A 115,343-nucleotide genomic window follows, 5' to 3' on the forward strand; every position below is an offset into this window, starting at 1 on the left:
GATCGACGACTGGCAGGTGATCGGCCTGCGCGGTTCCGGTAGTCAGAGCTACGCCGTGACCGACGCCTTCGTGCCCGGACACCACAGCTTCGACCGGTTCCTGGCCCCCGACCCCACGGCCGAGCCCCTCAACAAGCACGTCGACCTGCCCTTCTACAGCATGGCTGGCATCTCGGTCGGCGTCGCCCAGCACGCCGTCGACCTGGCGACCGCTCAGCTGGGCAGCGGCGTCCGCCAGCCGACCGAACGCCAGCTGCACCTGCTCGGCGAAGCCAGCACCTACGTGCGGGCCGCCCGCAGTCTGATCCTCGACGGCGTCCGGGGCATCGACGAACGGATCTTCACCGACGGCATGGCCCCCGACGACCTGACGATGGCGCGCGGCGACGCGCCCCTGGCGCAGGAATTCACCCGGACCGTCCTCGACCGCTGCGCCGAGATCCTCGGCTCCCAGATCATCTACGACAGCTTCCCGTTCGAGCGGCTGGTGCGCGACGGCACCGGCATCACCGCGCACGCGTCCACCTGGCGCAGCCGCTGGACGTTGGTCGGCCGTGCCCTCGTGGAGGCGGCCCGATGACCGACGCCGCAGCGGCGACCACCGCCGCACCCAGTCTCGCGCCACGGCGCGACGTCGTCCCCGTACGGCACTGGGGCCGGACGGTCGGCGCCGCCATCGTCGTGCTGCTGGTGGCCGGCGGCGTCTACAGCCTCGCCACCAATCCCAACTTCGAATGGAGCGTGGTCGGCGACTTCCTCTTCGCCCCGACCGTCCTCAAGGGCCTGCTGCTGACCCTGGAGATCACCGCGATCGGCATGGTCTTCGCGCTGATCCTCGCCGTGGTGATCGGCGTGATGCGGATGTCGCCGAGCCGGATCATCGCCGGTTTCGCGGCCGCCTGGGTGTTCGTCTTCCGCGGCATCCCACTGATCGTCCTGCTGATTCTCGTCGGCAACCTCGGACTGTTCTTCAAGAACATCGTGATCGGCATCCCGTTCACCGGCGTCCAGTTCTGGTCGGCTCCGGTCGGCGACGTCGTCACCCCCTTCGTGGCCTCGGTGATCGGGCTGTCCCTGGCCGGCTCCGGCTACATGGCCGAGGTGGTGCGCAGCGGTTTGCTCGCCATCGGCAAGGGCCAGCACGAGACGGCCAAGGCGCTCGGACTCACCCGGGCCCAGGCGCTGCGCCACATCGTGCTCCCACAGGCCCTACGAGTGATCATTCCGCCGCTCGGCAACGAGGCCATCGGCATGCTCAAGGCGTCGGCCATCGTGTCGGTGATCGCCGGCGGAGACCTGCTGACCGTCGTGCAGGGCATCAGCGGCATCAACTTCCGCACGATCGAGATGCTCACCGTCGCCACCATCTGGTATCTGCTGGTGATCGCCGTGTCCTCGGTCGGTCAGTACTTCCTGGAACGGAGGGCCGCCGAGCGATGAGCGACGTGATGATCGACATTCGGGGCGTGGCCAAGTGGTACGGCCAGCACCAGGTCCTGCACGACATCGACCTGCGGGTCGGGCGCGGCGAGACGGTCTGCGTCATCGGGCCGTCCGGTTCGGGCAAGAGCACGCTGCTGCGCACCATCAACCACCTCGAGGACATCAACGCCGGCAGCATCTCGGTCGACGGCGAGCTCGTCGGCTACCGGGAGCGCGGCGGCCGGCTGCACGAGCTGCGCGAGTCGGACGCCTGCCGGCAGCGGCTCGGCATCGGCATGGTCTTCCAGCAGTTCAACCTGTTCCCGCACATGACCGTGCTGGACAACGTCGCGTTCGCCCCGATCAAGGTGAAGCGGCAGGACCCGGCCGCGGCCCGCGCGTACGCCCGCGAGTTGCTCGGCCGGGTGGGACTGACCGGCAAGGAGTCCGCGTACCCGTCCAAGCTCTCCGGCGGCCAGCAGCAGCGCGTCGCCATCGCCCGCGCCCTGGCGATGCGCCCGCAGGTCATGCTCTTCGACGAGCCGACCAGCGCGCTCGACCCCGAACTGGTCGGCGAGGTCCTCACCGTCATGAAGGACCTGGCGCTCACCGGCGGCATCACCCTCGTCGTGGTCACCCACGAGATGGGCTTCGCCCGCGAGGTCGGCGACCGGGTGGTCTTCATGGACCAGGGCCGCATCGTCGAGACGGGCACACCCGAGCAGGTGCTCGGCAACCCCGCTCAGGAACGCACCCGGGCGTTCCTGTCGGCGGTCCTGCGATGAGCCGGGTGGCACTGGTCGCCGGCGGCTCGGGACCGATCGGCGCGGCGGTCGCCGGCCGGCTGGTCGCTTCCGGGTACCGGGTCGCGCTGCACTTCCACCGCCGGCCCGACGCGGCGGCGAAGACCATGGCCGAGTTCGGCGACGGCCACCTCGTGGTCGGCGCCGACCTGGGCGACCCGGCTTCCCTCGACGTCGCGGTGACCCGGGTGGAGGACGAGCTCGGCCCCGTCGCCGTCCTGGTCAACTCGGCGCACCCCGGAAGACCCGAGCAGGCTCCGGTCGCCGAGCTGTCCGTGGGCGGGCTCGCCGCTCAGCTCAGCGCCGTCGGGGCACACGCCGCGCTCTGCGCCCGCGTCGTGCCCGGCATGCGGTCGGCCGGCTGGGGACGGGTGGTCTACGTGTCCGGTGCGCTGATGGCCCGTCCCGCGCCCGGGTACGGGGCGTACGGCGCGGCCAAGGCGGCAGCGAGCGTGCTCACCCGGTATCTCGCGGTGGAGGAGGGCCGCCACGGAATCACCGCCAACGTCGTGGCGCCCGGCCGGGTGGCGGTGGCGGGCGAGGAGCTGACCCCGGCCCAGCGCGCGCTCGCCACGAAGCTCCGGGAGCGCATGGCGCTGCCCGCGTTCCCGGACCCGTCCGACGTGGCCGACGCCGTGCTGACGTTCGTGAACTCGGGCGCGCTGACCGGGCAGACGCTCTGGGTGACCGGCGGGGAACCGATCGATGGGTGAGTCCCTGCTTCCGGGTGCCCGGCGGATACGCATCGTCGTCGAGCGGGCCGACCGGCCACGCTGCGGCATCCGCGTCGGCGACCACTGCGACGTCGACGGCACCGGACTGTCCACCGGCGGCCGGCCCTTCTGCCCGCAGGCGCTCATGGGCGTCCTGCCGGTGCTGGGCATGCGGCAGAGCCCGATCGACCTCGCCAGCTGGCTGGTGCGCAAGCCGTACCTGTGCTGCCCGGACGCGGAGGAGAACGTCGTGCTCAAGCTGGAGGTCCTCGAATGAGCGGAGTACGCGTGCGCTGCACCGTCGAGGACATGAACTACTCGGCCTGCGGCCTGCGGCCCGGCGACTGGTTCGAACTGGACGCCACCGGGCTGACCGTGCCCGAGGGCACCCGCTTCTGTTACTTCGCCATCGCCTCGCTGATTCCGGCGCTGCTGGGTCGGCTGGACGCCGACGAGCCCGACGCGTACCTGCGCGGCCGACCCCTGCTGGCGTGTCCCGATCCGCCGGAGGCCCTGCACATCAGAGTGGAGGTGGCGCCATGAGGCCCGTGACCTTCAGCGTCCGCATCGGTGGCCACGGCGTCCAGGCGACCGCCGACCAGGCGGTCCTCGTCGAGGAGGCGGGATTCGACCAGGTGTGGACGGGCAACGACATCTTCGGCGAGCCCGGCCTGGTGACCCTCGCCGCGATCGCGATGCGCACCAGCCGGATCCGCTTCGGCTCCGGCGTGATCGACCCGGTGTCACTGCACCCCGCCCAGATAGCCATGTACGCCTCCGGTCTGCAGGAGCTGTCCGGCGACCGGTTCCTGCTCGGCCTCGGCGCCGGATCGGACGTCTTCTTCCGCTGGGGCGGGATCGAGCCGAAGACGCCGGTCGTGCGTACCCGGGAGGCGGTGATCGCCATCCGCGAGCTGGTCAACGGCCGCAGCCCCGCCGGTGTCCCCGGCGTCGCCGAGGGCTGGAGCGAGCAGGCCGTGCTGCGCTCCTGGCGTCCCACCCCCATCTACATCGGCGCGATGGGCCCGCGCATGCTCGACCTGACCGGCCGCCTGGCCGACGGCGCACTCCCGCTCTGCCTGCCGCCGCGCCACGTGCACGGCGTGATCGAGCAACTCGCCGCCGGTGCCGCCAAGGCCGGTCGTTCCATCGAGGACCTGGACGTGGCGGCCTGCATCTGGGCATCCGTTTCGGACGACCGGGCTGCTGCCCGGCACCTGCTGGCCCGGCACATCGCGCTGTACAGCGGCTCGCTGTCGACCAGCGCGCTGGTCGCCAACGGGCTCGACCCGGACGAGTTCGCCCGTACCCAGGAGCTGATGCTCGCCGGCCGCCAGGCCGACGCCGTCGACTCCGTCACCGACGCCATGCTCGGCCTCGGCATCGTCGGCGGGGCCGGCGACGTGATCGACCAGTGCGCCCAGCTCATCGACGCGGGCGTCCGGCACATCTCGTTCGGCCCACCGCTGGGCCCCGACCCCGTGGCCACGGTCCGGCTGATCGGCGCCGAGGTCCTGCCCGTCCTCCGCAAGTCCCTGAACGCCTGAGGAGTGTCATGGTCATCATCCACGGCGGCATCGTCGTCGACCCCGCCCGCACCGCCGAGGTCGACGCGGCCGCGGTCACCTTCCAGAAGGCATCCAGGGGCGAGGACGGCTGCCTGGAGTACCAGCTCTCCTGGCTGGCCGGCTCGCCCGCCGAGCTGCGTCTGCTGGAGATCTGGGAGAGCCGGGAGAAGCACCAGGCCCACCGGGAGGCCGCCCACACGGTGGCGTGGACATCCTTCATTCGCGGCGTCGCAGTGGCCCCGGCGAGTTTCACCGACCTGACCACGGCGGACTGACCCGCACGAACCAGCAGGTCGATGCGGGGAGGCCGCCGCACACGGCCTGCTGCCCGGTCCCGGCGCGGACGGGCGGGTGATCAGTCGAGGCAGAACTCGTTGCCCTCGGGGTCGGCCATGACGAGGTGGCCCGCGTCGAGCGGGGGAGCGGGCTCGAAGCGTTCGAGCCGGGTCGCACCGAGGGCGACGAGCCGCTCGGCCTCCGCCTCCAGGGCCGCCATCCGCGCGTCGCCGGCCAGCCCCGGGGCGGCCCGCACGTCGAGGTGCACCCGGTTCTTGACCCGCTTGGGCTCCGGCACCCGCTGGAAGAACAGCCGTGGCGCGGAGCCGGCGGGGTCGACCACCGCCGAGGCGTCGTTGCGGCGCTCGGGCGGCACACCCATCGCCTCCAGCGCCTGCTCCCACGACTCGAAGCCGGGCGGCGGGGCCTGCACCTGGTGGCCGAGGACCTCGGCCCAGAAGGCCGCCAGCCGGGCCGGGTCGGCGCAGTCGAACGTGATCTGAACGTCGGTCATGGTGCCAGCCTCCGGCATATTGCGGACAGTTGCGTTCCTAGACCTGTGCAACGATCGGCGGGTGACCGCCGAGGCGACGACCGAGCGGGTGCTGCGGCTGCTGGCGCTGCTGCAACGGCGGCCGTCCTGGACCGCCGCCGAGATCGCCGCCGAGCTGGGCGTCACCGACCGCTCGGTGCGCCGAGACGTGCAGCGGCTGCGCGCGCTCGGCTACCCGGTGCACGCCACGGCGGGCGTCGGCGGCGGCTACCAGCTTGGCGCGGGCACCCGGCTGCCGCCGCTGCTGTTCGACGACGAGGAGGCGATCGCCACGGCGGTGTCCCTGCGGCTGGCCTCGGGTGGCACGATCGCCGGGGCGCAGGAGGCCGCGCTGCGGGCGCTCACCAAGCTCGACCAGGTGATGCCCGCGCGGCTGCGCGCCGAGGTGCGGGCCGTGCACGCGGCCACCGACACCCTGGTCGGTCCCGGCGTCGAGATCGACCCGGAGCTGCTGGTGACCCTCGCGCGGGCCTGCCGCGACGCCGTGCGGGTCCGGTTCCGGTACGCCGGCCGCGACGGCGGGGAGCGCGAGCGCACGGTCGAGCCGGTGCGGATGGTCACCACCGGCCGCCGCTGGTACCTGATGGCCTGGGACGTCGACCGCGACGACTGGCGCACCTTCCGGCTGGACCGGATGCGCCAGACGGCGGCGACGACGTGGCGCTTCCGGGCACGGGAGCATCCGGACCCGGTCGCCTACGTGCGGCGGTCCGTGGCCGAGGCCCCGTACCGGCACCTCGCCCGGGTGCGCGTGCACGCCGCGCCCGACGTGCTGCGGGAGTTGGTGCCGCCGCAGGTGGGGCGCGTCGAGGACGACCGCGACGGGTGGTGCGTGCTCGTCGTCGGCGGGGACGACCTGGACTGGCTCGCCCTGCACGTGGCCCGGCTGGGCTTCGAGGCGCAGGTGCTGGAGCCGGCGGAGCTGCGGCAGGCCCTCGCCCGGCTCGCCCGCCGCCTCGCGGCGATGGCCGAGCCGCGCTGACGGACGCCAGGCTCTGCCTGCCCGGTTGAGCGCCGAGAGGGTGCGCTCAGGTCACGCCGAGGGTGCCGGCGAGCTGGACGATCGTGCCCGGGGCGTGCGGGTCGCGGGCCACCCGGGCGAGCAACGTTCGCGCCGCCGGCCGGTGGCGTACCTCGGCGGACGCGGTGCGGTGGGCGTCCAGCAGTGTCCGGCCGGCGTTGGCGGGGTCATCGGTGTGGAGATAGGCGCGGGCGGCGTCGAGCAGGTGGGCGGCGCGGTGTTCAGCGGGCAGCCAGCGCCAGCCGTCGCGTGCGGTGGCCTTCCGGTGCCAGGTGATGGCGTCGTGCGCGTCGCCGAGGTCGACGGCTGCCGCAGCCCGGGCCAGGTCGACGGCGACGGGCCCGAACCCGGTGCGGTGGTGGTCGTGGCCGTCGCCCACCCGGGAGGCAAGGGTGGCGGCTTCGGCAATGAGGTCGGCGGTGGTCCGATGGTCGCCGGTTCGGGCGGCGGCCAGGGCGGCCTGGAGGAGCAGCGTGCCGCACAGCGACAGTTCGGCGGGGGTGCCGCTGGCCAGGTCGGGTGGGGCGATCCGGTACGCCGGGTGGCGTGTCGGCCGGCCCAGAGCGATCTCGTACGTCGACAGGGCCGTCCCGATCCGGTCCACGCCCTCGGCCCGTTCGGTCACGTCGGCGGGGCGGGCGTCCCGGCCGAGCAGCACTGCCGCATCGATCCGCAGGACGGCGGCGATTTCCTGGAGTGTGGACAACTTGTCGAGTGCTCGCACACCCCGTTCGACCTTGTCCACCCAGCTCTTGGACTTGCCGAGCCGATCGGCGAAGACCTGCTGCGACAGCTTCCGCCGACCGCGCCAGTAGGCGACCCGGCGGCCTACCGGCAGCAACTCGTCGCTCACCGCCACCGTGCCCAACGCGTGTTGGTCGGGCGGGCGGACGACCGCCGGGCTCCACAGTCCGGGCAGCTCAGCACCGACCCGCACCGCTGACACCACCGCGACTTGACCCTGAACAGGAACAGCCCAGCCGCGAAACCGAGCGCCGCCGTCGGTACCAGCGCGATCGATGACATCGAATTCCACCTCCCTGGCGTGGCCCTTACTCGGCCGGGTCCCCTCGTGGCCGCTGCTCGACGACCCAGCACGTACGATTCCCTGCCGAACCCGATAGTGTCAAATATGACAGGTGTTAAATGCGACAGTGTCTTCTCGCATAGCTTCGGTCTATGGTCCGGAGGCTGTATGGGAGCGCAGAGCTACAGGAACGTCTTGGTGTCTCCCGCGCCCGGATCGTGCAGATCGTTTCCCGGCCGGACTTCCCGCCCCCGTTCGACCGACTGGCCGGCGGAGCGGTGTGGCTGGTCGAGGACGTGGAGGCGTGGATTGACGTGCACCGGCCACACCAGGCCAGAGGCGTGGACCCGGACGCCCCGTAACGGGAAAGCACTATCGCTTGAGCTGGCGCGAGGCGCAGCAAGGTCCGATGGGGGTGCACTTCGGACATGCCCATACCGACTGGCGGCTACCGTGAGGTCGCCGAGGACGTCGCTGCCCGGATCAGGACCGGCGAGTACGCCCTGGGCGATCGTCTGCCGACGTACCGGGAACTCTCCGACCTGTACCAGGTCAGCGTCACCACCGTGCAGCGAGCCGTGATCATCTTGCAGGACCGCGGCCTGGTGGTCGGGTTGCAGGGTCGAGGGCTGTGGGTGGCGGAGGGTCCGCGAGGCGAACAGCGTTGACGGCGGCCATCGCATGACGTCCGGGTCGGCGGGATATGGGTGTGACGGCGGGAAGGCTCGCGGTCGCTGAGCCGTGGGTCTTGCATGATCGTCTGCTGATTGAGGAGACGACACGCCGGGCGAGTTCTCCAGAAACAGCGGACGATCATGGAATGCCGGCCACCCCAGGGGATTGCGCCGCCCTGCCCGTTGGTGACGGGTGCGGCAGCGTCCGGCTCACGCCTCAGCGTCAGCGCCACGGCTCTTCGGGTCGCCGGTGCGCCGGTGGTGGGCCAGCAGCCTGGACAGCAGCTCGGTCAGCCGCTGTCGCTCCTCGGGTGACAGCGGAGCCAGCAGTTGGTCCTGGCATTCGGCCAGCCGCTCCTCCAGTCGACGCAGCTGCCGCCTGCCCGCAGCGGTCAACGAGATGATGTTGCGCCGGTGGTCGGCGGGGTCCGGGGCCCGCTCGACCAGCTTGCGATCGGCGAGCTCGTTGATCGCCGCCACCATGTCGCTGAGGTGGATGCCGCTGCGGCGGCCCAGCGTGGCCTGGCTGGCCGGGCCGAACTCCTGAAGCGTCGCCAGTAGGCGGTAGTGGTAACCGCGGGCCTGGACGGACGAGAACCCGTCGCTCACCAGGCGCTGCGCGTGGCTGGCGGTCTGGGTGAGTAGCCAGCTGGGCAGGCTCTCCCAGCTGGCGGGCGTCCTGTCGGCTGGGTTCTCCATGTGACAAGCCTAACAATCGTTGGGAGCACTAACGATGACGGTATCGTTTGTTGCACGAACGTTCGGGAGGCAAACGAATCTCCTCTGGAGGCAAGGACATGATCCAACCGTTCCGCATCGACATCCCCCAGGCCGATCTCGACGACCTGAGCGACCGACTCTCTCGCACCCGGTGGCCCAACGAGATCGCCGACGCCGGGTGGGACTACGGCTTCCCGCAGGCGCGGCTCAGGGAACTGGCCGAACACTGGCGCACCGGCTACGACTGGCGCGCGCATGAGGCCGCGCTCAACGAGCTTCCGCACTTCACCACCGAGATCGACGGCCAGCACATCCACTTCGTTCACGTCAGGTCCGCGAAACCGGACGCGCTCGCGTTGATCCTCACCCACGGCTGGCCCGGCTCGTTCCTGGAGTTTCTCGACGTGATCGAGCCGCTGTCGCGCGACTTCCACCTGGTGATTCCGTCCATCCCGGGCTTCGGCTTCTCCGGGCCGACCCACGAGCGCGGCTGGGACGTCGTCCGGGTGGCGCGGGCCTGGGCCGAGCTGATGCGCCGTCTCGGGTACGAGCGCTACGGCGCGCAGGGCGGCGACTTCGGCTCGGGCATCTCGTTGGCGCTCGGCACGGTGGCCCCCGAGCAGGTCGTCGGGGTGCACGTCAACTACCTGCCGACCCGGCCGCTGCCGGACGCCGACATCCGCCTGTCCGAGACGGACGAGGCCCGGCTGGACAAGGTCAGGCAGCTGATGACGAACCGGCCGCCGTTCCAGGCGCTGCAGGCCACCACCCCGCAGACCATCGGCTACGCGCTGACCGACTCGCCCGTCGGCCAGCTGGCCTGGATCGCCGAGCGCTTCGCGCAGTGGACGGACCCGCGCTCACCGATCAGCGACGAGCGGATGCTCACCGACATCTCGCTGTACTGGCTGACCGCCACCGCGGCTTCTTCGGCGCGACTGCACCGCGAGGCCCCGCGTCGGATCGAGCAGTGCCCGGTGCCGGTCGGGGTGGCGGTGTTCCCGCACGACATCACGCAGGCTGTGCGACCGCTGGCCGAGCGGCTGTACGACATCCGGCACTGGTCGGAGTTCGAGCGCGGGGGCCACTTCGCCGCGATGGAGGTGCCGGAGCTGCTCGCCCGCTGGGCGGGCGAGCAGCTCCAGCACGGGCAACCCGGTCAGCCGCCCGTCGGCGGCTCCAGCCGGCCCGTGGCGGCCAGGCCCCGGTACCAGTGGGCGCTGTCCTTCCAGATCCGCTCCTGGGTGTCGTAGTCGACCCGGATGATGCCGAAGCGCCGGTCGTACCCGTACCCCCACTCGAAGTTGTCCAGCAGCGACCAGACGAAGTAGCCGCGCACGTCCGCGCCCGCGTCCATGGCCGCGCCGACCGCGTCGACGTGCCGGTACAGGTAGTCCAGCCGCCGGTCGTCGTGGACCCGGCCGTCGGGGGTGACCACGTCGTCGAACGCCGCGCCGTTCTCGGTGATCATCAGCGGCAGCCCGGGGTGTTCCCGGTGCAGCCGCAGCAGCAGCTCGGTCAGGCCGGCGGGCTCGATGTTCCAGCCCATCGCCGTGTACGGGCCCGGCTGCGGCAGGAAGTCGACGTCGTCGGCGCCGACCCACGGGGTGTGCACCGAGCTGCCGTGCCCGTCGTTGTCCGAGCGGGCCGAAACCCCGTCCCAGGCCCGGACCAGGGTGGTCGAGTAGTAGTTGACCCCGAGCACGTCCAGCGGCACCGCGATCGTGCGCTCGTCGCCGTCGCGCACGAACGACCAGTCGGTCACCGTCGCGGTGTCGGCGAGCAGGTCCGCCGGGTACGCCCCGTCGAGCATCGGGCCGAGGAACGCCCGGTTTGCCAGCGCGTCGATGCGGCGCACCGCGTCGGCGTCGGCCGCCGAGGCCGACGCCGGCCGGATCACGTGCAGGTTCAGCGTCACCGACAGCTCCGCCGCCGGCGCCAGCTCGCGCACCACCCGACCGGCCAGGCCGTGGGCCAGGTTGAGATGGTGTACGGCGGCCAGCGCCCCGGCCGGCTCGGTGCGGCCCGGCGCATGCACCCCGGAGCCGTAGCCGAGGTACGCCGAGCACCACGGCTCGTTGAACGTCGTCCAGGTGTGCACCCGGTCGCCGAGCGCCTCGACGACGCCGGCCGCGTAGTCCCGGAAGCGTAGGGCGGTGTCCCGCGCCGGCCAGCCGCCGGCGTCCTCCAGTTCCTGCGGCAGGTCCCAGTGGTACATGGTGGCCACCGGCCGCACGCCCCGCTCCAGCAGCCCGTCGACGAGCCGGGAGTAGAAGTCCAGCCCGGCCCGGTTGACCGCCCCGGAGCCGCCGGGCTGCACCCGGGGCCAGGAGATCGAGAACCGGTACGCGGCGAGCCCCAGGTCGGCGATGTGCCCCAGGTCCTCGGGCCACCGGTGGTAGTGGTCGGCGGCCACGTCGCCGGTGTCCCCGTTCAGCGTGCGGCCCGGGGTGTGGCTGTAGGTGTCCCAGATCGACGAGCCGCGCCCGTCCTCGGTGGCCCCGCCCTCGATCTGGTACGCCGCCGTGGCCGAGCCCCACACGAAGCCCTCGGGAAACACCCGGGTCACCGGTTCGCCTCCGTTCCCCGCACGTCGCCGCCGTGGCCGGGCGACTTCGATCTCAGCACGTCGCAGCCGTACCCGGACGACGCGCCGGCCACCAGCTCGACGGCGGCCGTCCCGTCGTCGTACCGCACCTCGAACTCGGCCACCGGCCCGCCGCCGGGCGAGGGGATGCGCACCCGGGTCCGCTGCCCGTCGACGGGCGCGAACAGCCGCAGCCGCACGCCGTCGGCCCATTCGTAGTCGGGCCGGTCGTGCGTCGAGCCGAACGGGATCACCGACCCGGGGCGGGCGAGCACCGGCAGGCTGTCGTAGTCGTGCTTCTCGGTGATCCACGCCGGCCCGGTGAGCTGCGCGCCGCTGACCAGATGCGTCCAGGTGCCGGCCGGCACGTAGTAGGTGACCTCGCCGTCGGCGCTCATCACGGGCGCGACCAGCACGTCCGGGCCGAGCATGTACTGCCGGTCCAGGTACGCGGCCGTCGGGTCGTCCGGGAACTCCACGACCATGGGCCGCATCACCGGCACCCCGTCGCGGTGCGCCTCCTCGGCCGCCGCCGCCAGATAGGGCATCAGGCGCAACTTGAGCCGGGTGAAATGGCGCAGCACCTCCACGGCCTCGTCGTCGTACGCCCACGGCACCCGGTACGAGCCGGAGCCGTGCAGCCGCGAGTGCGAGGAGAGCAGCCCGAACGCGATCCACCGCTTGAACACGGCCGGGTCGGGGGTGCCCTCGAAGCCGCCGATGTCGTGGCTCCAGTAGCCGAACCCGGACGCCGACAGCGACAGTCCGCCGCGCAGCGACTCGGCCATCGCCACGAACGTCGACTCGCAGTCGCCGCCCCAGTGCACCGGGAACTGCTGGCCGCCGGCCGTGGCCGACCGGGCGAACACGACCGCCTCACCGACGCCGCGCTCGGCCTCCAGCAGCTCGAAGACCGCCTTGTTGTAGAGGTAGGCGTAGTAGTTGTGCATCCGCTGCGGGTCCGACCCGTCGTGCCAGACCACCTCGGTGGGGATGCGCTCGCCGAAGTCGGTCTTGAAGCAGTCGACGCCCATGTCGAGCAGGACCTTGAGCTTGCTGTTGAACCAGGCCACCGCGTCGGGGTTGGTGAAGTCGACAAGCGCCATGCCGGCCTGCCACTTGTCCCACTGCCAGACCGACCCGTCGGGGTTGCGCACCAGGTAGCCGGCCCGGCGGCCCTCCTCGAACAGGTAGGAGCGCTGGGCGATGTACGGGTTGATCCAGACGCACACCTTCAGGCCGCGCTCGTGCAGCCGGCGCAGCATCCCTTCGGGGTCGGGGAAGGTCGCCGGGTCCCACACGAAGTCGACCCAGTGGAACTGCCGCATCCAGAAGCAGTCGAAGTGGAACACCGACAGCGGCAGGTCCCGCTCGGCCATCCCGTCGATGAACTCGGTGACGGTCTTCTCGTCGTACGACGTGGTGAACGACGTCGACAGCCACAGCCCGTACGACCAGGCCGGGACGCGGGCCGGGCGGCCGGTGAGCGCGGTGTAGCGGCGCAGCACGTCCTTCGGGGTGGGCCCGTCGATCAGGTAGTAGGTCAGCGACTGCCCCTCGACGCTGAACTGGGCCTGCGAGACGACCTCCGAGCCGACCTCGAACGACACGTGCTCGGGGTGGTCGACGAAGACGCCGTAGCCGGCGCTGCTGAGATAGAACGGCACGTTCTTGTACGCCTGCTCGCTGGCGGTGCCGCCGTCGGCGTTCCAGATTTCGACGGTCTGCCCGTTCTTGACGAACGGGCCGAACCGCTCGCCGAGGCCGTAGATCGTCTCACCGACGCCCAGCGCCAGCCGGTCGTGGACGAAGTGTCGGCCCTCGCCGTCGGTGACGACGCCGATGCTGCGCTCGGTGGACGAGGTGACCAGGCGGTCGCCGCGCAGGAAGTCGACCCGCCACCGGTCGACGAGCGTGACCCGGGCGGTCAGCTCACCGGTGGTCAGCGCCGCGCTGACGCCGGTGACCTCGACGGTGACCGGGTGGTCGTCGCCGGCCGCGAGGGCGAAGCGCGGCTGCTTCGGCAGCCCGCCGGAGTGGTGCCCGACGGTCACCCCGATCACGCCGGGGGCGGGGGAGAAGAACTGTACGGTGACGACCGGACGGTTGAGGGTGTCGCCCCGCCCGGTGATATGACCGGTCGGCGCGAAGACGGTGAAGCCGCGTTCGTCGGGCTCCACCGATTCGACTGTGCCGGGGCGCAGGACGGTGACCCCCGGACGCAGTTGCCAGTACCCGTCGGTGAACTTCACTTCTCGGCTCCTACCGTGATGCCGCGGCTCAGCGTGCGCTGGAAGATGAGGAAGAACACGATCGCCGGGACGAGGCTGATCAGCGCCCCGGCGTTGGTGGTGGGGGCGTCCATCAGCCGGTCGCCCTGCAACGACGCGAGGGCCACCGGGATGGTCTGGGTCTGGTTGTCGATGAGCATCACCAGCGGGATGAGGAACTCGTTCCAGGTCCAGATGAAGAAGAAGACCAGCAGCACGGCGAGGGTGGGCCGGACGTTGGGCAGGACGACCCGCCACAGGATCGTCCACTTGCCGGACCCGTCCAGCGCCGCCGCCTCCAGCAGGCTCTTGGGGAACGTGCCGAGCACCGAGGCGAGCAGGTACGTGCCGAACGCGCTCTGGATGACCGTGAAGATGATGATCACGACGAGTCGGGTGTTGTAGAGGCCGACCTCCTTGGCGAAGTAGTAGAGCGGGTACACCAGGGACTCCTGCGGCAGCATGTTCGCCAGCAGGAACGCCCCGACGATCCAGAGCCGGCCCCGGACCCGGCCGATGCCCAGCGCGTACGCGTTGAGCAGCGACACGGCGACCGCGAGCACCGCGACCGAGCCGGCGATGAGCGTGGAGTTCCACAGCTTCTGCGGGAAGTCGACCTGCGTCCAGTACGTGCGCAGGCCCTGGGTGTAGAACTCCGACGGCCAGCTCAGCGGCCCGTCCGTCGAGTATTGCCCGGGCGCCTTGAACGCGTTGAGCAGCATGAACACGAACGGCACCAGCATGACCAGCGCGCCGACGGTGACCACGGCCAGGACGATCCACCGGCCGGCGCCCCGGTGGTGCCGGTCGGGCACAGGAGCGGACCGGCCGGCCTTCGCGGGTGCCGCGGGTGTTTCGGTGAGGGTGACGGACATCAGTCGCTCCCGTCCCGTCGCTCGGCGCGGTGCTGCGCGCGGATGAACAGCAGCGCCACCACCACGATGATCAGTGTCAGCACGGTCGAGATCGCCGACCCGTACCCGACCTGGAGTTTCTTGAAGAACGTGTAGTACGCGAAGTACGACGGCACGTTGGTGGCGTTCTCCGGGCCGCCCCGGGTCAGCGCGTAGATCGGCCCGAACACCTTCATCGCGGCGATGGTGCAGGTGAGGGCCACGACGAACGTCTCCGGCCGGATCTGCGGCAGGGTGATCGCCCGGAACCGGCGGGCCCAGCCCGCGCCGTCGATCTCCGCCGCCTCGTACAGCTCGGGGTCGACCCGCTGCAACGCGGCCATGAACACGACCACCGGGTAGCCGATCTGCACCCAGATCATCACGCCCATCACCGCCGGCAGGGCGGTGTCGGGGTCGCCGAGCCAGTCGTGCGACAGCGCGCCCAGCCCGACGGCGTCGAGCAGCCCGTTGAGGGCCCCGTCGGGGCGCAGGATCCAGCCCCACACGATGCCGGCCACGACGACCGGCAGCACCTGCGGCAGGTAGAACGCGGCCCGCAGGGCGTTGGCGGTGCGCGGCTGGAACCGCCGGCCGATGATGTCGAACAGCACCGCCGCGAGCACCAGCCCGACGACGGTGGGCACCACGACCATCGCCACGATCATGAAGAGGGTGTTGCGGAACGACTGCCAGAAGACGGTGTCGTCGAGCAGTCGCTGGTAGTTCTCCAGCCCGACGAACGTCGGGTCGCCGATGCCGGACCAGCGGGTCAGCGACAGATAGCCGGTGAACAGCAGCGGCCCGCCGATGACCAGCGCGAAGAGCACCGCGCCGGGCAGCAGGTACAGCCAGTACCCCGCGTCGCCGCGCCGGCGGCGGTCGCCCCGGCCGCCCTTCGGGGTGGGGGTGGCCCGGCGTCGGGTGACGAGGGCGTCGGATGCAGCCATGGTGATCCCTCCGGTGCCGGCGGGCGCGTCGCGCAGGGCGCGCCCGCCGGGCGTCCTCGTCAGCCGCGCTTGATCTCCGCGACGCCCTCGTCGTACGGCTTGGCGATCGCGTCGAGCACCTGGTCGGGAGACTTGGACTGGTTGATCAGGCCCTGGAAGCCGGAGACCAGCACGTCGTAGTAGCCCGGGACCGGCCAGTCCGGGTAGAAGGCCAGGCCGTCGGTGGTGCTGATCGCGTTGAAGTTCTCGATCAGCTTCCTGTCCTTCGGGTCGGCGATCTTGGACGGGTCGCCGGCCACCGGGACGCCGCCGTTGTTGCCGATCAGGGCCTGGATCTCCGGGCGCATGGTGATGTCGATGAAGTCGTACGCCAGGTCCTTGGCCTTGCTGGTCGCCGGGACCACCCAGATGTTGCCGGACGAGCCGGCGTGCAGCTTGTTGCCGGGGAACAGGAAGCTGTCCCAGTTGGCCTTCATCTCGGCCTTGAACCGGCCGTACCACCAGCTCCCGGAGACGATCATCGGGGTCTTGCCGGCGATGAACGCGGTGCCCATGTCCTCGGCCTTGGCGCTGGCGGTGTTCTTGCCGACGTAGCCCTTCTTCACCCACTCGGCGAACGTGTCCGCGCCGTACTTGAGCGGGTCGGCCTTGAAGTCCACCGGGTTCTTGTAGAGCTGGTAGTTGTCGACGAACGCCCGGTCGGCCCTGGCGAGCGCGAGCTGGTAGAACAGCTGCCCGGCCGGGTACTCGGCACCGGCGGTGCCCAGCGGGGTGATGCCCTTGGCGACGAAGGTGTCCATCGCGGCGGTCAGCTCGTCGAGCGTCGTCGGGACCTTGACGCCGTTGCGGTCGAACAGGTCCTTGTTGTAGTAGACCATCACGTACTCGCCGTAGTTCGGCACGCCGTACCAGTTGCCGGAGCCCATCACGCCCTTGTCGTCGTACTTGGCGGTGGTCTGCAGGCTGGGGCTGAGCGCCTTGTCCCAGCCGCGCTCGGTCGCCTCGGCCGTGAGGTCGGTGAGCAGACCCTGCTTGGACAGCAGGCCGGCGGTGGCGTTGCCCTTGTTGTACTCCATCACGTCCGGGCCCTCGGACGAGTTGATGATCATCCCGGCGTTCTGCTGGATCTGTTCGAACGCCTTGCGCTCGAAGCGCACCTCGACGCCGGGGTGCTCCTGCTTGAAGACCTCGATCGCCTTGTCCCACGCCACGCCCATGGCGCTGGTCTCGCCCTCGTAGTGCCAGAGCTTGAGCACCTTGGCGCCGCTGGCGCCGGTGTCGGCGTCGTCACCGCAGGCGGTCAGGGCCGCCGTCGCGGCGACGGCCAGGGTCACCGCCGCGACGACTGTGCGGAATCGTTGCATTACCATTCTCCTCGTGAGTATCGAGCCGGTACTCCTCTAGGCCCGTCGTCGCGTGGCAGCGCGGCGGCGGGCTGTGTTCCTGCTCGTCGTCCCCGACGCCTCCGGGTCGGCCGGGTCGGCCTCGCCGTTGGCGTCCCCCGTCGGACGACCGGGAGGCCCGCTGGATCCGCGGACCTCCAACGTGCACGGCAGCAGTTGCTGGTGGATCGGGGCGCTGTCCTGCTCCAGGTGGCGCAGCAGCGCCTCGACCGCGATGCGGCCCAGCGCCGAGCCGGGCGACGTCATCGCGGTCAGCGCGGGGGTGGCCAGCTCGGCGACCTGCGGCGAGGTGACCATCGAGACGACGGAGACGTCGTCGGGCACGGTGAGGCCCCGGCCGGCCAGCCCGCCGAGGATGCCGAAGACGGCCCGCTCGTTCATGGCGAGGACGGCGGTCAGGTCGGGGGCCCGGTCGAAGGCCGTGTCCAGGGCCGCCCGCCCGCCGGCCGCGCTGTCCTCGGTGGGGATCATCAGCGGCTCGACGTCGTGCTCGGCCATCGCCGCGGCGAACGCGTCGCGGGTGCGCAGCGCCGGGCCGTACCCCTCGGCGATGGTCGCGGCCGAGTGGTTGACGTAGACGATCCGCCGGTGGCCGAGGCCGACGAGGTGCGCGACGGCGTCGCGTACGGTGCGGTCGAAGTCGATGTCGACGTACGACAGGTCGGTGGTGTCGCCGGTGCGGCCGATGAGCACCAGCGGCACGCCCGCCTCCCGCAACACGGCCACCCGCTCGTCGTCGAGTTGCACCTCCATCAGCAGCGCGCCGTCGAGCATGCGTTGGCTGGCCAACCGGCGCAGGCCGTCGAGGTCGTCGGCGTCGACGGGGGAGAGCACCAGGTGGTAGCCCGCCGTGCTGGCCGCCGAGGCGGCGCCGGTGACGAAGGCCGTCTCGGTGGCGCCCAGGCCGCGATCGTCCATCGGCAGGAGCAGGCCGAGGATGCGGCTGCGCCGGCTGGCCAGCCCCCGGGCCATCGCGTGCGGCTGGTAGTCCAGCTCCGCCATCGCGGCACGGACCTTGTCGCGGGTGGCCTGGGAAATGGGCCGCGCGCCGGTCAGCACGTACGACACGGTGCTGACGGAGACCCGCGCGAGCCGGGCGACGTCGTGCATCGTGGCCATCGCGCACCTCCCTCACACCGGCTGCCGGACGGGCTCTCGACCTGCGTCGAAACGCCTGGTCGAAGCGCTTAGTCGAAGCGTTTCGACAGACCGTAGGGCACGTGTTACGAGGGCGTCAATAGCCGATGACGAAAATGGGTCGCCGGGCCGCCCCGCCCCCGGCGCGGGTCGGCCCGGCGACGGGCGGGGCCTCTAGACCTCGATGTTGAACCTGCGCAGCACCGACGGCGCGACCAGGCCCACCGTCGCGAGCAGGGAGAGCGCGGTCAGCACGCCGCGCAGCACGACCACCTCGGTCTTGCTGCCGGTGCGCAGGGCGATGCTGTTCGGCAGGCCGACCATCATCCACATCCGGCGCTTGATCGGGATCGGCCAGAGGATCGGCACCCCGGCCCGGGTGATCATGTCGCCGAGGATGTGCACGAAGCAGCCCACCCCGACGGCCAGACCGATCAGCGGGTACCCCCGGTCGCCGGGGAGGTTGGCGAACGTGAACCAGGCGGCGGCGGCCGAGGCCAGGGTCACGATCACCCAGCCCGCGCGTTCCGCCCAGCGGTCGAACAGCCCGCGCAGGGCCAGCCCGAACATGAAGAACAGGATGCCGACCACCGCCCACTTGCCGTACGCGGCGCAGAGCGCGGTGGTGCCCCAGCCGACCAGCACGGTGAACGGGATCGTGTGGGTCAGGGTGCGGTGGCCGTTGTTGCGGCGCGGATCCTTGCTCAGTTTGGTCGCGTAGTAGACGCCGAGGGATATCTTCTCCATCACCTCGGCGACGAAGAGGCTGACCACCCCGAACGTGCGCGCCACCGTGGCCCCGCCCTGGTTGCGGGTCACCTTGCCGGACAGGTCGAGGTCGGGAAAGAGCGCCCCGCCGGCGCAGACCGCGGTGCCGACGGCGAGGGCCAGCGGCGACTGTTGGTAGTCGGCGAACTGGTCGAGCGCCCAGGAGCCGGTCAGCCACACCGCCGCGCCCGACAGCGCGTGGGACGGTCCCATCATGACGCCTCGCCCTCCCCAGGGATCTTGATCCACAAACTAGGCCACTCTGGCAGAGTCGCCGCCGGGGAGCAATCACCTGGACGGTCCACAACGGATGGTGTCGCGAGGCGGTCAGCGCCGTTGTGGCGGGCACCGCCTCGACCGTCCGGGTCGGCTCAGGCCGCGCCGCCGGCCCGGAAGCTGGACCGCATCGTCTCCCGCTCGGTCGCGCCGGCGTCCCATTCCACATCGGGGCCGCTCCAGGCCAGCGACCACGAGCGGGTGCCGGCCGGGATCAGCTGTAGCCCGTGCAGTCGCGCCCCCATCGGCGCGTCCCAGGTGCACTCCCACTCCGCCCCGCGGTCGGCCACCTCCGCCAGCCGGATCTTCGCGTACCGGGGGAGTGCGCCCGCAGCCCTCGCCCGGCGCTCGTTGGCACGCAGCTGCCCCAGCGGGGCGGCGTCGGGGTCGCCCGTCGGGGAGACGGTGAGAATCCGCCGGGCGGACAGGTCCTGGAAGCAGACGGCGGTGCCGTCCCGGTACTGCCGCCAGCCGGGTGGCACGGCGAGCCGGAACCCGGCCGGGTCGGCATACCAGGACCAGCCCGGCGGAGGGCGCAGCGGTTCGTTCGGGGCCGGCGGGACCGTCGGGGGCGGTTCGCCGAACGGGTAGGGCCGCAGGCAGGGAAAGGGCGGGGGTGCGACACCCGCGCGCAGCGGCGGCACCATCGGTCCGTCCGCCGAAGGGCTCGGCGCTGCCTCCGCCGTGGCCGGGGGTGCCACCTGGCGGCCGGTGTGGGGGCTGAACAGCACGAACGCGACGATGTGCGCGGCCACCAGCACGACCGCCACCGCCGCCACGACCAGCGGCAAGCGCCGCCTGGCCGACATGCCGGCGTCCGGCAGCCCGGCCGACACGATGGCGTCCGCCGGCCCGGCCAGCATGATGGCGCCCGGAGGGTCGGCCAGCACCGTGGGGTCCGGGACGGCGGCGTTCGGGGCTCCTGCCGGTGTCGGCTCCTTTCGTGCCGGCCTTTTTCGCGTCGGCCCGTCCCGGCCCGGCGGCCCGGCCGTCCAGCCCGGCACGACCAGCCGGTCCGCGTCGGCGGGCCCGGCCGGGCCCGCCGGCCCGATCGCGTCCGGCGGAACCACCGTGGCCGGCGAGGCGACCGTGACGGGCGAGGGGTCGGCGCCCGGGGCGGCGGCCCTGGCCAGGCGGCGCTGCGTCTCGTCGTGGTCGATCCGGTGCCGCGGGTCCCGGCGCAGCAGGCCCGCCAGGACCGGCCGCAGCGGCCCGGCGTGCGGCGCCGGGTCCGGCGGCCGGGTGGCCAGGGCGCTCAGCGTCGCCATCGCGGTGCTGCGGGCGTACGGGGACCTGCCCTCGACCGCCGCGTGCAGGGTCGCGCCGAGCGACCACAGGTCGGCCTCCACGCTGGAGATCCCCTCGGCGGCCCGCTCCGGGGCGACGAACTGCGGGGAGCCGAGCACCAGCCCCGGCCGGGTCGTCACCCCGTCCCCGCCGTCGAAGACCGCGAGCCCGAAGTCGGTGAGCATCACCCGCCCGTCGTGGGCGACGAGCACGTTGGCGGGCTTGACGTCGCGGTGCAGCACGCCGGCGTGGTGCGCGGCGCGCAGCGCGGCCAGCAGCGCCAGCCCGATCGCGGCGGCCCGCCGCGGCGGCAGCGGCCCGGACGTGTCCAGGATGTTCTGCAACGACCGGGACGGCACGTACTCCATGATCAACCATGGGTCGTCGTCGACCGGCACCACGTCGTAGACCCGGACCACGTTGGGGTGGTTGAGCCGCGCCGTCGTGCGCGCCTCCCGCAGCGTACGCAGGCGCAGCTCGTCGAGCTCGTCGCCGGCCAGCACGGCCGGCGGGACGACCTGCTTGACCGCGACGTCGCGGTGCAGCATCTCGTCCCTGGCACGCCACACCCGGCCCATGCCGCCGCGACCCACGAGGTCGAGCAGGCGGTACCGGCCGCCGATCACTACCTGCTGCACCGCTCTCCTCACCGCTGGCGGACGTACACCATAGCCAGCGGATCGGCAGGGACCAATCAGACGACAGGTCGGTAACCCGTCAGCAGGCCGCGTGCCCGGCCGCCAGCAGGTTCCCCTCCGGGATGGCGATCCGGGGCCGCCCCGCGCCCAGCCGGCTCGCGGCCCGGCGGGCCTGGAACGAGCCGTGCTCGCGGCGGGCCGTCGCGTAGCTGCTCGCGGTGTGGGCGGCGATGGTCGCCCAGCCGTACCGCTCGCTGACCATCGTCCGGGCCCGGCGGGCCACCCGGCGGGCGAAGACCTCGTCGCCGATGAGCAGGTCCACCGCCCCTGCCAGCGCGTCCGGGTCGCTGTGCGGGAACGTCACTCCGGTGACCCCGGGCTCGACGATCTCGGCGAGCCCGCCCGTCGAGGCGACCGCCAGGGGCGCGCCGGCCGCGGCGGCCTCCAGGGCGACCATGCCGAACGGCTCGTAGAGGCTCGGCACGACGGTGGCGTCGGTGGCGGCCAGCATGGCCGGGAGCTGGGTGGAGTCCAGGAAGCCGGCGAAGCGCACCGTGTCGCCCAGGTGCAGCCGGTGCGCCTGGTCCACCAGCTCCTGCCGGTACGGGCCGTCGCCGGCGATCACCACCCGCAGCCCCGGGTGCCGCTCGCGCAGGTACGGCACGGCGTGCATCAGGTGCTGCACGCCCTTCTCGTAGACCAGCCGGCCCGCGTACCCGACCAGGGGGCCGTCGCCGGCGAACCGGGCCCGCGCCGAGGCGACCGCCCGGGGGCGGGCCCGCCAGACCCGGTCGTCCACCCCGTTGGCCACCACGTCCACCCGGGCGGCCGGCACCTCGAACAGTCGGCTGATCTGGTCGCGCATGTACCCGGAGCAGGCGATCACCCGGGTCGACTCGGCGCTGATCCAGTGCTCGACGCCGTGGATGGTGCGGTTCATCTCCTCTGGCAGCCAGCCCTGGTGCCGCCCAGCCTCCGTGGCGTGGATCGTGGTCACCAGCGGCAGGTCCAGGTGCTCGGCGAGGGTGATCGCGGTGTGCGCGACGAGCCAGTCGTGGGCGTGGATGACGTCGTAGGTGCCGGATTCGGTGGCGCGTAGGGCGGCGCGGGTGAGGGTGTGGTTGAAGGCCATGGTCCAGGCGAGGAGGCTGCCGGTGGACAGGGGGAAGGTGACGGGGTCCTCGGCGGCGCGCAGGATGCGGACGCCGTCGGCGTACTCCTCCAGGGGTGCGCCCTCGGTGTGGCGGGTGACGACGGTGACCTCGTGGCCGGCGGCGGCGAGGGCGACGGAGAGGGCGTGTACGTGGCGGCCGAGGCCGCCGACGAGCACCGGCGGATACTCCCAGGAGAGGATGAGCACCCGCTGGTGCCGGGCGGGGTTGATGTCGATCACTTCGGCGTCAGGTGACATGCGGCCCCCTTGGAGTTGTCTCCGGCGCGCGCGCCGGCCGCACCCGCAGACCGGATGCCGCCGACGCGCCCTGGATCGGGGCCCATCCTGCCCCCGGCCGGATAACCAGCGGAGACGTCACCGTTGCCGGGATGTAAAGCGCTACCGGCGGACCCGAAGGCGCTACCGGCGGACCCGGCGGGCGCGCAGCACCTCCGCCACCGACCACGCCTGGAACGGGCAGCCCGTCGCGTCGTGCGGGGCCGCCCCGTCGGCCGTCTCGCTGACCGACCCCAGCCCGTGCTCGGTGAGGTGGGCCGCCACGCCGACGAACAGGTCGTCCACCGGCAGCTTCGCCCGGCGGGCCGCGTCGACGTACGGCCCGAGCAGCCACGGCCACACCGTGCCCTGGTGGTAGGCGCCGTCCCGCTCGGCCGGCCCGCCCTGGTGCCGGCCGACGTAGCCGGGCTGGTCGGGGGCGAGGCTGCGCGGGCCCAGCGGGGTGAGCAGCCCGGCGGCGACCCGGCGCAGGGTCGGCTCGTCCGGCTCCAGCGGCGCGTACGGCAGCGACCAGGCCAGCAGCTGGTTGGGGCGCAGCAGGTCGTCGTCGTGGAACGGGGTGCCGCCCAGCGGGTACGCCGGCGCGGGCGCGTCCACCACGTCGTGCAGCCAGCCGACCGGGGACGGGAACCGCGCGGCGAACGACGCGGTGGCCCGGGCGTGCAGCCGCCACAGGTCGGCGGCGTCGCCCCCGGCCAGCTCGGTCAGCTCGGCCAGCCCCGCGAGCCCGTTGACCCACAGCGCGTTGACCTCCACCGGCTTGCCCGTGCGCGGGGTGACCGGCACCCCGTACACCCGGGCGTCCATCCAGGTCAGCGCCGTGCCCGGGGTGCCGCCCTGGGTGACCAGGCCGTCGGCCGGGTCGACGGCGATGCCGTACCGGGTGCCGGCCAGGTACGCGTCGACGATCCCGCGCAGCGCCGGCAGCAGCTCGTCGCCGAGGTCGGTGTCCCCGGTGACGGTGACGTGCCGGCTCACCGCGTGCAGGAACCACAGCGCCGCGTCGACCGTGTTGTACTCCACCCGCCCCGTGTCGGCCGTGTTGGCGAGCATCCCCTCCGACAGCGTCGCCGCGTACGCCCGCAGCAGCTCCCGGCCCTCGTCGGCCCGGTTCGCGCAGAGGAACAGCCCCTCGTACGAGGTCATGGTGTCCCGCGACCACGCGCCGAACCACGGGTAGCCGGCGACCACGTCCGGGCCGGCGGCGGTGCGCACGACGAACGCGTCGGCGGCCAGCGCGAGGGTGGCCTCCACCGCGTCCGCCGGCGTGGCCCGCGCCACCACCTGCCGGTTGCGCCGCCGGGCTGCCGCGACGATCTCCTCCGCCGGGGGCGGCGCGGCGGCCAGGTCACCCGCCCAGGCCAGCACCGACACCGTGTCGCCGGGGCGCTCCAGCGCGCCGGAGAACCGCCCGGCGTGCCAGACGTCGTCGTCCGGGTGCAGGCCCCGGGCCGCCTCCTCGCGGTGGTGGACCCCGATCCACCACTGCCCCTCGGGGGTCCAGTCCGGCCCGGCGAGGCGGAACCCGCCCTCCACCACCGCGCCGCCGTCCACCGGCTCGACCCGGGGCGCGGGACCGTCGGCGCGCCGCTCGCCGTGCGCGTCGCGCCAGGTGCAGGCCGCCGACAGGTCGAGCCGGACCGGGCCGCCGGAGACGAGCCGGTGCACCACGGCCACGCACGGGCGCCCGTACGCCATGGCCAGCTCGCGCTCGATCACCACGTCGCCGATGCGCCACCGCCAGCGCGGCAGCCCGTCGGTCAGGTCGAAGCGCTCCAGCAGCTCGAAGCCGCGCGGGTCGACGTCGCCGGAGGACCACTCGTGCGCGCCGAGGCGCAGCCGCGCCCCGGAGGGGAGGGTGACCGCCGGATCGAGACTGACCAGTCCCATGTTGCGGGACGCCGGGGTCTGGCCGGCGACCACCAGCAACCCGTGGTAGCGGCGCGTGCGCAGCCCGCTCACGGTGCCCATGGCGTACCCACCCAGGCCGTCCGGCACCAGCCACTCCCTGGTGGCCCCGCCCGTCAGCTCCCCGCACACCTGCGGACCGAAACGAATGTCGATCAACTTTCCTCCAGCAGCGGCGAGGTGTAACACGCCACGACGAGAATGGCCGCTGTGGTGATGTACCCCGGCGGCACCGAAGATAGGCACGTGATCACCGACGTGCCCTCCTCCTCCACGCCCGCATCCGACGCCGAACGGCTCCGGCTCGCCCAGGCCGACTCGGGGGAGCAGGACTGGCGCGCATGGGGTCCCTATCTGTCCGAGCGGGCGTGGGGGACGGTACGGGAGGACTACAGCGAGCACGGCACGGCGTGGGACTACTTCCCCCACGACCACGCGCGGTCCAGAGCCTACCGGTGGAGCGAGGACGGCATGGCGGGCGTCTGCGACGACCGGCAGACGTTCTGCTTCGCCCTCGCCCTGTGGAACGGCCGCGACCCGATCCTCAAGGAGCGGATGTTCGGCCTCGGCGGCGACGGCGGCAACCACGGCGAGGACGCCAAGGAATACTGGTGGTACCTGGACTCCACGCCCACCCACTCCTGGATGCGCTGGCGCTACCACTATCCGCAGGCCGCCTTCCCGTACGACGAGTTGGTCGCCGTCAACGCGCTGCGCGGCCGCGACGACACCGAGTACGAGCTGGTCGACACGGGGATCTTCGACGACGACCGGTACTGGGCGGTCACCGTCGACTACGCCAAGGCGTCCCCGACGGACATGTGCGTCGTGGTGACCGTCGCCAACCGGGGCGACACCGACGAGCGGCTGCACGTGCTGCCGTCGCTGTGGTTCCGCAACACGTGGGCGTGGGGCCTGCCCGGCGGGGACCGGGTGCCCCGGCTGGTCGGTTCCGCCGCCGGAGCTGGCGTCGGCGCCCGGCTCGTCGGCGAGCACTGGGTGCTCGGCCAGATCCTGCTGGAGGGCGACGGCGACCCGGTGCCGCTGCTCTGCGACAACGACACCAACGCCGAGCGGCTCTGGGGGCTGCCCAGCCGCTCGCCGTACCCGAAGGACGGGATCAACGACCACGTGGTGAACGGCGCGGCCACCGTCAACCCCGACCGGGAGGGGACCAAGGGGGCGCTGCACTACGTGCTCGACGTGCCGGCCGGCGGGCACCGGCAGATCCGGCTGCGGCTGACCCGCACCGCGCCGCCACCCGGCGGGACGACGCCGCCGGCCGCCGACCTGGCCGCCGGCTTCGACACGGTGGTGTGGGCGCGGCGGGCCGAGGCGAACCGGTTCTTCGACGGTGTCATCCCGGCCGCCGCCACCGCCGACGAGGCCCTCGTCGCCCGGCAGGCCATCGCCGGGCTGATGTGGGGCAAGCAGTTCTACCACTTCGACGTGAAGCGGTGGCTGGAGGGCGACCCCGGCTCCACGCCGCCGGTCGGCCGCCGGCACGGGCGCAACAGCCACTGGTGGCACATGACCAGCTTCGACGTGATCTCCATGCCCGACCCGTGGGAATATCCCTGGTACGCGGCCTGGGACCTGGCCTTCCACTGCGTCAGCATCGCCCGCGTCGACCCGGGCTTCGCCAAGTCGCAGGTGCTGCTCCTGCTGCGCGAGTGGTACCTGCACCCCAACGGGCAGATCCCGGCGTACGAGTGGGCGTTCGGCGACGTGAACCCGCCCGTGCACGCCTGGGCCGCGCTGAGGGTCTTCGAGATCGACGGCTCCCGCGACCACGAGTTCCTGGCCCGGGTCATGCACAAGCTGCTGCTCAACTTCACCTGGTGGGTCAACCGCAAGGACACCGGCGGCAACAACGTCTTCGAGGGCGGCTTCCTCGGGCTGGACAACGTCGGCCCGTTCGACCGCTCGGCGGCGCTGCCGGTGGCCGGGACGCTGGAGCAGTCCGACGGCACCGGCTGGATGGCCATGTACGCGCTCAACCTGCTCGACATCGCCATCGTGCTCGCCGAGCAGGACCGGACCTGGGTCGACACCGCCACCAAGTTCTTCGAGCACTTCGCCTACATCGCCGCCGCCGCGTACGACCAGGGGCTCTGGGACGACGAGGACGCGTTCTTCTACGACGTGCTGCGGCTGGCCGACGGCAGCCAGGTGCCGCTGAAGGTCCGTTCGGTGGTGGGGCTGCTGCCGCTGGCGGCCACCACCCGGCTCACCGCGCGTACGCTGCGCCGGCTGCCCGAGCTGGGGGCCCGGCTGCGCTGGTTCCTCACCCACCGCCCCGAGTACGCCGACGTGATCGGCGCCCGCCGCATCGGCCCGGACGGCCGCCAGCAGCGGCTGCTGACCATGGTCGGCCCGGAGAAGGTGGTCCGGCTGCTGGCCCGGATGCTCGACACCGACGAGTTCCTCTCCGAGTACGGCCTGCGCACGCTCAGCCGTGCCCACCTGGACAAGCCGTTCGCCGTCACCCTCGGCGGCCAGGAGTTCAGCGTCGGCTACGAGCCGGCCGAGTCGACCAGCGGCCTGTTCGGCGGCAACTCCAACTGGCGCGGGCCGATCTGGATGCCGACCAACTTCCTGCTGATCAGCGCGCTGCGCGACTACGCGGCGTTCTTCGGCGACGACCTACAGGTCGAGTATCCGACCCGCTCCGGGGTGAAGCGCACCCTCGACGAGATCGCCGACGACCTCTCCACCCGGCTGATCTCGCTGTTCACCCGGGACGACTGGGGACGGCGGCCCATCTACGGCGCCGCCCAGCTCTTCCAGACCCACCCCGACTGGCGGGACCTGATCAGCTTCCCGGAGTACTTCCACGGCGACAACGGCGCGGGGCTCGGCGCATGGCACCAGACGGGCTGGACGGCCCTGGTCGCGGACCTGATCCTCACCCTGCGCCGGGGCGCGGGCCCGGGGTGAATCGGCGTGCCCGCCCGCGCCGCCCGCAGTACGGTGTCCCGAGCCACACGGGAGGGAGAGGCATGCAGCAGGGCACGCCGGGCCGGCGGGACGCGCAGGTGCTGGTCTTCGACGCCGACGACACGCTGTGGGAGAACAACGTCGTCTTCGAACGGGTCATCGACGACTTCCTCGCCTGGCTGGACCATCCGACGCTGGACCGGGCGCAGATCCGGGCCATCCTCGACGACATCGAGCGGGCCAACGCGGTCGCCCACGGCTACGGCAGCAAGGTCTTTCTGCGCAGCCTGGGCGACTGCCTGGAGCGGCTGCGCGAGCGGCCCGCCTCCGCCGCGGAGCGCCGGGAGATCGAGGCCCTGGCCGAGGCGCTGGTCAACCACCAGGTCGAGTTGATGCCCGGGGTGGCCGCGACGCTCGACGCGCTGGCCGAGCGGCACCGGCTGCTGCTGCTCACCAAGGGCGACCGGGAGGAGCAGCAGCGCAAGCTCGACGCCTCCGGGCTGCTGCACCACTTCCACGCCGCGCACGTCGTGCGGGAGAAGAACGTCGACACCTACCGGTGGCTCACCGGGGAACACGGCTTCGACCCGGGTGCCGCCTGGATGATCGGCAACTCCCCGAAGTCGGACATCCTGCCGGCGCGGGCCGCCGGCATGTGGGCGGTGTTCATCCCGAACGAGAACACCTGGGTGCTGGAGCACGACGACCTCGACCCGACCGACGAGGGCGTGCTGCGGCTGGCCGCGTTCGGAGACCTGCTCCGCCACTTCTGACGTACCCGTCCGCTTGGCGGGCCCGCCGGACGCACCCGCTCCCGATCGGGAACAGCGTCGGTGCGGCGGCCCGTGTTACGCCCGCCTGCCCGATTTCGGCCCTGTCGCCATTCGCCGCCGTGGGCGGCCGGGGCGGCTTGTTCCGCCCGCGCCGCGCTGCCTAACCTGACCCGGCGTTCGCGGCTCCTCGGGGTGGGTCGGGAACGCGCCGAAGTCCGGCGGTGGCGCACCGTGGAGCTGAGTGCAGGCGGGCCGCATCGCCGCCGGTGGGCCCGGCGTGGGCGGCTTTTCCCGTCCGCGCGCCCACCGGCGGCGATCCGCTGTCACACCGGACGGCTGGCGGGTCAGGACCGGGGAGTTGCGGACCCGGTCCTGACCCGTGCCGGCATGTTCGCGGTACGGCGAGCGCCGGTCAGGAGACCTCGCCCCGGACGATGGCCACCGCCACCCGGCAGAACTCGTCCATGTCCGGCTGGAAGCCGGCCGCGATGTCCGGGTGCAGCCCGGACCGCGTCTCGTCCAGCAGCCGCTGGCAGACCTGCTCGACCGGTTCGCCCGCGTAGCTCGACCGGACCCGCACCGTGGCCGCCTGGAGGGCCGAGGTCAGCTGGTCCTCCAGCGGGCCCCGCAGCTTGCGCTGCACGGGGTCGAGCCCGCTCGGGTCGAGCGTGACATGTGGCTCCGACATCGGCGCTCCCTTCGTCGGCGTCCGCGGTACCCCGCCGCGGACGTCGGTCAAACCACGGCCGGCACGGCGGCCACCCGCACCCGGTAGGAGAACTCCTCCGCCGGTTCCTCCAGGTAGGACAGCCGGCGGATCTGCCGGTCGTCGATGTAGAGGGCGACGTCGGCGAGGACCCCGAGGTGGGTCAGGCCGATGGTGGCGACCCTCTTCTTGTCCTGCAGCACCGCGCAGACTCCGCCGAGCAGGGTGCTGGCGTCGGAGGTGCGGTGCCCCGGCGGACAGCGCAGGGTCACCTCCACCTCCACCGGCCCGCCCAGCGGGGTCCAGCCGGTGCGCTGGGCCGCCGAGCAGGCTGCCAGGAGCAGGGCCCGGACCCTCGTCGCCTGCCGGTGGCCAGCGGCGAAGATGGACAGGGCTTCGGTCTTCACCGGGGGCAGGCCGCTCACCTCGAACGTCAGGGCGAGAGCGCGGGTGTCCTGCACGACGGCACCTCCTCGTCGTCAACGATCCTGCCCAACCGGTGGACCGGCAGCGGGGGGTTCGCTCGATTACCCACCGTTCGGGCAGGCAGGGATCGGCCGGAGGCGTATCGACTTCGACGGCGACGCGCTGGCAGCTGAGTCGGGGGAACTTCCGGTAAACGCTAGTCGAACCGACCGACACCCGGTAGTCGCTGCACGGCCGTGTCGGGCTGTCCAAAGGCGGGCATGCGCTCCACTCGCCGCCCCTGGCCGCGCCGGAACAGGTGCCAGCCGTTGCCGAGCGCGGCCGGCGACTGCCAGTGGGGGCCCAGCAGGCGGAGCAGTTCTGTCCGCGCCGCGCCACGCGGGCCGACCAGCCGACGGCCCGGCGCTGCGGCGCGGAGCAGAAGGCACGCGTCGGCGGCGGCCAACCGGGTCACCGTACCGGCCCACCGCTGCCGCGACTGCGGGGAAAGACCGTGCATGCAGCCGTTGTCCAGCAGGAGGTTCACCGTCCCGGCCAGGCTGCCGTCGGGGTCGACCTGTTCGGGGGCGGCGACGTCGGCGGTCCGCCAGGTGACCTGGCAGGTTGGGTCGCGCCGCCGTGCTCCGGCGATGGCTTCGGGCAGGTAGTCGACGGCGGTGACCTTCCAGCCGAGTCCGGCGAGGTATCGGGCCTGGGTGCCGGTGCCGCAGCCGAGATCGACGGCGATACGCGGCGGTTCGACCCGCGCCAGCGCGATCAGCTGTTGCGGGGGTCGGCTGTTCTCCCACGGGGTGAGGCGCAGCCGGTACAGGAACCGGTAGGTGTTACGCACGTCGGCCGACTGCCCGGCGCGGGTGCCACCATGCCAGGGCCGCCACGAACACCACGGGCAGGAACGCGGCCGTGGTGACGTGCCGCAGGCTCAACTGCCCGGCCGCCAGGTAGCCGATCGTGGCCACCCAGTCGATCACTTGGATCGCGATCATCGTGTTGATCCACGCGAGGCTCTCCTGCGGTGCGCGGGCGGCGGCGAACATGCCGACGGCGTAGCCGAGAAACCTGGCCGCCATCATGGTCAGCAGCCAGTTCGCCCATGCCGGTGCCGCCGGTTGCAGGCCCATCAGCCCGGCCGACGCGCTCGGCGCGACGAGGAACGTCGCCCCGAGCAGTGCCTGCGTGGTGCCGATGGCCATGAGGGTCCACCGCGGCCCTCGGTGATTTCCGTTGGTGTCCATGGCGGGAGGGTAGGCGCGGGCCGGAATCGGTTGTCAAACAGTGAAGTAGTATCCGGATCTGAACCATTGGCGGAGAGCAGGGAACGTGCGGTGTCTTCCAGGTTGGCTCCCATGAGTGAGTGTGTCGATCAGACCTGCCCCGTCGCGGCTGCGGTGCGGGTCCTGGACGGCAAGTGGACCGTGCTCGTCGTGCGGGACCTGCTCGGCGGGACACGCCGTTTCACCGAGCTGCGCGCGTCGCTGGTCGGGATCAGCCCCAAGACGCTCACCGACCGGCTGCGCGCACTGGAAGAGGCGGCCTGGTCACTCGTACCATCCATGCGGAGATCCCGCCTCGCGTGGAGTACACGCTCACCCCGGCCGGGCAGCAGTTGCGCCCGGTGATCGATGCGCTCGCCACGTGGGGGAGCACCCTTGCCGGCCAGGCGACCGGACCATGACCCCGGCCAACCTCTCCGGCGGCCAGCGGCAGCGGGTGGCGATGGGGCGGGCGATCGTCCGCCAGCCCAAGGCGTTTCTGGTGGACGAGCCGCTGTCCAACCTCGACGCGAAGCTGCGGGTGCAGATGCGGCCGTGAGGAGGCCCGGGCCGAGGGGCCTCCTCACGGGCGGGGTGGCGAAGGGTGCCGGTCCCGCGTCTCGGTGATCAAGAGGAAAACGTCAGAGTTGATCTCCCCGATGACACAAATCTCTTGATCACCGAGCCGAGCCGAGGCGGGGCAGGCCGGGGCGGGCCGAGGCCGGGGTGGGTGGGTGGGGCGGGCGCTGGGGCCTCAGGCGTTCGCCGCCCACTCCACCGTCAGCGGTAGCCCCACGAACGCCGCGTACGCCTCCAGGGCCCCATCCACCCGCGCCCGGATGGCGGCGTCGAGGTCGACCAGCGGGCGCACCGCCACCTTCACCCGCGTCCTGCCCAGCGTGCGCTTCCAGGTGCCGGCGACCCGCCCGTCGTGCACCACCGTCGACTGGAACACCCCGTTGCCGCCGGGGATGATCGCCTGCTTGTGCTCCGGGGCGACCATCAGCGACCGGTCCTTGAACCCCAGCAGGTATTCGTCGAAGCCGGGCAGGGTGTGCACGTCGTCGACCGTGGCGCGGGGCGCGTCGAGGAGGGCCGGGTCGACCACCGCCTCCACCCCGTCGACGGTCACCGTGGTGAGCGCGTCACCGGCGGCGGCGATGCCCCGCTTCGCGTCGGTGGCGGTCAGGCCCGTCCAGCCCGCGAAGTCCTGCCGGGTGGTGGGGCCGTGGCTGCGGAAGTAGCGCAGCGCCAGGATGCCGAGGGCCTCGTCGCGGTCGGGGCGGTGCGGGTCGGGCACCCACTCGTCGAGCAGCGCGAACGTCTGCTCCGTGCCGACGTGCGGGGCGATGCAGGTGACGCCCTTCTGGGCCGCGTACCACAGCAGGTGGTAGCCGCGCTGGCCGGCGGTGTCGATGCCGGCCGCGTCAAGGGTGGCCTGGCACCGCGACCGGGTCAGCCGCGCTCCGCCGGCAAGCGCCTCGCCGAGCACGTCGGCGGCCCGGTCGGCCTCGGCCAGGCTGAGCCCGAGGACCGCCCGGCGGGGCCCGGCAGCGGCCAGGGTGCGCACGCCGGTGACGTCCAGCATCCAGCGGGCGTCGCGGGACGGCACGAGGTGTACGGTGCCCCGCATCGGCCAGGTGCGCAGCGCCTCCCGCCGCTCCAGGGCCTCCTGCACGTCGGCCTGCCTCCAGCCGGGCAGCCGCAGCCCGAGCGACCACAGGCCGCTCGCCGCGTCCTGCGCCTGCATCGCGCCGAACCACTCGACGACCCCGGCCACGCCCTTCGGGCGGGCCGTGGGGTGGGGACGCAGCAGCAGGGCGGTCATCCGCAGCGCGAGCGCCTCCGCGCCGGTCAGCGCCGCCCGGCCGGTCAGCTCCGCCGCGCCCGCCTGCTTGCTCGCGCCGCCCGCCGGTTTCCTCGCGCCGCTCGTCGCCACGTCGTCAGCCCTACCCTCCGTCTCGGCGCCCCAGCATAGGACCGGGCACCGACAGCCGCCGGGGCACCGACAGCCGCCGGACAGGCGCCCGGGCGGGCGGATCACCAGGGATCCACCCGCCCGGGGTCGTGCCGTCCGGTGGTGCGCGGCACCGCCGGGCGTCGCGTCAGCGGCGGCGGGCGGACTGCGGGACGTCCGCCTCCACCCGCTCGCGGCGCAGCCGCTCGTCGACGGGCTGGTCCTCGACGACCTCGTCCCTGGTCAGCCGGACCCGCTCGACCGGGACCTGTTCCTTGCTGACCACGGGGTGCTCGGCGCGCAGCCGCAGCTCCTGCTGCTCGTCGCCGATCTCGGCCCGCGCCCGCCGGTCGCCCGGCGCGATCGGCTCGCGCTCGACGCGCACCTCGTCGTGCTCGACGGGGACGGTGGTGTGCACGTCCTCGTCGACGACGTGCTTGCGCAGCCGGGCGGTTCCGGCGGGCTCGCTCTCGGTGCCCACCAGCAGCCGCTCCTCGGAGCGGGTCAGCTCCGGCCCTCGCGGGTAGCCGGCGGTGTGCTGGCGCGGCGGACCCTGCTGCGGGGCCTGCGCGGTGGGCTGCTGGAGCTGGTAGTGCGCGTAGAGCTGGGCGAGCTGCCGGGCGTCCAGCGGCTCGTCGGTGCCCGTCTCCACGCTGGGCGCACCGCGCACGGTCGCCTTGTCGTACGGCAGGCTCAGCTTGTCCTGCTGCATCCGGGCCGACTGGAGCGGGGCCATCGACTCGTGGTGGCCCATCACGCCGGTGGCGACGCTGACCCAGGTCGGCTCGCCGGCGGCGTCGGCCCACACCTGGCCCACGCTGCCGATCTTCGCGCTCGAGCGGTCCTGGACGTCCTGCCCGTACAACGAACGGATCTGCTGCTCGGTCAGTCGCATTGGCTCGTCCTTCCTCTCGTGGGTCACGACGTGGCTACCCGAGCGGCTCCGGGAGCATTCCGGGACCCGGTCGTGAATAGGAGCAGCGCCGGCGGTCCGCGCGGGCGGCGGAGAGGCTCCGGCTAGGGTGGGCCTCGTGCTCCGTCAGGTCACCGGAATCCGGTACGTCACCCCGCTGCGCGAGGGCGGCTCGCTGCCCGGTGTGGTCGATTCCGACGACCTCGGCACGTACGTGGCGACGTTCCGGGGCGCGGGGCAGGGGCCGAAGACGCTGGTCGCCGAGCGCTCACCGAGAACGTCGACCGCAGCCGGCGCAACCCCAACCTGCTGATCTGGCACCGCGAGCTGTGGCTGATCGACCACGGCGCCTGCCTCTACTTCCACCACGACCGGCCGCGCGCCGAGGCGGCCGTGCACCGGGCGTACCGGGCCGAGCGCGGCGAACGGATCAGTGTCGGGGTCATCCTCTACTGCCAGGGCCGGGACTTCCTCGCGGCGCGTACCCATCTCGACGCCGACCGGGCTCGGGCGCTCGCGCCGGACGTGGACCCGGCCGAGGTCGCGGCGGCGCTGGGTGCCCGGGGACCGGACGTGCGTCGGGGAGGGCCCGTCGGGGCGGATGCGGCGGGGCGAGCGATTCTGCTGGCCGGCGGCCCCGCGCAGCACGATGATCCAGACCGGGCCGGTGCAACACCGGGTTGACGGCCGACCCGGCGGCGGAGCTCGATCGGCTGCTGGACGCCCTGGTCTGCTGAGCACGCCGGCCCCACCGCATCCGGCACCTGATCGCGCCGGCACCTGATCGCGCTACGTCGGCCTCGTCGCCGACGGAGCGCGATCCCCCGTTCAGGCCGACCGGCGCACCGGCGGCGGCACGAGCAGCCGGCGCCGGTGCGACCAGGATGGCGCTCGGCGACCCGGCCGGGGCCGACCGGCCGTGGAACTTGCGCAAATCTTGAGCGAGCTGCCCCGGGCGGGTCAGCCTCGCCGGGGCTGCGGGACGCGCACCGAGGCCATGCCGGCCGCGGTGGCGGCCTGGATGCCCAGGTCGGCGTCCTCGAAGACCAGGCAGTCGGCCGGCGGCACGCCGAGCAGCCGGGCGGCGAGCAGGAACGCCTCCGGGTCGGGCTTGGGCCGGGCGTAGTCGCCGGCGCAGACCAGCGTGTCGAACCGGTCGAGGATGCCGAGCGCGCCGAGGGACGCGGTGACGGACTCGTGGGTGCTGCCCGAGACCACGGCGAAGGGCACCCGCCCGTGGGCGTCGTCGATGTGCCGCAGCACCCCGGGCACGCCCGTGGCCGTCGGCAGGAGCTCCTGGTAGAGCGCCTCCCGGCGGGCGGCGACGGCCTCCACCGGCATCGCCAGGCCGTGCCGGGCGTTGAGGTCGGTGACGATGTCGGCCACCGGCCGGCCGGCCCAGGCGTAGAAGAGGTCCTCGGGCAGGTCGCAGCCCCACTCGTGCAGGGCCCGTCGCCAGGCCGTGTGGTGCTGGGGCATCGAGTCGACGATCGTGCCGTCGCAGTCGAACAGGTACGCCCGGAACTCGCCGTCGGGCAGGGGCAGGATCACCGCACCAGGCTATCGCCCGGCACAGCCGGGCTGGCCACCACGTTCACCGGTCGACGTTTGACACCGCAGGCAACGGGTAGTCGCGGGAGCTGACCGGAGAGCGAGGAGGACCCGATGGAGGGCCGGATCAAGGTCGCGGTGATCTACTACAGCGCGACCGGCATCACGTACCAGATGGCGCAGGCCGCCTGCGAGGCGGCCGGCGATGCCGGCGCGGAGGTCCGGTTGCGCAAGGTGCGTGAGCTGGCGCCGGACGAGGCGATCCGGTCCAACTCGGGCTGGCAGGCGCACCGCCTCGAGACCCAGGACGTCATGGAGGCGGAGCCGGACGACCTGTCCTGGGCCGACGTGGTGATCTTCGGTGCCCCCACCCGGTACGGCATGGTCGCCGCCCAGCTCAAGCAGTTCATCGACACCACCGGCCCGCTGTGGGCGCGGGGCGCGCTGGCGGACAAGGTGTATTCGGCGTTCACCTCGACGGCGACGGCGCACGGCGGGCAGGAGTCGACGCTGCTGTCGCTGCTCACCGTCTTCTACCACTGGGGCGGCGTCGTGGTCACTCCCGGCTACACCGACCCGAGCCAGTTCGTCGCCGGCAACCCGTACGGCGCCTCGCACACCAGCAACAACGGGGAGATCCCGCCGGACCACGTGGCGCTGGCGGCCACCGCGCTGACCGCGAAGCGGGCGGTCAGGATCGGCGCGGCGCTGAAGCGGGGCATGGCCGCCGGCTGACCTCCGGCGGCCGGCCTCCCTACCCCCGGGCGCGGGCGGCGGCCGGGGACCGGCCCGGCGGCACCGACAGGAGATGACCCAGCAGGTCGGCCAGCACCGCCAGGCCGTCGCGGCTGAGCACCGACTCGGGGTGGAACTGCACCCCGGCGAAGCCGGGCCCGCGCAGCGCGTGCACCGCGTGGTCGACCGGGTCGCGGGACAGCTCCACCGGCCCGTACGCGCTGGCCACCCGGTCGGCGGCGGCGACGGCCGTGAACGTGGAGTAGAACCCGACCCGGCGGATGGTGCCGAACACCGTGACGTCGCGCTGCAACCCCTGGTAAGGCGCGGCGCGCCGGTGCAGCCGCAGCCCGAGCAGCCCGGCGAGCAGCTGGTGGCCCAGACACACCGCGAGGGTCGGCGCGCCGGCCGCGAGCCGCCGGGCGAGCAGCCCGCGCAGGGCGGCCATCTTCGGCTGCTCCACCGCCCTCGGGTCACCCGGGCCGGGGCCAGCAACCACCAGGTCGTACGCGTCGTCGGCGGGTGGGCGGTGCCACGGGGCCACCTCGACGGCCAGCCCGAGGGCGCGCAGCTGGTGGGCGAGCATGCCGGTGAAGGTGTCCTCCCCGTCGACGATCAGCGCCCGCCGGCCGGCCAGCCCGGGCAGCGCCACCGCCCCCGGCGGACGCTGGTCCAGCCAGAACCGGGCGAGCGGGGCGTTGCGGGCGGCCAGCGCGGCGCGTACCTGCGGGTCGTCGGCCAGCTTAGGCAGCGGGCCCGGCCCGGGGACGGGGGCGTCGGGGCGCAGCCCGAGGGCGGCCAGCACCCCGGCGGCCTTGGCGTGCGTCTCGGCGACCTCCCCCTCGGGCGTGGAGTGGCGCACCAGGGTCGCCCCGACCGGCACCCGCAGCTCCCCGTCGGGGGAGAGTTCAGCGGTGCGGATCAGGATCGGCGCGTCCAGCGTCTGCCGGCCGGCGTCGTCGCGGCCCAGCAGGGCCAGCACCCCGGCGTAGTAGCGCCGCCCGGTGCGCTCGTGCCGGGCGATGACCCGGCAGGCGTTCTCCATCGGGCTGCCGGTGACCGTCGGGGCGAACATCGTCTCCCGCAGCACGTCCCGCACGTCCAGGCAGCTCTGCCCGGCGAGCAGGTACTCGGTGTGCGCCAGGTGGGACATCTCCTTGAGGTACGGGCCGACGACCTGCCCGCCGCGCTCGGCGACGGTGGCCATCATCTTCAGCTCCTCGTCGAGCACCATGTACAGCTCGTCGACCTCCTTCGGGTCGGTGAGGAAGCGCAGCAGGGAAGCGGTGTCGGCCGTCCCGCCGTGCCGGAAGGTGCCGCTGATCGGGTTCATCATGACCAGGCCGTCGTCGACGCTGACGTGCCGTTCGGGGCTGGCCCCGACCAGGATCCGGGTGCCGGTGTGCACCACGAACGTCCAGTACGCGCCGCGCTCGCGCAGCAGCAGCCGGCGCAGCGCGGCCAGGGCGGCGAGCAGCGGGGACCCCTGCACGGTGGCCCGCATGGTGCGGTGGACGACGAAGTTCGCGCCCTCGCCCCGGCCGATCTCCTCGGCGAGCACCCGGGCGACGGTGTCGGCGTACTCGGCGTCGGCGATGTCGAACCCGGCGTCGGCGGTCACCACGGGCGCGTCGGGCAGGGCGGCGAGGGCGTCGGCCAGGGGTAACCGGACATGCCCGGCGATCTGGAGGCAATCCAGCGGGGCACCGTCGTCGACGCAGGCGAACCCCCGCTCGGTGACCTGCCGGTACGGCACCAGGGCGAGCGTGCGCGGACCGGCCGGGCCGTCGGGCAGTGGGACATCGGCGAGCCGGTCGACGGCGCGTACGGTGCCGGTGAAGAGCTCCAGGTGGTCGGAGCCCTCGCGGCGGACGAGCGCGAAGGGGCCGGGGTCGACGCCGTCGGCGACGGCGGCGAGCAGGTCGTGCGGGCGGGTCATCGGGTTCTCCTGGTGGTGGCCGGGCGGCGCCGTCGGCGGCCCTGGGCCGGGGGAAGAACCGGCGACCGCCTCGTGGGGCGGCCGCGTGGGAAGCTACGCGCGGGGGTGGGCCGCCGGGTCGGCGGGCCACCAGCAGGTCAGGTGCGCGGGCATGCCGTCACCCTACGCGCGCCGCCGCCGCCCGGGAACCCGATCCCGGGGTACGGGACCAGCCGCCGGCCACCTGCGACGACGTCGACCGGCGGGCCGGCTCTGCACCCGCCCGGTACGGTGATCCACGATGAACATCCTCGCCCTCGACCTGGGCACCTCCTCGGTGCGCGGCCTCGTGCTGGATCCGGACGCCGTGCCGCGTCCCGGTGCCCTCGCCCGCCGGAAGGTGCGGGTGACGGTCGACGACGACGGCGCGGGCACCCTGGACGGCCCGACCTACCTGGCCTCCCTCGCCGAGTGCCTCGACGAGCTGGCCGTCGGCGGGCACCTGCGCGACGTCGCGCTGGTCGCCACCAGCGCCCAGTGGCACTCGGTGCTGCCCACCGACCGTGCCGGCGAGCCCCTGGGGCCGGTGCTCACCTGGCTCGACACCCGCCCCGAGCCCCCGGCGGGCGCGACCGGCCCGGCCGACGAGGCCGCGTTCCACCGGCGCACCGGCACGTGGTGGCACCGCTGCTACTGGTCGGTGCGGCTGCCATGGCTGCGCGAGCGCGCCTCGACCCCGCCCGCCCGGTTCGTCGGCCTCGCCGAGTACGTGCTGGGCGGCCTGCTCGACGGGGCCCCGATGTCGGTCTCCCAGGCATCCGGCACCGGCCTGCTCGACCTGCGGACCCTGACCTGGGACGCCGAGGCGTGCGAGCTGGCCGCCGCCAGCCCGGGGCAGCTTCCCGAGCTGGCCGACGACGACTGGCGGGGCCGGCTGCGCCCCGAGCACGCCCGCCGCTGGCCGCAGCTCGCCGACGCGGCCTGGGCTGCGCCGGTGGGCGACGGTGCCGCCTCGAACGTCGGCTCCGGGGCGGTGGACCCGGGCCGGGCGGCGGTGACCGTCGGCACCTCGTCCGCCGTCCGGCTGGTCCAGGCCGCCCCGGCCGGTGCGGAGCTGCCGCCGCTGCCGGGCCGGCTGTGGCGCTACCGGGTCGACCACGACCACGTCGTCACAGGGGCCGCGTACTCCTCCGGGGGGAACCTGTTCGCCTGGGCGGACCGCGTACTGCGGCTGCCCAGGGGCGCCGCGCTGGACGCCGCGCTGGCCCGGATCCCCCGGGGCGGGGGCGTCGCGACGGACCCGCACTTCGGCGGCGACCGGCCGCCCGGCCACGCACCGGCCGGCTCCGGCGGGCTCGGCGGGCTGAGCTTCGGCACCGGCGCGGTCGACATCCTCGCCGGCCTGATGTCCGGGGTCTGCCGGCTGGTCGCGGCCGACCTCGCCGAGCTGGAGTCCATCGTGGGCGGGCCCGTCGAGGTGGTGCTGGGCGGCGGGGCGGTGGAGGCCTCCGCGTGGTGGCGGGAGTCGTTCGCGGCCGTCCTCGCACCCCGCCGCGTGCGTCACCACCCCGACCCGGAGGTCGGTGCCACGGGCGCGGCCCGGGTGGCGCTGCGCCGGCTGGACGCGGCGGTGCCACTCGTGGACATCGGCCGGAAGGATGAGGCGCCCTCACCGACCCCGTCAGGACAGCGCCACCCTCGGTATCCTTCCTGAGCGCTGCCTCAGGTTGGCCCGTTGACACCGCCGTCGGGCCTGGTTGGATGGACCCCGCTGTCCGGTGCGGCGGAGGCGAGGGACCGAGGAGGCACGTGTGGGCGCAGGTCCCGACCCGGCGCGGAGCGGGGTGTCCAACCACCGTCGGCGTCGGTTCGACGTCCGCGTCGTGCCGCACCGCCGCCGCTCGCCGCTGCGGCTGCGGGACTGGCGGATGGGGACCAAGCTCGCCACCGTGCTGGTCGTTCCCTCCGTGGCGTTCCTGGTACTGGCCGGCGTGCAGACGCAGGGCCTGGTCGGGCGCACCACCGAACTGAGCGACTTCGCGCGCCAGGTGGGCATCGGGCGTCAGATCACCACCGTGGTGCACCAGCTCCAGCAGGAACGCGACCGCACCGCCGGCGAGCTGGCCGAGCTGCGCCGCAACGGCGGTGGCGGGGCCGCCCGGGACGCCGCGATCGCCGCGCTGAAGCCGTTGCAGACCAGCACCGACGCCGCCGTGCAGGAGCTGCGGCGGGCGGCCGGCCCACTGGCCGACACCGACGCCGCCTGGCAGGTCGCGTACTCGGCGGCGCTGGAGGCGTACGACCAGGTGATCTACATTCGCCCGGCGGTGCCCCCGGCGGTGCTGGCCAGCGACACGATCCTCAGCAACTACCACCGGGCGGTCTCCGCCCTGCTGAACCTGCTCGCCCAGCCCTCACCGGGGGAGGGTCGGCGGGCGCTCAACGACGCCGTGCTGCGCTACGTCCAGCTCGCCCGGGTCAAGGAACTCTCCTCCCGCGTCCGTGCGGAGCTGTACGCCGCCGCCCGCGCCGGCCGGTACGGGGTGGAGGACCAGGTCGAGCTGACCGACCTGCGGGCGCAGCAGCTCACCGCGCTCGGCGCGTTCCGGGTCGCGGCCACCACCGAGCAGATCCGCCGCTACGACGCCGTCTCCGTCGACCCGGCGTTCACCGCCGCCGCGCGGCTGGAGGAGCAGAGCCTGCCCAGCGACGGCGCGGAGCCGCAGGTGCTGCCCGCCCCGCAGTGGTGGGCGGCCAGCGAGCAGCGCCAGGATCTGCTGCGACAGCTTGAAGCCAGCGTCGTCGACGACGCGGTGGGCCGGGCCGACGACGCCAGCGCCGGCCAGCTGCGCACCACCCTGCTGGTGGCCGGCGGGATCGTCGCGGTGCTGCTGGTGGCCCTGCTGATCTCGGTGCTGGTCGGGCGGACCATCGCCCGTTCGATGCGGCTGCTGCGCGGCCAGGCGCTGCGGATCGCCCAGATCGAGCTGCCGGACGCCCTCGACCGGCTTCGCCAGGTCACCGGCGGGGTGCCCGACATCGAGGTGCCGGCGGCGGTGGTCCGCTCACTCGACGAGGTCGGCGAGCTGGCCGAGGCGTTCGTCGCGGTGCACCGCAGCGCCGTCAGCGTCGCGGTGGAGCAGGCCACCATGCGCCGCAACGTCAACCTGATGTTCGTCAACCTCGCCCGGCGCAGCCAGGTCCTGGTGGAGCGGCAACTGGAACTGCTCGACGGCCTGGAACGGGAGGAGAGCGACCCGGACCAGCTGGAGAACCTGTTCAAGCTCGACCACCTCGCCGCCCGGATGCGGCGTAACGACGAGAGCCTGCTGGTGCTCGCCGGCAGCGAGTCGACCCGGCGGTGGAACCGGCCGGTGGCGCTGGGCGCGGTGCTGCTGGCCGCCAGCGCCGAGATCGAGCAGTATCAGCGGGTACGCCACGAGCAGGTGGCCGACCTGCACGTCGTCGGGCACGTCATCGGCGACCTGGTGCACCTGTTCGCCGAGCTGTTGGAGAACGCCACCGCGTTCTCCCGGCCGGACACCGCCGTGCTGGTCACCGTCCGGCCCGAGGGGTACGGCGCGGTGGTGGAGATCGTGGACCGGGGGTTGGGCATGAGCCCGGCCGCGCTCGCCGAGGCGAACGAGGTGCTGGCGACCCCGCCGGCTGCCGACGTCGCGGCGTCCGAGCGGATGGGCCTGTTCGTGGTCAGCCACCTGGCCGCCCGGCACGCGGTCGCGGTGCGCCTGCACTCCGCCCCCGACGGCCTCGTCGCCCGGGTCCGCATCCCGGCACCCCTGCTCACCGCGGCCCCGCCGATGGTGGAGCTGGACTCGCCCGTGTCGCCCCGGATGCTGACCACCACGCTGACCAGCCTGCCCCGGGTGACCGCCCCCGTGGCCGACGACCCGGCTCCGGTGGCGGGCGGTCGACCGCACCGGGTCACCACGGCGTCGGACCCGGCGGAGCTGCCGGTGGCGGGCCGCCGGCCGCGCAGGGTCACCGTGCCGAGGCCGGGGCGGCCGGTGCCGGTGCGGGCGGAGGACGTGCTCACCCCGGTCGTCGGACCGCCCGCCCCCACCGGGAGCGGCTGGTGGTCGCGGCAGGGCCCGACGGTCGGCGCGGCGGCACCCGACCCCGCACCGCCCGCAGTGCCGGTGACCGGGGGCGTCAACGAGTGCGGCCTGCCGGTCCGGGTGCCGATGGCCCAGCTCGCCGCCGTGACGCAGCCGGCCCGGCCGCAGGAGCCCGCCCCCCGGCACGATCCGGACCCGGAGGCCGTGGGTGGCATGCTGACGCGGCTCTACAGCGGCGTACGGCGGGCCGAGGCCGAGGAGACCACCGAGATTTTCCTGCCGCCGGCCGGCGGGCGCACCGAAGGGGAACATGGATGATGACGTTGAGCCAGGAGGCGCGGGACGTGAGCTGGCTGGTCAGCGCGTTCGCGCAACGGGTGCCCGGGGTGGCGCACGCCATCGTGGTCTCCTCGGACGGGCTGCTGGTCGCTGTCTCCGACCACCTGCCCCGCGACCACGCCGACAAGCTGGCCGCCGTGACCTCGGGCCTGATGAGCATCACCGCCGGCGCGGCGCAGATGTTCGACGGCGACACCGTCAAGCAGACCGTCGTGGAGATGGGCCGCGGCTACTTCCTGGTGATGCAGGTGCGCGACGGCTCGATCCTGGCCACGCTGGCCGCCGGGGACGCCGACATCGGCGTGGTCGGCTACGAGATGGCGCGGCTGGCCAAGCAGGCCGGCGAGATGCTCACCCCGGCGTTGCGGGCCGAACTCCAGCAGGCGCTGCCCCCGCTGAGCTGAGCGCCCGGTCGGGCCCACCGGAGGCGGTGCGGGCCGGTACGACCGGGAGCCCCGCCGGGCGGGCGCGGGGCGGCCGCACCCGCCCGACGGGGCAGTCCTCGGCTACAGGCCGTTGGCCCGGATCACCTCGCGGTACCACAGCGCGCTGCGCTTGGGCACCCGGCGCTGGGTCGAGTAGTCCACGTAGACCAGGCCCCAGCGCTGGTCGTACCCCTCGGCCCACTCGAAGTTGTCCAGCAGCGACCAGACGTGGTAGCTCTCCAGCGGCACCCCGTCGGAGACGGCCCGGTGCGCGGCGGCCATGTGGTCGCGCAGGAAGCTGATCCGGCCCGCGTCGTCGACGGTCCCGTCCGCGGAGAGGGTGTCCGCCTGCGGCAGGCCGTTCTCCGTGACGGTCAGCGGGATCGGGCCGTAGTCGCGGGTCACCCGGGTCAGGATGTCGTACATGCCGTCGGGGTAGATCTGCTGCCAGTCCGCCTGGGAGGTGGGCCAGCGGGTGACCGTGCCGCCGGTGGCGGTCACGTAGTACGGGGTGTAGTACTGCACGGCGAGCAGGTCGATCGGCGCGGAGATGATCTCCAGGTCGCCGTCGCGGATGCCCCGCGCCATCCGGCTGTCGTCCCCGAGGTCGGCCAGCACGTCCGCCGGGTAGCTGCCCTTGAGGATCGAGTCGAGGTAGAGGCGGTTCTCGTACCCGTCGTAGAGCCGGCTGGCGCGGTCGGCCTCGGCGCTGTCGTCCGCGGGGTAGCAGGGGTGCAGGTTGAGGGCGGGGCCGATCCGGGCGGTGCTGTCGGTGGCCCGCAGCCTCGCCACGGCCAGGCCGTGCGCCAGCTGGAGGTGGTGGGCGACCAGGTAGGCCGCCGGTGGGTCCTGGAAGCCGGGGGCGTGGTGGCCGTGGAGGTAGCCGTTCTGCACCACGGTCTTCGGCTCGTTGATGGTCAGCCAGACCGGGACCTGGTCGCCGAGGACGCGGAAGAGCATCTCGGCGTACTCGGCGAACCGGTAGGCGGTGTCGCGGTTCTCCCAGCCTCCGGCGTCCTGCAACGTCTGGGGCAGGTCCCAGTGGAAGAGGGTGGCCATCGGCGAGATGCCGCGTTCGTGCAGGCCGTCGACGAGGCGGCGGTAGAAGTCGAGACCCCGCTGGTTGGGTGTGCCGGTGCCGTCGGGCTGGATGCGCGGCCAGGAGATGGAGAACCGGTAGCTGCGCAGCCCCAGGTCGCGCATCAGGTCGAGGTCGTCGGCGTAGCGGTGGTAGTGGTCGGCGGCGATGTCGCCGGTGTCGCCGTTGCGGGTCCGGCCGGGGGTGCGACTGAAGGTGTCCCAGACCGACTCGCCCCGGCCGTCCTCCTTGGCGGCGCCCTCGACCTGGTACGCCGAGGTGGCCGCGCCCCAGCCGAAGCCGGTCGGGAAGCGCAGGTCGCCCCGGGACCCGCCGGTCGGGTCGGTGTCGGGGTCGGTGCCGGCGTCGCATCCGGTGGCCAGGCCGCCGGCGACGGCGGCGGTGGCGGTCGGGCCGCCCACGCGCAGGCCGGCACCGGTGGCCCCGGCGGTGGCGGAGAGTGCGGCGCGGCTGAGTAGCCGCCGCCGGGTGAGCATCGACATGGGGCATTCTCCTCGTGATGGGTGCCCACCGCCGCATGGCCGGGAGCGCTCCCAGCATAAGGCAGGCGGGGGCGGCCGGGCCCGCCTGTGGCGGGTCGGCTCTGTTGTGCGGGCTGGTCCGGCGCGCGGCCGGCTGCGCGAATGCGCTGGTGGGAGGCGATGTCGGGGCGTCGGTCGTGGCTGCGAGACGCCCGCCGGCTACGCCGATAGCGAGCGAGGCCGGCCGGGTGGCGTGACACGCCTGACCCGTCGGCCTCTTTTCCCATGGTGTCGGGGGGTTTAGTGTGGGGACGGGGGAGGGCAACCCCCGTCCCCACCTTTGTTTGCACACACGCACGAGCGGAATTGGCGTCCTGTCGTGCGTGTCGCGCGGGAGCCGGGCCACGCGAGTGGCTCTGGTTCCACCTCCCTCCATTGCCGGTGGGTGGTGGCTGGCGGCGGCGTCCGGGCTGGCCCGCCGTCAGCCTTCGGGCAATGCGCCGGGGGCGTCGCGGGCACGACGCTCCCGGTCAACACCTTCTGTGACCTTCGTCGATGGAAGCGCTCCCATCGGCGATGCAGCGACTGTAACGCCCGTCACCGGTTTGTGAAAGCCCCAAAACGAGATCGAAACAAGTAGCTGCTCCTTCGCGGACCCTTCTTGTCGTGGGAGCGCTTCCATGCAAGACTGTCGAACACTGCGACGAGGAGCCAGCTCGCGTGAGTGCGGGTCGCCGAGGGCATCCGGTCATCCGGACGGCACCCAGGAGGGCGGCGGACGCCGTCGACAAACGTCGATGCTTCGCACCCGAAACCCCGACCGGGCCGGATCGACCACCATTCCCGAGCGCCTCCGTCCCCCCGTGCCATGGGCGCGTGGAGGCGCCCCGCCGGGGCCCCGCGGCCCCGGCCTGGTCCGAGGAGACACCGCGCACATGAGACTCATGGCAAGACGTCGCCGGACGGCGATGCTCGCCGCCACCACGTTGGTCATCGGCGGGATCGCCCTGCCGGCCGGCGCCGCGCAGGCCGCCCCGGCGTGCGACGTGGTCTACGCCACCAACGACTGGGGCAGCGGCTTCACCGCCAACGTCACCATCAAGAACCTGGGCGACGCCATCAACGGCTGGACGCTCAAGTGGACCTTCCCCAACAGCAGTCAGCGGGTGGTCCAGGGCTGGTCGGCGAAGTACAGCCAGACCGGCAGCGAGGTGACCGCGACCAACGAGTCGTACAACGGCAGCCTCGGCACCGGGGCGTCGACCACCATCGGGTTCAACGGCAGCTACTCCGGCAGCAACCCGAAGCCCACGGCGTTCACCCTCAACGGCACCCCCTGCAACGGCACCCCCGCCAACCAGCCGCCGACCGTCTCCCTGGGCGTGCCGGCGGGGCCGTTCGAGGCGCCGGCGGACGTGCCGCTGACCGCCACCGCCAGCGACCCGGACGGGACGATCAGCAAGGTCGAGTTCTACCGTAACGGCCTGCTGGTCAACACCGACACCACCGCCCCGTACGGCTACACCCTGGAGGACCTGCCGGCCGGCAGCTACACCGTCCAGGCCAAGGCGTACGACAACGCCAACGGCATCGCCGTCGACGAGAAGGCGTTCACCGTCAGCGCGGCCTCCGGCCCCCGCCTGGTGGCCACCCCGTCCGCGGTCAGCGTGAGCGAGGGCGGCACCGCCACGTTCAACCTCAAGCTCAGCGCGGCCCCGACGGCCAGCGTCCCGGTGACCCTGACCCGCAGCGGTGACACCGACATCACCGTCACGCCGGCCTCGGCCACCCTCACCACGTCGAACTGGAACACCGGCGTCACCGTCACCGTCGCGGCGGCGGAGGACTCCGACACCGTCGGCGGCACCGCCACCATCACCGCCTCCGGCACCGGCCTGGCTCCCCTGGCGGTCACCGCCACCGAGGTCGACAACGACGTTCCGGGCGGGGACAACGACTACATCAAGAAGTTCCTCGACCAGTACGGCAAGATCAAGAATTCGGGCTACTTCAGCCCCGAGGGCGTGCCGTACCACTCGGTCGAGACCCTGATCGTCGAGGCGCCCGACCACGGCCACGAGACCACCTCCGAGGCGTTCAGCTTCTGGCTGTGGCTGGAGGCCTACTACGGCCGGGCCACCCAGAACTGGGCCCCGTTCAACAACGCCTGGACGGTGATGGAGAAGTACATCATCCCGTCGCACGCCGACCAGTCCACCGCGGGCGCCCCCGGCACCCCGCAGTACGCCGCCGAGCACAACCTGCCCAGCCAGTACCCCTCGGCCCTGGAGGCGAACATCTCCGTCGGCGCCGACCCGCTGCGCTCGGAGCTGCAGAGCACCTACGGCACCGGCGACATCTACGGCATGCACTGGCTGCTGGACGTCGACAACACCTACGGCTACGGCCGCTGCGGCGACGGCACCACCAAGCCGGCGTACATCAACACCTTCCAGCGGGGCACGCAGGAGTCGGTGTGGGAGACCGTCCCCCACCCGTCCTGCGACACCTTCAAGCACGGCGGGCAGTACGGCTACCTCGACCTGTTCGTCAAGGAGTCCAACGCCCCCGCCAAGCAGTGGAAGTACACCAACGCCCCCGACGCCGACGCCCGCGCCGTGCAGGCCGCGTACTGGGCCCTGACCTGGGCCAAGGCGCAGAACAAGCAGGCCGACGTCGCCGCCACCGTGGCCAAGGCCGCGAAGATGGGTGACTACCTGCGGTACGCGATGTTCGACAAGTACTTCAAGAAGATCGGCAACTGCGTCGGCGCGAGCGCCTGCCCCGCCGGCAGCGGCAAGGACTCCGCCCACTACCTGATGTCCTGGTACTACGCCTGGGGTGGCGCGTACGAGGCCAACCAGAACTGGTCGTGGCGGATCGGCTCCAGCCACAACCACTTCGGCTACCAGAACCCGTTCGCGGCCTGGGCGCTGACCAACGTGGCCGAGCTCAAGCCGCAGTCCCCGACCGCCGTCGCGGACTGGCAGAAGAGCCTCGACCGGCAGCTGGAGTTCTACACCTGGCTCCAGTCCGCCGAGGGCGGCATCGCCGGTGGCGCCACCAACAGCTGGGACGGCAACTACGGCACCCCGCCGGCCGGCACCGCCACCTTCTACGGCATGTTCTACGACGTCGACCCGGTCTACAACGATCCGCCGTCGAACCAGTGGTTCGGCATGCAGGCCTGGTCGATGCAGCGCATCGCCGAGCTGTACCTGGAGACCGGCAACGCCAAGGCCAAGGCCCTGCTCGACAAGTGGGTGCCGTGGGCGATCGCGAACACCACGCTGGGCGCCAACTGGTCGATCCCGTCCGACATGAAGTGGACCGGCCAGCCCGCGAACTGGAACCCCACCAGCCCGCAGCCCAACACCAACCTGCACGTCGAGGTCACCGTCAAGGGCCAGGACGTCGGCGTCACCGCCGCCTACGCCCGGACCCTGATCGCGTACGCGGCGAAGTCCGGCAACGCGGCGGCCAAGACCACCGCCAAGGGCCTGCTCGACGCCCTGTCCGCAGCGGCCGACGCCAAGGGCGTCTCGATGCCGGAGAAGCGCGGCGACTACAAGCGCTTCGACGACGTCTACGACGCCAGCACCGGCCAGGGCCTCTACGTCCCGTCCGGCTGGACCGGGACGATGCCCAACGGTGACGCCATCGCCTCCGGCAAGAGCTTCCTGGACATCCGGTCGTTCTACAAGAACGACCCGGAGTGGCCGAAGGTGCAGGCGTACCTCGACGGCGGTGCCGAGCCGACGTTCAACTACCACCGGTTCTGGGCCCAGGCCGACGTCGCCATGGCGTACGCCGACTACGGGACGCTCTTCCCGAACGGGTGACCCAGCTCCTCCGGGTGGGCGGCGCGGCCCGTCCACCCGGAGCCCGACCGGGCCCGGGGGAACTATGAGCCCGGTCGGCGGACGGCCTGACTCCCACGGTCAGGCCGGGGCGGGCCGGTCGTCCGGTCAACGCAGCGGACCGGCTGGCCCGTCCCACCGCCCGAAGCTGAACTTGCCGCGAAAAAGCCCCGGAAAAAGTGACCGTCCAGGGATCACGTGACGGTCGCGGACGGAGTAACGTACGTCACCGGAGAGGCCGCTCCCCCCGTGGCGGCCTCTCCCTTTTCGTCTCCTGACCAGGCGCGACCCCGACCCCGCTCGGCGCGGTCACCGGGTGCCGCAGCCCCGGATGCCCGGCCGGCAGCGACCGGCGGATCACCAGCCAGCTCACCGCCAGCGCGGACGCCACCAGCGGCCAGGTCAGCGCCACCCGTGCCACCACCAGCGCCACCACCTGCCCGCCGAGGTAGAGCGGCACGAACACCGCTACCCGCAGCGCGTACGTCGCCGCCCACACCCAACTGCCCCGCCCGTACGCCCGCAGCAGCGCCGGGTCGCGCCGCCACCGGCCCCGCTGCCGCAGCGCCACCCCGACGAGCACGCCCAGCAGCGGCCAGCGGATCACGATGCTCACGATCCAGGCGAGCGCGCTGGCCACGTTCGACAGCACCTGGACGAGGAAGAAGTCGGTGGCCCGCCCGGTGCGCAACGCGATCAGCGCCGCCACGCAGACCGCGAGCAGCCCGATCAGCACCGACCGTGGCCGGTCCCCGCGGCGCAGCCGCCAGAGCGCGACGGCCGTGCCGGTCACCACGGCGGCGGCCACCCCACCGACCAGCGAGTGGCCGGTGGCCAGCCAACCGAGCGCGAACGCCACCGGCGGCAAGGTGGCGTCCACCGCCCCGCCCCGCCCACCGAGCAGGTCGGCGAGGGACTCCGGCCGGTCGGCCGGTGGCGACGGGACGGGGTGCGATGGCCCTTCGGGCCCGGGTGCGGCGGTCACCGGCAACCTCCTGTACGTCCGCCCCAAACTAACCGCATGACCCTGCGGGCCACCGGGGGACGCTCCGGCGCGTGCCGTTACGGTGTGCGGGTGCGCGCGACGGCGAGGGGTTGGACGGCGGTCTGGTTGGTCGTACTGGCCCTGGCCCAGACAGCCGCCTTCGTCGTGGTGTGGCGCGCCGCCCTGCACACCGAGCTCGGCCAGTGGCTCGACACGGTCGCCCTCACCGGCAACCGGATAGGCCAGGACCGCATCGCCGAGCCGGTGAACCGCATCCTCAACACGATGTCGGCACTGTCGCTGCTGGCGGCGACGGCGGTGATCGGCTTCATCGCGCTCATCCGGCGGCGGGTCGCCCTGGCCATCACGGCGACCCTGCTCATCGCCGGGGCGAACGTCACCACCCAGCTGCTCAAGCACTTCCTGCTCCGGCCCGACTTCGGCATCGACCCCGAGCGGGCCGCCGCCGGCAACAGCCTGCCCAGCGGGCACACCACCGTGGCCGCGTCGGTCGCCCTCGCGCTGATCCTGGTCCTCCCGCCCACGGTCCGGGCGCTCGGCGCGTACCTCGGCACCGGATACGCGGCCGTGGCCGGCGTAGCGACCCTCTCCGCCGGCTGGCACCGGCCCAGCGACGCCGTCGCGGCGTTCCTCGTCGTCGGCGTCTGGGCGGCGCTGGCCGGGCTGCTGCTGCTGGTCACCCAGCGGGAACAGGCCCAGGTGGAACCCGCCGACGCGCACCGGGTCGCCGCCGTCGTGCTCGGCCTGGGCGGCGCGATCGCCGTGGTGGCCTCGGCGCTGGCCCTGTCCTGGCTGGTCGACCTGCCCCAGCTGGACCCCGACGAGATGGGCCGGCGGTCGCTCTTCGTCGGCTATGCCGGCAGCGCCGCCGGCAGCGCCGGGACGATGGCCGTGGTGGCGGCGCTGGTGCTCGCCGTCGTGCACCGCCTGGTGCCCCGCGTCAAGGGCTGACGGCGGGGGAGGGAGCCGCGGATGGTCCACGACGCGGCGCGGGCGTTCCGCGACGAGTGCACCGCACTGGGGGCGGTGCTGCGCGGGCTCACCCCCGCCGACCTGGACCGGCCCACCGACTGCCCGCCGTGGGCGGTCCGGGACGTGATCGCCCACGTCCGCACCGGCGCCGGCCGGCTCACCGGCATGCTCGCCGCCCCGGCTCCGCCCCGCGCCGAGGTGGACGCCGCCGGCTACTTCGGCGCGGCCAAGTTCACCCCGCAGGTCGATCGGGACCGGGTCGACAGTGCCCGCCGGCAGGCCCGCGAGGCGACCGACCCGGCCGGGATCGCCGCCGGATTCGACCGGGACTGGCGCGCGGCCGACGCGGCCGTGGCCCGTCAGCCGGCCGACCGGGTGGTCCGCACCCGGCACGGCGACCCGATGCTCCTGACCGAGTTCCTGGTCACCCGGGTGGTGGAGGTTGGCGTGCACGGTCTGGACCTGGCCGCCGCCCTGGGCCGCGAGCCGTGGCTGACCCAGGCTGCGGCCAAGGTCGTCACGGCGCTGCTGACCGGCGGCCGGGCCGTGCCAGCGGAGTTGGGCTGGGACCGGTTGACGGTGGTCCGCAGGGCCACCGGCCGGGCGTCGCTGACCGGCCGGGAGCGGGCCGTGATCGAGGCCGCCGGGGTGCGCCTGCTCGCCTTCGGCGGCTGACCCGCCGGGGCTCGGACGATCGGGCCCGCCGGGGCTCGGACGGCTGACCCTGCCGAGCGCCGGACGGCGGGGCCGCCCGCAGTCTGACGGCTGGCCCGGCCCGGGGTCAGAACGGTGGGGAGGCCTGCTCCGGCGGGCGACCCCGGGCCCGGCGGGCGTCGGCCACCGCCACCGCCAGCAGTGTCACGGACACCGCGACGGCCGACGCCAGCGTCGCCACGTGCAGCAGGAACGGCTGTAGGCGAGCCCGGCGACCAGGATGGTCTCGCCCAGCGCGATCAGGAAGAACTGCTGGTAGCGGTCCGCGAGATGTTCCCCGGCCACCTGCCACCGGTTGACCATGGAACGGCCGAGGCCGGGCACCGGCCAGCCGAACCGGACGGCAAGGAACTCGCCGGCCAGCCCCGCCGACCACAGCACGACCCGGGGGTTCGTGGGTAGGAACGCGCCGGCCAGCCAGAGCACCCCGAGGACCAATTACCACCGCCTGCAACCCCAAGTGATACGGGTCGTACCGGCTGGTGGCCCACACGGTGCCCTGCCACACCGACCAGAGCGCGAGCAGGAGCAGCAGGGTCTAGCCCGCGCCGGTGAACGGCGACCAGCCGGCCGTGCCACCCCCCTCCACGGCCAGGGCCTGCTGGCCGCCGTTCATCGGCCCGCCCGCGCCCGCGCCCAGGCTGCGACGGGCCGGGAACCTTGCCGGGAGCGCGGGGCAGCGGGCAGGATCGACCGGTGACGAACCGATGGGGAATGACCGTGCCGCTGGGTGGCCTCCCGCTGGCCGACCACGCCGCCGCCTACGCCGCCCTGCACCGGGCCGGCTTCACCGACGTGTGGTCGTCCGAGGTCAACGGTGCCGACGCGTTCACCCCGCTGGCGCTGGCCGCCGCCTGGCAGCCGGGGCTGCGGCTCGGCACCGCCATCGCCCCCGCCTTCACGCGGGGCCCCGGGCTGCTCGCGATGAGCGCCGCCGCTCTGGCCGAGGCGGCCCCCGGCCGGTTCGCGCTCGGCATCGGCGCGTCCTCCCCGGTGGTGGTGGGCGACTGGAACGCCGTCGCCTTCGACGAGCCGTTCAAGCGCACCCGGGACGTGCTGCGCTTCCTGCGCGCCGCATTGGCCGGGCAGACCGTCGACGGCGCGTACGACACGTTCGCGGTGCGCCGGTTCACCCTGGAACGGCCGCCGGCCGTGCCGCCGCCGCTGCTGCTGGCCGCCCTGCGCCCGGGCATGCTGCGGCTGGCCGCCGCCGAGGCCGACGGGGTGATCCTCAACTGGCTGGCCGCCGACGACGTGCCCACCGCCGTCGCCGAGTTGGGCCGGCGGCCCGACGGGTTCGAGGTGGTCGCCCGGATCTTCGTCTGCCCCACCGCCGACGCCGGCCACGCCCGCGCCCTCGGCCGCCGGCTGATCACCACCTACCTGACGGTGCCCGCGTATGCGGCGTTCCACCGCTGGCTGGGCCGGGCGGAGACCCTCGACCCGGTGTGGCGGGCCTGGGCGGCCGGGGACCGGCGGGCCGCCGCAGCCGCCGTGCCCGACGAGGTCGTCGACGCGCTCGTGCTGCACGGCTCGCCCGAGGAGTGCCGCGACCAGGTGCGCCGCTACGCCGAGGCCGGAGTGGACGTACCGGTGCTGGCCCTGCTGCCCACCCCCGAGCTGGCCGCCGGCGGCCCGGCGGCCCTGACCGACCTGATCGCCCGGCTCGGGCCGGCCGGAGAAGGAGGCTGACGTGAACCTCACCGACCGGGTGGCCGTGATCACCGGCGGCGCCGGCGGCATCGGCGCGGCCCTCGCGCACCGGTTCGCTGCCGAGGGCGCGGCGGCCGTCGTGGTGGCCGACCTCGACGTGGCCGGTGCCGGTGCCGTCGCCGCAGCCGTCGGCCCGGTGGCACACGCCGTCGGCCTCGACGTCACCGCGGAGGAGCAGGTCCGCGCGCTGGTGGCCGACACCGAGCGGCGGTACGGCCGGATCGACCTGTTCTGCGCCAACGCCGGCGTCGCCACGGTGGCGGGGCTGGACGCCGCCGACGCCGACTGGGACCGGTCCTGGCGGGTCAACGTGCTCGCCCACGTCCACTCCACGCGGGCCGTGCTGCCCGGGATGCTGGCCCGGGGCCAGGGCTACCTGCTGCACACCTGCTCGGCGGCCGGGCTGCTCACCGCCGTGGGCGACGCCCCGTACACCGCGACCAAACACGCGGCGGTGGGCCTGGCCGAGTGGCTCGCCGTCACCTACCGGGACCAGGGCATCCGGGTCAGCGCGTTGTGCCCGCAGGGGGTGGACACGCCGATGCTCGCCGAGGGGCTGGCCAGCGGGCACCTCGGGGCGCGGGTGATCGCCGCCTCCGGCGCGGTGCTGCACCCCGACCGGGTGGCCGACGCGGTGATCGCCGGCCTGGCCGAGGAGCGGTTCCTCATCCTGCCCCACCCCGAGGTCGCCCACCACGCCCGCCGCCGCGCCGAGGACCCGGACGGCTGGCAGGCCGGCCTGCGCAGACTGGTCCGCCGCCTCCACCCCTGACCCGCGCCCGCCCCCCATCCGCCTCGGTGATCAAGAGGTTTGCGTCAGGCATCGCTCCGCCGGTGACGCAAAGCTCTTGATCACCGAAGCGGGAGGGGGAGGGGGAGGGGGAGGGGCGGGGGGGGTCAGGGGTGCCAGCGGAGGGGGCCCGGGTGGATCGACCAGAGGAGCCGGCGCCACCAGGGGCGGGCGGCGCGCAGGGCGGTGACATACTCTCCGGCCAGCGCGACGGCCCGGTCCGCCTGCTCGGGGGCGGCGGCACCCGGCGCGAAGGCGAGCTGGTTGAGCAGCCCGGCCAGCTCCGCCAGGTCGGGCGACGCGGTGCCGGCGGCACGCTCGGCACCCCGGGTGGCGCGGGCGTCGGCCAGGGCGGCGCGGGCCCGTTCCGCGACCTCCGTGGCGGCCAGATCCCCGCCCACCGGCCGGCCCGCCAGCCGCAACGCGTCGGTCACCTCCCGCCAGGCGCCGGCGATCTGGCGACCGGGGTCGCCCGTGCACAGCCGGGTCCGCGATCGCGCCCGGCGCAGCGTGACCAGCGCGGCCAGCACTGCCCCCACCAGGAGCAGCAGGCTGCCCGCACCGCCGCCGACCAGCACCGGCGTCGACAGGCCGCCAGAGTCGACCGGCCGGCCCGGCGCGGCCTGCGCCGGCGGCGTCCCCGTCGGCTCCGCGGTCGGCTCGGGCACCTCCGACGGCGGCGGGTCCTCCGGTGCCGGACGGAAGTCCTCCTCCACCGGGCGCGGCTCGTCGTCCGGGCGGGGCAGCGGGTCGAACGCCACCCACCCGAGGCCGGCGAAGAGCACCTCCGGCCAGGCGAACGCGTCGGCTGCCCGCACCGGCCCGTTCCCGGTGGAGGAGAAGCCGACCACCACCCGGGTGGGCAGCCCCGACAGCCGGCCCAGCACCGCGAACGCCGCCGCGAACTGCTCCGACGTGCCGCGCTGCCCGCCGCCGCCGCGCGGGCCGAAGAGGAAGAAGTTCAGATTCGGGTACGCGTGCCCGCTCGGCGCGTCCGCCACGATCCGGTAGTGCTCGGCGAGGAACTGCTCGATCGCCGCCGCCCGCGCGTACGGGGCCCCGTTGTCCTCGGCGAGCTGGGTGGCGAGCCGGCGCACCGGGTCGGGGACCCCGTCGGCCACCCGCAGCACCCGGGCCACCTCCTCCCCGGCCGGCACGTCCGCTGTGGCGAGCAGGTTGTTGTCGGGCCGCTCCGCCGCCGAGGTGACCGTGTACCGCAGCCCCGGCGTCAGGCCCTCCGGCCGGATCAGCGTCCCCGTCAGCGGGTCGTACGCCACCCGGGCCCCGCCGACCTCACGCGGCGTGGCCACGGCGGGCAGCAGCCGACCGCTCAGGTCCGCCACCGTGATCTCCTGCCGGACCGTCTCCACCGTCGCCCCGGGCGCCGGCTGCGCCGCCGGCAGGATCCGGCCGGCGTTGCGGTACGTGGCACCGACCCGCCAGGTCACCCCGTCGTAGTCGCTGAGCACCGCGAGCCGGATCCGCACCGACCGGCCCTCGGCATCACCGCCGGCCGGGGCGTCCGGGCGCTCGGTGACCACGTCCAGCAACTTCTGCTGCGGGTTCAGCGCCCAGCCGGAGATCCGGATCAGCGGGTTCTCGTCCAGCGACTCCACCTGCGGCGGCTCCACGTACCGGCGCGGATCCACCGGCCGCTCGTCGACCCGGGCCGCCACCACCGGCCCGACCACGGCCGCCAGACCCACCACCACGACGAGGCCGGTGGCGGCGGTGGCGGTGAGGCGTACCCGGACGGCCGTCCGCACCCCGGGTGCCAGCCCGGCCGTCGGGTCCGGGCCGGACGGACCGGGCCGCCCCGACGGCACCGCCAGCCCCAGCGCGGCGAACGCCGCGAACGCCACCGTCGGCCACACCGCCGGGTCCGCGTTCGGCCCCACCACGTACACCGCCCCGGTGTAGAGCAGCGCCGGCGGAAGACAGCCCAGCAGCACCCGGCCCGCCCGCAGCGCCACCTCCGCCCCGGCCAGCCCGGCCAGCCACGCCGCCACCAGCGGCACCAGCACCGTGTCCGGGGTCGGCTCGACCGGGATCATCGCGGTCAACAGCCGGGGGATGCCGTTGCGGGCCGCGTCCGCCGCCACCTCGACCAGCGGGCCCGGCAGCCCCGCCGCGTCGGCGGACACCCGCAGCGACCACGCCGTGAAACCGGCCAGGCCGGCCACCGACAGCGGGGCGACCAGCCAGGACGGCAGCCGCCGGGCAGCCACGCTCACCAGCACCGAGCCGACCGCCGCGCCGACCACCAGCCGGGTCAGCAGCCCACCCGCGTACACCCGGCCGAGCACCACCCCGGTCAGCGCGACCATCGCGGTCAGCGCGAGCGGCAGCGGCGTGGCCCGCAGCGCCCGTAGCACCCTCACCACCGGCGGACCCCGTCCCACTCGGCCGCGAACGCCGCCCCGTCGGCGGCGTCGACGACCACCATCCCCGTCGGGCCGGCCGGCGCCGGCTCCGTCGCCCCGAACACCCCCACCACCACCGACGGGTACGCCCCGCGCAGCGCGCCGAGGTGCCCCAGCTCGCCCCGGCCACCCGGCCCGGTGAGGAAGACCAACGTGTCGCCGAGCCGGTCCCGGCGCAGCCGGGTCGCTGCCGCGCGCAACGCCGCCGTGGCGTCCCCGGCGTCCAGCCGGGCGGCGGCGAGCCGGTCCAGCGGCCCGCTCCTCGCCCCGACGACCTCCCCGGCCGGCCCCTCGGGCGCGACCAGCGCCCCTTCCGGCGCGACCAGCAGCAACGACATCGGCAGGTCGGCGCGCAGCGCCGCCGCGACCACCGACGCCGCCGCCTCGCACGCCGCCTCGAACGACTCCGGATCCCGGCCGGGGTGGGCGGTCGCCCGGTTGTCCAGCAGCACCACGATCCGGGGCAGGCTGGTGTCGACGTTCTCCCGCACCATCAGCTCACCCACCCGGGCGCTGGTGCGCCAGTGCACCCGGCGCAGCTCGTCACCCACCACGTACTCCCGCAGCGAGTCGAAGGTGATCGAACCCTGCGGCACCCCGTCCACCCGGCCGTCGAGGCTGCGCCCCGCCCCCGTCGGCATCGCCGTCAACGGGTGGATCCGCGGGTGCACCCACACCGGCACCGTCGACGAGTACGACCGCGCCAGCGCCACCAGACCCAGCGGGTCGCGCCGGGTCACCCGCAGCGGACCGACCGGCACCACCCCCCGGCGGTCCGTCGGCACGTCGTAGTCGACCGTCGTGTCCCGCCCCGGCCGCAACCGCAGCACCGGCACCGGCACCGTCCGGTCACCACAGCGGTCCTCCGCGAGCAGGTTCGCCGCCCGCAACCGCCCCGCGTTGCGCACCGTCAGCACCATCCGCGCCGGCTCGCCCCGCGACACCCGGTCCGGATCCGCGCGCCGGGTCACCTCCAGCCGGGGCCGCCACAGCGCCACCAGCAGCGCGTACCCCACTGCCCCGGCCGCCGCCACGCCGAGCAGCGCCAACTCCGGGTACGCGAACCGGAAACCGGCACCGAGCAGCACCAACGCGGCCACGAGCAGCCCGGCACCCCGGGCGGTGATCCCCACGCCCCGCAGCCGCCTCAGCCCTGCACCAGAGTCGGGGCCGCAGCCGGGGCGACCTGGCCCGACGGCAGCGGCACCGGCACCGAGGCGACCGCCTGACGCAGCACCTCGGCGGCGGTCACCCCGCGCACCTGCGCGTCGGAGCTGAGCAGCAGCCGGTGCGCGAACACCGGCTCGGCGAGGGCCTTCAGGTCCTCCGGCATGATCCAGCCCCGCCCGTCGATCAACGCGTACGCGCACGCCGCCCGGGTCAGCGCGATCACCCCCCGGGGACTCACCCCCACCCGCACCTGCGGGTGACCGCGCGTCGCGGCGGCCAGCCGGACCGCGTACGCGTACAGCGGCTCGGCGATGTGCACCCGCTGTGCCATCCGCACCATCTCCCCGACCGTGTCGGTGTCGGTGATCGCCGGCAGCGCCTCGGGGGAGCGGACCGTCGCCCCGCGCAGCACCTCCACCTCGACCGCCTCGTCGGGATACCCGACGGACAGCTTCACCAGGAACCGGTCGAGCTGCGCCTCCGGCAGCCGGTACGTGCCGTCCATCTCCACCGGGTTCTGCGTGGCCACCACCAGGAACGGCTGCGGCACCGGGTGCCGGACCCCGTCCACCGTGACCGTGCGCTCCTCCATCACCTCCAGCAGCGCCGACTGGGTCTTCGGCGACGCCCGGTTGATCTCGTCAGCGATGACGATGTTGGCGAACACCGGCCCCGGGTGGAACTCGAACCCCCGGGTGGCCTGGTTGAAGATGGTCACCCCGGACACGTCCGAGGGAAGCAGGTCCGGGGTGAACTGGATGCGCCGCCACCGCCCCTTCACCGTCGCGGCGACCGCCCGGGCCAGGGTCGTCTTGCCGACCCCCGGCACGTCCTCCAGCAGCACGTGCCCCTGCGCGAACAGCGCGGTCAGCGCCAGCCGGACCACCTGCGGCTTGCCCAGCACCACCGAGTTGACGTTCTCCGCCAACCGGGCGGCAAGGGCCGCGAAGCCCTGGACCTCCGGCTGGGTGAGCGGTTCGTGGGTGTTCACGGCGGTGCTCCTTGCCTGGTGGCGCGGTCAGCAGGTCGGCAGGACGTTGATGTTGTCGCCGCCTTCGAGGTTGAGCCAGGCCCACGGGATGTAGTTCTTCCCCTCGAACTCCACCCGCACCCACCAGGTGCTCTGCTTCTGGCCGTTGTAGATCCAGGAGTCGACGTTCTCGCCCTGCCGCTTGCAGTACGCCTCTACGCGGGTGCCGGGCCTGGCCCAGCCGACCTGCTTGTCGTTGTCCTGCCGGGGAACAGAGAAGATCTCGTTGCCGTTGCGGCCGGCCACATCCTTGTCGCAGTACGTCCGCTGGTCGCCGTCGGGCCCGTTGTTGCACGTCGCGATCCCGTACAGCGGATCCGTGCTCTGTGCCCGCTTCGCGGTGCCGTCGCCGGCGGCGTTGCTCGCCGTCACCGTCGCCGTGTACGCCGTGCCCGGCGTCAGCCCCGGCACGGTGGCGCTGGCACAGTTGCGCGCGGTGACGGGCTTCTCGCCCGGGACGCTGACCGTGCAGGTGGCCTGCCCGCCCCCGGCGTCCACCGTGAAGGTGACCGTGACCGCCGTGGCCGTCGCCGACGAACCGGTGACCGTGACCCGGGGCGGCGCCACCGTGCGGGCGGTGTCCGTCGCCGCCGCGCCCGGACCGGCCTCGTTGACCGCCTTCACCGTCACCGTGACGCTCTGCCCGTCGCCCAGGCCGTCCACGGTGGCCCGGGTGTCGGTCACCTCGCTGCTGCGGCCACCCACGTCCACCAGGTACTTCGTCACCGGCCGGCCGTTGGCCGCGGCCGGCGACCACTGCACCGCGACGGTGCCCGGCCGGTCCGCCACCGTCGTCGCCCGCAGGCCGACCGGCTCGCCGGGCGCGGCGAACGGCACCACGCTGTTGCTCACCGGGGACGCCGCCGACCCGGCGCCCCTGTCGTTGACCGACACGACCGTGAACGCGTACTGCGTGCCGTAGTCCAGCTCACCGGCCGGCACCACCAGCTCCGTCTTCGTCGACTCGCCGGCCGGGGCGTTGGCACCCGCCGAGGTCGCCGTCACCGCGTACTTCGCGATGGTGTTGCCCTGGCCGTTCGCGGCCGGCCACTTCACCAGCACCGTGCCGTCGGGCCGCGCCTCGGCCGTGACGCCCGACGGCGGGTCCGGCACCGCCGCCGTCGGGGTCACCGGGTTGCTGGAACGCGCTGGCCCGTCGCCCTTGGCGTTGACCGCGTGCACCGAGAACCGGTACGTCTCGCCGTTGGTCAGGCCCGTGACCTCCACCGACCGCTGGTTGGCGCCCACCTCGCGGCGCTCGCCGGCACCCTCCACCACGTACCGGATGATCTCCGCGCCGTTCGCGGCCGCCGGCCGCCAGCTCACCCGGGCCCGCGCGTTGCCGGCCGACGCGGTGACGCTGCGCGGCGCGCTCGGCTTGCCCACCTTGGGCTTCTTCGGCGGGGGCGGCGGCGGGGGCACCGGCGGCGGGTCGCCGCCGAGCACGTCGTTGGCGTACTTGTTGACCTCGCGCACCTGGTGCTTGTCGTCGACGACCCGGGCGGTCGACGAGTCCGGCGCGTTGATGAACAGCCGGTTCTCCCGCACCTCCAGCTCCAGCGGGCCGGTGGAACCCTTGCCGCCGATCGTGTCGACGAGCTGGCCGGAAGCGTCGAAGGAGTAGACGGTGCCCGTCGACTCGTCGGCGCAGTAGAAGCGGTCCGCCCACGCCACGGCCGGGCTGAGCGTGTCGCCCCGCCCCGGCACGGTGAACTGCCGCTCCTCGCCGCCGGCACCGATCACGTGCACCTTCCGCTCGCCGGGGACGGTCACCGGCACCTTCGGCCCGCTCGTCCGCGCCGGCAGCGCCCCCGGCCCGGCGATCGTCAGCGGGGTGCGGACCACCTCGCCGCGCTGCACCCGCACCAACGCGCCGGCCGTGCGGTCGAGCACCGCGACGCCGTCGTCCAGCGTGGAGACCATCAGCTCGTGGCTGGGCTCGGCGACGTCGTACGTCTCGATCCTCTTCGGCGAGATGCCGCCGCCCGGCGGCGCGGCCGAGCCCGGCTCGGACGGCAGCTCCGCCGCCGTGACCGCCGAGACGGTGCCCTCGGCCGGCACGGCGACCCACAGCCGGCCCTCGCCGTCGAACGCCCCGCCGGTGATGCCCGGCGGGTAGCGCACCGGCTCGCCCACCGGGGCCAGCGAACGCGGGTCGAGCTGCCGGACGATGCCCTGCACGGCGTCCACCACGAACGCGGCATTCTCGTGCAGCGCCACGTTGACGCCCAACCCGGGGGTGGTCCGGGTGGTGGCGGTGATCTGGAGGGTGGCCAGGTCCAGCGAGCTGACCTGCCCGGTGTTCAGGTCACGCAGGACCAGCAGCCGGTCGGTCTGGACGACCTGGACCGGGTGCCGCCGGGAGTCGGGCACCTCCACCCGGGTGTCCACCCGCGCGGTCACGCCGTTGACCCGCGCCAGCTCGCTGCGTGCCGCGCTCCACAGCCAACTGCTGGCGTCGTAGTTGGCCACCGCGTTGTCGGCGGCACCCAACCCGAGGACGGTGAGCCCCATCGCGGCCAGCAGCGCGGATACCGTGCCGACGGTGACGAGGCCCCCGCGCCAGCGTCGGCGGCGAGAAGCACCCGGTTCCGTGCTCACGGCGTCGTCGATGGTGGCCACAAGCGGCTGCCTCCCCGTGTCGTCGTGGCAGGTGAGTGCCGTCCACCGGCGACCCTCCCGTGAGCCGGGTGCCATCATATGGCCACCCTGAGACAGGGGAAACCCGCACCGTCCCGCCGTGGACACCCAGCGTGTGTGCTGTGGAACGGGGTTCTCAACGCGGCGTCGCGCCCGGTTCCCGCTCCGTGCAGACCTGTCCCGACGTGGCGAACGCGTCCGTCGAGTACACCGCGAGCACCGTGAAACAGTAGTCCACCCGGGCGTTCAGCCCGTTCACCGTGTAGCTGGTCTGCCCCGGGTCCACCGTGGCCATCACCCCCAGCTTCAGTCCGGCCCGACCGCCGGCCACCATGAACGGCACCGCGCCGGCCGACGGGTCCGTCCAGGTCAGGGTGATCGTGCTGCTGTCGTCGCGCAGCTTCAGGTCACCCGGCGGCGGTCCGCCGACCGTAGGCCCGACCGACGCCGCCGGCGGCGTCGCCTCCGGGGGCGGCGCCGCGCCGCGGCCGAGCACCAGCACCACGACGCCGACCATGACCACGAGCACGACCAGGGCCACCACCACGGCCACGACGACCGTCACCCGGCCGCGTCCGGCCTGCTCCTTCTGGGTGTACGCCGTCTGCCACGCCTCGCGCCGCGACGGGTAACCGTCGTCGGCCACCCAGCCACCCCGCTCGGGCCACGCCGGCCCGTTCTGCGCCCGCTGCCCCTCCCGCCCGTGTTGGACCGGCCCGTGTTCGACCGGCCCGTACTCGGGCCAGGACGTCTGAGGGCTCCGAGTCGCCGGTCGGGGGTCGGGTGCCGGTGAAGGCGCGTCCGGGTGCGGTGCCCCGTGGTCCTGGCCGATCGGCTTCGGCTGTTCCTGGAGCAGCCGCGGCTGAGACTGGGGTTGAGGTGACGCCAGCGGTGGCGGTAGCGCGGTGGGCGGCACCGTAGCGGCGTCCGGTCCGGGCTCGGCCGGGGACGGACGACGCCCGGGAGCGGACCCCAGGGACGGCAGGTCCGCGCCCTCGGCGGGTGGATGGCCCGCTCCGGCCGGGGCGGTGGGCTCCCCGCCGACCGGTTCAGCCAGCAGTTGTGGCGGCGAGCCCCTGCCCCAGGGCGGTGCGGTCATCCCCCACGGCGGCACGGGTGCGCCGCTGACCGGAGTGCCGCTGACAGGCGCGCTGCTGACCGGTGTGATGCTCACGGTTGGTCCGCTGACCGGGGAAGCGCTCGGGGGAGGGCCCGCCCCGATCGCCGAGGCCGGGGAGGCGTCGCCGCCCGGTTCGGTCGCCGCCCGGGGGGCCACCTCTCGGGCGGCATCCTCCCGGGCGGCCACCTCCCGCAGCAGGGGATCGATCTGCCGTACCTGAATTGTCGGCTTGTCCCAACCGTGCACCGGAGCGGGCGGTGGCGACGGCTGCGGCCCCGGCTCGACGGGCGCGCGCGGGCCCGGCGGGGCAGCTGTGGCCCTGCGCGGTCGGGCCGGGGCAGCCGGGGTCGGAGCCGGCGGCGCGGGTGCCGGGCGACTGTCCTCGACCGCCGGTTGCGGCGCCCACGCCGAAGCCGCGACGGCCGGCGCGGGACCGGCGTCCGACGCCGCCGCCGGCTGCGGCCGTCGCGGTGCGACCGGCCCGTCGTGCGCGGCCGCCGGCGGCGGATGCGGCACCGAGCCGCCCTGCCCCCCGGACCCGGACCGCGGGGGAGCCGGGATCCGCGGTGCCGGCGGCGTCGCCTGGGGAGCCCACGGCGAAACCGGCTGTGGCTGCGGCCCGTCGGTGCGGGGAGTGGGCATCGCTGCCGCCTGCGGCGGCGCCGGCGGTACGCCCGGCATCGTCGTCGGATGCGATGGCTCCGGCGCATGCCGGGTGGGGGCGGGCGCGGTCGACTCCGGCGACCGGGACGGTGCCGGGATCCGGGGCGGAGGCGGCGGTTGCTGCGGCGGGGCGGACACCGGCAGCGGTGGCGGTGGCTGACGCGGGGGTGGGGGCGTCGGCACCAGGGGCGTAGTCGATCGGCGCGGCGTGGGAGGACCGGGCGGCGTCGTGCCCGCCCCCGCGCCTCCGAGGTAGTGCCGGGCTGCCTGCACCGCCGGATGGTCCGCGCCGAGCACTGCGGGACCGGCGTCGGCCACCCGGGAGTAGCGGCGGCGGGCCTCGTGTCGATTTCCCAGCTCCTCGGCGACCGAGGCGAGGTCGAAGGAGAACGCGAGCATCAGCGGGTCCGCGGGATGCCACCGGCGCTCGCCGGCCGCGAGGGCCTCCTCCAGTACGCGCCGCGCGGCCGCCGGGTCGTCGGCCTCCCGGTGCAACCGGGCCAGCAGGTGGGAGGTGCCCAGGACCTCCGGATGATCCTCGCCGAAGCTGGCCCGGAGCGGGTCGATCGCGTCGGCCAGCAGCCGGCACGCACCCGCGATGTCGCCGGCGGCGCGCAGGGCGAGCGCCCGGTGCTGGAGCGCGGCCAGGGGAGAGGGCTGTGACACGTCAGTCATGCTGCCCGGAGAAGGTGTCCCGACGCCACCCGCCCGGCCGACCATGATCGTCCCAAGGCGCTCCGAGTCCGGTCGCCACCCCCTCTGGGCTGGGCGGACAGCACGGCGGGAAGGTGATGTGCATGATCCACGCGGGCCGTGTAAAGTAAGCCCCCGTGCGGCCCACCGGGGCGGCCAGCAGGCGGCGAAACCACCTCTGACCGACACGGTAGGCTGAACGAGCAGGTCCGGGTGGCGGAATGGCAGACGCGCTAGCTTGAGGTGCTAGTGCCCGTATAGGGCGTGGGGGTTCAAGTCCCCCCTCGGACACTCCCGCGTAGCATTCGTGCGACGTTGTGCGGAGCGGTGGTTGAGTGGCTTCAACCACCCTCGCTTACTCTCTGTAAGCCCCTGGTGGCCCCGCTCACGGGGCGGTGGGCATCGTGAGCACTGTCGCTGCTTCTGCTGTCATTCCGGCTGTGGTTCTGCCCGGCCAGGTGGGTGCTGGTAGTGGAAGATCATCCACTGGAGCCGCCAGGCGGCCGCCTCTGCCGCTGGCGAGGCTCGCGGCTCCCCGCCGCGTTGCGCGTACGGTCTATGGCCTGGTGACGCTGGATTGTCATGGACGGATGGCCGACCGGACGGTGATGAGGGCTCTGGGCTGGGCTCCGGGCCGTCGCCTCGGCATCCGGGAACATCGCGGGCTGGTCATCGTGGCTGCCGACGAGCGGGGTGTGTTCGCCGTGACCAGGGAGGGGCGCCTGCGGTTGCCGGCCGTGGTGCGGCAGTGGTGTGGGCTGGCCGCCGGTGACCGGGTGTTCCTGGTGGCCGAGCCGGACTGCTCCCGGCTTGTGGTGCATCCGCCGGCTGCGTTGGACGCGATGATCGCCCAGGCCCACGTGGCGGTCCTCGGTGGTGACGGCGCATGAGTGACAGCGCGGCGGGGCGGGCCGAGTTGGATGCGGCGCGGTTGTTGTTGGCGCGGATGGGCATCTCGCCGGCTGATCTTGTCGAGGCGGCGTCCGTGCGTCCGCCGGCGCCGACGTTCGCCGAGTACGTTCCGGTCGTGTCGGCGGCGGTCACTGCGGGCACGAGGCGGGCGTACGGCTCGTACTGGAACCGGGTCGTGGAGCACTGGGGACGACGACGGTTGGACGAGCCGTCCCCGTCGGAGATCGAGCAGTTGGCGGAGTACGTCAAGAAGCATGTGGTGGCCCGGCGTAACGCCCGTGGCGGGCGGGCGGCCCGTGGCCAGGTGCCGCCTGCTGGTTCCCCCGCCCCGGCCAGCAGCAGCGTTGACGACGAAGAGGTGCGCTCCCTGCGAGCCGCCGCATGCGAAGCCAACCGGGCACGTGACCAGGCCCCGCGGCAAGCGAAGCAGATGGCCGACGACCTGCGCACGGCGCTACGGGCGGCCGGCAACCTCACTACCCGCGCCACCGAGCAGGAACACGAGCTGAACGAGGCCACCCACCGGATCAACATCCTCCAAGCGCACCTACAAGTGGTCCAAGGCCGGTACGAGGACTCGCGCAACCTGAACGTCGTTCAGCAGGCCGAGCTCAACGAGATCCGCCCGCCGACCACGGGATGTCGGCGGGCTGCGCTGCGTTCGGGTGAGCCTATTCCTGCCCGCCGTCACGGTCGACCAGTTGGTTGAGCAGTCCCACGATCTCGGTCAGGCTCGCGCCGTGCTGGTCGCGGATGTGGCCGACCGTCCCGTCAGTTGGTCGACCTTCTCGCCGAGCCCGGTGATCGCCCGCCCCTGCTCAAGCTGGGTCTCCCGCAGCGCGCGCCCAGCGTGCGGGTGTGGCCCCGCAGCTCGGACCGGTAGTCGGCGACGTCGCGGTCGGCGCCGGCCGCCAGCGCACGGGCTGCGGCGGCCTCCTGGCGCAACACGCCGACCTGCCTCCGTCTCCGGCGAGAGCCGGATGTCCGGCATCAACCCACTGATCCATCTCAACACCCCCAGCCCATCGGCCATGACCACCAGCGACCTGAGCAGAACCGGCGCACTCGCCGACCGGATCGGCGCCTGGCAATCCCCGTGCTGATCGGTGGGCTCATCGCGTTCGCCGGAGCCCTGCGCGGCGCGGCGTCCGGCGGCGCGGACCGGGGTCGCTGTCCTGATGGCGGTGGGTCGGCTTGTGTCGGGGTGCCAGTACACGCCGGGCCGGCTGGGCGTAGCGGGTGCACGCAGACTGGGGCAGGACCCGGCGGTCGGCTCCGCGGCCAGTGCTGGACCCTTTCCCGGCTTGTCAGTCGCCGCTCGTGGATGGTTCGGCGGCGGGGTACATACGCCGTAGCCGGTGCAGACCGGCGGCGCCGCCGGTGACATCCATGCCGGCGGCCAAGGCCTCGGCGTCGCTGAGCCGGCCGATGGCCCAGGCCAGGAACGTGGGCCGATCGGCGGTGACGCTGATGTCGGCGTCCGCGGGCGCACCGTCGCTGATGGTGTGCTGCCGGCCGTCGGCGGTGACGGTGAGGGTCTCGTCATCGACGTGCAACGCGACGGTGACCGGCTGCGGGCAGGCGGCGGGCTGATAGCGGGCGTCGAGGGCGATCATGAGCCAGGCCAGGCGGAACTGTTCGCCGTCGCGGGGCGGCCCGAGCAGCTGCAGCCCCCAGACGCCCAGGGCTTGCAGGACCGGCTGCAGGGCCCGGCCCCGGTCGGTCAGTTCGTAGACGGTCGAGGCCGCCGGGGGCGCCAAGGTGCGCTGGCGCACCAGGTCCGCCTGTTGCAGGCCGCGTAGCCGTTCGGCCAGCAGGTTGGTCGCGATGCCGGGCAGCCCGGCCCGCAGGTCGGCGTAGCGCTTGGGCCCGGTCAGCAACTCCCGGACCACGAGCAGCGTCCAGCGATCACCGACCACCTCCAAGGCGCGGGCGACCGCACAGTACATGTCGAAACTCTTCCCCACCCAGCTAGCATATCTCAACTGTACAGTTGAAAAAATAAAGCACATGACTCTAGGGTGGGATCCCACCACCGGCAGACAGGAGCCCGACGATGTCGATCGACCCCGGCCACACCCTCGGCCTGCACCCGTCCACCCGCCACCTGCGGGCGGCACTGCGCACCAACGCCGTGTTCTCCACGGTCTGCGGCCTGGCACTGGTCGGTGCCGGATGGGCACTGACCGGATGGCACCTGGGCCCCCGCTGGCTGCCGCCACTGGTCGGCGCCGCCCTGACGGTCTTCGCCGCCGGGGTCGCTCGCGTCGCGGTACAACCCGTCACCCCGCTACGCCGCCAAACCCTGCCGGTCATCGCCGCAGACGTGGCCTGGGTCGCGGCCACCGCCACCACGCTGGCCGTCGCAGACCTCCCGACGCGCACCACGGTGGCCGCCGTGACCGTCGCCGCCGTCGTCGGGCTCCTCGCCGGATGGCAGGCCCTCGGCCTGCGCGCCGTCCGCACCGACGACCCCTTGGCGGACCTGGAGACCGTCGAGGCCGAGCGGATTCTGCCCGCCGCACCGGACCGGGTCTGGCCACTGCTGAGCGACCACGACCTCTACGGCCGACTCGCCCCCAACCTGTCCAGCGTCGAGGTGATCAGCGCCCCCGGCCAGCCCTTACGCCGCCGCTGCACCAACACCACCGGCAACGGCTGGGAAGAAACCTGCACCCTGTACGACGACGGACACCGCTACGCCGTCACCGTCGACACCAGCGACTACCCCTACCCCCTGACCGCCATGCGCGGCCTCTGGCAAGTCGACCCGTACCCGTACGGCAGCCGCGTCACCATGCGCTTCACCTACCAAGCCCACACCACCGTCCGCGGCGGCCTGTTCGCCATCGTGTTTCGCCCGCTGTTCCGACCCGTGCTGGCCCGCATCTTCACCGGCTGGCAACAACACCTCAACACCGCACCCACCCCCACGCCCTGACCAGCCATCACGCCCGCCCCCAGGCCCGCGCGTCCGTCAGGCCGGAGCCCGGCGGTCACCGGCCGGCCGTCACCGTCACCGCGTCAACCGAGGCGATCCTGCGCCGCTTCACCCGCGCCGCCTCCCATCCCACGTACCAGGCGATGCTGGAGGTCGGCCGCGCCGTGAAGACGGCCTTCGTGGCCCGGTACCTGCGCGACCGGGACCTGCAACGCGAGATCCACGACGGGCTGAACGTGGCCGAGGGCTGGAACGGCGGCAACCAGGTGCTGTTCTACGGCAAGGGCGGTGACATCGCCACCAACCGCCGCGACGAGCAGGAACTGTCGGTGGCGTGCCTGCACGTCCTGCAGGCCGCCGTCGCCTACGTCAACACGTTGCTTGTGCAGGACGTTCTCGCCGCACCCGCCTGGGCGGGCGCGCTCACGGCGGAGGACCGGCGCGGACTGACGCCGCTGTTCTGGACTCACGTGGCCCCGTACGGGGAGGCGAAGCTGAACATGGCCAAGCGCCTTGCTCTACGTGCCGAGCCGCTGAGCGAGCCGCTGGGCACGGCGGGGTGAGTCAGCCGAGGGCCAGCGCGGCGACGGCGCGGTCACCGGCCAGCTCGCCGCGGACTATGGGGCGGGGTCGGCGCAGCTGTTCGCCGGGATGCCGGCCGAGCAGGTGCGTCAGTTCCTGGCCACGGTGGACATGCTCACGGCGCGGCTGGCGTCGTCCGCTCCGGCCGCCACGGACGCTGCGGGTCGGTGAGCGCCGCGTCGGTGGCGACCTGCACCGCATAGGTCGGCCCCTCCTCGGACCAGGCGGCCTCGCATTGCTGCTCGGGCACCGCTGGAACAGGGTTGCTCCGACGGCCGTCTATGAAGACCTGGGTACCGGCAACGGCTACGTCCCGGCGTTCGAGGTTGATGCCTAACTGGTGGTCGGCGGAGGGGGAGATCTCAGTTCAAGGCCGGAGCTGGTGGTAGTCGGTTGCGTGTCCTGCTGCGGTGCTCCATGATCTGGGTCGTGTCTGATGTGAAGGGCGGCCTCCGCCCCATGCGATGACCGCGCCGGCGCCGATGGGTGGGTCGGCGGCTCTGGCGTGGTTGGACGATGCTCTGCCCGCGGGTGATGTCGCCAGGCACGGTCCTGCGCGGTCGAGGGTGTTCGAGGCTGCCGAGTTGGACCGTGGTGGCGTGGTCGTACGCCATCTGCTAGCTCGCGTTGCCGATGGTTCTCCCGATGTTCGGCTGACGGTTCTGGCGGTCCTTGCTGATCTGTGTCCGCAGGAGGGTCTGTGGCCGGCAGCCGCTGACGCCGCAGCGGTTGCCCTCGGCGATCCCGATGAGCGGGTACGGCGTGCGGCGGCCTGGTTGTTCGTGGCGGCGGCCGGCGCGGACGAGGGGACTCTGCTGCTGTTCGGGTCGTCTGATCCGGTCTTGCGCACGGCGTTGGCGGAGGCGTTGTGGCTTCGGATGCTGCAGCGGGGCGACCACGGCCACCGGTGGGTCGACCTGGTCGATCGGATGCGGCGCGACGACCATCCGGCGGTGCGTTTCCTCGGTGCCTGCGCCGGCTTGCTGACGGCCGACCCGACCGATTGGCCGAGGCTGGACGCCGCCGTTCGCTGGGACCTGGCGCCGGCTGCCGAGGCACTCGGTGGGGAAGGCGGATGGATCTCGTGGCGTGCGGGCGAGTGGTGGGCGATCGTCCTGCGGCGTAGGGATCGGGAGCAGGACGCTTACGCCGCCGTGGCGCAGTTGGTTCGCGCGGGTGAGGAAGAGGGCGTTCGTCAATCGGGCCTGGCGATCGCGGCGGAGGCGATGCGGACGTGGCGGGCTGCTCCGGACCGGCTGGCACCGGTGCTGTCGGCCGTGTTCACGCAACGGGCCTCGGCGGTGCGGACCGAGGCTGTCGGCGTGGTGTGCGCTTCGTTGACCGCTACGCGTCTGGTCGCTGATCAGCTCACGCGGATGCTGGTCGAGCCGGCCGTGTCGGCGGAGGTCGCGGTAGCTCGGGGCTGCGTCGGGGATTCTCGCGCGGTTCCGGAGCTGCTGCGTCTACTGGGCGCCGACGATCCGCCTTCTCGGCTCGGTGACGCGCTCGCCACGGTGGCGGCGGTGTCACCGGATCCGGCGGGCCTGGTCCAGGCAGCGCGGCAGGTGCTGGCCGGCCATCCCGAGCCCTGCCGCGAGGAACCGCACTGGCACAGGTGTCCCGCCCGCGTAGCGGTGCGTCTGCTGTCAGCGCTTGGCCCGCACGCGGCGGACGCGGTGCCCGATCTGGCTGCCCGGCTCGCCGACGCGATGCAGCGCGGTGTCCTGCCCGAGGCCCGGCCGGTGGTGGGTACGCTCGCAGCGATCGGCGCGGCGGCCGCGCCGGCGGTGCCGCTTCTGCGCCGGTACGCCGTCTCGAGCGATGCGGCGGCGGATCTTGCCGTTCGCGCGTTGCTCACGATCACGGGGGACCGGCGCATCGCGGACGACTACCTTGACGCCCGCCCGGCACGGCCGCGCCGGTGTCGCATCGCCCCGGACCTGTTCGACTGGCTGGCCCAGCACGGTGGCCTCACGGATCGGCAGGTCCGGCAGTTGAACCACCTGTTCACCCAGCGGGGGCGGATGCAGGCCAGCTCGGCGATCGCCTACTGGCGTCACCACGGCCCGCCAGCCGCTCCCACGCTATTGAGCACGCTTCCCCAGTACCTCGACGATGACGCGTTCGCGCCACCGGCCATGAAGGCCCTCGCCGCGATGGGCCCGCACGCCCGGCCGGTGATCCCCGTACTCGATCGTCTGATCACCTCCCGGCACCGCGCCGCGGTGTACCTGGGCGACGCCGACGCGGAGATGCGCGCCGACGAACACCTGCTGCAGCACGCCCTGGCCACCCGCGCCCAGATCACCGCCGCCCCCATCTGACCGGCCACCGCAGGGCCGTCAAGACGAACCGACCCGTGCAACGATCAGGAGGAACATCGCTGTGCCCAAGACCAGACGTGAGCGTGAACAGGAAAGCCGGCGTCGCCGGCTGGAAGTCCTCCGGCTCCCCGCCGTACCGTTGCGCCACGCCGGCTACCTGACCCCGCACCGGACCGACCCGCAGTGGGAGCGGACACCCGAGACGGTCGGTGTGGGCCCGGACCACCGCGCTCTCGCCGTCTGGGCCAGCCGAGAGCAACCCGGACGGCGTCTGGTCACCATCCACGACGGCAGCCGACAGCCGGTCCAGTCCGTGCAACTCGACGGATGCATCCGACCCAGTTTCGTGCAGCCGCTGCCCGGCGACCGCATCCTGCTCGTACGGGCCCGAAACCATGGGGGCGCCAATGCCGAGGTCTGGACCTGCGGCGGGCATCGCGAACGCCAGGGTGACCTCGGCGACGCGATCGAGCACGTGCTGACCACCCCCGCCGGCGCTGTCTGGGCCGGCTACTTCGACGAGGCCATGGCCGGCAGCGGACCCCAGACACATGGCCTCGCCCGCTTCACCGCGGCCCTCGAACCCGACTGGCTCTACCCGCAGCGACCCGCGATGCCGGAGATCTTCGACTGCTACGCCCTCAACCTGGCCGAGGAGACAGCATGGACCTGCGCCTACACCCCGTTCCACCTTGTCTCCGTCACCGCCGACACACCGACCGACCACGGCCGAGCTCCGTTCCGCGGCGCCCACGCCCTGCTGACCAACGGCGCCACCGGTGCGTTCATCTCGGGCTACGGACCCGAGTACGACCTGGTGGCCCCGTTCCAGACCGAAGCCGCAACGGTGACCGCCGCCGGTGAGCAGACCCGACTCGTCCTGCCCGACGGCATGGAGATACGCCGCGCCCGCACCTTCTGCCGCGGCCCGGAACTCCACGCCATCATCGGCGAGACCTGGTACCGCACCGACCTCGAACTGCTCGGCGATACACGACGATAACGCTGACTGTGAGCATGGCGGGGTCGGTTCAGTAGTGGTGAGCTGATGGCTGGCAGCAGTGGGTGTGACTCGAAGTCTGACTGGCTTTGTGAGTTCCCCCCCCCGCCTTGATGGAGCGGCTGACGCCGGCACAGGCCATGCTGCCCGCCTGGGTCCTCCACCACCCTTGACGGTTTCGCCATAGCGCGTCTGTTCGCGACAACGCGTCGATCTACTTAGGATGTGGCGCTGTCGACACCTGGTCCGCATCCGAGAAAGGCATTCGGGATGACCGCCCCTGATCCCATTCACATGGTCAAATACGGTCTCACCCACGGCGGTGGGGATCGAATCACGAAAGGCTTCTACGTCGATGCGGACCGCCACCGGCATACCCTATCGGCCGGACTGGAAGCGGGCGGCGTCGAGCTTGGTCAGGAACGTCGGCCGGCGGCGGTGTTCTGCGCGTAACGTCTCCAGGTACGCCTCGAATCGGGTGCTCTCGCCGGTGGCCTCGTACGCCTCGCGCAGCCGGGACAGCAGCGTGATCGCCTTGTCGTAGCGGCGTTTGTCGTGGGAGTCGAGCAGTTGGGCGTCGATGAGCGCCTGGTAGGGCTCGCGTACCTCGGCCGGGTGAGTGCGCCGCCGCAACTCGACCAGTTCGACGCGCTGCCGGGCAGGAACTTCGTCCCAGCGCGCGAGCCCGGTGTGCCAGGCCTCGTCGTCACGACCGGCGAGGATCAGCACGTCGATCAGATGGGGCAGATATCCCGCCTGCCTTGTGGCACGCTCGCGTACCACCGTCAACGCCGCCTCGGTGTGCGCGGCGTCCCGGTCGGTGTCGGCCACCGTGGCCAGCAGTGACCGGAAGTTGTCGATCGTCGGTTGGACGTCGAACGCCGTCCGGCGCTCGGCCATCGCCGCCTCCGGTTCACCGGTCTCGATCAACAGCCGGACGAGCAGGTCCCGTAGCGCCACCGACTGATGACCCGACGGGTGAGCGGCGAGTCCGCGGCGGGCCCGGTCGATCGCCTCGGCGGGGCGCTGCGCCTGCGCCAAGACCGTGACGATCCGCCCGTACTGGGCGGCGCTGACCAGATGCTCCGCCAGGACCTGTACGTAGCGGTCGGTGTCGCCGGAGACCTCGGCGATCTGCTCCCGCAGGTACCGCGCCGCCCATTGCCGATGCCAGTCATCGGGCTCGGTCCCGGCGGCGGCACGTTCGTCGACCAACCGCGTGACCTCGGCGAGGCCCTTCGGCCCCAGCGCTGGCGCCCACTCGCGCAGCACCACGTCCGGCCAGCCCGGGCCGTCGTACACCAGCTTCACCAGCCACGCCGCCAACCCTGCCGGCCGCGGCGGCGCGGCCCGACACGCCCGGGCGCAGACCTCCATCAGGTACGCGAGGTCGTTGCCGAGCACGCCAGAGGAGCTGTCCATGTACATCAGGGCGTACGTCATCCGATCGACCGCCGTGCGCAGCACCGGCACCGCGACCGACGCCTCACCCGCCTCGATCAACTCCTCGCAGCGGTCGGCGACCTCCCGGGCCGTGCGCGAGTAGGCGTCCCGGCCCGAGTACGGGTCACGGCGACGATCCCGCCGCAACCGATCCACCAGCACCGTCAACTCGCTGTCGCCCTGCACCCCCACCGGTACATCACACCAGACACGCAGGGCCACCCCGGTGGGCTGAGCGACCTGACACAGCCGCGAGGTCAACCGACCTGCCAGCGATCACCGTCGAGAAGTCCTTCCTGGGTTCGAGGCGGGGCTCGGGCCGACGGCTCGAGCCCCGCTCCAGTCCAGTAGGCTGAGCTCAGCTGAGTGGGATGACGCCAATCAGGCCCAATCCAAGTTGGCATCGGTTCGTGTCAATCCCGACACAAGCTCATGCCCAACACTCCAGGTCAAGGCCGGTTTCGAGGCGTCAGCCGTCGAGGTGCTCGAACCCCAACAGGCGCTGCTGGTGCCGGTTGAAGCCCTCGACGATACATTCTGTGCATGCATGACTACGGTGAATGCGGACTCGTCGCACATCTGCCGCAGGACGAGTGACGCCGGGTGCAGAACATCGGAATCCCCGTACGCTTCGAGCCCCGCGCCGTGCTGCTGCGTCCGCCGACTGGACCTGAGACTTGCGACTGTCGAGATCATGAAGCGGCGCCGTACACGCCAGCGCTTTCACGCGTTGAGCGAAACCGACGTCAGTAGCAGGTTGTAGCACGCCGGGGACACTACCGTTACCCTCTGACGGAACCACGCTGCGATCGATTGATCAGACCTCGTTGACCGTTGATCGCGCCCGGCCCTCGGGAACGACGAGACCCACGACATCGTCTTTCTGTGGCCACCGCCATGACACGACCTCCTGTCCTGAGCGGTGAGCAGCTTGTTCCTGCTGCCCTGCCTGCCCGTCCTTTCCGATGCAGGTACCCGCCCGGGTTCAGCTTCCGGCGGTCGTCGATGCCACTGAGCTTCTGTTGGGGATGGCTGTCCCGTCCGGCTGCGGCCGGGTTGCCGAGCAGACCATCCTGCGGGCGTTGGGTTGGCAGCCGGATACCGCCTCGACAGGGCCGACTTGAAGTTGCCCTTGGCCTGCTCGACCTGGGCCGGGTTACCCCCCGGCCGCCATGTACCGCAGGCCACCGATGACCAGGAACATCGTCGCGACGAGCGCGATGATGCCCATGATCCCGTCGGTAATGTTGGAGATGACCTGGCTGATGCTGTTCGCCGCCAACGGCTCGGCCGCGGCGGCGAGGTCGGACAGGACAGCGAGAGTGGTGTGCGTCGCGACCCTCCACAAGACTGTGCGGGCCGCCACGGTGGGGACCGGGCGAAGGGGATGTGGTCCGGTGGGGCGCTCCTCCCTTACCGAAGGTGAAGGGATAGCGGTGTCAGTACGCCGCGCCAGTCGTGCCGGACCACGGGCCCGGCCGGAAGGAATGGTCCCCACCGGGCGGGCATGCCGTGGATGACATGCACCGCTCAGATCTCGGCTGTCAGGTCGATCGAACCCCCGTTCTTTCTGTCAGCCTCTGACAGGACCGGTCATCGGTGCATGCGGTAGGAGGGCTGCCCACGTGTTCTTTGCTGGCCTGCCCGTTCCGCAGCAATGCTCGCTTTTGTCGGAAACTGGACTGAACTCCTCGTTTGGGTATTCGTGGCCGTCTGGACGGCTGAACTGCCGGTCTGAGTCGTCGATGTCCGCCCGTGGGCTGCGGCGCTAGTTTCGTCGGGCTGTTGTGATGCCTGGGGAGAGCAATGGGATACCGCTTCAACGCACCGCCGAACTGGCCGACGCCTCCTGCCGGGTGGGTGCCGCCGTCGGGTTGGACACCGGATCCCGCCTGGGGCCCTCCTCCGCCGGGCTGGCAGTTGTGGCTTCCGGACACTCCGGCTCCGGCTCCGGTGGCGCCCATGACGGCAGCTCCGCAGACTGCCGGTGCTCCTGTCGTCGTCCCGCACCAGCGCAGCGTCAGTGATCCGGACATTCCCTTGTTCGGTGCCCGGGGCAAGGCGCGTGAACTGGCCGCGGAGGGTTCGCGGCTGCGCGCCGAGTTGGAGCAGGCGCGCGCCGAGCTGGCGGGGCTGCGGGCGGAGATGTCGCGCCTGGGCATGCTGTCGGTGATGGAGTTGGAACAGCAGCGGGACAGGCTCAGTCGTGAGCTCGCCGACCTGACGGCGAAGGGCAAAGCGCAGAAGGCCGAGCTCGACCGTCGCCTTCGTGGGGTTCGGCAGCAGATCGTGGTCACCGAGGAGACCGCGCTGCTGCAGGAGGCTGGCGTCTACCAGTACCGGCACCCTCTGTCGGACGCGGTTGCCTACCAGAGCCAGCTCAGCCGGATTCAGGACCAGATCAAGGCCATGGCCAGGAAGGACGGGGGCGCGGTCAAGGCCGCCACCGGATGGACGGTCAACGGCTCGGTCACGGAGGGCCGGGCGATGGTCCGGGACTTCTCCAAGCTGATGCTCCGCGCCTACAACGCCGAGGCGGACAACCTCGTACGCGGGTTGAAGCCGTACAAGCTCGACTCGGCGGTCGACCGGCTGGGGAAGGTGGCAGCCACGATCGCCAAACTCGGCAAGACGATGCAGATCCGGATCGCCGAGGACTACCACCGGCTGCGAATCAAGGAGTTGGAGCTCACCGCCGACTACCAGGAGAAGCTGGCCGAGGAGAAGGAGCGGGAGCGGGAGGAGAAGGCCCGGCTGCGCGAGGAGCGACGCGCGCAGCAGGAGATCGAACGCGAACGCGCCCGGCTCGACAAGGAACGCCAGCACTACGCCAACGCCCTGGCCGCTCTGCAGGCCAAGGGCGATGCCGACGGCGTCGCCCAGCTGCAGGACCGGCTGGCCCAGATCGACACCGCGATCCAGGACGTCGATCACCGGGCCGCGAACGTGCGGGCCGGATACGTTTACGTGATCTCCAACCTCGGCGCTTTCGGCGAGAAGATGGTCAAGGTCGGCATGACCCGCCGGCTGGACCCGCTGGACCGGGTGCGGGAACTCAGCGACGCCTCGGTGCCCTTCAACTTCGACGTCCACGCCCTGTTCTTCTCCGAAGACGCGGTCGGCATCGAGGCGCAGATGCACGCACGGCTGGCCGACCGGCGGGTCAACCTGGTCAACCACCGCCGCGAGTTCTTCTACGCCACCCCGGAAGAGGCCAAGGCGCACCTGCTGGCGTTGACCGGCAGCCTGCTGCAGTACGAGGAGGTCCCGGAGGCCCTGGAGTACCGACAGAGCCTCACCCAGGCGCAGGAGCAAGCGGGCGCGAGCGCCTGACGTTGTCGGGACAGTGGACAGCCGGGACCGGTGCGGGCTAGTCGGGCCAGCAGAATCGTCGAGTTGGAGAGGTACGTATGTCGTCGGTCGGATTGTTCGCCTTCGGGTCAGCAGGCGGAAGCCGAGGTGTCGACCTGGGCGAGGCGCCGTTCGTGGTGGTGGACGTGGAGACCACCGGGCTGTCGTCGAGGTCCGACCGGATCGTGGAGATCGCCCTGGTCCGCGTCGAGGGAGGCCGGGTGGTCGACGAGTGGGCCACCCTCATCGACGCCGGCCGCGACCCCGGCCCGACCTTCGTCCACCACATCACGGCCGACATGCTGTCCGGAGCGCCGACCTTCACCGACGTGGCGGGGGACATCCTGTCCAGACTCGACGGTGCCGTGGCGGTGGCGCACAACGCCCGCTTCGAGGAGGGCTTCATCGCCCAGGAGTTCGCCCGCGCCGGCATCGACACCGCGCCCCTGCCGGCGGTGTGCACCCTGCGGTTGGCCCGACAGGTCCTGGCCGCGCCGAACTTCCAGCTCGTCTCCTGCTGCGCCGCGTACGGCATCGAACTGCACGACGCCCACACCGCTCTCGGTGACACCCGGGCGACCGCCCAACTCCTCACCCGGCTCCTGGCGGATGCGCCCGCCCTCCGGTTTCCGTCCGCTCCTGTACCACTGCCTCGGTACCCCCGCCACGCCCGGCCCCGCACCCGGGCAACCGGCCTACGCAAGGGCACGGACGGGTGGATCCAGTCGCTACTCGGCAAGTTGCCCTACTCCACCAGCGACACCGACCCGGCGTCCGCCGAGGCGTACCTCGAAGCCGTAGGGGGTGCCCTCAGCGACGGCAAGCTGACCGGCGTCGAGGCCAAGGCACTGGCCCGACTGGCCGGGCAGTCCGGCATGGGCGCCCAACAGGTACGCGACCTGCACCACCGCTACCTCGACGGACTGCGCGACGCCGCGCTCGCCGACGACATCCTGACCAGCACCGAGTACCAGCAACTCGTCACGGCCGCCCGACTTCTCGGAGAACCGGACTACTTCGCAGACCTCACCGCGCCCGAGGCGGAAACCACGCACCGAACCCGGGCGGTCAAGCAGAAGGGACAACGCGTCTGGTGCAGCCAGTCCGTGTCCGCTGATGCCCGTGACCGCCTCACCCAGGCCGGTTTCGTCCTGGCGTCGAACCTGACCCGCAACGTCGTCGCCGCCGTCGTCGCCGCCGCGGACCAGGACGACGCGAAGGTCGCGCGAGCACGCGAACTCGCCATACCGATCCGCGCCGACCTGACCCTCGACGACATGCTGGGGACCACCGCCACGCCTTCCCCGGCACCCCACCAGCCCGGATCCGCCGCGATGGGCGCGGAACAGCACGAGTCCCGCGCCGAGCCGACACCGGCCGCCGCGGTGTCCGCGCCCACCCCACGCAGACCGCAGGTCGTCGCCGGCTGGTACCTGGACCCGTCCGGGCGGTGGACCTACCGCTTCTGGGACGGCAGGGGCTGGACCGAGCGGGCCAGCGCCGGAGACGGCCGCACCTGGTCGGACAGCACCGGCCTACCGCTGTGGTGTGCGCCCACGACGGACGGCCTGGTCGACGGCCAGCAGCCGCAGGCCCTCACCGACCAGATCACGACGATGCAGAAGACCGATGTTCACGCGGCGCTGCTCCTGACCGTCCGGTGCATCGACGCGGTGGAGAACGACGCACGCATCAGCGGACACGGGGTGGCTCCCTGGTACTACGAGAGGGCCGCCATCATCTTCGCCGGCCTGGGCGACCCCGCGGCCGAAGTCGCCGTGCTCGAACGATTCGCCCGACAGAGACATGCTCCCGGGGCCACACCGGCTCGGCTTCTCGAGCGACTCAGACAGCGCCAGGCCACGGTCCACGCGTAGCCGCCACCACCGTCCATGACCCGTGACGTGCCTGAGTGAAGTTGCCTCACGGTGCCCTCGCGGGGTTCGCCCGCACGTCCCCCTTGCCGTCACCGGCTGTGGCAGTGACCCGGGAGCTGCCCCCGGTCAGCAGCAACCTTTGATGGGCACAAGCAGACGTGCGGTCGGGCAGATGCCCGGGCCTGCGGGGGCGACAGCTGGACCGCTACGATCGTCTTGGCCGCGTCGGTCGACGTCGATGCGGGGTACGGCGCGGCCCGGCTGGCGCTGGAAGTGGAAGGTCGGCGACACACCGTGCCAGGGCGGAACCACGCCTGGGCCGCCATGGACCGCAGTATGGATCGGGTGACCATGAGTCTTTTCCCGGCATCCGAACAGCCGAGTCTCTTCGGCGACGACGGTTTCCTGTCCGATAGCCGTGAGCCGGTGTTGATGTCGCTGCACGCGGTCTACTACGACCTGATCTGGGCGGGTGAGAAGACGCATGAGTTCCGGCGGCGGTTTGTCAGCGGCCGGCCGGTGCGCTGGTACGTGTATCTGAATGCTCCGGTTGCCCGCCTCGGCCCGGTCATCGATCTCGCTCCGGCCGTCGTCGACACACCGCAGCGGATCGCGGCGATCGCGGAGCGGGCCCGCGTCGGTAACGGCGCGTCGGTGTTGGAGTACGTCCGGGATCTGGAGCAGGCCTTCGCCATTCCGATCGAGCGTGTGTCGGAGTATCCGGGTGTGCCGATCGCTCAGCTCAAGGCGGAGCTTGGTGAGTTCCACCCGCCGCAGGGATATGTGAAGTTGCGGAACCATCCTGAGCTGTTGAGCGTCTGCGAGAAGGCCACGGCCGAGTCGCCGGTCCGGGAGATGACCGTCCGGGGCCGGTAGCGCCTGCCTGACCGTCGACCACCGGGAGGTGGAGGTCATCGCTCGTCGTTCCACTCGAGAACCGTCGCCGCTGCGCCGTGCCCGTCTGGGGCGGGGATGGACGTTGGAGAACGTCGTGGAGGCGATAGACCGACGGACCGCCGGTGGCCACTCCGGTGTCACCCCGACGATGGTCAGCGGGTGGGAGCTGGGTCGCCACACGACCAGTCATGCCCACCGCAAGACCCTGTGTGCGATTTACGGCAAGAGCGTGGACGAACTCTTCGCCCACCAGGACCAGCGGCTGGACGATTCCGACGACGCTCCCCGCCTGCTCGCCCGGTACGGGGACCTCTACCCGGCCATGCTCACGGTCGTCGGGGAGGCCCGGGAGTGTCTGATCGTCACCGGCTCCCGGTCCCGCAACGGCAGCTATCTGGAGGCGATCGAAGCTGCCCTCGTCGCCAATCCGGCGCTCGTCCTCTACCGGGTTCTTCACGGCCCCCCGCACTACCGGGTGCTCAAGCAGCACCTGGTCCGGCTGTTGGAGCTGCGTGACCCGCAGGATCGCAGCCTGGGTGTGAAGACGCTCCACCTGGCCGTCGAGGAGGATCCGTGGGCGCCCGAGCGGTTCTTCATCGCCAGCGAGCGGGCCGCGGTGGTGCCCATACCGTCGCTCACCTCCCATGAGGCGTTCGACTCGGCCGTGCTCCTCGGCCCGGGCCCGGCCTCGCGGCTGCTCGACCACGGGCGGCAGGCGTACGCTGCCGCTCGGCGCATCGAGACGGTTGACGACGTCCGCGCGTTGGAAGTGCTGCGAGAGCGGGAGTGACCGTGAACGAGGATCCGGTGTGGCTGGCTGCCCAGGATGATCACGACTCCGTGACCGCTCTGACCAGGGACCTGGTCCGCATCCCCAGCCGGGGTGGCATCGACCCGTACGGCCCGGTGCTGGGCTTCCTCCAGCGGTGGCTCGGTGAGCGCGGGTTGTCGGCACGTCAGCTGCACGGTGCCGGCGGAGACATCGTCGCGCTGGTGGTGGAGATCGCCGGCGGGCAGCCCGGGCCGCGGTACGTGCTCGACGCGTGCCTCGACACGGCTCCGTTCGGGGACGAGGCCGCCTGGACGCACCCGCCGTCCTCGGCCGTCATCGAGGACGGTTGGCTGCACGGGCGGGGCGGCGCCGACTCCAAGGCTGCCGTGGCGATCTTCTCGCACATCGGGGCGCACCTGCGCGCAGCCGCCGACCAGCTGCACGGCTCGGTGGTGCTGCTGTTCGACGTCGATGAGCACACCGGCGTCTTCGGCGGGGCGAAGACCTACTTCCGACAGGCGGGCCCCGTCGACGGCGTGATGATCGGCTACCCGGGAGGCGACCACATCGTCGTGGGTGGCCGCGGCGTCCTGCGGGCCCGCCTGCACGTGCACGGGGTCTCCAGCCATTCCGGTGCCAGACGCCCGACGCCCAACGCGATCGCGAAGGCCGCAGCGCTCATCCAGCACCTGGAGGCCGTGGCGCTGCCGGGGACCGTCGCCGGGTTCCCTCTGTCGCCCAAACTGACCGTGACCGCCGTCAGCGGCGGTGAGGGGTACTCGGTCGTCCCCGACCTGTGCACCCTCAACGTCGACGTGCGGCTCACCCCCGCGATGGACGACCGCGCCGGTGAGGCACTGCTGCGGGAGTGCGTGAAGGCGGTCGACCACGGGTGGCCGGACACCTCACCCACACACGTCGAGATCACCACCAGGTGGCCTCCGTACGCGCTGCCGCCGACGGTGCCGATGGTGAACGAACTGGTCGAGTCGGCCGCGCTCTACGGGCTCGCCCCGGTGCTGAAGATCGCGGGCCCGTCGAACATCGGCAACTACCTCGCCGGCATCGGCGTCCCGGCCACGGCGGGATTCGGCGTGGACTACGAAGGACTGCACGCCACGAACGAGCGGATCCGCCTCGCGTCCGTACCGCCCGTCCAGGCTGTCTACCATCGGACACTGCTCCGTCTGCTCGCACCACGCTGACCTGCATCGACGTGAACTCTCCACCAGCCGGTGAACAACGCGACGACAACGCGACGACAACCGTGAACTGGCCTCACCCGCGCACGCCGGGTGATGGTGCCGCTACCAAGTCGGCACCCGCCAGGAGGTCGTCAACCGTGCACCCCCAACCCCGACAGGCAGTCGGCTTCCCCCGAGAGAGCGGCACGGACCGCCGCACCATACTGACCCCCGCCCTCGCCCGCGCCCTCACCGACCACGGCTTCACCGTGCTCGCCGAGCCGGGCATCGGCCGGGGCATCTTCCTCGACGACGAGGCATACCGGCAGGCCGGCGCGACCCTCGCCGCACCCGCCGACGTCTGGGCGTCTCCACTCGTGCTGCGCTACAAGGCCTCCGACCCGGCCGACCTCGAGCGCGTCGCCCCCGGCCAGCACATCGGCGCGCTCTTCCACGCCGAAGGCAACCCCGAGCTGCTCACTGCGCTCGTCAACAGCGGTGCGACCGCCTGGAGCTACGAGCTCCTCTCCGAGGACGGCCGGTTCCCCCTGGGCCGACCCGGAGGACAGATCGCCGGCATCCAGGCGATCCTCGCCGGCGCACAGGCGCTGCAGCATCCCTCAGGGCGCGGCGTCCTGCTCGGCGGCCATATCCCCGGCACCGAACCGGTAGACGTCGTGGTCATCGGCAGCGGCAACGTCGGCCGCGCCGCAGCGCTCACCGCAGCACAGCTCGGCGCGCGGGTCACCGTCCTCACCAGCGGTCCCCGAACCCGCGACGCCTACCGGACCGACGCGCCCGCCGGCGTCACCGTGCTCGCCAACGAACCCCCCGTGCTGCAGGAGTGCCTGAGCCACGCGGACCTCATCGTGGGAGCCATCCTGATCTCCACCTACGACACCCCGCCCATGATCCACGAAACCGACCTCGCCGACATGCGGCCGGGCGCGGTGATCGTCGACGCCACCTGCGGATACGGGCCCGGCTATCTCCCCACCGCCGGGCCCCTGCAGAAACCGGGCGACCCGCCGCGCATCGTGCGCGGCGTACTGCACGTCAAGGTCGACATCTGGCCCGCCCTGGTGCCGGTCACGGCGAGCCACGCCTACGCCGCGAACGCCGCCCCGTACCTGGTGCGCCTCGCCGAGACCGCACTGCTCGGGCGGGACGACACGGCCGTGCAGACCGCGCGGATCGTCGCCTGCAACGCGCTCGTGCACCCCGTGATCCGCCAGCACGCCCGCTTCTACGGGATGGCGTCATGAGTAGCGCGGAAACGGGATACGCCACCCGCGCCCGGTTGTACGCGGCGGAGGTGGCAGCCGGGCTGACCGCTCCCCGCATGCTCGACCAACTCCTCCGGCCCGGGACGACGGTGGCGGAGATCCCCAGCGGCACCGGCCACTTCGTGCGTCGCTACGCCGAGGCCGGGTGCGCGACGCTGCTCGTCGACGCCAGCGCGCAGATGCTCGCCGCCGCCGAGCGCAACGTGGCCGGCATCCCGCACGTCACCCTGCTCCGGGCGCGGGTCGAAGATCTCCCCACCGGTCACCCCCTGGTCGACCTGGCGGTGATCCCCAACGGAGCACTCAACCAGCTGGCCCACGACCTGCCGCTACCCGACATCCTCCGCGCCGTCGCCGGCCTGCTGGCACCCGGCGGCAGGATCCTGGTCCAGGCCCTCCTCGGCGAGCCCACCGAGCGGTGCGGCTTCTACGAACCGCTGCCCTCAGGCTCCTGGTTCATTGACCGTCGGATACCCGACCCGGACGGCGGCGCGCTGGTGCGACGCCGTCGGCAGAGACACCACGGCAACCACCTCAGCATCGACTTCGCGCTCACCCGCGACAGCGACGGGGAAGTCGTCTACCGGCACACCGTGGTCATGCGGATGCTCGACCGGGCCGATGTCACCGACGCGGCCGCCACCGTGGGCCTGACCGTCGCCGCCTGGCGACCCGGCCTAAGCCAGCTCAGCGAAGCCCTCCTCACCAGGGCGTCAGCGTGACCGGGAAGACGGTCCACGACGCAGATCCCTACTGGCAGACGTACTACAACGACGCCTTCCAGTTCGGAATGGGCACCGAGGACATCCTGCAGGCGCTGGCCACCCTTCCCGCCGTGCACACCTGGTGCGACCTCGGATCCGGATCGGAGTCGCTGCTGTGGTCGATCCCCCTCACCGCGCACCATCTCATCGCCGTCGACATCGACCCCGAAAGGCTGGCCATCCTGTCCCGGTTCGCCGCACGACGGCAACCACGGCCGGCGTACGGGACAGCACTGGCCCTCTGCAACCGCACCGGAGCCGACTTCGCGCAACGGTGCCGGGCGCTCGCCGGGACGATCGTCGCGGACTGTCTCGCCGCGCCGGCACTCCCACTGGCACCGGCAAGCACCGACCTGATCACCCAGTTCGGGCTCCTCGGCCTCACCACGGACCCGCCGCACTTCCTCGACGCCTGGCGCCGTGCCCACGCCCCACTCGCCCCGGGCGGCTGGTGCGCCGGCGCGAACTGGATCCCCGAACCGTCCCGCCAACACGGTCGGGTCGCGCTGACCGACAGGCTCTACCGCCACGCGTTCGCTGACGCCGGCATCCGCCCGCACCTGCTACGCCGGGTGGCCAGCTCCGACCCGCAGTTCCCCAGCCTCTGGCTCTACCTCGGGAGGAAACAGTGACCACCGCCAGCGACAACCTCATCTTCGCGCCGGTCGGCATCGCCCACCTCACCAGCCGCAACGCCGACCTGCTGCGCGCCGCCGCCGCCGGCCGGTCCGCGCTACGCGTCACGACCGCCGCCCAGCTCAACGGCGTACCCCACTTCGGCACCACCGTCACCATCCTGACCGTGTTCGCCTTCGCCGCCCACGCCGCCGACGCCCTCGGGCTGCCCCCGACCGTCGTCTTCAACGCCCTGGAGAACGCGCCCGCCGAGCACGTACGACGCAACGGCGAGCACTACACACGGACCGTCGGCGACCTCATCGACGCCGGCCGCCTCGACGGGGCCACCCGCACCGACGGATTCCGGCGGCTGTTGAACTGGGCCCGTGACCGCTCCGGCGTCCCCTACGAGGTCCGTCCCTACCGCGTCTACCAGAACCTGCGTCCGGTCCGGGAATGCCTGCACCGCATCGCGCAGAACCTCGACGACTTCGCCCCGATCTGCGCACCCACCGACGGCATCGTCAAGGTCCGCCCCCGCTGCCCCGCCTGCCAGCTGATGGAGAAAGCCGGCAGGCGGCTGCGCATCACCGCACTGTCCGACGCCGTCCAGCTCGACAGCGTCTGCCCCGACCACGGCCCGTACACCGAGCACGTCCCGATCGACGACGGCGGCTGGTACGACGCCAACACCCCCGTCCGCTCCATCCAGAAGGGCTACCTCCTCGCCGTGGAGAGAGACATCTACGACGCCTGCTCGGTATCGGCCGACGGGGCCGACTGGGGCGGAGCCTGGCACAGCCAGGTCCTCGCACCGGGCCTGGCCACCCTCGGCATCCCTACCCGGGACTGGCCCATCTCGGTGTTCACGCCCCTCGTGGTCGACCGCACCGGCGGAAAGCTCTCGAAGAGCCTCTACGTCGCCAAGGGCACCTACGCCGACCTGCCGGAACTGTTCCTGAACCTCGAGGTCCTGCTCGCCGACCACGGCGAACACATCCTCGACACGCTGTGGACCGAGGTGACCCGGTGGGCGGTCGAGCCGCGCCGCCTGCACCGCTCCTACACCGTCGACTACTTCGCCGCCCTACTGGCCGACCACCTGGCCGTCCGCCCCGCGCCCCGCGCCGCCTGAATCGAGGACCCGTGATCCACGCCGTCTACGACGTGACCCACTGCGCCCGAATCTTCCAAGCCAGCCCAGAGCAGATCATGACCGCCATGCGCGAGACGTGCCGGCTGCTGGGCAACACGCCCCGGTCAGAGCTGGTCGAAACCTTCCAGCCACACGGCGTCACCTGCGTGCTCGTACTCGCCGAATCCCACATCGTCGTCACCACCTGGCCCGAGTACGAACTGGCGCACATCGACGTCTTCACCTGCCGGGCGGACAGCGACCCGGACGGCGCAGTCCAGCCGATCCTCGACCTGCTCGACGGAACCGTCGCATCGGCCAGGCGGGTCTCCCGGTTGTCGCTGCCCATCCCGGCGGTGGCATAAGCCTGGCCCAGCACGTAGGGCGGCCTGAAAGAAGCGATCACCGGACCGCTCCTTGTCGAACCGACGAAGATCGCCATCGGCGCGATCGGCGCCATGTACACCGCCCGTACGCGACCACGTCCCGGAAACCTCAGCGGGGCGGGTTCAGACGGTGATGAGGTGGGTGAGGTGGTAGTGGTCCCACCAGTCGGTGCGGTGGTGCAGGCGGATGGTGCCGTTGGTGCGGGTCAGGAGGAGGTGGTTGCCGTCCTGGATGAGGGCGGCGTCCCCCTCTCGTCCGGTCAGGACCCTGGACACGGTGGTGATCATGTTGGGGATGGCTTTGTCGGCGAGGTCGTCGGCGTGGGGGGAGAAGGTGATGTTGACGTACGTGTCGGGTTCCCATTCCCAGCGGGTGTCGTCGCCGGTCTCGGCTTCGTAGTAGCCGTGGGTGCCGGCGCGGACGGTGATGGCGTAGCCGCGTTGGTCGTAGAGGCGGGCGGTGAACAGCCGCCGGTTCGCCGTCGGTCGCGGTGTCTCGTCGGGGTGGGCGGCGGTGAGGGCGGCGATCTCGTCGACGGCGGGATTGCCGGCGAGGATCAGCCGGAACTCGACGCCCATGTCCGCCCCCGCCTCTGCTCAGAGTTGCCGGATGATCTGTTGGATCGTACCGTCGGGTCGCACCACGGCCAGTTTCTTGAGCCCGTCGATGGGCCAGTCGTCGAACTGCCGCCGCAGCGCGCTGAGGTCACCTTCCCGCCCGGAGATACCCCGAACCGACTCGACACCACGGAGGACGCCGACCGCGACGGACGTCCATTCGTTTCGGCGCTTCTCAGTCACGTCGGGAGTGACATCAATGGCGATTAGATGGTGGGCAGATGATTCCTGTAGGTTCACCCATTGTGACCTGCTAGGATAATCGCATGAGCACCCATTCTTGTATTTGGGTGCTACGAGCGAGTGGCCGAATCCCCCCTCGGACACCAGTACCTTTCATTTGTGCACAATATGACGTAGCGGTGGTCAAGTATGCTTGATCACCGCCGAAGCTCCTACGACACAGGCACGAGTGCTGCCCCTCGTGGCAAGCCCTCCGGAGCGAGAGCTGCAACAACACACGCCAGCTCGGCTGTCATCCCCGCTGTGGCTCTGCCCGGTCAGCAGACCAGCGCACGGGGTGCTCCTGGCTCTCCTGCCGCAGCGATGAGGCGACCGCCTTTACCCCTTCCAACCCTCGCCGCCACTCGCAGTCGTCTGGCTGTCTATGGGCTGGTCACACTGAATGCGCACGGCCGGATCGCTGATCGGTCGGCGATGAAGGTGCTTCAGAGGGCGGTTCGCAGTACTACGTCCGTTTCGGGGTGAGGGTGAACACGCCGGGTGCGAGGTCGGGTTGGTCGTGCAGGCTGAGGAGTCGGGTCCAGGCGTTCAGGTCGGCGGCGATGTTCGCGGCGAGGACCCACCCTTGATTGACGGTCTAGGATTTCGACGGCAGGTTGCGCAGGCTCCATGGCCTTGTTGGTGCGCACTCTGTCATCCACCGTGGCGTGGCTTCTGTGGAGAACGTCGAGCCATTGCGGATGATGCGAGCCCGGAATGCCCCACATGCGAGTGATGTTGGTGGCGACGATGGCGTACCGCCACCCGGTGGAGCGTTCCAGGTCGGTCAGGTTCTTGCGGTGTCGGGCGGCGGGCTTCGTGCGGCGCATGGTCAGCCGTAGCCCGGGGAGCCACTTCTCGGCGCGGGTGTCGAGGCCGGTGATTTCGGCGACCCCGGCGGTCGCGGTCGCTTCGCCGTCCTGGCGCAGCGAGTCGGTCCAGGCGTCGACGGGCAGCGCGGCGATCGCGGTCTCGTCGACCTCGGTGATGGTCCAGCCGACGGTGAACCGGACCGTTGCGCCGCTCGCGAAGCCGCCGCAGCTTGCGGAGGTACTGCAGGGATGGACGGCACTCCGCGGCGCTGCGATGATGTGCGCCGTGAAAATCACCTCTGGCCCGGAGCAGTTGACGTCGGGTCAATCCGCCCCGGCCGGGCTTGGCCGGCGCCGCGCACAGGCCGCAGCGACTGCGACCGTCGGGCTGATCATGCTCGCCGATGTGCACTCCATGCCGTGGGTGGCGGTACGACCCGGACAGAGCATCGCCGACCGCCTGTTGGGCCTGGCTCCGTCCGCCGAGGTGCGGACGTTCGCATTGACCGACCTGCCGGGTGCCCGAACATCACTGTACGTCGGATGGGCCCTGCTGCTTTCCTTGCTCGTCGTGGCTTGGGTAAGGCCGGAATGGCGCCGTGGCGTACGGGTTGGCACCGGGGTGCTGAGCCTGGCGCTGACTTTGCTGACCTTCCTACCCGGCGGCGCCGCCATCCGAGCCAGCGGCTTCCGGGAGGCAGACGGACCCAGTACCGACTTCCTCGCCGGCACGTGGCTCGCGCTGGTCGGCATGCTGCTGGTGGCCAGTGCCGTCTCGACCCTGGTGGCGTCACCGAAACCCTCCACACCGCCCGAGCCCACTCCGGTGCGACCGACACCTGCCGCCGAGACCGTGGCTGCCGATTCGACGGCTTCCGTCGACCCGACCCCGATCTTTGTGCCGCCCCCTGGCTGGGCGGCCCTCCCCCGCCCCGCAGCGGTCCCCTGGTGGCGTCGGCCCTGGCTGGTGACCGGCGTCGTGGCAGCTTGCGTCGCCGGGGCGGTCCTGGTCGGGACGGTGGTCTGGCAAGTGGCTCATCCGCCCGCCGCCCGGCGCGGCGAACTCGCCGCGCTGGTGGTGGCGCGCCCGGCCGTTTCGACTCCCGCTCAACCGGCCGCCGTCAACGACCAGGTCAACGTTCCCCAGATCCTGCCGCTCGGGCACCCGGATGCCCTGATACTCGCCGCGCAACTGCTCGACGTGCGACACGCCGCCGGCACGGCATGGACCCGACCGGACACTGCCTCGGTGACGGTTACCCTGCTCCAATTCGACTCGCGGGAGCAGGCCGACCAGTTCCAGCAGTCCTACACTGAGTTCGAACGGCGCGTGCGTGGCCCCGGCAGCGAGGTAAATGTCCCCGACGTGCCGAGGGCGACCGCCTTCACCGGAGAAGGTCAGGGCCGGGCCGAGGTCGACGCCGTCGCGTACCGGGATGACATCGTCGTGCTCATCAGCGCAGACGGCGGACCGCCGGACGCCATCGCAGTCGTCGAGTCCCTGGTCCGCGAGCAATACGACCGACTCTGAGAGGGCGTTTGATAGGCATTCATGTTTCCGATTTGATATGCTTTGCCGCTCGATCGTCGGCGTGCCTTCGTCGGCCTGCGCCCCATGGGTCGGAATGCCCTGATTTCAGCCGCACGCGCCCCAGCCTCGCCATGCGCGGCGAGAGAAGAGCGGACCTTTATAAGCCAGACGGAATCGCGGGACTATTTCCACTCCAAGAGGGCGGTCCGTGACTATGTTACGCGAGACGTAAATCGACTTGTGTACTCATAAAAGCCGCATAAGCCGCACGACGCAAAGCGCTTTTATAATTGCAAAGCCTATTCAAACGCCCTCTGACACGTCCCACAAACCGCATCACAGCCGCCCTCATCGAGCAAGGCCGCCTTCCCGATGAACTGGAGTATCCGTTACAGACAGGCTACGACCACGGGGTCCAAGCAACTCACTTCACCGTGCCGCCCGACCTCGTGAGGGCACTCCGAGCTCTTGGGCCACCACGAGGCATCTGACGAGGGCCCTGCTACCGGCTGAGCGGGCAGCTTGAGCGTGGTGGCTATGGGCAGCCCGGGTGGACTCTCCCTGTACGACTTACACGCGTGCTATTGAAGTGCCATAGTGGTAGACAGCAACATGGCATGTTGGGCATCGGTTCGTGTCGATCATCGGACACATCATTACCGCATATTGATCATGTTTCGGCCTGCTGAGCTGCGTAGATGCTGCCTGTGATCGGTTCGCAGTGCTCCTGGTCGCAGACGATGGTGATCTTGGTTCTGTGTAGGAGAGCTGCCAGATCGTGTGGGCTCTGGGCGTCGCTGGACAGACGAGGGTGGCCGGCGAGCCTGGCGATGATGTGGTCTTCCCTGAGGTAGAGAACCTTGCGCCGACGGTTGGTGGGTTGGCGGGAGCAGCCGACGTCGAAGTACTCGGCGACGATCATTTCGTGATCGGCGACGAGCTCGGTGGCGCAGTCCCGCTGCCAGTGCCGGGAGGCCACGCGGTCCTGGTGCTCGATGGTAGACATCCGGCCGTAGAACGCGAACCGTAGACTAGGCCACCCTTGGGTAGATGGCTCCGGCCTGGCCTGCGGTTGGCTGCTCAGCCATCGCGTCAGGGGATCCTCGACATGGTCGTTCTGGTTGTCCGACGCATGGACTCGTCCTGGTTGAGCGTCGGGTCAGGCCGCCCGGCTCACGAGGCCCCGTACTGCGGCTCGCGTCTCCTCGGTCGAGGCGGCCTCGACCAGGGTCACGGTCGGGTCGCCTGGATCGTGCCCGACCGCGAGGTGGCGCGCTTGCGGAAACTTCGACAGTCCGCTGGTCATGGCGGTAACCGCGACCTTGCCTACGGCGATAAATATCGTGCAGTTCTGGCTGGCCAGGCTGTTGTAGTAGGTGAGGGCGTTCGCCGGGTTCTGCGGCCCGGACACCGCCAGGTGCTGGATCTTGATCTGGGTGTCGGTCGACGCCTCTCGCATCCCTGCCCAGACAGCGGCGGCTGACTCGCCGGCCAGCCCTTTGTCGTCAGTGAGCAAGCATGCGGTGGTGTCGCGGTAGCGCCGCTCCCGGACCGGTTCAGTGTCCGACGGCGGCCACAGGACCCAGATCGTCACGATGGCCGTGACGGCCACGACGGTCCCGAACCCGACAGCGACGAGCATGGGTTGCCGCCGCAGCCATCCACCCATTACAACCCCCCGGTACGCCGTGTTCCCCGTTCGCCCACGGCTTGTTGTGGCGAGTCGCCAGAGCATAGCCACCTGTCGGCGCGGAAGGGGGAGGCTCGGCGGAGCGATCCCATGACCGAATCCAGCCAGTGGGATCACTGTTCGTAATCGGACGTGCTCACGGGTCCTGTCCCGCAGGCGCGCCGTGAAGGGCCTTGTCAGTGCGGATCGCGCAATGCAAGCTTCCCTCACTTTGCAGCGCGGGCTACGGGGGAGGACTGCCATGCGCGGTTGGTTGCGGCGTGCCCACAAACGGCAGGCAGGATCCAGACCACCGGCCGGACGAGCCTCCGCACAGCGCGCCGCCACGCGGTCAACCCGTCGGCTCGCCACGGCCTTGATCCTCGCGCTGGCTCTCGGGATCGGCGTACCACCCGGTGCGGTACCGGCGGACCAACCATCGCCGTCGCTGTCGCGACTATGGAGCTGGCTCTCCACCCGGCCGTCCTGGGCTTTCAATGCCCCGGCGACCCCGGATCAGGAGCGGGGCCGCGCCCCGCGGCAGGGCCACTACGTCACCGCCTCCCAGGCACCGGCCGGTGGCAAGGCCAGACCGGCGAAGGGCGAACTGAAGCGCTACGAGCCGCACCGGCCAGGGGCGGGAACGGTGAACACCGGCGAGGCCGACACCGGCTTCGACCCCGAGGCCAGCGAACGGATCGCATCGGCGGCAAGCGAGAAGTCGGACGTCTACCGCAACCCGGACGGCTCCTTCACCCGGCGGGTGCACCGCGACCCGATCAACTACCGGGCTGCCGACGGCACGTTCAAGCCGATCGACAGCACCCTGCGTACCGGCGACGACGGTCGCCCCCAGGCCACCGGGAACTCCTTCGGCCTGAGCTTCGCCGGCACCCAGGCACCCCTGGCGGGCAGGTCGGCCCAGGCAGACGGCGAAAGTTCCGCTTCCATCGAGGAGGGTGACGACGACCTCGTACGGCTCTCCCTCGGCGATGGTCGGGAACTGGCGTTCACGCTCTCCGGTGCGACCATCGGCACGCCGGTCGTGGACCGTGAGATCGCCCGGTACACCAACGTCTTTCCGGACGTCGACCTCGAGCTGGGCGCGATGGCCGAGGGCGTCAAGGAACTGCTGCTGCTGCGGTCGGCACAGGCGCCGACGGAGTATCTGTACCCGCTGCGGCTGACCGGTCTGACCGCGCGGGTCGGTGTCGGTGGGGCGGTCGAGTTCGTGAGCGACGACGGCAAGGTCGCCGTGTTGATGCCGGTCGGCTATCTGGAGGACGCGGCGGTGGATGCCACCGGCGCGGGCGCCATGTCGCACGCCATGCGCTACGAGATCGTTGACGTCGAGGGGACGCCGACACTGAAGATGTCGATCGACGGGGCGTGGCTGCGCGATCCGGCCCGCCGGTTCCCGGTGGTCCTGGACCCGACCGCCACCATCGCGACCACCACCGGCGACACCTATGTGCAGTCCGGCGCGACCGAGCCGGACCGGTCCGCCGAGAACAACTTCGCGGTCGGTACCTTCGACGGCGGGGGTGGCAAGGCCAAGTCGCTGATGCCGTTCCCGACCTTCGGCACCACCTTCGCGGGCAAGCGGCTCAGCGCTGCCGACCTCAACCTGTTCATGAGCTATCAGGGCGTCGGCAGTGGCTGCGTGGTCCGCCGCTTCGATGTGCACCGGGTCACCGCGAACTGGAACGCTGCCACCGTCAAGTATGGCACCTTCCCGTCGTACTCGGCCTCGATCGGTAACGCCTCGCCGTCGAGCACCGCCGCGTGCAACAACACTTCCGGGACCCGTAACGTCGGGACCTGGGTGTCGGTGGCGCTGAACGCGGCACAGGTGAACGAGTGGGTGACCGGTGCCGGCAACTACGGCCTGGCGCTCACCGCGTCGGAGACCGACAGCGCCGCCTGGAAACGGTTCACCTCGGCGAACCCGAATCTGACCTGCACCCACAGCACCTACGGCGCGATCCAGTGCGACCCGTTCATCGACATCACCTACAGCGACAACGTCGCGCCGCAGGTGACGACCCGCTACCCGGCCAACAACTACCCGGTCAGCACGCTCACCCCGGAACTGGCCGCGCAGGGCAACGACCCGGACAACTGGCCGGCCAAGGGGCTGCGCTTCAACTTCCTGATCTACAACGACCAGGGCGCACAGATCACCACCTCCGGTTGGGTGCCCGGCGGCGTCTGGAAGGTCCCGCCGGGCGTACTCGCCTGGGGAAAGACCTACCTGTACGCGGTCCAGGTCAACGATTACTCCTCCACCGGGCCACCCACCCCGGTCACCTACGCCTTCTCGACGCAGGTGCCGCAGCCGGCGGTGACCTCCTCGCTGGCCCAGAACGGCGGCAAGGGCTACGAAGCCAGCGTCGGCAACTACACCACCTCGGACAGCGACGCCGAGGTCGCCACGGTCGGTCCCGCACTGTCGATCACGCGGGACTACAACAGCCTGGACACCCGCGCCGACAGCGCGTTCGGCCGTGGCTGGTCGTCGCTGTTGGACATGCGGGCCCGGGAGGACCGGGACGCCGCCGGGGTGCTGCAGACCGCGACGATCCGCTATCCCGACGGGCAGGAGGTATCGTTCGGTCGCAACAACGACGGCACCTGGGTGCCGCCGTCTGGCCGGTTCTCCGTCTTCAAGGCGATCACCGGCGGCTACTCGCTGACCGACAAGGACGCCACCGGGTACGAGTTCACTCAGTCGGCCGGCGGCGGTGTCTTCCGCCTGACGAAGATCACCGACGCGTCCGGTCGGGCACTGACCCTGCGCTACGACACCAACGGGCGGGTGGACGAACTCCGGTCGGTGGCGTCGAACCGTACCCTGACGATCGGTTGGTCCACCCCGGCGGGCGCCGCCCACCCGCACGTCGCGACGGTCACCACCGACCCGATCACCCCCGGCACCCCGACCACCGCGCTGACCTGGTCGTACGAGTACGACACGGACCTGCTCGAGGGGGTCTGCCCACCGGGTACCAGCACCGAGTGCGCCAGCTACGAGTACACCGCGACGGCGCAGCACGCCAGCACCGTACTGAACTCCTCACCGTACTCGTTCTGGCGACTGAACGAGCCCTCCGGCGCGGCGGTCGCGCAGAGCGGTGTGCTGTCCAACGACGGCGGCGACGCCGGTGTCCTGCAGAACGTCGCCCTCGGCGGGCCCGCGGCCCACCCCGGATCCACCTCCACCTCCGCCACGTTCAACGGCACCAGCTCGCGGGTGAAACTGCCGGCGAAGGCCGTCGCCGACGCCTCGTACCAGTCGATCAGCATGTGGTTCCGGACCAGCACCCCCACCGGCGTGCTGTTCAGTTACCAGAAGGACGCGGTCGATCCCGGTGTCACCACCACCGGCGGATATGCTCCGGCGCTCTACGTCGGCTCCGACGGGCGGCTGCGCGGCCAGTTCTGGACCGGCAACGCGGCCTCGACGCTCGCCTCACCCGCTCCGGTCACCGACGGCCAGTGGCACCACGTCGCGCTGGCCGGCAACGGCGGCAGCCAGCGGCTCTACCTCGACGGCGTCGAGGTCGGCGTGCTCAACGGGGCGATCACCCTGGCCAGCCTCGGCGCCACGAACAGCTACATCGGCGCAGGCTTCCTCGGCGGTGCGTGGCCGGCGCAGCCGCACACCACCCCGACCGCCACCTTCTTCAACGGCTCGATCGCCGACGTCGCGTTCTACAACCACGCGCTGACCGGCTCCACCGTCACCTCCCTCCACCAGTCCGGTCAGGTCGGGACGCCGGTGATCTCGGAGGTCGGCAGCAACGCCGGCCGGGTCCGTGCACAGGTCGAGTACGACACCGTCAGCGGCCGGGTCAGCAGGGTCACCGACGAGAACGGCGGCGTCTGGCAGATCGCCGCCCCCACCACCTCCGGATCCAGCCAGGTGTACGTCTCCGCGGTGCTCGGCTCGCGGCCGCGCGACTATTACCGGCTCGGCGACATCGACGGCCCGGCGGAGGCGGTCAACAAGGTGGTAGGCAACCGCGCCTACTACAACAACGTCACCTTCAACACCGTGCAGCCGAACACCACCAGCCCGTTCGCGGACACCTTCGGGGCCGGCTTGAACGGCACATCGTCGTTCGTCCGGATGCAGGGCTGGGGCGTGGTGCCGTTCGAGGGGCCACACACCATCGAGATGTGGTTCAAGGTGCCGGCCAACCACGCACAGAGCGGGGTGCTCTACAGCTACCAGGACTCGGCGGTCAACGGCGGTACCCCGACCACCGGAGCCTACGTACCGGCGCTTTACGTCGGTGCCGACGGCTACCTGCGCGGCGCCATGTACACGGGAACGGCCAGCCCCATCACCTCGACGACCAAGGTGAACGACGGCAACTGGCACCACGTCGTGCTCTCCGCCGGCTACCAGGACCGGCAGCGGCTCTACCTGGACAACAAGCTGGTCGGCACCAAGGTCGGCTCTCTGGTGCCCACGTTCTCGGAACTGGGCTACATCGGTGCCGGCACCACCCGCAACTGGCCCGGCTCGTCCCGCGACGTCAGCTACTTCACCGGCAACATCGCCGAGTTCGCCTACTACGAAGAAGCGCTGTCGGAGGCGGCGGTCGACGCCCACTACAAGGCCTCCCGCAGCGCTCTACCGCCGCCGGCCGGGGTCACCGGCCCGGTGCTCACCCCGGTCACGACCGCCACCGTGACCGACCCGACCGGCAAACCGATCAAGCAGATGTTCGACCTGGTCAACGGCAACCGCCTGATCGCACAGACCGACGCGCTGGGCAACACCACCACGTACGGCTTCGACGTCGGTGGCTTCGTCTCGGTGGAGTACGACCCGCTGGGCCGCAAGACCGAGTCGGGCAAGGACGTGCGCGGCAACACGATCCGGTCGACCACCTGCCGACACCACAACACCGAGGTGGGCGACGAGTGCCAGACGTCGTACTACCGGTACTGGCCGGACGCCACCACCGTCAACCTCACGCCGGACGCCCGCAACGACCAGTTGATCGAGATGGTCGACGCCCGGGGAACCACCGAGACCGATCCCCGGTACCGGACCCGCTTCACCTACGACACGGCTGGCAACCGGACCAGCATGATCTCACCGCCGGTGCCCGACCATCCCAACGGTCGGACCACGGCGATGACCTACACGACCGCCACCACAGCGGCCGTCGGCGGGGGAGTCACCCCGCCAGGTCTGCCGCTGACCACCACCTCGCCGCGCGGTTCCCAGCAGCGCACCGAATACAACGCGGCCGGCGACGCGGTCCGGGTCACCGACCCGGCCGGACTGGTCACCGAGTTCACCTACGACGGGCTGGGCCGGGTGACCACCAAGAAGGTGATCTCGACCGCCTATCCGGCCGGACAGGTCACCAGCTACGCGTACGACGCGGACGGCGAGGTGACCGAGACGGTCGAGCCGCCGGTGACGAACCGGGTCACCGGGGCGGTGCACACCGCCCGGACGACCGATGTCTTCGACGCCGACGGCCTGGTGACCGAGCGGACCGTCGTCGACACCACCGGCGGGGACAGCCCCCGGGTGGCCAGCAGTTCCTACGACCAGTACGGCCGGATGATCAAGAGCGTCGACCCGGGAGACGCGATCACCGTCTTCGAGTACGACGTGTACGGCAACCAGACGAAGGCCGTCTCCTGCGACAGCGACCCGCTCCCGGGCCAGCCCTGCCCGACCGGCGACGTGCTACGCATGATCGAAGATCTGTACGACGCCGAGGGTCATCTGTTGACCAGCCACCTGACCGGTGCCGACGGCACCCGGACCAGGCTGACCTTCAACACCTACTACACCGACGGGAGCCTCGCGTCCGAGACCGACGCGATGAACTGGACCACCAACTACGTCTACAACGCTGACGGCACCCTGCGGAAGGTGACCCGCACCGACGGTGTGAAGACCCACGTCGTCGAGGAGAACCTCTACGACCGAGCCGGCAACCTGTCCTCCCGTACCGAGAACAACGGCGCGACGAACACCCAGTACACGCACGACGGGGCCGGTCGCCTGCAGGCCTCGCGGGTGGTCGTGAACGACATCCCCCGCACCACCCGATACACCTACGACGCCGACGACCGGGTGGTGGCGACCCGGAACACGTCCGGTGACAACGAGACCGTGCTGCATACGGTCGAGAACACCTACGACCCGATGGGTCGGGTGACCTCGGAGAGCGTCAGCACCAACGCGGCGTCCCGGCCCGCCGGCTGGTGGAAACTGGACGAGACCAGCCAAGCGGGAGAAATCTTCACCGCCCACGACTCGTCGCCGTCCCAACAGGACGCCTCCGGCTACCTCGGCGCGTCCCTCGGTGGAGGGTTCGGCACCTTCACCACCGGTAGCCTCGACACCGGTGGCCCGGTGCTCAACACCACCCAGTCGTACTCGGTCTCCGCGTGGGTACGGGTGAGCAACCTGACCACCTCGCACACCGCCGTCGGCCAGGGCGGCAACAACCACGGAGCCTTCTTCCTCCAGTACCACCGGACGGCGAACAAGTGGGCCTTCGTCTCGCCGTCGTCGGACTCGGCCTCACCGGCGTCGTCCGCGACGGCGACGGCGAACCTCACCCCCGCCGCCAACACCTGGGTCCACCTGGTCGGGGTCTTCGACGCCAGCACCAAGGCAATGTCGATCTACGCCAACAGCGTCGCTGGTGTCTCCGCCACCAACGCCACCCCGTTCAATTCGGTCACCTCGCTGAGCATCGGCGGCGTGCACTACGGCAACGGCGGCGGTGCCACCTTCGCCGGCAGCATCGACAACGTTCAGGTCTACCAGCGGGCCATCTCGACCACCGAAGTGGCCACCCTGTACGGCAGCGGCAACGGCCGGACCAGCAACACCACGCTGAGCACCAACCAGTTGACCACCAACTACACCGTCGACGACCGGGGTCTGACCACCGCAGTGGTGGACCCGAAGGGCAACCGCACCGACTTCGAGTACGACGAGGCCGGTCAACTCGTCCAGCAACTCGACCCGGCCGTCAGCACCGAGGTCTTCGGCGGCACCCCGCTGCCGATCCGGCCGATCTCCAAGCTCGGCTACAACACCTTCGGCGAGGAGGTCGAGTCCCAGGACCCGCTCGGCAACCTCACCCAGGTCCGGGTCGACGCGCTGGGCCGACCGTGGAAGACGATCCAGCCCGACTACACCCCGCCGGGTGGCACCCCGATCGTGGGCGCGCACACCGTCACCACCTACGACAAGCTCGGCCAGGTCGTCGCCAGCACCGACCAGCGCGGCAAGACGACGACCTACGAGTACGACTCGTTCGGCAACCCGGTCAAGGTGACCGACCCCACCGGCAAGATCTCCACCGCCACCTACAGCCCGGTCGGTGACCTGCTGGAAACCGTCGACCCGACCGGCGCCAAGTCGACCGCGACCTACGACTACCTCGGCCGGCAGGTCACCGTCAGCCAGGTGGTCCGGCAGCCGACCCCGTTGGTCAACACGACCAGCTACGACTACGGCACCGGGGCCTACGGCGACACGGCGGCGGCCGGACCATGGCTCCAGAAGATCACCTCGCCGGACGGCGTGACCACCTCCTACACCAACAACGCGCTGGGCGAGCAGGTCACGATCCGCGACGGCGCGAACAACCCCACCTCGATCGACTACGACGGCCTCGGCCGGGTGTCGCGCATCCTCAACGCCGACGCCACCCGACGGCTGTTCACCTACGACGGCGCAGGCCGGACCGTCCAGGTCGAGAACCGCAACCCCAGCAACGTGGTGATGACCACCGAGAAAGCCGCGTACGACGACAACGGCAACCTGGCCGCCTCCACCGACGCCCGCCAGACCACGACCACCTTCGGCTACGACGCACTGAACAACCTGACCAGCGAGGTCCAGCCGATCACCGCCACCACGGCGATCACCACCTCGTTCGGCTACGACGCGGCCGGCAACCGAACCCGGTTCACCGACGGACGCAACAACGCGTTCTGGACCACGTACAACAGTTGGGGTCTGCCGGAGTCGCAGATCGAGCCAGCGACGACCGCCCATCCCGACCTGGCCGACCGCACCTACACGGTGACCTACGACCAGGCCGCGCGGGCGGTCGCCCAGCTCGCACCCGGCGGCGTGCGGATCGACAACGAGTACGACGACCTCAACCGGCTGACCGGCCAGACCGGAGCCGGCGCGGAAGCCACGACCACCGCCCGCTCGTTCGGCTACGACGACGCCGGCCGGCTGACCTCCTTCTCCGCCCCGAACGGCACCAACTCGGTCAGCTACGACGACCGGGGTCTGCCGCTGACGATCAACAGCCCCGGCAACGCCACGTCGTTCGGCTACACCCGGGACGGCCGGATGGCGTCACGCGCCGACGCGGCCGGTACGACCGGCTACACCTACGACGTCGCCGGCCGGCTGCGGACCGCAGCCAACCCGACCACGGGAATCAACCTCACCATCGGCTACAACACCATGTCGCTGCCGTCGACCATCACCTACGGCACGAACAACAACGTCCGGACCCTCACCTACGACTGGCTGCAGCGCCTGAGCACGGACACCCTGCGTACGTCGAACGGCGCGACGACCCTCGGGTCGATCACCTACGGCTACGACCCGAACGGCAACTTGAACTCTAAGGCGACCATTGGGTTCGCCGGAGCATCATCGAACAGTTTCGGCTACGACCTCGCCAACCGGCTGACCTCCTGGACCCGCGGCAGCGCGGTGACCGCATACGCGTACGACGGATCGGGCAACCGAACCCAGGCCGGAGCGAAGACGTTCACCTACGACGCCCGTAACCGGCTCACCGCCCAGACCGGGGTCAGCTCGTACGTCTACACCCCACGCGGCACGCTGCGTCAGACAACATCCGGCAGCGTCACCCACGAGACGGCGGCGGACGCGTTCGGCCAGGTCGTCTCGCAGCAGGCGGCCGGCGGCACCAGCACCTACTCCTACGACGCGCTCGGCCGGGCCGTCCAGCCGCAGTTCCGCTACACCGGACTGGGCAACACCCTGGCCCAGGACGGCACAGCCACCTACACCCGCAGCCCGGATGGCGAGCTGCTCGGGCAGGGCAGCGGTGCCGGCGCCGGTTCGGTGTACGCCTGGACCGATCTGCACCGGGACGTGGTCGGCCAGTTCACCGCCACCGGTACCGCGTTGACCGGCTCGACCAGCTACGACCCCCTCGGCACGGTCCTGGCCACCTCTGGTCTGGTCGGCAGCCTCGGCTACCAGTCGGAGTGGACCGACACCCAGACCGGTCGGGTGAACATGCACGCCCGCTGGTACAATCCGGACACCGGGCAGTTCGACACCCGCGACACCGCGTCGAACAACCCGGTGCCGGACTCGGTGGCGGCGAACCGTTTCCAGTACGGCGACGCGAACCCCATGACGACCCTCGACCCGACCGGTCACTGGGGTCTGAAGAGCTTCCTCAAGAAGACCGTCAGGGCCGTCACGAACCCGGTCGCGACGTACCGCGCGGTGGCCAGCAAGGCGTCGTCGGCGTTCAACTACGTGGCGTCGGGTCGGGCCTGGAGTGACGTCAAGGCCAAGGCGAAGAAGGTCGTGACCAAGGCCAAGAAGGCCGCCAATGTGGTCAAGGACTCCACTGTCCGGTGGGCGAAGAAGAAGGTCAACAAGGTCAAGGACGCCTACAACTCGGCGAAGAAATGCGTCTCCGGTGGCGTCGGAAAGTGCGTCAAGGAGACAGCCAAGAAGGCCGTCAAGAAAGTCGCGACCACCGTCAAGTCAACGGTGGAGACGATCAAGAAGGACCCCTGGAAGTTCGTGGCCACCGCGGCGGTCGGGCTAGCGGCGGCGGTGGCGGTCGGGGCACTCTGCGCCACCGGTGTGGGATGTCTGATCCTCGCCGGTGCTGTCGCGGGTGCGATGTCGGCCGGGGCCGGCTACATGGTCGATGTCAGTCGTGGGGATGAGGAGTTCTCGTGGAGTGGCCTGGCCGGAAACATGGTGGAGGGCGGCCTGGACGGGGCGCTGTCGGGTGGCCTGAGCCGGTTCGGTGGCGGTAGTCGGCTGCTTGGTGGGGCCAACCGGGCGGTCCGTGGTGGCCCGAGCCCGGCGGCGGTGTCGTCTCGGCAGGTGTCGGCCGGTGGTGGCCGGGGTGGTGGGGCGTCGGTGGTCCGGTCCGGTCCTGCGGGTGGTGATGGTGGGTCGGCGCCGTCGAGTCGGCCGCCTCGGGCGGAGGAGGTGTCGGCTGGTTCCTGCTCCACGGGTAAGCCCCGGCACAGTTTCGACCCGGCGACGCTGGTGCTGCTGGCCGACGGTACAGCCCGCCCGATCGGGGACGTCCAGCCCGGTGACGAGGTGGTGGCGACCGATCCGGAGACGGGGGAGACCAGCACCGAGCCGGTGACCCAGTTGCACGTCAACGTCGACCGGGAGCTGACGAACCTCACCGTGCGGGAGGGCGGTGCGGACCGGGCGGTAATGCTGGAGACCACGGCGCATCATCCGTTCTGGGACGCCACCGACCGGCAGTGGGTGGATGCCGGGAAGCTCCAGGTCGGGCATCGGCTGCTGGTCCACGACGAGAAGCGGCTGGAGGGCGACGGCACCGGCGCCGGTAGCGGTGGCGGCGGACCCGGGCGCGAGGTCACGGTCGTCGCGGTCGACAACTTCACCGGCTCCGAGGTCATGCGCGACCTCACCGTCGCCACCCACCACACGTACTATGTGGTGGCCGGCAACACGCCGGTTCTCGTACACAACTGCACCCCATCAGACGCTCTTATGAAGACGGCGGATGAGGGAGAGATCAGGGGAGCGGACTTCGCCGCTGAGTACAGGTCGCCGAGTGGGGCTACATACCGGGCGCACAACAAGTCGCAAACCAATATTCCGGATGCCATGAGAGATGAACTCTCCGAGTTTAATCACCCGCACCTCGGCTGCGCTGAAATGCAGTGCTTGGCGAAGGCATATGCAGCAGAGGGGCCAACGGCTATTCGTGGCGGCCACATGACAGTGGTGCACGTCAGCGACACCGCAAAGGGGGCACATGGTGACCTCGCCCGCCCCTGTGGAGCTTGTGCCCGCACTTTGGGAGGGCTTTTCGTAAATGTCAATTGACGACGGGGTATTAGATTTCGCCGCGCTTCCACCCCCACTTGTCGGTGCACTCGAGGCGTCCGGATGGTTTTGGGGACGGAAGGTCGACGTGGGTGAGATTGTCGCTGAGCTGGTCGAACAAGGTTATCGGAGTAATCCGTTCGCGGTCTCTTTCCTGGAAGCGTTTTCAGGTCTGCGCATACCGCCGCTCAACAGCGAAGGACCAAATTTCGCCAACACGGAGTCGCTGATAATAGATCCGGGCGGAGTGGGGCGGAGGCATCGGTCTGAGGCGGCGGAAGTAGAGTCGGTCGTTAACGAGGATGTGTTTCCGGTGGCGTGGTGGCTGAGTTATTCGTACGTATACATAACAGCCTCCGCGAGGATGGTCGCCTTTTCGTCCGGCCTGATTTGGTTGCTGGGTGACAGTCTGGAGCGAGGGCTCGATATGGCCGTGCGGGCGTCGGCCGAACTCACCTGCATCGGATCCAGGGCAGGCCAGCCCAGATGGCCTGCCCTGAGATAAAGGCATTGAGTCATTTAGGCGGGCAGCCGGCCCACCATTGGTACTGTAGTGTCGATTCCGCCCGAACCCGAGACCAAGACCGGACCGTTGCTACACCACGTTCCTGGACGTGACCTGGCTCCGCACACCTACTCGGCACCCGCGCTGCTTGGAGGCGGCGTCCCGGCACGGTTCCCCGTCACGCGAGGTTGACGTACTTGTGCGCCAGCTCGGCGCCCTCCTGGCTGAGGAGGCTGCTGCGCGCGCCGGACAGCATCGCGCTCACCGGGATCGTCTCGTCGTGCGGGCGGACGGTCTGCGAGGTGTGCGCGAACCACTGCCGGCCCGGCTCGCTGAGCTGCTCCGCGCCGAGGATGTGCGCCGACTGGTAACACGCCGCGCTCAGTACCCCGAGGATCGTCGAGACGTTGGCGGACAGGTGCAGGCACCGGCGCGCGGCGTTGAGGCCCATGCTGACCACGTCCTGGTTCTGGCCGTTCGACGGGATGGTCTTCACCGACGAGGGCGCCGCGAGGTCGAGGTTCTCCGAGGCGACGCTGGTGGCGAGGAACTGGGCGCCCATCAGGCCGAACGACAGGCCGCTGTCGGTCAGCGCGAGGAAGTCCGGCAGCTCGCCACTGGTCGCCGGGTCGACGAGGCGGTTGAGCTGGCGCTCGGCCAGCACGCCGATCTCCGTCAGCGCGATGGCGAGGTAGTCACACGCCATCGCCACGTACTGGCCGTGGAAGTTGCCGCCGTGGAACGAGGTGTCCGCGCTCGCGAACACCAGCGGGTTGTCGTTGCACGAGTTGAGCTCGCGTTCGACGATGCCGCGGCAGAACGCGATCGTCTCCACGACCGGGCCGAGGATCTGCGGCACGCAGCGCAGCGAGTAGGCGTTCTGGATGTAGATCCCGGTGTCGGTGACCGCGTCGTCGTCACCGGTCTGCTGCTCGATGGCCGTCATCAGCTCCGCGTGCCTGCGGGTGAGCCTGCTGCCGGTCAGCAGTGACCGTAGCCGCTCAGCGATCTGGATCTGACCGGGATGGCCCTTCAGTTCGTGCCCGAGCGCGTCGTAGGCCGCCGCGGAGCCGCGCAGGCACTGGATCGCGACGCTGGCGAGGAGCACCGCGTTCTCGAGTAGGTCATGGGCCTCCAAGAGCGCGATCGCCGCGACCCCGGTCATGGCCGAGGTCCCGTTGTTGAGCGCGAGACCTTCCTTGTACCCCAGCACCACCGGCTTGAGACCGTTGGCCTGCAACGCGTCCATGCTGGGCACGCGGTCGCCGCCGAAGAAGACCTCGCCCTCGCCGATCAGCGGGAGTCCCATGTGACTCAAGGGGGAGAGGTCGCCGCTGGCGCCGAGGGAGCCCTGTTTGGGGATCACCGGGGTGATGCCGCGGTTGAGCAGATCCGCCATCAGCGACAGGGTCTCCGTCGAGACGCCAGAGTAGCCCCGGGCGAGGCAGTTGAGCCGGGCGAGCAGGATCGCGCGGGCCTCGGGCTCGTCGAACACCTCGCTGCAGCCGGCCGCGCACCCGCGGAGCAGATTGACCTGCAGCTCACTCATGTAGCGGGCGGGCACCGTCACGTGCGCCATCTCGCCGAAGCCGGTGTTCACGCCGTACATCGGGCGCTGGTTCATCCCCCACTCGGTGATCCGCTCATGCGCCTCGCGTGCCCTCTGGATCGCCTGCTCGTCGAGTTCGACCGTCTCCCGGTCGATCGCCACCCGTGCCACGTCGTTGATGGTGAGATTGTGCCCGGTGATGGTAATCATTGTCAGCCTTTCGGGTATGCCGCGCCGAATTGATGTCGAGGCCCGTTCGGGGGTTTCCAAAGAGAGTGCCGGTCATGACGCCCGGCATGCACCGCGCCGATCGTCAGAGGGAGCTGTGCCAGGGAGCGGGACGTACTACGAGGAAACGGTTGTGCCGGTTTCGCGGTCGAGGGCTGGGGCGTAGTGGGCGCTGACGCCGATCCGCGAGGCCTCGGCTCGGATGAACTCGCCCCACTGCGGCCACAGCCGCGACAAGCGGGACGTGATCACGACGCGGTCGAAGCTGTTGTCGGGCCAGGGGGTCCGCAGGCCCAGTCCGTGGTGCGTGATGGAACTGCCGCTGTCCAGGAACACCAGGATCGGCGCTCTGGCGATGGCCGCGCCCATGTTCCGCGCCTTGGCCGGCCGGAACCCCTGGTCCTCCTGATAGCGGTAGCGGATCGCCAGGCGGTCGCTGAACTCCTCCGCGACCTGCTCTGTGTCGTCGGCGGATCCGTCATCGGCCACGATGACCTCGAACGGCGGCGGGTCGCGCTGCTCGGTGAGCGACGTGAGCGTCTTACGCAACAATGGCGCCCGGTTGTAGGTGGGGATCACCACGGACAACTGTGGGTGGTTGGGCATGCGACCACGTTGTCGAATGTCGCTCTCACGCCACTACCGGCGCGGTGTCTGTGTGCTGACCCGAGAGGGGGCCGGCAAGAGCGCCGTGAGAGCGAAGGAGGACCGGCGTCTTCCATGATCGGATGTGTGAGCCAGATGCCCGAAAGGGTCGGCTCATGATTCATGATCATAAGGAGGGTCGAATCTCGTCATGAGCGTCTCTGTCCGGGTCATCGACGGCATCTACGGGAGGCCGGCCGCCGGACTCACGGTTACCCTCAGTCGAGAGTTCGATGGTGAATTCGTGCGGCGATGGACTGGGCGAGCAGACGAAAATGGGCAGGTCCTGAGCTTGCGCGAACTTTCACTACCGCATGGACCGTATCGGCTTGAATTCGATCTTGCCGAATACTTCAGCACGCTCGGGTACGCGCCCCAAAACTCGGCGATCGGGGTGTGCTTCACGGCCAACCGGGGCCATGTTTACCGGATCACCCTGCTGGTGAGTCCCGCTAACTGCATCATATTCAGCGAGGCTGGGCAATGAGAGCTAAGTCAGGAGTGCCAGTGTCATCTCAGTTCCCGCCCCTGCCCGCGGACACTATCACGGCCGGCGTCGCCGTTCTGCCTTCACCAGGACTGCGCCTCGAGAGTGGGATACCCTTTGACAATTGGCTGGGAATTGGCCAGAGGTTGGCCGAGGCCGCGAGCAACTCGGCATGGTGCCTGGGCGACTGGCTGATCTACGGCGAAACTCGCTTCACCGGGCGTTACCGCAGTGCTGTCGAGCAGACCTCGCTTGACTACAAGACGCTGCGCAATTATGCGTGGGTCGCCAGGAAGTTCGCGCACCCGAGGCGGAGGGCGGGGTTGAGCTTCGAGCATCACGCCGCGGTCGCCAGTCTCCCCGAGCCGGAGCAGGACTACTGGCTTCGGAAGGCGGAGTTGTTCAGCTGGTCGAGGAACGAGCTGCGGCGCGAGGTGCGCGCTAGCCTCTCCACGCGCGGCGAGGACCTGGCTGACCGAGGTATCGCGGCCGGGGCGACCACAGACGCTCACGCCGGGCGTGAAGACGCCGGCATCGGTGACACCGCCATGGCCTCGAAACTGTACCTGGATGTCACCGACGATCAGCTTGCCATGATCACGGAGGCGGCCAGCAAGTCCCAGCTCACCGTTGGCACGTGGGCGCAGCAGATGCTCGAGCAGGCAGCTCGTGCGACCCTGGCATTCGCTTCGCGAGAACCGAACCCGGCGACGCGAGCCGTCGGAGTCAGCTGACTCATCCCTCAAGCCGGGCGAACCGCGCAACGGCGTCGCGGTACGCCGCGGTCGCGTCGGCGCGAGTATGTGGAGAGCCCTCGGCATAGAGCAGAACGCGGATGTGCTCACCTACCTCCTCGCTTCGGTTGAAGCTGGCCTCGAACGGGAAGTCCGTGTGGGACCAGTCCTCGAACGCCTCCAGCGTGTCCAGGCCGAGCCTTTGCGCGACACCGGCGATGCTGTGGAAGCTGTTGAAACCAAACAGAGACGCGGGAACTACTGCCCGGCCGACGGTGCGGGCCAACTGGGCCAGCGGAGTCCGACCGCGCATGGTGACCTGCATCAGCTCCCGATGCGCCCGGGCGACGGCCTCCCTGCCCGGTGCCGGGACGTCGATTCGCAGCGGGACGACGTTGAGGAACATCCCCCGCGCGTCCACGCCGTTCGGTACCGCGAGCCGGGTATTGACAGGGATGCCGGTGAGAATGCTCCGCTCGCCGACCAGTCGTGCCAGCGCCTCGAGGTGGATGGCGAGAAGCACGGCCTTCAACCCGGAGGAACTCGCCGCGAGTCGACTCAGCATCCGATTCTCCTGGCCCGCGATCTCCACCGAGTCCTGCCAGGTGTGGCCGTCGCGAGTGGACTCGGCACCCGACCGCGGTTCCAGTCCGGAAAGGTACCGGCTCCACCACTGTGAGTCGGCGACCGTGAGCGACTGGAAGAGCTGCTGCGCGCTGTGCTCGCGTAGTCTGAAGCGGGGCGAGCCGTTCGCGTCAGATGATGCCGGCCGCTCGGGTGGCCGCCCGGTGAGCTCCGCGACGTAACGGTCCAGGAATTCCACCAGGTTCAGGTGGGTGCTCCACCCGTCAGCGATCGCGTGCGGCTCGGTCAGGGTCAGGGTGATCGCCGTCTCGCTCAGGAGGTGGACCGTGATCGTGACGAGGGGCGGATCCGTCAGGTCGATGGTCCGCGTGTTCTCGGCATCAGCGAACTCGGCCAACCGGTGTTGCTGTTCACCGTCGGGAAGTCCTCGCAGGTCGCACACTGTCACCAATGGCCGGTCGACGTGCTCCAGTACGATCTGCATCGGGCGTGAGTAGCGGTCCAGGTCCAGCAGCGAGCGGAACATTTCGTGCTCCCGCACCAGGCCGAGCCCGGCCGCCTCGAAGGCCGCGGGCTCCACGCGAGGTACGGTCAGACGCGAGGTCGCGACGTTGTGATAGGCCGGGACACCGACGGCGCCGCGGTCTCGGAGAGCAGCGGCCATGAGCATCCGGGTGGCCATCGCGGCCTGTTGCTCGCTCATCGGGAAGGCATCCACGGCACCGGCCGGCAGCCGTCGATGATCCGCGGGCGAGACGAGGCCCAGCGCGGGTATCCGCGCCCATCGGTCGTCCGGAACCTCGAATGCCTCGCTGGCCTCGGCTGTCGCGTAGAGCGTCGCGCGGACAGACTCGGAGATGGTGTCGCGGCCCCGACCGTTCACGATCGCTCCCTCGTTGGACGTGCTCGGGCCGCAAGGGACTCGAGCTCGTCGTCTTCCAGTACGTCGCGGATGGTGAGTTCGACACCCCGTGTACGCGCGATGGCGACGAAGCGCACACACAGGATCGAGTCGCCGCCAACGGTGAAGAAGTGCGCCGAGCGGTCAGGCGGTGCGTCAAGGCCGAGAAGCTCAACCCAGATGCTCCCGATCAGCTCTTGGGTTTCATCGATAGTTCGCACGGCTGCCTCCTGAGGTCCGAGAGTGTGCCTTGGCCACGGGGATCCACGGATCCGCCGGCCCTCCTATCGCAACACCAGAAGGTCGCCCATGACCATCGCGTCGATGTCTATCCGGGAGAACGTCGCCACCGCGTCCTCGGGTGAGCAGACGATCGGCTCCCCGCGCGAGTTGAACGAGGTGTTGAGCAGGATCGGGATGCCGGTGATCGCCCGGAAGGCATCGATCAACCGCCAGTAGAGCTCGTTGTCCTCGCGTCGCACCACCTGGATCCGGGCAGTGCCGTCGACGTGCGTCACCGCCCCGAGTCTCGGACGCCACGCCTCACGAACATCGACGGTCTCGATCATCCACAGGTACTCGTCGGGATCGTCGATCTCGAAGCACTGCTCCGCGTACTCGAGCAGGACCGCCGGCGCGAGCGGCCGGAACTCCTCCCGTTGCTTGACCATCGAGTTGATCCGGTCCCTCATCTCGACGGTTCGTGGATCGGCGAGGATGCTGCGGTTCCCCAGCGCACGCGGGCCGTACTCCATCCGGCCCTGGAAGAGCGCGACGACCTTCCCGTCATTCAGAAGCGCGGCGGCTTCACCGACGAGGTCGTCGAGTTCGCACCGCCGCCATCGCAGGTCGGCGCGCTCCAGCGTGGCCTGGATGCGCTCGGAGGTGAAAGCCGGACCGAGGTAGGGCGGCCCGATGCGCGGGCGAACCCGCCTGCCGGGCGCCTCGGTGCCTTCCTCGATCACCGTCAGCGCCGCGCCCAGCGCCGTTCCGTCGTCGCCGGCCGCTGGCTGGACGAACTGCCGCCGGTACATCCCGCTCTTGCGAATGGCCTGGTTGACGACGCAGTTCAGGGCCACGCCGCCGGCCAGGCACAGGTTCTCGCTGGACTGCTCATCCTGGTGTGCCGCCAGGAAACCGACGATGGTCTCCTCGGTCACGGCCTGCAGCGCCGCGGCGATGTCGAGGTGACGCTGATCGAGGCTCGCATCCGGTTCCCGGGGCGGGCCGAGAACCGAGGCGAGATGTTCCCGTGACTTCTGGTATGTAGCGCGTTCCTGTGGTGTTTCATTCAGGTATGTCAGTGGCGTGGTGTAACGGCCGTCGTTCTGGCGGACGACAAGGGCGTCGAACGCCGAACGGAGTCGCCGCCGGTCCCCGTAGGGCGCCAGTCCCATGACCTTGTACTCGTCGAAGTTCATCCAGAAACCCAGATGCATGGTGACCAGACCGTAGACGAGTCCTATGGAGTGCAGTCCGCCCACCTGGCCGCGCAACCGCAGTCCCTGCGATCCGCCGGTGTACAGCGATGTGCTCTCGAACTCGCCTATCCCGTCGGCGACCAGGACATCGGCGGAGCCGAAGCCGGAACAGTGCAACGCGCTGGCGGCGTGGGCCTGGTGGTGCAATATCGGGATGACCTTCAGGTCATCGCTCCAGAGGTCCCTGGGAAATGCCGCGAACAGATCGCGCTGTATGACCTCGGGCGCGTACACGTTCTGGTATTCCTCGATCGCGCCTTCGGATTCGAAGTACGTCTGATACCGGCCGAAGTCGAAGTTGTGTGCGACCGCGCTCACGTCACGCGGAGAGATGCCAGCCGCGCCGAGCACATACTCGATCGCGGCCCGCGGGAACTCTCCGGTGCCCTTGCGCCGCACGAAGCGCTCCTCGGCCGCAGCGGCCACGATGCCGTCCTCGGTGACGAGAGCCGCTGCCGAGTCCGCGCCCTGGGCGAGCCGATATACGCGCTCGCCCAGCCCCGGAAACGACTGCCGCATGTATGGCTGGCTCTGGCCCAGCCCACTGATTCCCAGGACATACCGCACGATTGCAGCTCCTCTTCGTCGACACCGCGGGTTCACATCGGTTTCTTCACTCTCGATGAGCCTTGAGCAGATGTTTCGTCGGCGTCAGGTCATCGCCACCGCGATCTGTCGTTCCCCCTCGTACGGTTCGCGTCCGTGGGCCGTCAGCATGTTGTCGATCATTAGCAGGTCGCCTTGCTGGTAGTCGAACCGTGTCGCCGCCTCACGATATTTCTCGCGGATGTGGGCGCATACCTCCGCGGGGATTTCCGCCCCGTCACCGTAGACGGTGTTGTTGGGAAGGCCGTCCCTGCCGAAGAGCTGCTCGAGGACTCCGATGACACGCTCGGGAAGGGTCGTCCAGTGGAAGAAGGCTATGTGGTTGAACCATAGTTCTTCGCCGCTTTCTGGATGGCGGTGAAGGGCCATCCGATCGGCGACGGTGCGGAGAGTCCCCTCGTTGCTCCAGTGCGTCTGAATGCCGTTTTTTCCGCAGTAGAGATCCACGGCTTCGCGGCTCGTGGTGCCGAACACCTCGCTCCACGGCAGGCCGATCTGTGGATGGTAGTTCCGGATGTGCCGCCAGCCGCGCCGGCGAAACTCCTCGACGACGCCGACGTCGAGCGAGGCGGTGACCTGACGCACGTCGGCCAGCGGCGTTGCCCCACCCGAAGCGGGCGGCCGCTGGCAGAAGAAGAAGAGCCGGCCCGGCCAGGTCGCCTGGTAGGAGTTCTCGTTGTGGAAGAAGATCTCCTCCTCCCGGGTGTACTCGGTTGACGTGTAGATCCCGGACTCGAGTTGCTTCCGCGGCGTGGAGCGTTCCGTGTAGGGCAATGGGTCGCCGCCCAGTGTCTGAACCGCCTTCGCGAAGTCGGCCGTGGTCTCGAGGGGAAATCCTCGGAACAGGACACGGCCCGCTGACATCAGCCGCTCGTCGACATACCGGGACTGCTCCTTACTCAGCGCGGCGGTCAGGTCGCTGTCCAAGTCGGATGGTGTGATCGGGATGTCCGACGTCTTTCCCGCTATTCCCATGACACGCTCGACTTTCCACGTTCTGTGATGTTGATCTGTGTGCTGATCCGAATGGAATTCGGCAGCGCATAGGACGGAAATGTCTCGCGCAGGTGCGCGAGAAGGTCGTCCTGGGTCGTCCCGCCGTCCCGAGTCACCACGGCCGAGCGGAGGCCGTGCACCTCGTCCACCTGGACGGCGGCGCTCACCACCCCCGGAAAGGCGTTGAGGCACGACTCGAGAGCGGCCAGGTTGATCCGAAAGCCGGCGACCTTCACCTCCCGTCCCAGCCGGCCGACGTAGGTGTAGGTCCCGTCGTGGTCGCGTCGCACGCGATCTCCGCTGCGGTAGCTGCGCTTGCCGGCGGAACTGGGGAACGGTCGCAACTGCCCGCGGCGAGCCGCGGCGTCGTCCGAGTCCGAGGCGGTGAGGTAACCCGTCGCGACCTGCACCCCGGCGATCACCAGCTCGCCCTCCTCGAGCTCGTCTCCGGCGCGGGGAGGCGGTCCCTCGATACTCAACTCGACGCCGGAGGGAGGAGTCCCGATTGGAATCTCGTGACTGGTGCAGTCGGCCGGCACGGTGTAGCGGCAGCAGCCCACGGTCGCCTCGGAAGGGCCGTACTCGTTGACCACCAGCGTGTCGGGGAGGCTGTCGCGCCAGCGGGCGACACTGCGCCCGTACAGGGCCTCACCTCCGACGACCAGGACTGGCATCGAGCACTGGACCCCACGCGCCTCCAGCAGCTCACACAGCATGGTGACCTGGCTTGGCGTCATCTTCACGAAACTGGCGCCCTGGAGGATGCCGGGGTCGTTGGCGACGTGCAGCGGCCAACGCAACGGATCGAGAACCTCTACTCGTCTGCCGTTCAGGAGCGGTCCGAGGAGGCTGGTGATCGTCAGGTCGAAGCCCAACGAGGTGAACAGCGGCGCCCCCCATCCTCGGGTGCAGTCGTACTCGCGCATCGACCAGCCGAGGTAGGCCGCCACGGCGGACTCGGGTACGACGACTCCCTTCGGCTCGCCGCTGGTGCCCGAGGTGAAGATCACGTACACGGTGTCCCGCGGGACGGTGGGGATGAGGCGGTGGGTGCCTGGATCGTTGGCCACGTCCCCGGGGCTTAGCCAGACGACGCCGTCGGTCGTCCCGCCGGCGGCCCCGAGGATGAAGTCGGCACCGCACAGACGGGCGATCCTGGCGGCAGTGCGGGGCGGCATGCGGAGATCGATCGGAGCGAAGGCGGCTCCGGTCATCAGGATGGCCACGATCTGGACGAGGGCGGTCGTGCTCGGTGCCGCCTGGATGGGCACGATCGCCCCGGGTTCGGCCCCGCATCGGCGCAGATGGACGGCGACCTCGCGTGCCTGCGACAGCAGCTGTGCGTGGGTGGTGACCACGCCCTGTTCGATGACCGCGGCGGCGGTGGAACTGGTCAGGTCGCCGACGAGGCTGTGCGCGCGTGTGGTCACGGCCGTGCCAGTTCCGTGCAGTCAACGGGGTCGCCGGCGGCGACCAGCAAACGACGCACGCCCGAATAGGGGTTACGCGCGTGGCTGCGGCGCAGGTTGTCGACGACTATCGCGCGGTCCGGTTTCCAGGGCACGACTTCCTCCAGGTCGGAGCAAATTTCTACGAGTTCGTCGATGAAGGCGTCGGGAATCGGCCCGCCGTCTCCACGTCGGCACCCTTTGGGAAACTCGTGAGGCTCGTACAACAGGCGGAGCGAATCGTGAACATCCTCGTCCAGCGCGTGAGGATGCCAATGCAGGATTTGTGCTGTCAGCGAGGGTCGGCCAGTGGCCGGGTCGAGGATGACAGCCGGCCGTCGCTGCTCGGTGGTGAGGATGCCGCCGCGCTCATCCCACCTCCAGGTGGTGCCCTCCCGTTCGCAGGCGCGCTCGACAACGGTGGGATCGGTGGTGCGGTAGACCTGGCGCCAGTCGAGCCCGAGGTCCATGCCCAGTCTGCGAACGTAGGTGACCCCGGTGGCGAGGACGTCCCTGGCCGCGCTGCTGAGTCGCGTATAGGCGGCCGTCATGTCCACGGTCGGTGTCTGTCCACCGTCCCCGATCTCCTGGCAACCGAAGATGATTCGTCTGGGCCACAGGCGTGCGAACGTGTTCTCGTTGTGCCACAGCAGCTTTCTGGTCCGGGAGAAGGGGGTCGGACTGTTGATCGTGCCCGTGGGGTCGTCGTCGATGCTCGTGTGCTCCGGGTTGTCCTTGGCGAGCGGCCCGCACGCCGCGGCGGCGAGTCGCTGGAAGGTCGCCACGTCCTGGCACAACCCGTCGCCGTCGATGACGACCGCACCGTCACGGCCGAGGTGCTCCGCGACCGCCGCGGAGTTGTTGTGCCACCACACTTCCGGTGGGCCGCCGAGCCTAAGATGCTGCATCGCTGGCCGCCCTTTCACCGTGTGCCGCTGCCGAGATGAGGTGCTGGCGTGCCAGCCGCGCCAAACGCTCGACATCGATGCTGTCGGCGGTGCCGCGCCGTGCGGTGACCGTCATGTCGAGGCTGGTATCAGTGACGGTCACGCCTACCGACAGCTGGTTGCGTGCCACCGGCAAGCGGATAGCAACGGGCTGCAGGTTGTGCAGACGATGCTGATACCGGATGTGACGGAAGTAGAACTTGACGGGGTGACCGCCGCGGCCGGTGGTTTCGCTGTCCGGGCGGATCTCCTGCCGCACGGCGGCGGCCAGCTGGCGCAGCACGGCCGTGTGGACGGCGGCGGCGGCGGCCGCACCGGACGTGCCGCGGTCGACGGTGGCGATGTCCAGTTGAGCTAGATGGAATCCCATCGTGTCCGGGGACGTGCCGGCCAGCGGGCGGAGGTCCACGTCGATGTAAGCCCTGATCGCCGCCGGCTCCGACCACGCCGCCGCTGCGGCCGCCAGGTGCCCGACTGTCCAGGCGAACGGGGTGACTCCGGCTCGCCGCGCCGCAGCCGCGAGCCGCTCCCACACACGGTCGCCGTTCGGGATCGTCAGGTGCCGTTGTGGGTCGGTCACGAGCGGGGCATGGTCTCGCGTGGCAATGTGGTGCACCGAAGGGGTGACGCCGGGATCGTCATGTCTCCCGTCGCCTTCCCGGGGTCCGGTGAGCCGGCGGTCGACCTCGGTCCAGAAGATCTCCTCGGAATGTGTGTCCCAGACGATGTGGTGGGCCAGCACGAACAGCCGCGCGGCGTTTCCCCTGTCATCGGCTTGTGCGGCCAGGTGGACCAGCGGCCCGGTCGCGAGGGGGGTCGGCAACCCGGTCAAGTGGGAGATGACGTCCGTGCGCGACCATTCCGCCGGGAACGCGAGGAACTCCGCGGGTAGCGTCGCCGCGGGCGACTCGAGGACCTTGTGCAGTAGGCCTTGCTCGTCGACCGCGAACCGTGCCAGCGCCTCGGGATGGCCGGCCCGGACAGCGGTCATGGCGCTGGCCGCGTGGCGAAGGCTCACCCGCTTCCCGGGGCGTAGCTCCGCGGCCGCGAGGCACAGGTAGCGCCCCGGCAGTTCCGCCGTCTGCTCCTGGTACCACAGGCCGAACTCGGCCGCGGTGGCAGGCAGAACCGTCGCCATCTCAGCGTCGCCTCGCTTCGATGACGCAGCGCGCGATAGTGGCCAGCTGAGGATCCTCGAAGACCTCGAGCAGCGGCAGCGTGACCTCGCACGCGGCTTCAACCGATCGCACCAGCCGGATGAAGGTGAACGAGTCTGCACCGCCTTCGAAGAGGTTGTCGTGCGGTGCCAGCGTCATCGCGGACGTCGGCGCGACGTCACGCCAGCAGGCCTCGACCTCTTCCAGGACCCGCGGGTAATCGATTGCCCTCATCGATCCGCCTCTTCCCGAGTACCGGCCGCAGGGGAGAGGACCAGCCCGGCCATCAGGTGCTCGAGCTCCCAGCGCTCATCGGGCCGAATCACGACGTTGGCCATCGCCGGGCCTCCTCGTTGAGAACTGCTTTCGTCATGGCGGTGAGAGTGGCGTCGGCCTCAGCACGCACAGCACGTGCCAGCCCACCGTCGGAGCGGCCCGTGACGACGCAGGTGATGTCCTCGGCCAGTGCGCTGGTCCGGAAGTAGCACGCGAGGGCATGGCGCGGGGGCGAGCCGATGGGCGGTGTGAGCGAGCTCGCCACGCCGTCGATCTCGACAGCCGGCACGGGCACGTGGTCCTCCAGGACGACGACGACGTCGCCGACGGGTGCCCACGCTTGTCCCGGTCGTACGCTGCCGAACCCCGGGACCAGCGCCGCGAAGTCGACAGCCGCCAACAGGTCGCGGTTGACCGCGCCGATGACGCGGGTGATGTCCTGGCCGGCAGGATCGACCAGCAGGGGCACGTCAACCGCGTAGTTGCCGATCGAGCGCACCTCGTCTGGCGTCCGTGTCGAGACCGGTGTCTCGACGACAACCTGGTCCCGGTCCAGCACCCGGCCGACCGCCGTGGCGATCAACGCGATGAGGACAGCCGCCCGGCTCACCGACAGGCAGTACGCGAGTTCCCTGACCGGCTGCGTCGGCAGCCGCCAAACAACGCTCGAGGTTCCCGCGGCGGCATCGTTCGGGCGCAGCCGCTCGTCGTATGGCTGGGCCGCCACCCCACGCCTGACCGCGGACCAGTGCCCGGCCGCGGACTGGACGAGACGGGCGTCCGGTCGCGTCGGGGGCAGCACGCACCGCGAGGACAGCGATGTTCGGCGTTGCGGTGCGCTGAGGCGGTGCTGCAGCTCCGCTACCAGCAGTCCCATGCTCACTCCGTCGCACACCAGGTGGTGGGCGACCAGATAGACGCCCACCGGTGCGGGCTCCGTGCGCGAGCGAACCAGTATGGCCCGGACCAGCTGATCCGCCGCGACGTCGAACGGCTGGTAGGCACTGCTGTCCACCTCCGGGTGGGGGAAGGTGTCAGCGGATGTGGAGATCTGGAGTACGTCGACCCGCGCGACGCCTGCTTCGCGCACAACCCGTCGTGGGCGGTCGCGGCCCGGGACGTACTGGACTCTCAGCTGGGCCACGTCCTCGAGCAAGGTCGACAGCGCGTGCCGGAGGCGCTGCTCGGTGATGCCCGCATGTGTGGTGAACCCCCCGACGACGTTCAGTGCACCGTCGCCGGGAAACATCTGACTCCACACCCAGATCGGCCGTTCGGTGGAGGTCAGCTCCTCATCGGGGGTTACGGGGGGAGCGGTCGGCGCGGATCGCGGAGTCTGACGACGGTTGCGGTCAACCATGCCGGCGAGCCCGGCGACCGTGGGGTGGGCCAGGTAGTCACGGATCGTGAGCCTGACTCCCAGGCCGCGCTCCAGGTGGGCGCTCAACTCGAGTGCCAGGAGGGAGTGTCCGCCGCTGGCGAAGAAGTCGGTCGAGCGTGTTATGGCCACGCCGGGCAGTACCCGCTCGAACGCCGCGGCGACCGCCTTCACCGTCGTCTCGTCCGCCGTCACCTCCACCTGTTCGTCGCCCGAGTCGGCTACCTCGAGAGACCGGTAGTCGACCTTCCCGGAATGCAGGCGCGGCAGGTGTGGACAGATCATCACCCGGTCGGGCAGGAGGCGGACCTCCATCGTCTCGGCGATCTGCGTCAGGACCGCGACACGATCGAGGCTGCTGTCGGACGGCACGACCCAGACGTGGATCAGCACCTGCCCGTCTGCCTCATCGGCTCGAGCAGCCGCCTGCCCCACGGCCGGGAGCGCGTGGAGCACCGCCTCCACCTGGTCGAGATTGATCCGTACACCGCGTCGTTTCACGGTTCGGTCACGCCGTCCCGACAACCGCAGACGACCATGGTGGTCCAGATAGCCGAGATCCCCTGTCCGGAAGAGCGGGACGCCACGGGGTGCCGAAAATGCGACGAGCGAGCCAACCTCTTCCGACCCGTAACCGCGACACAGGTACGGAGACTCCACCACAATCTCGCCGGGGTGTTGCGCTGAGGAGCCGGACTGGTCGTCCAACGGCTCGATGGACAGTGTCCGTCCCGCGATCGCGTCACCGACCGGAATGTCGCCCGAGTCGGCGTCCTCCGCGGTGACCTGGTGCCAGGTCAGCAGAATGCACTCCGAAGGGCCGTATTCGTTGTGCAGTCTGACCGTGGCCCCGCAGCGCTCCACGGCGTCGAAGACCTGCCGCGCCACTCGCGGGTCGAGCCGCTCGCCGCTGCACATCACCTCCGTCAGGTGCGGCGGCCACGACGCCTCGGGCCGCACCGCGGCGGACGCCACCCGCCTCAGGATCGACGGAGTGGTCTCGAAGTGGGTGATGCGTGCCTCACTCAGCCACTGAAGCACCGCGTCCCCGTCATTGCGTATGGACATCGGCGCGACAACGCCTACCGCGCCACTGGCCAGGGCCGGGATCAGTTCGCAGTAGTGGGCGTCATAGGTGGGGGCCGCCCACAGTGCCAGGCGGTGGCCCGGCGCGAGGGCGTATCTGCCGATGAACTCCGCGCAGTAGTGCTCGATCGCCGCACGGCTCATCTCGATCAGCTTCGGGTCCGCTGTCGTGCCAGAAGTCCGG

Annotated in this window: 98 protein-coding genes, 1 tRNA gene and 2 pseudogenes (2 of these 101 running past the window's edge); 51 read left to right on the forward strand and 50 right to left on the reverse strand. The window is 71.3% G+C overall.

The annotated features are described in order from the left end of the window. The 8 genes in view from ACFT41_RS00725 to ACFT41_RS00760 are tightly spaced (at most 8 nt apart) and all read left to right on the forward strand, a layout consistent with a single transcriptional unit that may run on beyond the window. On the forward strand, nucleotides 1-580 hold the 3' portion of the coding sequence (locus ACFT41_RS00725; protein ID WP_377587349.1) for a hypothetical protein. 575 nt of this gene lie to the left of the window's left edge; the window shows 580 of its 1,155 coding nt (coding positions 576-1,155); its start codon lies off the left edge, out of view; it ends in the stop codon at nucleotides 578-580. Next, on the forward strand, nucleotides 577-1,440 hold the full coding sequence (locus tag ACFT41_RS00730) for an amino acid ABC transporter permease (protein WP_377587347.1): 864 nt from the start codon (nucleotides 577-579) through the stop codon (nucleotides 1,438-1,440). The genes ACFT41_RS00725 and ACFT41_RS00730 overlap by 4 nt, the downstream gene beginning before the upstream one ends. Continuing rightward, nucleotides 1,437-2,207 carry an amino acid ABC transporter ATP-binding protein gene (locus ACFT41_RS00735; protein ID WP_377587345.1) on the forward strand — a complete coding sequence of 257 codons (771 nt, stop codon included), beginning with the start codon at nucleotides 1,437-1,439 and terminating at the stop codon, nucleotides 2,205-2,207. The genes ACFT41_RS00730 and ACFT41_RS00735 overlap by 4 nt, the downstream gene beginning before the upstream one ends. Beyond that, nucleotides 2,204-2,938 carry an SDR family NAD(P)-dependent oxidoreductase gene (locus tag ACFT41_RS00740; protein WP_377587344.1) on the forward strand — a complete coding sequence of 245 codons (735 nt, stop codon included), beginning with the start codon at nucleotides 2,204-2,206 and terminating at the stop codon, nucleotides 2,936-2,938. Before ACFT41_RS00735 ends, ACFT41_RS00740 begins: the two co-directional genes overlap by 4 nt. Continuing rightward, the gene (locus tag ACFT41_RS00745; protein WP_377587343.1) at nucleotides 2,931-3,215 is read left to right on the forward strand and encodes a TIGR04076 family protein; all 285 of its coding nucleotides are present in this window, start codon (nucleotides 2,931-2,933) and stop codon (nucleotides 3,213-3,215) included. The genes ACFT41_RS00740 and ACFT41_RS00745 overlap by 8 nt, the downstream gene beginning before the upstream one ends. Further along, nucleotides 3,212-3,481 (forward strand): TIGR04076 family protein, encoded by a 270-nt coding sequence (locus ACFT41_RS00750; RefSeq protein ID WP_377587341.1) that lies wholly within the window; start codon nucleotides 3,212-3,214, stop codon nucleotides 3,479-3,481. Before ACFT41_RS00745 ends, ACFT41_RS00750 begins: the two co-directional genes overlap by 4 nt. Further along, nucleotides 3,478-4,485, forward strand: coding sequence for an LLM class flavin-dependent oxidoreductase (locus tag ACFT41_RS00755; RefSeq protein ID WP_377587339.1), 1,008 nt, complete (start codon nucleotides 3,478-3,480; stop codon nucleotides 4,483-4,485). Before ACFT41_RS00750 ends, ACFT41_RS00755 begins: the two co-directional genes overlap by 4 nt. Before the next feature lie 8 nt (nucleotides 4,486-4,493). Beyond that, complete coding sequence (locus tag ACFT41_RS00760) at nucleotides 4,494-4,781, forward strand: putative quinol monooxygenase (RefSeq protein ID WP_377587337.1); 288 nt, start codon at nucleotides 4,494-4,496, stop codon at nucleotides 4,779-4,781. Nucleotides 4,782-4,861: 80 nt separating this feature from the next. Here ACFT41_RS00760 and ACFT41_RS00765 read toward each other — a convergent pair whose 3' ends face one another. Then, nucleotides 4,862-5,296, reverse strand: coding sequence for a VOC family protein (locus ACFT41_RS00765; protein ID WP_377587335.1), 435 nt, complete (start codon nucleotides 5,294-5,296; stop codon nucleotides 4,862-4,864). Between the two features lie 61 nt (nucleotides 5,297-5,357). Here ACFT41_RS00765 and ACFT41_RS00770 point away from each other — a divergent pair, with 61 nt between their 5' ends. Further along, nucleotides 5,358-6,317, forward strand: a complete 960-nt coding sequence (locus tag ACFT41_RS00770; protein WP_377587333.1) for a helix-turn-helix transcriptional regulator — start codon at nucleotides 5,358-5,360, stop codon at nucleotides 6,315-6,317. A 46-nt stretch (nucleotides 6,318-6,363) separates the two neighbouring features. On the opposite strand, the gene ACFT41_RS00775 is transcribed toward ACFT41_RS00770, so the two are convergent. Beyond that, nucleotides 6,364-7,293, reverse strand: coding sequence for a helix-turn-helix domain-containing protein (locus ACFT41_RS00775; RefSeq protein WP_377587331.1), 930 nt, complete (start codon nucleotides 7,291-7,293; stop codon nucleotides 6,364-6,366). A gap of 242 nt (nucleotides 7,294-7,535) precedes the next feature. Here ACFT41_RS00775 and ACFT41_RS00780 point away from each other — a divergent pair, with 242 nt between their 5' ends. Next, entirely contained in the window at nucleotides 7,536-7,745 is a 210-nt protein-coding gene (locus ACFT41_RS00780) for a helix-turn-helix transcriptional regulator (protein ID WP_377587330.1), read from the forward strand. Between the two features lie 66 nt (nucleotides 7,746-7,811). After that, nucleotides 7,812-8,051: a winged helix-turn-helix domain-containing protein gene (locus ACFT41_RS00785; RefSeq protein WP_377587328.1), complete on the forward strand. Its 240-nt coding sequence runs from the start codon at nucleotides 7,812-7,814 to the stop codon at nucleotides 8,049-8,051. 216 nt (nucleotides 8,052-8,267) lie between these two features. Here ACFT41_RS00785 and ACFT41_RS00790 read toward each other — a convergent pair whose 3' ends face one another. Then, a complete protein-coding gene (locus tag ACFT41_RS00790) occupies nucleotides 8,268-8,756 on the reverse strand; it encodes a MarR family winged helix-turn-helix transcriptional regulator (protein WP_377587326.1) in 489 nt (162 codons plus the stop codon). A gap of 98 nt (nucleotides 8,757-8,854) precedes the next feature. Here ACFT41_RS00790 and ACFT41_RS00795 point away from each other — a divergent pair, with 98 nt between their 5' ends. Continuing rightward, nucleotides 8,855-10,030 carry an epoxide hydrolase family protein gene (locus ACFT41_RS00795; RefSeq protein ID WP_377613707.1) on the forward strand — a complete coding sequence of 392 codons (1,176 nt, stop codon included), beginning with the start codon at nucleotides 8,855-8,857 and terminating at the stop codon, nucleotides 10,028-10,030. On the opposite strand, the gene ACFT41_RS00800 is transcribed toward ACFT41_RS00795, so the two are convergent. The 10 genes from ACFT41_RS00800 to ACFT41_RS00845 all read right to left on the reverse strand — a co-directional run bounded on the left by ACFT41_RS00800 (nucleotide 9,937) and on the right by ACFT41_RS00845 (nucleotide 24,503). After that, the gene (locus ACFT41_RS00800) at nucleotides 9,937-11,346 is read right to left on the reverse strand and encodes a GH1 family beta-glucosidase (RefSeq protein WP_377613708.1); all 1,410 of its coding nucleotides are present in this window, start codon (nucleotides 11,344-11,346) and stop codon (nucleotides 9,937-9,939) included. The two genes, ACFT41_RS00795 and ACFT41_RS00800, sit on opposite strands and share 94 nt — an antisense overlap. Beyond that, nucleotides 11,343-13,616, reverse strand: a complete 2,274-nt coding sequence (gene yicI, locus ACFT41_RS00805) for an alpha-xylosidase (protein ID WP_377589995.1) — start codon at nucleotides 13,614-13,616, stop codon at nucleotides 11,343-11,345. Before yicI ends, ACFT41_RS00800 begins: the two co-directional genes overlap by 4 nt. Then, on the reverse strand, nucleotides 13,613-14,509 hold the full coding sequence (locus ACFT41_RS00810; protein ID WP_377589996.1) for a carbohydrate ABC transporter permease: 897 nt from the start codon (nucleotides 14,507-14,509) through the stop codon (nucleotides 13,613-13,615). Before ACFT41_RS00810 ends, yicI begins: the two co-directional genes overlap by 4 nt. Continuing rightward, nucleotides 14,509-15,477: a carbohydrate ABC transporter permease gene (locus tag ACFT41_RS00815; protein ID WP_377589997.1), complete on the reverse strand. Its 969-nt coding sequence runs from the start codon at nucleotides 15,475-15,477 to the stop codon at nucleotides 14,509-14,511. Before ACFT41_RS00815 ends, ACFT41_RS00810 begins: the two co-directional genes overlap by 1 nt. Nucleotides 15,478-15,536: 59 nt before the next feature. Next, a complete protein-coding gene (locus ACFT41_RS00820) occupies nucleotides 15,537-16,841 on the reverse strand; it encodes an ABC transporter substrate-binding protein (protein ID WP_377589998.1) in 1,305 nt (434 codons plus the stop codon). Between the two features lie 36 nt (nucleotides 16,842-16,877). Then, nucleotides 16,878-17,999, reverse strand: coding sequence for a LacI family DNA-binding transcriptional regulator (locus ACFT41_RS00825; RefSeq protein ID WP_377589999.1), 1,122 nt, complete (start codon nucleotides 17,997-17,999; stop codon nucleotides 16,878-16,880). 192 nt (nucleotides 18,000-18,191) lie between these two features. Then, nucleotides 18,192-19,001 carry a metal-dependent hydrolase gene (locus ACFT41_RS00830; protein WP_377584765.1) on the reverse strand — a complete coding sequence of 270 codons (810 nt, stop codon included), beginning with the start codon at nucleotides 18,999-19,001 and terminating at the stop codon, nucleotides 18,192-18,194. A 155-nt stretch (nucleotides 19,002-19,156) separates the two neighbouring features. Next, nucleotides 19,157-20,986, reverse strand: a complete 1,830-nt coding sequence (locus ACFT41_RS00835; RefSeq protein ID WP_377584767.1) for a protein kinase — start codon at nucleotides 20,984-20,986, stop codon at nucleotides 19,157-19,159. A gap of 79 nt (nucleotides 20,987-21,065) precedes the next feature. Continuing rightward, nucleotides 21,066-22,397 carry a glycosyltransferase family 4 protein gene (locus tag ACFT41_RS00840; protein ID WP_377584770.1) on the reverse strand — a complete coding sequence of 444 codons (1,332 nt, stop codon included), beginning with the start codon at nucleotides 22,395-22,397 and terminating at the stop codon, nucleotides 21,066-21,068. Nucleotides 22,398-22,559: 162 nt separating this feature from the next. Further along, nucleotides 22,560-24,503, reverse strand: coding sequence for an amylo-alpha-1,6-glucosidase (locus ACFT41_RS00845; RefSeq protein WP_377584773.1), 1,944 nt, complete (start codon nucleotides 24,501-24,503; stop codon nucleotides 22,560-22,562). 42 nt (nucleotides 24,504-24,545) lie between these two features. Here ACFT41_RS00845 and ACFT41_RS00850 point away from each other — a divergent pair, with 42 nt between their 5' ends. Together ACFT41_RS00850 and ACFT41_RS00855 are read left to right on the forward strand one after the other, a co-directional pair. Continuing rightward, nucleotides 24,546-27,284, forward strand: coding sequence for a glucosidase (locus tag ACFT41_RS00850; RefSeq protein ID WP_377584776.1), 2,739 nt, complete (start codon nucleotides 24,546-24,548; stop codon nucleotides 27,282-27,284). Nucleotides 27,285-27,346: 62 nt separating this feature from the next. Next, nucleotides 27,347-28,057 (forward strand): HAD family hydrolase, encoded by a 711-nt coding sequence (locus ACFT41_RS00855; RefSeq protein WP_377584779.1) that lies wholly within the window; start codon nucleotides 27,347-27,349, stop codon nucleotides 28,055-28,057. Nucleotides 28,058-28,469: 412 nt separating this feature from the next. Here the strand turns inward: ACFT41_RS00855 and ACFT41_RS00860 are convergent, their stop codons facing one another. From ACFT41_RS00860 to ACFT41_RS00875, 4 genes are all read right to left on the reverse strand, one after another. Next, nucleotides 28,470-28,745: a hypothetical protein gene (locus ACFT41_RS00860; RefSeq protein ID WP_377584781.1), complete on the reverse strand. Its 276-nt coding sequence runs from the start codon at nucleotides 28,743-28,745 to the stop codon at nucleotides 28,470-28,472. Between the two features lie 47 nt (nucleotides 28,746-28,792). Then, nucleotides 28,793-29,224, reverse strand: a complete 432-nt coding sequence (locus tag ACFT41_RS00865; RefSeq protein ID WP_377584784.1) for a hypothetical protein — start codon at nucleotides 29,222-29,224, stop codon at nucleotides 28,793-28,795. A 161-nt stretch (nucleotides 29,225-29,385) separates the two neighbouring features. Further along, nucleotides 29,386-30,021, reverse strand: coding sequence for a class I SAM-dependent methyltransferase (locus tag ACFT41_RS00870; protein WP_377584786.1), 636 nt, complete (start codon nucleotides 30,019-30,021; stop codon nucleotides 29,386-29,388). Next, nucleotides 30,014-30,424 (reverse strand): hypothetical protein, encoded by a 411-nt coding sequence (locus tag ACFT41_RS00875; protein WP_377584789.1) that lies wholly within the window; start codon nucleotides 30,422-30,424, stop codon nucleotides 30,014-30,016. The genes ACFT41_RS00870 and ACFT41_RS00875 overlap by 8 nt, the downstream gene beginning before the upstream one ends. A gap of 111 nt (nucleotides 30,425-30,535) precedes the next feature. Between ACFT41_RS00875 and ACFT41_RS00880 the strand changes: the two genes are divergently transcribed. The 3 genes and pseudogenes from ACFT41_RS00880 to ACFT41_RS00890 all read left to right on the forward strand — a co-directional run. Further along, nucleotides 30,536-30,808, forward strand: coding sequence for a winged helix-turn-helix transcriptional regulator (locus ACFT41_RS00880; protein ID WP_377584792.1), 273 nt, complete (start codon nucleotides 30,536-30,538; stop codon nucleotides 30,806-30,808). Further along, a complete protein-coding gene (locus ACFT41_RS00885) occupies nucleotides 30,763-30,864 on the forward strand; it encodes a winged helix-turn-helix transcriptional regulator (protein WP_377584795.1) in 102 nt (33 codons plus the stop codon). Before ACFT41_RS00880 ends, ACFT41_RS00885 begins: the two co-directional genes overlap by 46 nt. Nucleotides 30,865-30,866: 2 nt before the next feature. Then, nucleotides 30,867-30,995, forward strand: a pseudogene (locus ACFT41_RS00890) (ATP-binding cassette domain-containing protein); the annotation flags it as partial. A gap of 201 nt (nucleotides 30,996-31,196) precedes the next feature. Here ACFT41_RS00890 and ACFT41_RS00895 read toward each other — a convergent pair. Both ACFT41_RS00895 and ACFT41_RS00900 read right to left on the reverse strand, forming a co-directional pair. After that, the gene (locus ACFT41_RS00895) at nucleotides 31,197-32,381 is read right to left on the reverse strand and encodes a winged helix DNA-binding domain-containing protein (RefSeq protein ID WP_377584797.1); all 1,185 of its coding nucleotides are present in this window, start codon (nucleotides 32,379-32,381) and stop codon (nucleotides 31,197-31,199) included. 166 nt (nucleotides 32,382-32,547) lie between these two features. Then, nucleotides 32,548-33,294 (reverse strand): YsnF/AvaK domain-containing protein, encoded by a 747-nt coding sequence (locus tag ACFT41_RS00900; protein ID WP_377584800.1) that lies wholly within the window; start codon nucleotides 33,292-33,294, stop codon nucleotides 32,548-32,550. A 136-nt stretch (nucleotides 33,295-33,430) separates the two neighbouring features. Here ACFT41_RS00900 and ACFT41_RS00905 point away from each other — a divergent pair, with 136 nt between their 5' ends. Further along, a complete protein-coding gene (locus tag ACFT41_RS00905) occupies nucleotides 33,431-33,625 on the forward strand; it encodes a hypothetical protein (RefSeq protein WP_377584803.1) in 195 nt (64 codons plus the stop codon). An 80-nt stretch (nucleotides 33,626-33,705) separates the two neighbouring features. Beyond that, a complete protein-coding gene (locus tag ACFT41_RS00910; protein ID WP_377584805.1) occupies nucleotides 33,706-33,996 on the forward strand; it encodes a DUF3037 domain-containing protein in 291 nt (96 codons plus the stop codon). A gap of 276 nt (nucleotides 33,997-34,272) precedes the next feature. Here ACFT41_RS00910 and ACFT41_RS00915 read toward each other — a convergent pair whose 3' ends face one another. Beyond that, the gene (locus ACFT41_RS00915) at nucleotides 34,273-34,863 is read right to left on the reverse strand and encodes an HAD family hydrolase (protein WP_377584808.1); all 591 of its coding nucleotides are present in this window, start codon (nucleotides 34,861-34,863) and stop codon (nucleotides 34,273-34,275) included. Between the two features lie 114 nt (nucleotides 34,864-34,977). Between ACFT41_RS00915 and wrbA the strand changes: the two genes are divergently transcribed. Further along, nucleotides 34,978-35,598: an NAD(P)H:quinone oxidoreductase gene (gene wrbA / locus ACFT41_RS00920; RefSeq protein ID WP_377584810.1), complete on the forward strand. Its 621-nt coding sequence runs from the start codon at nucleotides 34,978-34,980 to the stop codon at nucleotides 35,596-35,598. A gap of 19 nt (nucleotides 35,599-35,617) precedes the next feature. Here wrbA and ACFT41_RS00925 read toward each other — a convergent pair whose 3' ends face one another. Next, nucleotides 35,618-37,537 carry a chorismate-binding protein gene (locus tag ACFT41_RS00925; protein WP_377584813.1) on the reverse strand — a complete coding sequence of 640 codons (1,920 nt, stop codon included), beginning with the start codon at nucleotides 37,535-37,537 and terminating at the stop codon, nucleotides 35,618-35,620. Between the two features lie 280 nt (nucleotides 37,538-37,817). Between ACFT41_RS00925 and ACFT41_RS00930 the strand changes: the two genes are divergently transcribed. The 3 genes from ACFT41_RS00930 to ACFT41_RS00940 all read left to right on the forward strand — a co-directional run bounded on the left by ACFT41_RS00930 (nucleotide 37,818) and on the right by ACFT41_RS00940 (nucleotide 42,335). Next, entirely contained in the window at nucleotides 37,818-39,230 is a 1,413-nt protein-coding gene (locus tag ACFT41_RS00930; RefSeq protein ID WP_377584815.1) for an FGGY family carbohydrate kinase, read from the forward strand. Between the two features lie 97 nt (nucleotides 39,231-39,327). Then, nucleotides 39,328-41,910 carry a nitrate- and nitrite sensing domain-containing protein gene (locus tag ACFT41_RS00935; RefSeq protein WP_377584817.1) on the forward strand — a complete coding sequence of 861 codons (2,583 nt, stop codon included), beginning with the start codon at nucleotides 39,328-39,330 and terminating at the stop codon, nucleotides 41,908-41,910. A gap of 5 nt (nucleotides 41,911-41,915) precedes the next feature. Then, the gene (locus ACFT41_RS00940; RefSeq protein WP_377584910.1) at nucleotides 41,916-42,335 is read left to right on the forward strand and encodes a roadblock/LC7 domain-containing protein; all 420 of its coding nucleotides are present in this window, start codon (nucleotides 41,916-41,918) and stop codon (nucleotides 42,333-42,335) included. 102 nt (nucleotides 42,336-42,437) lie between these two features. Here the strand turns inward: ACFT41_RS00940 and ACFT41_RS00945 are convergent, their stop codons facing one another. Then, nucleotides 42,438-43,937: a GH1 family beta-glucosidase gene (locus ACFT41_RS00945; RefSeq protein WP_377584821.1), complete on the reverse strand. Its 1,500-nt coding sequence runs from the start codon at nucleotides 43,935-43,937 to the stop codon at nucleotides 42,438-42,440. Between the two features lie 923 nt (nucleotides 43,938-44,860). On the opposite strand from ACFT41_RS00945, the gene ACFT41_RS00950 reads away from it, so the two are divergent. Beyond that, complete coding sequence (locus ACFT41_RS00950; protein ID WP_377584913.1) at nucleotides 44,861-47,758, forward strand: glycoside hydrolase family 48 protein; 2,898 nt, start codon at nucleotides 44,861-44,863, stop codon at nucleotides 47,756-47,758. A gap of 244 nt (nucleotides 47,759-48,002) precedes the next feature. On the opposite strand, the gene ACFT41_RS00955 is transcribed toward ACFT41_RS00950, so the two are convergent. After that, nucleotides 48,003-48,761: a DUF3159 domain-containing protein gene (locus tag ACFT41_RS00955; protein WP_377584824.1), complete on the reverse strand. Its 759-nt coding sequence runs from the start codon at nucleotides 48,759-48,761 to the stop codon at nucleotides 48,003-48,005. Between the two features lie 84 nt (nucleotides 48,762-48,845). Here ACFT41_RS00955 and ACFT41_RS00960 point away from each other — a divergent pair, with 84 nt between their 5' ends. Together ACFT41_RS00960 and ACFT41_RS00965 are read left to right on the forward strand one after the other, a co-directional pair. Continuing rightward, the gene (locus tag ACFT41_RS00960) at nucleotides 48,846-49,733 is read left to right on the forward strand and encodes a phosphatase PAP2 family protein (RefSeq protein WP_377584915.1); all 888 of its coding nucleotides are present in this window, start codon (nucleotides 48,846-48,848) and stop codon (nucleotides 49,731-49,733) included. A gap of 21 nt (nucleotides 49,734-49,754) precedes the next feature. After that, a complete protein-coding gene (locus ACFT41_RS00965; RefSeq protein WP_377584826.1) occupies nucleotides 49,755-50,429 on the forward strand; it encodes a maleylpyruvate isomerase N-terminal domain-containing protein in 675 nt (224 codons plus the stop codon). Between the two features lie 183 nt (nucleotides 50,430-50,612). Here the strand turns inward: ACFT41_RS00965 and ACFT41_RS00970 are convergent, their stop codons facing one another. Then, nucleotides 50,613-50,906 carry a low temperature requirement protein A gene (locus ACFT41_RS00970; RefSeq protein WP_377584829.1) on the reverse strand — a complete coding sequence of 98 codons (294 nt, stop codon included), beginning with the start codon at nucleotides 50,904-50,906 and terminating at the stop codon, nucleotides 50,613-50,615. 276 nt (nucleotides 50,907-51,182) lie between these two features. Between ACFT41_RS00970 and ACFT41_RS00975 the strand changes: the two genes are divergently transcribed. Next, complete coding sequence (locus tag ACFT41_RS00975) at nucleotides 51,183-52,160, forward strand: LLM class F420-dependent oxidoreductase (protein WP_377584917.1); 978 nt, start codon at nucleotides 51,183-51,185, stop codon at nucleotides 52,158-52,160. A 1-nt stretch (nucleotide 52,161) separates the two neighbouring features. Then, nucleotides 52,162-52,953: an SDR family oxidoreductase gene (locus ACFT41_RS00980; protein WP_377584831.1), complete on the forward strand. Its 792-nt coding sequence runs from the start codon at nucleotides 52,162-52,164 to the stop codon at nucleotides 52,951-52,953. A 125-nt stretch (nucleotides 52,954-53,078) separates the two neighbouring features. Here ACFT41_RS00980 and ACFT41_RS00985 read toward each other — a convergent pair whose 3' ends face one another. The 6 genes and pseudogenes from ACFT41_RS00985 to ACFT41_RS01010 all read right to left on the reverse strand — a co-directional run. After that, a complete protein-coding gene (locus tag ACFT41_RS00985; RefSeq protein ID WP_377613712.1) occupies nucleotides 53,079-55,298 on the reverse strand; it encodes a transglutaminaseTgpA domain-containing protein in 2,220 nt (739 codons plus the stop codon). Between the two features lie 50 nt (nucleotides 55,299-55,348). Then, the gene (locus tag ACFT41_RS00990; RefSeq protein ID WP_377584834.1) at nucleotides 55,349-56,527 is read right to left on the reverse strand and encodes a DUF58 domain-containing protein; all 1,179 of its coding nucleotides are present in this window, start codon (nucleotides 56,525-56,527) and stop codon (nucleotides 55,349-55,351) included. Between the two features lie 14 nt (nucleotides 56,528-56,541). Further along, a complete protein-coding gene (locus tag ACFT41_RS00995; protein WP_377584837.1) occupies nucleotides 56,542-57,555 on the reverse strand; it encodes an AAA family ATPase in 1,014 nt (337 codons plus the stop codon). A gap of 27 nt (nucleotides 57,556-57,582) precedes the next feature. After that, nucleotides 57,583-60,216: a fibronectin type III domain-containing protein gene (locus tag ACFT41_RS01000; protein WP_377584839.1), complete on the reverse strand. Its 2,634-nt coding sequence runs from the start codon at nucleotides 60,214-60,216 to the stop codon at nucleotides 57,583-57,585. Between the two features lie 154 nt (nucleotides 60,217-60,370). Further along, nucleotides 60,371-60,880 (reverse strand): fibronectin type III domain-containing protein, encoded by a 510-nt coding sequence (locus tag ACFT41_RS01005; RefSeq protein WP_377584923.1) that lies wholly within the window; start codon nucleotides 60,878-60,880, stop codon nucleotides 60,371-60,373. Nucleotides 60,881-62,509: 1,629 nt separating this feature from the next. Further along, nucleotides 62,510-62,737 (reverse strand): annotated as a pseudogene (locus tag ACFT41_RS01010) (hypothetical protein); the annotation flags it as partial. A 180-nt stretch (nucleotides 62,738-62,917) separates the two neighbouring features. Between ACFT41_RS01010 and ACFT41_RS01015 the strand changes: the two are divergent. The 4 genes from ACFT41_RS01015 (at nucleotide 62,918) to ACFT41_RS01030 (ending at nucleotide 64,725) form a co-directional block, all read left to right on the forward strand. Next, nucleotides 62,918-63,001: transfer RNA gene (locus ACFT41_RS01015), tRNA-Leu, on the forward strand. Nucleotides 63,002-63,300: 299 nt separating this feature from the next. Next, nucleotides 63,301-63,600, forward strand: coding sequence for an AbrB/MazE/SpoVT family DNA-binding domain-containing protein (locus ACFT41_RS01020; protein ID WP_377584841.1), 300 nt, complete (start codon nucleotides 63,301-63,303; stop codon nucleotides 63,598-63,600). Further along, on the forward strand, nucleotides 63,597-64,331 hold the full coding sequence (locus tag ACFT41_RS01025) for a hypothetical protein (RefSeq protein WP_377584844.1): 735 nt from the start codon (nucleotides 63,597-63,599) through the stop codon (nucleotides 64,329-64,331). Before ACFT41_RS01020 ends, ACFT41_RS01025 begins: the two co-directional genes overlap by 4 nt. Before the next feature lie 271 nt (nucleotides 64,332-64,602). Continuing rightward, nucleotides 64,603-64,725: a hypothetical protein gene (locus ACFT41_RS01030; protein ID WP_377584846.1), complete on the forward strand. Its 123-nt coding sequence runs from the start codon at nucleotides 64,603-64,605 to the stop codon at nucleotides 64,723-64,725. A 204-nt stretch (nucleotides 64,726-64,929) separates the two neighbouring features. On the opposite strand, the gene ACFT41_RS01035 is transcribed toward ACFT41_RS01030, so the two are convergent. Beyond that, a complete protein-coding gene (locus ACFT41_RS01035) occupies nucleotides 64,930-65,589 on the reverse strand; it encodes a winged helix-turn-helix transcriptional regulator (protein ID WP_377584849.1) in 660 nt (219 codons plus the stop codon). Nucleotides 65,590-65,678: 89 nt separating this feature from the next. Between ACFT41_RS01035 and ACFT41_RS01040 the strand changes: the two genes are divergently transcribed. Then, nucleotides 65,679-66,563: an SRPBCC family protein gene (locus ACFT41_RS01040; RefSeq protein WP_377584853.1), complete on the forward strand. Its 885-nt coding sequence runs from the start codon at nucleotides 65,679-65,681 to the stop codon at nucleotides 66,561-66,563. After that, complete coding sequence (locus ACFT41_RS01045; RefSeq protein WP_377584926.1) at nucleotides 66,560-67,126, forward strand: Tn3 family transposase; 567 nt, start codon at nucleotides 66,560-66,562, stop codon at nucleotides 67,124-67,126. Before ACFT41_RS01040 ends, ACFT41_RS01045 begins: the two co-directional genes overlap by 4 nt. 134 nt (nucleotides 67,127-67,260) lie before the next feature. Here ACFT41_RS01045 and ACFT41_RS01050 read toward each other — a convergent pair whose 3' ends face one another. After that, nucleotides 67,261-67,395, reverse strand: a complete 135-nt coding sequence (locus tag ACFT41_RS01050) for a hypothetical protein (protein WP_377584855.1) — start codon at nucleotides 67,393-67,395, stop codon at nucleotides 67,261-67,263. A 349-nt stretch (nucleotides 67,396-67,744) separates the two neighbouring features. Between ACFT41_RS01050 and ACFT41_RS01055 the strand changes: the two genes are divergently transcribed. Next, nucleotides 67,745-69,469 (forward strand): hypothetical protein, encoded by a 1,725-nt coding sequence (locus tag ACFT41_RS01055; protein WP_377584857.1) that lies wholly within the window; start codon nucleotides 67,745-67,747, stop codon nucleotides 69,467-69,469. 61 nt (nucleotides 69,470-69,530) lie between these two features. Beyond that, a complete protein-coding gene (locus ACFT41_RS01060) occupies nucleotides 69,531-70,472 on the forward strand; it encodes a hypothetical protein (protein ID WP_377584859.1) in 942 nt (313 codons plus the stop codon). A 375-nt stretch (nucleotides 70,473-70,847) separates the two neighbouring features. On the opposite strand, the gene ACFT41_RS01065 is transcribed toward ACFT41_RS01060, so the two are convergent. Both ACFT41_RS01065 and ACFT41_RS01070 read right to left on the reverse strand, forming a co-directional pair. Further along, the gene (locus ACFT41_RS01065) at nucleotides 70,848-72,104 is read right to left on the reverse strand and encodes a DUF6880 family protein (RefSeq protein ID WP_377584862.1); all 1,257 of its coding nucleotides are present in this window, start codon (nucleotides 72,102-72,104) and stop codon (nucleotides 70,848-70,850) included. A 964-nt stretch (nucleotides 72,105-73,068) separates the two neighbouring features. Next, nucleotides 73,069-73,278 (reverse strand): hypothetical protein, encoded by a 210-nt coding sequence (locus tag ACFT41_RS01070; RefSeq protein ID WP_377584865.1) that lies wholly within the window; start codon nucleotides 73,276-73,278, stop codon nucleotides 73,069-73,071. Between the two features lie 596 nt (nucleotides 73,279-73,874). Between ACFT41_RS01070 and ACFT41_RS01075 the strand changes: the two genes are divergently transcribed. The 10 genes from ACFT41_RS01075 to speD all read left to right on the forward strand — a co-directional run bounded on the left by ACFT41_RS01075 (nucleotide 73,875) and on the right by speD (nucleotide 84,161). Further along, nucleotides 73,875-75,245 (forward strand): DUF4041 domain-containing protein, encoded by a 1,371-nt coding sequence (locus tag ACFT41_RS01075; RefSeq protein WP_377584868.1) that lies wholly within the window; start codon nucleotides 73,875-73,877, stop codon nucleotides 75,243-75,245. Between the two features lie 77 nt (nucleotides 75,246-75,322). Continuing rightward, the gene (locus ACFT41_RS01080) at nucleotides 75,323-77,140 is read left to right on the forward strand and encodes an exonuclease domain-containing protein (RefSeq protein WP_377584870.1); all 1,818 of its coding nucleotides are present in this window, start codon (nucleotides 75,323-75,325) and stop codon (nucleotides 77,138-77,140) included. A gap of 216 nt (nucleotides 77,141-77,356) precedes the next feature. After that, a complete protein-coding gene (locus ACFT41_RS01085; protein WP_377584872.1) occupies nucleotides 77,357-78,016 on the forward strand; it encodes a hypothetical protein in 660 nt (219 codons plus the stop codon). Nucleotides 78,017-78,119: 103 nt separating this feature from the next. Beyond that, nucleotides 78,120-78,827: an XRE family transcriptional regulator gene (locus ACFT41_RS01090; protein ID WP_377584874.1), complete on the forward strand. Its 708-nt coding sequence runs from the start codon at nucleotides 78,120-78,122 to the stop codon at nucleotides 78,825-78,827. 2 nt (nucleotides 78,828-78,829) lie between these two features. Next, nucleotides 78,830-80,014: a M20 family metallopeptidase gene (locus ACFT41_RS01095; RefSeq protein ID WP_377584877.1), complete on the forward strand. Its 1,185-nt coding sequence runs from the start codon at nucleotides 78,830-78,832 to the stop codon at nucleotides 80,012-80,014. Nucleotides 80,015-80,151: 137 nt separating this feature from the next. Continuing rightward, nucleotides 80,152-81,258 carry an NAD(P)-dependent oxidoreductase gene (locus tag ACFT41_RS01100; protein WP_377584880.1) on the forward strand — a complete coding sequence of 369 codons (1,107 nt, stop codon included), beginning with the start codon at nucleotides 80,152-80,154 and terminating at the stop codon, nucleotides 81,256-81,258. Then, nucleotides 81,255-82,001 (forward strand): class I SAM-dependent methyltransferase, encoded by a 747-nt coding sequence (locus ACFT41_RS01105; protein ID WP_377584882.1) that lies wholly within the window; start codon nucleotides 81,255-81,257, stop codon nucleotides 81,999-82,001. The genes ACFT41_RS01100 and ACFT41_RS01105 overlap by 4 nt, the downstream gene beginning before the upstream one ends. Further along, nucleotides 81,998-82,675, forward strand: coding sequence for a class I SAM-dependent methyltransferase (locus tag ACFT41_RS01110; protein WP_377584885.1), 678 nt, complete (start codon nucleotides 81,998-82,000; stop codon nucleotides 82,673-82,675). Before ACFT41_RS01105 ends, ACFT41_RS01110 begins: the two co-directional genes overlap by 4 nt. Further along, nucleotides 82,672-83,796: a hypothetical protein gene (locus tag ACFT41_RS01115; protein WP_377584887.1), complete on the forward strand. Its 1,125-nt coding sequence runs from the start codon at nucleotides 82,672-82,674 to the stop codon at nucleotides 83,794-83,796. The genes ACFT41_RS01110 and ACFT41_RS01115 overlap by 4 nt, the downstream gene beginning before the upstream one ends. Nucleotides 83,797-83,807: 11 nt before the next feature. After that, the gene (gene speD, locus ACFT41_RS01120; protein WP_377584890.1) at nucleotides 83,808-84,161 is read left to right on the forward strand and encodes an adenosylmethionine decarboxylase; all 354 of its coding nucleotides are present in this window, start codon (nucleotides 83,808-83,810) and stop codon (nucleotides 84,159-84,161) included. A gap of 144 nt (nucleotides 84,162-84,305) precedes the next feature. Here the strand turns inward: speD and ACFT41_RS01125 are convergent, their stop codons facing one another. The 3 genes from ACFT41_RS01125 to ACFT41_RS01135 all read right to left on the reverse strand — a co-directional run bounded on the left by ACFT41_RS01125 (nucleotide 84,306) and on the right by ACFT41_RS01135 (nucleotide 86,131). Next, entirely contained in the window at nucleotides 84,306-84,761 is a 456-nt protein-coding gene (locus tag ACFT41_RS01125) for a SitI3 family protein (protein WP_377584893.1), read from the reverse strand. Between the two features lie 18 nt (nucleotides 84,762-84,779). Then, a complete protein-coding gene (locus tag ACFT41_RS01130; protein ID WP_377584895.1) occupies nucleotides 84,780-85,040 on the reverse strand; it encodes a hypothetical protein in 261 nt (86 codons plus the stop codon). 428 nt (nucleotides 85,041-85,468) lie between these two features. Then, nucleotides 85,469-86,131 (reverse strand): hypothetical protein, encoded by a 663-nt coding sequence (locus tag ACFT41_RS01135; RefSeq protein ID WP_377584896.1) that lies wholly within the window; start codon nucleotides 86,129-86,131, stop codon nucleotides 85,469-85,471. On the opposite strand from ACFT41_RS01135, the gene ACFT41_RS01140 reads away from it, so the two are divergent. Next, nucleotides 86,121-87,365 (forward strand): hypothetical protein, encoded by a 1,245-nt coding sequence (locus ACFT41_RS01140; RefSeq protein WP_377584899.1) that lies wholly within the window; start codon nucleotides 86,121-86,123, stop codon nucleotides 87,363-87,365. The two genes, ACFT41_RS01135 and ACFT41_RS01140, sit on opposite strands and share 11 nt — an antisense overlap. Nucleotides 87,366-88,035: 670 nt before the next feature. On the opposite strand, the gene ACFT41_RS01145 is transcribed toward ACFT41_RS01140, so the two are convergent. Both ACFT41_RS01145 and ACFT41_RS01150 read right to left on the reverse strand, forming a co-directional pair. Further along, nucleotides 88,036-88,371: a hypothetical protein gene (locus ACFT41_RS01145; protein WP_377584901.1), complete on the reverse strand. Its 336-nt coding sequence runs from the start codon at nucleotides 88,369-88,371 to the stop codon at nucleotides 88,036-88,038. A gap of 153 nt (nucleotides 88,372-88,524) precedes the next feature. Next, entirely contained in the window at nucleotides 88,525-89,007 is a 483-nt protein-coding gene (locus tag ACFT41_RS01150) for a hypothetical protein (protein WP_377584904.1), read from the reverse strand. Between the two features lie 673 nt (nucleotides 89,008-89,680). On the opposite strand from ACFT41_RS01150, the gene ACFT41_RS01155 reads away from it, so the two are divergent. Then, nucleotides 89,681-100,150 carry a LamG-like jellyroll fold domain-containing protein gene (locus ACFT41_RS01155; RefSeq protein WP_377613709.1) on the forward strand — a complete coding sequence of 3,490 codons (10,470 nt, stop codon included), beginning with the start codon at nucleotides 89,681-89,683 and terminating at the stop codon, nucleotides 100,148-100,150. Continuing rightward, complete coding sequence (locus tag ACFT41_RS01160) at nucleotides 100,140-100,655, forward strand: SUKH-3 domain-containing protein (protein WP_377587625.1); 516 nt, start codon at nucleotides 100,140-100,142, stop codon at nucleotides 100,653-100,655. The genes ACFT41_RS01155 and ACFT41_RS01160 overlap by 11 nt, the downstream gene beginning before the upstream one ends. 178 nt (nucleotides 100,656-100,833) lie before the next feature. Here ACFT41_RS01160 and hutH read toward each other — a convergent pair whose 3' ends face one another. After that, nucleotides 100,834-102,414, reverse strand: coding sequence for a histidine ammonia-lyase (hutH, locus tag ACFT41_RS01165; RefSeq protein ID WP_377587624.1), 1,581 nt, complete (start codon nucleotides 102,412-102,414; stop codon nucleotides 100,834-100,836). Between the two features lie 135 nt (nucleotides 102,415-102,549). Beyond that, the gene (locus tag ACFT41_RS01170) at nucleotides 102,550-103,038 is read right to left on the reverse strand and encodes a glycosyltransferase family A protein (protein WP_377587623.1); all 489 of its coding nucleotides are present in this window, start codon (nucleotides 103,036-103,038) and stop codon (nucleotides 102,550-102,552) included. Between the two features lie 190 nt (nucleotides 103,039-103,228). On the opposite strand from ACFT41_RS01170, the gene ACFT41_RS01175 reads away from it, so the two are divergent. Both ACFT41_RS01175 and ACFT41_RS01180 read left to right on the forward strand, forming a co-directional pair. Next, nucleotides 103,229-103,564, forward strand: a complete 336-nt coding sequence (locus ACFT41_RS01175) for a hydroxyisourate hydrolase (RefSeq protein WP_377587622.1) — start codon at nucleotides 103,229-103,231, stop codon at nucleotides 103,562-103,564. Between the two features lie 146 nt (nucleotides 103,565-103,710). Further along, a complete protein-coding gene (locus tag ACFT41_RS01180; RefSeq protein WP_377587621.1) occupies nucleotides 103,711-104,298 on the forward strand; it encodes an LmbU family transcriptional regulator in 588 nt (195 codons plus the stop codon). 1 nt (nucleotide 104,299) lies between these two features. Here ACFT41_RS01180 and ACFT41_RS01185 read toward each other — a convergent pair whose 3' ends face one another. The 9 genes from ACFT41_RS01185 to ACFT41_RS01225 all read right to left on the reverse strand — a co-directional run. After that, nucleotides 104,300-105,766 carry a condensation domain-containing protein gene (locus ACFT41_RS01185; protein WP_377587620.1) on the reverse strand — a complete coding sequence of 489 codons (1,467 nt, stop codon included), beginning with the start codon at nucleotides 105,764-105,766 and terminating at the stop codon, nucleotides 104,300-104,302. Beyond that, nucleotides 105,763-106,005, reverse strand: a complete 243-nt coding sequence (locus ACFT41_RS01190) for a phosphopantetheine-binding protein (protein ID WP_377587619.1) — start codon at nucleotides 106,003-106,005, stop codon at nucleotides 105,763-105,765. The genes ACFT41_RS01185 and ACFT41_RS01190 overlap by 4 nt, the downstream gene beginning before the upstream one ends. 63 nt (nucleotides 106,006-106,068) lie before the next feature. Continuing rightward, entirely contained in the window at nucleotides 106,069-107,832 is a 1,764-nt protein-coding gene (locus ACFT41_RS01195; RefSeq protein ID WP_377587618.1) for a carbamoyltransferase, read from the reverse strand. A gap of 84 nt (nucleotides 107,833-107,916) precedes the next feature. Then, nucleotides 107,917-108,798, reverse strand: a complete 882-nt coding sequence (locus tag ACFT41_RS01200; RefSeq protein WP_377587617.1) for a TauD/TfdA family dioxygenase — start codon at nucleotides 108,796-108,798, stop codon at nucleotides 107,917-107,919. Between the two features lie 38 nt (nucleotides 108,799-108,836). After that, nucleotides 108,837-110,297, reverse strand: a complete 1,461-nt coding sequence (locus ACFT41_RS01205) for an AMP-binding protein (RefSeq protein WP_377587616.1) — start codon at nucleotides 110,295-110,297, stop codon at nucleotides 108,837-108,839. Then, nucleotides 110,294-111,223 carry a TauD/TfdA family dioxygenase gene (locus ACFT41_RS01210; RefSeq protein ID WP_377587615.1) on the reverse strand — a complete coding sequence of 310 codons (930 nt, stop codon included), beginning with the start codon at nucleotides 111,221-111,223 and terminating at the stop codon, nucleotides 110,294-110,296. Before ACFT41_RS01210 ends, ACFT41_RS01205 begins: the two co-directional genes overlap by 4 nt. Then, nucleotides 111,210-112,400, reverse strand: a complete 1,191-nt coding sequence (locus tag ACFT41_RS01215) for a hypothetical protein (RefSeq protein ID WP_377587614.1) — start codon at nucleotides 112,398-112,400, stop codon at nucleotides 111,210-111,212. The genes ACFT41_RS01210 and ACFT41_RS01215 overlap by 14 nt, the downstream gene beginning before the upstream one ends. A gap of 1 nt (nucleotide 112,401) precedes the next feature. Next, nucleotides 112,402-112,653, reverse strand: coding sequence for an acyl carrier protein (locus ACFT41_RS01220; protein ID WP_377587613.1), 252 nt, complete (start codon nucleotides 112,651-112,653; stop codon nucleotides 112,402-112,404). A gap of 88 nt (nucleotides 112,654-112,741) precedes the next feature. Continuing rightward, nucleotides 112,742-115,343, reverse strand: the 3' portion of a protein-coding gene (locus tag ACFT41_RS01225) for an AMP-binding protein (protein WP_377587612.1). It continues 497 nt past the right edge of the window; 2,602 of the gene's 3,099 nt are visible here — the last part of the coding sequence; its start codon lies beyond the right edge, outside the window; it ends in the stop codon at nucleotides 112,742-112,744.

The sequence above is a fragment of the Micromonospora sp. NPDC057141 genome, assembly GCF_042670805.1.
In the GTDB taxonomy this organism is placed as follows: domain Bacteria; phylum Actinomycetota; class Actinomycetes; order Mycobacteriales; family Micromonosporaceae; genus Micromonospora.

Bases quoted from the DNA above. Each gene is read 5' to 3' on its own strand.
- ACFT41_RS00730 (WP_377587347.1), top strand. From the start codon at position 577: ATGACCGACGCCGCAGCGGCGACCACCGCCGCACCCAGTCTCGCGCCA.
- ACFT41_RS00735 (WP_377587345.1), top strand. From the start codon at position 1,437: ATGAGCGACGTGATGATCGACATTCGGGGCGTGGCCAAGTGGTACGGC.
- ACFT41_RS00740 (WP_377587344.1), top strand. From the start codon at position 2,204: ATGAGCCGGGTGGCACTGGTCGCCGGCGGCTCGGGACCGATCGGCGCG.
- ACFT41_RS00745 (WP_377587343.1), top strand. From the start codon at position 2,931: ATGGGTGAGTCCCTGCTTCCGGGTGCCCGGCGGATACGCATCGTCGTC.
- ACFT41_RS00750 (WP_377587341.1), top strand. From the start codon at position 3,212: ATGAGCGGAGTACGCGTGCGCTGCACCGTCGAGGACATGAACTACTCG.
- ACFT41_RS00755 (WP_377587339.1), top strand. From the start codon at position 3,478: ATGAGGCCCGTGACCTTCAGCGTCCGCATCGGTGGCCACGGCGTCCAG.
- ACFT41_RS00760 (WP_377587337.1), top strand. From the start codon at position 4,494: ATGGTCATCATCCACGGCGGCATCGTCGTCGACCCCGCCCGCACCGCC.
- ACFT41_RS00765 (WP_377587335.1), bottom strand. From the start codon at position 5,296: ATGACCGACGTTCAGATCACGTTCGACTGCGCCGACCCGGCCCGGCTG.
- ACFT41_RS00780 (WP_377587330.1), top strand. From the start codon at position 7,536: ATGGTCCGGAGGCTGTATGGGAGCGCAGAGCTACAGGAACGTCTTGGT.
- ACFT41_RS00785 (WP_377587328.1), top strand. From the start codon at position 7,812: ATGCCCATACCGACTGGCGGCTACCGTGAGGTCGCCGAGGACGTCGCT.
- ACFT41_RS00790 (WP_377587326.1), bottom strand. From the start codon at position 8,756: ATGGAGAACCCAGCCGACAGGACGCCCGCCAGCTGGGAGAGCCTGCCC.
- ACFT41_RS00795 (WP_377613707.1), top strand. From the start codon at position 8,855: ATGATCCAACCGTTCCGCATCGACATCCCCCAGGCCGATCTCGACGAC.
- ACFT41_RS00810 (WP_377589996.1), bottom strand. From the start codon at position 14,509: ATGTCCGTCACCCTCACCGAAACACCCGCGGCACCCGCGAAGGCCGGC.
- ACFT41_RS00815 (WP_377589997.1), bottom strand. From the start codon at position 15,477: ATGGCTGCATCCGACGCCCTCGTCACCCGACGCCGGGCCACCCCCACC.
- ACFT41_RS00820 (WP_377589998.1), bottom strand. From the start codon at position 16,841: ATGCAACGATTCCGCACAGTCGTCGCGGCGGTGACCCTGGCCGTCGCC.
- ACFT41_RS00825 (WP_377589999.1), bottom strand. From the start codon at position 17,999: ATGGCCACGATGCACGACGTCGCCCGGCTCGCGCGGGTCTCCGTCAGC.
- ACFT41_RS00830 (WP_377584765.1), bottom strand. From the start codon at position 19,001: ATGATGGGACCGTCCCACGCGCTGTCGGGCGCGGCGGTGTGGCTGACC.
- ACFT41_RS00840 (WP_377584770.1), bottom strand. From the start codon at position 22,397: ATGTCACCTGACGCCGAAGTGATCGACATCAACCCCGCCCGGCACCAG.
- ACFT41_RS00850 (WP_377584776.1), top strand. From the start codon at position 24,546: ATGGCCGCTGTGGTGATGTACCCCGGCGGCACCGAAGATAGGCACGTG.
- ACFT41_RS00855 (WP_377584779.1), top strand. From the start codon at position 27,347: ATGCAGCAGGGCACGCCGGGCCGGCGGGACGCGCAGGTGCTGGTCTTC.
- ACFT41_RS00860 (WP_377584781.1), bottom strand. From the start codon at position 28,745: ATGTCGGAGCCACATGTCACGCTCGACCCGAGCGGGCTCGACCCCGTG.
- ACFT41_RS00875 (WP_377584789.1), bottom strand. From the start codon at position 30,424: ATGGACACCAACGGAAATCACCGAGGGCCGCGGTGGACCCTCATGGCC.
- ACFT41_RS00880 (WP_377584792.1), top strand. From the start codon at position 30,536: ATGAGTGAGTGTGTCGATCAGACCTGCCCCGTCGCGGCTGCGGTGCGG.
- ACFT41_RS00900 (WP_377584800.1), bottom strand. From the start codon at position 33,294: ATGCGACTGACCGAGCAGCAGATCCGTTCGTTGTACGGGCAGGACGTC.
- wrbA (WP_377584810.1), top strand. From the start codon at position 34,978: ATGGAGGGCCGGATCAAGGTCGCGGTGATCTACTACAGCGCGACCGGC.
- ACFT41_RS00925 (WP_377584813.1), bottom strand. From the start codon at position 37,537: ATGACCCGCCCGCACGACCTGCTCGCCGCCGTCGCCGACGGCGTCGAC.
- ACFT41_RS00930 (WP_377584815.1), top strand. From the start codon at position 37,818: ATGAACATCCTCGCCCTCGACCTGGGCACCTCCTCGGTGCGCGGCCTC.
- ACFT41_RS00945 (WP_377584821.1), bottom strand. From the start codon at position 43,937: ATGTCGATGCTCACCCGGCGGCGGCTACTCAGCCGCGCCGCACTCTCC.
- ACFT41_RS00950 (WP_377584913.1), top strand. From the start codon at position 44,861: ATGGCAAGACGTCGCCGGACGGCGATGCTCGCCGCCACCACGTTGGTC.
- ACFT41_RS00965 (WP_377584826.1), top strand. From the start codon at position 49,755: ATGGTCCACGACGCGGCGCGGGCGTTCCGCGACGAGTGCACCGCACTG.
- ACFT41_RS00975 (WP_377584917.1), top strand. From the start codon at position 51,183: ATGACCGTGCCGCTGGGTGGCCTCCCGCTGGCCGACCACGCCGCCGCC.
- ACFT41_RS00985 (WP_377613712.1), bottom strand. From the start codon at position 55,298: ATGGTCGCGCTGACCGGGGTGGTGCTCGGCCGGGTGTACGCGGGTGGG.
- ACFT41_RS01020 (WP_377584841.1), top strand. From the start codon at position 63,301: ATGGCCGACCGGACGGTGATGAGGGCTCTGGGCTGGGCTCCGGGCCGT.
- ACFT41_RS01025 (WP_377584844.1), top strand. From the start codon at position 63,597: ATGAGTGACAGCGCGGCGGGGCGGGCCGAGTTGGATGCGGCGCGGTTG.
- ACFT41_RS01030 (WP_377584846.1), top strand. From the start codon at position 64,603: ATGTCCGGCATCAACCCACTGATCCATCTCAACACCCCCAGCCCATCG.
- ACFT41_RS01040 (WP_377584853.1), top strand. From the start codon at position 65,679: ATGTCGATCGACCCCGGCCACACCCTCGGCCTGCACCCGTCCACCCGC.
- ACFT41_RS01075 (WP_377584868.1), top strand. From the start codon at position 73,875: ATGACGGCAGCTCCGCAGACTGCCGGTGCTCCTGTCGTCGTCCCGCAC.
- ACFT41_RS01080 (WP_377584870.1), top strand. From the start codon at position 75,323: ATGTCGTCGGTCGGATTGTTCGCCTTCGGGTCAGCAGGCGGAAGCCGA.
- ACFT41_RS01105 (WP_377584882.1), top strand. From the start codon at position 81,255: ATGAGTAGCGCGGAAACGGGATACGCCACCCGCGCCCGGTTGTACGCG.
- ACFT41_RS01125 (WP_377584893.1), bottom strand. From the start codon at position 84,761: ATGGGCGTCGAGTTCCGGCTGATCCTCGCCGGCAATCCCGCCGTCGAC.
- ACFT41_RS01145 (WP_377584901.1), bottom strand. From the start codon at position 88,371: ATGTCTACCATCGAGCACCAGGACCGCGTGGCCTCCCGGCACTGGCAG.
- ACFT41_RS01150 (WP_377584904.1), bottom strand. From the start codon at position 89,007: ATGCTCGTCGCTGTCGGGTTCGGGACCGTCGTGGCCGTCACGGCCATC.
- ACFT41_RS01160 (WP_377587625.1), top strand. From the start codon at position 100,140: ATGTCAATTGACGACGGGGTATTAGATTTCGCCGCGCTTCCACCCCCA.
- hutH (WP_377587624.1), bottom strand. From the start codon at position 102,414: ATGATTACCATCACCGGGCACAATCTCACCATCAACGACGTGGCACGG.
- ACFT41_RS01170 (WP_377587623.1), bottom strand. From the start codon at position 103,038: ATGCCCAACCACCCACAGTTGTCCGTGGTGATCCCCACCTACAACCGG.
- ACFT41_RS01175 (WP_377587622.1), top strand. From the start codon at position 103,229: ATGAGCGTCTCTGTCCGGGTCATCGACGGCATCTACGGGAGGCCGGCC.
- ACFT41_RS01210 (WP_377587615.1), bottom strand. From the start codon at position 111,223: ATGCAGCATCTTAGGCTCGGCGGCCCACCGGAAGTGTGGTGGCACAAC.
- ACFT41_RS01215 (WP_377587614.1), bottom strand. From the start codon at position 112,400: ATGGCGACGGTTCTGCCTGCCACCGCGGCCGAGTTCGGCCTGTGGTAC.
- ACFT41_RS01220 (WP_377587613.1), bottom strand. From the start codon at position 112,653: ATGAGGGCAATCGATTACCCGCGGGTCCTGGAAGAGGTCGAGGCCTGC.